Consider the following 110,857-nt stretch of genomic DNA (forward strand, 5'->3'; position numbering starts at 1 on the left):
TTGCTGGAGCACCGAAGGGGCAAGCTTGCAGCCGCAGCCGCCGCCATGGGCGAGGCTGGTCAGGCGCGGAGCGGCCGCCCGCGCCGGGGCCTCGCGCTCGATTGTCTCGCTCATCGTCTCATCTCCGGAAAGCGGCGGCCGGGCTCCCTGCCCGGCCCTCTGAATCAGGCCGTGATCTCGGCGGACCTGATCATGTATCGGAACGTGTCCGGGTCGAGGCAGTCGAGCAGCGCGCCGGCGACCTCGGCCTGCGGATACATCAGGAAGCCGACCTTGTGCCGCGAGCCCGGCAATTCGAGGTCATGCGCCATGTTGTAGCCGAGCCAGTTGCCCTCCCAGGCGCCGAACAGCGTCTCGCGCGCCGCGACCACCTTGGGGTTGTCGATGGCGTTGTTGCCGGGCGGCTCCTCCAGCACGACCTTGCGGACATCCGCGGGGTCGGTCGCGACCCAGCCATGGCCTTCGAGCCAGACCTCCGCGCGGCAATGCTGCGACTTGGTGATCGTCGCCGAGCCGGCGCCGAGGCTGGCATAGCCGAATTGCGAGGGCGCCACGCGGATGCCGTAGATGTCGCGCGCGGGAATGCCGACGGAGCGCACCAGCGCGACATAGAGGGCATTGAGATCGGCGCATTTACCGCCGAGATTGCCGGTGCGCAGCATCGAGGCGACATCGCCCGTGCCGCAGCCCCGCGTCTTCGCATCGCGGAAGGTGTTGGCCACCACCCATTCATAGATGGCGCGAGCCTTCTCGACGTCGCCGGTCTTGCCGGCCGCCGCCTTCTCGGCGGTCTCCCGGACGATACCGTCGGTCGGCATCAATTCGGTCGCCTCGAGATAGAGCTTGCGCTCGGCCTCACTGAGGGCGGGCTTGCCGCCAGCGGCGAAATCCTCCGCCCGGTCGCGCAACGAAAAGCGGCTGCGGAGCTCGACCGAAGGCGCGGCCTCACCCTCCTTGAAGACGACATGCAGCATCTGCGCGCCGTATTTCGGATCCCGCACCACCTCCACTGAGGCGGCATTGGTCGTCCAGTCGCTCTTGCCGGGCCTGATCCACTCCGGCTGATCGACGGAGGGCAGCGGAATCCAGGCCTGCGCCTTGCCCTGCCCGGCCAGGTCGAGCCGCGTCACCACTTCGAAATCCCGCCATTTGCCGGGCTTCGGCGCGAAGGCCGGAGCCTGCGCGAAAGCCTGATGCGGCATCAGCAGGGCCGCGCCGGCAGCGGCGGCCCCTGTCTTGAGCATGTCGCGGCGATTGATCATCGGATGGCTCCTCCCTCGTTTTTGTCAGCGGTTGTCCTGGACAGGTCTTGCTTGGGTCTTTCTTCCTCGGGGCGTTCTTCCGAAGGGTTCTATCCACCCGGTTTCGCGACGGCGGTGAGCGCTCGCAGAACGGCCGGGCTCGTCCAGTCGAGCGGTTCCTCCGTCTTGAACGCCGGGCGCAGTTGCCCGTCGAGCACGAAGCTCGTCGGCAGGCCGAGCACCTGCCAGCGCTTCATCGCCGCACGGTCCTCGTCGAGCAGCACCGGGAAATCGACAGGACGCGCCTTGAAGAAGCTGCGCAGCCGCGCCGGAACCTCGCCGACATTGACGGCGAGGATCGCGACGGCCGGGTCGCGACGCTGCGCCAGCGCGTTCAGCGAGGCCATCTCCTCGATGCAGGGGCCGCACCAGGTCGCGAAGAAGTGGACGATGACGGGCTCGCCGCGCATATCGGCGAGATCGAGCGCTGCCGCATCGAGGCGCGTGAGCGCCAGCTCCGGCGGAGCGGGGCTGGACCAGGGCTGGAGGTCACCGGCCTTGCCAGCGCCGGGCAGGAGAGCGAGGACCAGCCCGACCGCCAGCGCCCGAAGACGACGCTTCGGCCCCCGAACCGATCCTGATGCGCCCCGAAACTCGGGAGCAACCATGGCGAGCACGTCCGCATCCTTTCCCGCCGCTCTCCTGCCGTCAATGCGCGTTTTTGTGAGCAGCAGGCTGCCGGCCAGGAAAGCCGGCGATGAAAGATCAGCCGCATCAGCAGCCGACCCTTGCCGAAAGCGCCCGTCGGCGTCAGCATCGCGGCATGAAGCTGCTGCTCGTCCTGGGGATCGCCATCAGCTGCGGCCTGGCGATCTGGATGGCGCTGGATGGCAATGCCGTCATGGCCTTGCCTCTGGTCGTGGTCGTCGCGGCTCTGGTCAGGACCTTGGTGCGTTCTCTCAGCGGCCAGCAATTCCGGCCTGCCGATACACCGATCGAGCAGGATACGGAGGAATGAGAACCGCCGCCTTCCGCTGAGACACGTAGCACTCCCTCACGTAGACGCCGGCGTAACCACGATGCGATGACCATGCTGCCTTCGATCCTGTTCGGAGATAGTCTTCCTCAGATTGGCGGCCCCACCTCGCTCCCGAGAAAGAACATGGTTGAAACGGTGGAATTCCGGCCTTTCGACGACATCGAAACGCTGCGGAGCGACGTCCTGAAGGCCGGCGTGCTGAACGCCAAGGCGCTGCAGGCAAGCGCCGAGAACCATGTCGCGAATCTCGGCTGCGTCCTGCCGCCCTCGCCGGAGCTCGACGAGGCCTCGTTTCAGACGCTCACCAGCATCATCGCCTTCGCGCGCTTGCTCTATGGCCAGGCCCCGATCGCCGAACTGGAAGCGGCCCGGCGGCAGGCCCTGGCAAGCATCGACCGGCTGGCGCAGCTCCTCGCCCGGACGAGGCCGGAGCACGCCTGACCCGATCAGGTCGAATCAGCCGGATCGCACCTGCCTCTCCAGCATCGGCCCGACAGCGGAATCCCCTCTTCGAAACCCTCCGATGCGATGCGACATCCATCGATCACCATCGTCGCGTCCGGCAGGACGGGTGGCGATCGAGCGATGGCAGCGGCGCCATAGGCCCATAAAGTCGCCTCTTGGCGGCCTATCGCGGGACATGACGAAGCGAGTTGTAGAAAGCCGGCTGAAGTGACTGGACAGGCTTGGCGCCAGCCTCTATATCGCCCCGACCAACACGGAAGGCGCCGCGCGCCACCGGGGCGCCCAGGTAGCTCAGTTGGTAGAGCATGCGACTGAAAATCGCAGTGTCGGTGGTTCGATTCCGCCCCTGGGCACCATTCTTCCGCTAAGCGGTCGATCAGCTAGAGAAAACAGCAAGATCAAAGGCCTTAAGGTTCCCGTGCGATACCACGGGTGATCCGAATGGTCCCTTCGATGGCGCGTCCATTCAAGCATCCCAAGACGGGCGCCTATCGGTTTCCTTCCCAGAGGATGGACACCAAAATGCGCCGCCGCCGGGCTACCGGAGCGATCTACTCTCTGTCAATGATTGAGCTTGTTTTGCGGCGCCACCGAGAAGTGGCTGGGGGACTAGGATTCGAACCTAGACAACCAGAGTCAGAGTCTGGGGTCCTACCGTTAGACGATCCCCCAACGGCGCGGCCTGTGCGTTCGCGTTGGTGAGCGGCGGTCTAATCAATGCTTCTCGCCTTGGCAAGAGCAGAAATGCGCAAGAGCGGTGGAAGCTCTCATGATGTGATGACGCCGCCATGTCGCGGCGCCGTCGTCCAGCTCCCCCCTGCGCGCTCGGACGCAACGCCCTCGCCGCGCCCGCCGCCGGAACGCGCAAGCAGCAGGAACTGGCCGCGAGAGATCAGGGCCTGGTCGGATCGAAGTGCTTCGTCAGCTTGTGGCCATAGCCGCCATAGTCGCTCTGGAGCGCCTCCGTCCGCGCGGCGAAGGCCGTGACGGCTTGAGGAAAGCGCGTCTCGAACATGAAGGCGAGCGTGCCCTCGAGCTTGTGCGGCTTCAGCTCGACAGTGGAGGCCCTCTCGAAAGCGTCGACATCGGGGCCGTGCGGCAGCATCGAATTATGCAGCGAGATGCCGCCAGGCACGAAGCCACCGCCCGTCTTGGCATCATAGACGCCGTAGACCAGCCCCATGAACTCGCTCATCACGTTCATGTGGTACCAGGGCGGCCGGAAGGTGTTCTCCGCCACCAGCCAGCGATCGGAGAAGACGACGAAATCGACATTGGCGGTGCCGGGCGTCTCTGAAGGCGAGGTCAGCACCGTGAAGATCGAGGGGTCGGCGTGGTCGTAGAGCACCGGGCCGACCGGCGAGAAGCGCCTGAGATCGTATTTGTAGGGCGCGTAATTGCCGTGCCAGGCGACGACGTCGAGCGGCGAATGCGCGATATCGGCAACCCAGAGGTTGCCGCCCCATTTCACATACATCTTCGAGGGCGCGTCGCGGTCCTCATAGGCTGCGACGGGGGTGAGGAAATCGCGGGGATTGGCGAGGCAGTTCGCGCCGATCGGCCCGCGTTCCGGCAAGGTGAAGGCGCCGCCATAGTTCTCGCAGATATAGCCGCGCGCCGGGCCGTCGCGGAGCTCGACGCGGATCTTCACGCCGCGCGGGATCACCGCGATCTCGCCCGACTCGATGTCGATGATGCCGAATTCAGTCCACAGGCGTAAGGCGCCCTGCTGCGGCACGAAGAGCATCTCGCCATCGGCGTTGTAGAAGTATTCGTCCACCATCGAGCGGGTGATCAGATAGACATGCGCGCCCATGCCGCCCTGGCTGCCGGCATCGCCGGCGGTGGTCATGCTGCGGATGCCCTCGACGAAGGAGAGCGGCTCTGCGGGAATCGGGAGCGGGCTCCAGCGCAGCGGCGCGATCGGCAGGTCGACCTCGCGGGCCGGCGCGGTGCGCCAAAGCCCGGCATCGACCTTCCGGAACTTATTCCAATGGGCGACCGTCGGCCGGATGCGGTAGAGCCAGGAGCGCTCATTGGTGGTGCGCGGCGCGGTGAAGGGCGAGCCGGAGAGCTGCTCGGCATAGAGGCCATAGGCGCATTTCTGCGGCGAATTGCGCCCGAGCGGCAGGGCGCCCGGCAGCGCCTCGGTCTCGAAACCGTTGCCGAAGCCGGACATGTAACCGGCCGCGATCGCGCTCCGGAGCTTGCGGTCATTCGTCTTGCCGTCGTCTGTCTTGGCGCCGCCCGGTTTCTGAACGTTCATGATCTGGAACCTTTCCGCGGCCGCGCCCGGCCCGCGCCGGCCGCACACCAAACTGCCCTGCCCCCGCAAGCCGGCCGAAACGCGCGGCGCGCCAGGGGGCGCGGGCGCGCCGCAGGATAGTTACTTTGGTAACTGTCCATTTTGTAACTAACAAGGCATGGCCACTCTCGCGCTCGAAAGCTTCCTGCCCTATCGCCTCAACCGCCTCGCCTCGGTGGTTTCGCTGAAATTCCGCGCGGTCTACGGCCCGCATCACGATCTGACCGTGCCGGAATGGCGCGTGCTGGCGACGCTCGCGCAATTCGGGACGATGACCGCGAAGGCCATCGGTGCCCATTCGGCCATGCACAAGACCAAGGTCAGCCGGGCCGTGCGGGCGCTGGAGGAGCGGCGCTGGCTGGTGCGTAGCCGGAGCGAACTCGACCGGAGGGAAGAGGGCCTCACGCTCACGGCAGCGGGCCTGCGCAGCTATGCCGAGATCGTGCCGCGCGCACTCGCCTTCGAGGCTGCTCTTCTGGCCGAGCTCGGCCCACACGCCGCGCCCCTGCTCACGGCTCTCGAGCGGATGGAGGCCGGTCTCCTCGATGACGCGCCACGTCCCGAGCGACGGTGACGGCGGCGCTTGCCTTCCGAAGCCCCATGGAAGGCTCTTCGAGCGTTTGCTGCATTTCCGCGGAAACGCGGGTCATCCCGGATGCAGCGAAGCGGAGATCCGGGGTTCATGCCTGAGCCTTCTTTGGAAGCGCTCCGGCATGGATCCCGGGTCAGGCCCGGGATGACCGAGGTGGAGCCGTGCGAAATCGGCAGGCTCTATGCGTCGCTCAGCGTCCGCCGCACGGCGTCGCGCCAGCCGGCGACCTTGCGCGTGCGCTGGCTCGCCGCCATCGCCGGCAGGAAGCGTCGTTCCAGCCGCCAGAGATCGGCGAAGCGGTCGGGCTCGGGCAGCAGCCCGGCATCGAGCCCGGCGAGATAGGCCGCGCCCAGCGCCGTCGTCTCCAGCACGGTCGGGCGGTCAACGGGCAGGTCGAGGATGTCGGCGAGGCGCTGCATCGTCCAGTCGGAGGCGACCATGCCGCCATCGACGCGCAGGACCGAGCGGCCGCCCTGCCCGGCTTCGGGCCAGTCGGCATGCATGGCCTCGATCAGGTCGAGCGTCTGGTAGCAGACGCTTTCCAGCGTGGCGCGGGCGAATTCGCGCGGGCCCGTGCCGCGCGTCAGCCCGAACAGGGCGCCGCGCGCATTGGCATCCCAATGCGGGGCGCCGAGCCCGACGAAGGCCGGCACGAGATAGACGTCCTGCGCCGGGTCGGCCGCTTCCGCGAGCGGGCCGGTATCGCTCGCCTTCTCGATGATGCCGAGACCGTCGCGCAGCCATTGCACCGCGGCGCCCGCGATGAAGATCGAGCCTTCCAGCGCGTAGGAGCGCTTGCCGCCAAGCTGATAAGCGATGGTGCCGAGCAGCCGGTTCCTGGAGCGGACCGGCGTGTCGCCGGTGTTGAGCAGCGCGAAGCAGCCCGTGCCGTAGGTCGACTTGACCATGCCCGGATCGAAGCAGGCCTGCCCGATCGTCGCGGCCTGCTGGTCGCCGGCGATGCCGCGCACCGCAATCGGGCCGCCGAACAGCTCCGGCGCGGTGTCGCCGAAATGGGCCGCGCAATCGCGGACCTCCGGCAGGATCGCCTCGGGAATGTCGAGCAGCGCGAGCAGGTCCTTGTCCCAGACACCACGGCCGATATCGAACAGCATGGTGCGCGCCGCATTGGTCGCGTCGGTCGCATGCACCGCACCGCCCGTCAGCCGCCAGAGCAGGAAGGAATCGACGGTGCCGAAGGCGAGCTCGCCCGCTTCCGCACGGCGGCGGGCACCGGGAACATTATCGAGCAGCCAGGCGATCTTGGTGCCGGAGAAATAGGGGTCGATGCGCAGGCCGGTGCGGCTGGCGACGAGCTCCTCATGGCCGGCAGCGACGAGCTGCGCGCAGGCCTCGGCGGTGCGCCTGTCCTGCCAGACGATGGCGCGGTGGATCGCCCTGCCCGTCTGGCGGTCCCAGATCAGCGTGGTCTCGCGCTGGTTGGTGATGCCGATTCCGGCGATGTCCCGCGCGCCGAGCCCCGCCTTGGCGAGAGCCTCGCGCGCCGTCTCAAGCACGGTGTCCCAGATATCCTCCGGCTCGTGCTCGACCCAGCCGGAGGCTGGAAAATGCTGCGGGAACTCCCTTTGCGCGCTGGCCACCGGAGCGAGCGAAGCATCGAACAGGATCGCCCGCGAGGAGGTCGTGCCCTGGTCGATCGCAAGGAGATGTCTGGCGGCCATGCTCTGCTTCCTGCCCTGTCCCATGAGCATCGGACCGAAAAGCGGAATCCCCTTTCCGGAAGAAGCCGATGCGATAACCCATCCCGCGCTCTGCGGCGCAGCGGGCGGAGACTTGCCGAAGCCGCGGCTTCCGCGCAAGGGCATCGCCCGGATTTCGGTTCCCGGCCTGCCGCGCGAGGGCCTGTTTGCCAGTCCCCATGGCAAGGTTCTGCTTGGCACGTGGCTTGCGCTGTAGTTAGCTTGCTGACGAAGCAAATGGCTGCGCCTTGCGCGGCCCCTGCCGGATCGCTTCATGCGGGTGCGGCAGGTCGGGGGATTGGAATGGCGGCGGTCGAGGACCGGCAGCAGGGAGGCGTCGCATCCGCGGCGCCGCCACATCGACATGACGCCGATCCGCTCAGGGCCGGCGGCGCCGCCGTTGGTGCCACCGCCCGTCCCCATAACGGACATCGGCTCTTCCCCGCGCCCGCGACCTATGCGGCCCTCGATCTCGGCACGAATAATTGCCGGCTGCTGATCGCCCGCCCGGCCCAGCACGGTTTCCGGGTCGTCGATGCCTTCTCGCGGATCGTGCGCCTGGGCGAAGGGCTGGCGGCGAGCAGCCGCCTCGGCGATGCCGCCATGGACCGGGCCGTCGAGGCGCTGAAGATCTGCCGGGGCAAGATGGCGAATCGCGGCGTCACCCGCGCCCGGCTCGTCACCACGGAAGCCTGCCGCGCCGCCACGAACGGGCTCGACTTCGTCCGCCGCGTCGCGGCCGAGGCCGAATTGGCGCTGGAGATCATCGACCAGCGTACCGAGGCCGCCCTGGCCGTCTCGGGCTGCGCCGCGCTGGCGGACCCGGCGGCCGAAGGGGTCATCGTCTTCGACATCGGCGGCGGCTCCACCGAGATCGTCTGGCTCGGCAACCGCAGCGAGGCGCGCGACCCCGCCGCCCGCATCCGCGAATGGGCCTCGCTGCCGATCGGCGTCGTCACGGTGGCGGAACGCTATGGCGGCGTCGAGGTCAGCCGCGAGCTGTTCGAGCGCATGGTCGATGATTGCGCGCAGGCGCTCGAGCCCTTCGTGAAGCGGGCCGCGCCCGCCCGTCAGGCGCGCGCCTTCCATCTGTTGGGCACCTCCGGCACGGTCACCACCGTCGCCGGCATCCATCTCGGCCTGCTCCGCTACGACCGGCGCGAGGTCGACGGGCTGTGGATGCGCCAGGACGATATCCTCGCGGTCATCGACCGGCTGATCGCGATGGACTATGCCGCACGAGCAGCGAATGCCTGCATCGGCCGCGAGCGCGCCGATCTCGTGCTGGCCGGCTGCGCGATCTTCGAGGCGATCCGCCGCGCCTTTCCGAGCGAGCGGGTCCGGATCGCCGATCGCGGCCTGCGCGAAGGCATCCTGCTGCGGATGATGCATGAGGATCGCGCCTGGTGGCGGCGCAGATAGGCTTGGACGGCGATGAGCAGCGGAAAATCGGGAGGCGGCGCCGGTGGCAAGGCGTCGGCAGGCGCGCGCGACATGCGCGTCAAGGTCAAGAAGGCCGGCAAGCTCAAGCATTCCTCGCAGCTCTGGCTCGAGCGCCAGCTCAACGACCCTTATGTGAAGCGGGCGAGAGAGCTGGGCTATCGCTCACGCGCGGCCTTCAAGCTCGAGGAGATGGACGACCGCTACAAATTCCTCAAAACCGGCCAGCGCCTGGTCGATCTCGGCTGCGCGCCGGGCGGCTGGTGCCAGATCGCGGCCAAGCGCATCGGGTTGGAACAGGGCAAGGGCTATATCGTCGGCATCGACCTGCTGCCGGTCGACCCGATCCCGGCCGTCGACCTGATCCAGATGGATTTCATGGCCGAGGAGGCCCCGGCCCTGCTGACCGAACGGCTCGGCGGCCGGGCCGACGGCGTGATGTCGGACATGGCCGCCAACACCACCGGCCACAAGAAGACCGACCACCTCAAGATCATCGCGCTGGCCGAGGCTGCGCTCGAATTCGCGCATGACGTGCTGGCACCGGGCGGCTTCTTCCTCGCCAAGCTGTTCCAGGGTGGCGACAGCGCCGAACTGCTCGCGGGCCTGAAGCGCGACTTCACGCTCGTGCGCAACGTCAAGCCGGCGGCCAGCCGCGCCGATTCCTCGGAGCTCTACGTGCTGGCGACGGGGTACAGGCGCAAGCCGGATGCGGCCGAGACGGCCGTTTGAGAATCGACAGAGATGTCCCAGGCCGCAACCCAGCATCGCCGCATCCGAGCGCCGAGATCTCCGAGATGACCAAGACGCGTCTGGTTTCGATTCTTTCAACCCTTGCCGTTCTCGTCCTCGGATCCTTGCCTGCACAGGCCTCCGACCGGACACCCGAGCAAGTGGCGGAGCTCTATTACCGCGCCTGGCTCAACTACGACCGCGCCGCTGCCGTTCAGCTCAACACGGCGCTGCGCCCGGAAACCGGCGGACGGGATCTCGTCGATCTCGGGATGATCGCCGATCCCGTCGCATGGCAACTCAGGCGAATCGCAAGCTTGAGCGCTCGGGGAGACCCGTCGGCCCCCGAGATCAGACGGCTGATGGCGACATTCATCATCGCCGGAAGCAAACGCGTTCGCTGCCGGGCCCTCGGCCACGAAATCAGCGCCCAGCCGACGGGCGCGCGCTTTCGCGCGACCGTCAAGCTTGAATGCGCCGTGCCGGATGCCGTGGCGGGTTTGCGCCAGACGAAGGAGCACGAGCAAGGGCGGTCGAACATGGTCAATCCCTCCCCGCGCCTGCTGAAGGGCGTCATCGAGGCCTTCGAGAGAGCTCCGCTGACACGCCGGGTTTCGACGGAGATGGATGTGACCGCGGGGTCCGCGAAACAACGCTGGATGCCGGATACGAGCCACAGCGGCATGGATCAGGTGACCGGCGCCATCGCGCGCCAGATCGGGGAAGCCGGCCTCGGCCCGTAGACCGCACGTCCCGAGCCGGCCTCGCGCCCGGAAAACCACCCCAAGACGGGATATGATCGCGGCTTTGCCGAGATCGCAGCCGCTCAATCCAACGGCTTCTGCTCGGCGATCGCCTCGGCCGTCAGCTTGCGCTTGCTGACCGGCGCGTGGCCGGAGACCTCGGCGCCGGCATCGGGCGCGAGCTGCGCCATCCAGAGCGCCGAGGAGGCCGAAATCAGCCCGACGATGACGAAGGCCGGCCAGAAATCGCCGGCCGCGAGCGCCTTGCCGCCGTTGAAGGTGTTGGCCGCCTCCAGCGCGAAAGCGCCGATCGTCACGCCCATGCTGAGCGACAATTGCTGCGCGACGCTGGACAGGCTGGTCGCGCTCGACATCTCGCGGTTGGAGACGTCGGAATAGCTCAGCGCGTTGATGCCGGTGAACTGCAGCGAGCGGAAGCAGCCGCCGATCAGCAGGACCGACAGCATGATCGCGTGCGGCGTCGTCGGGGTGAAGAGGCCGGAGGCCGCGAGGAAGGCGGAGCCGACGAGCGCGTTGAAGATCAGCACGCGCCGGAAGCCGTATTGCGCCAGGATGGTCCGCGCCAGCGTCTTCATGATCATCGCGCCGGCGGCCGAGGCGAAGGTGATCAGGCCCGATTGCAGCGGATCGAGCCCGAATCCGAGCTGCAGCATCAGCGGCAGCAGGAAGGGGATCGCGCCGATGCCGGTGCGGAAGATCGAGCCGCCGACGACGCCGATGCGGAAGGTCGGGATGCGGAAGAGCGCGAGGTCGAGGACCGGATAAGGCACGCGGCGCGCATGGAACCAGTAGGCGACGAGCGCCGCCGCCCCGCCCAGCACGCAGCCATAGGAGATATATTCCGGCACCATGTGCCGGCCGCCGGTCGCCAGCCCGAGCATCAGCGCGGCGAAGCCGAAAGCCGAGAGGACGAAGCCGCGCACATCGAGCGGCGCCACGTCCTCCTCCCGGATGTCCTCGAAGAAGATGCTCGACAGCACGATGCCGATGAGGCCGATCGGGATGTTGATGAAGAAGATCCAGCGCCAATCGAAATAGGTGGTGATGAAGCCGCCGAGCGGCGGGCCGACCACGGGCCCGACCAGCGCCGGGACGGTGAGATAGGCGAGCGCGCTGACCATCTCGGCCTTGCTGACGCTGCGCAGGATGACGAGGCGCCCGACCGGCACCATCATCGCCCCGCCCATGCCCTGGATGAAGCGCGCGCCGACGAAGGCGGCGAGCGAATTCGACACCGCGCAGAGCACCGAGCCGAGCATGAAGATGCAGAGCGCCGCGCGGAACACGCTGCGGGCGCCGAACTTGTCCGCCATCCAGCCGGAGATCGGGATGAAGACCGCGAGACTGACGAGATAGGAGGTCAGCGCCAGCTTCAGCGCGATCGGATCCTCCCCCAGCGACTTCGCGATCATCGGCAGCGAGGTGGCGATGACGGTGGAGTCGGTGTTCTCCATGAACAGGGCGCAGGCGACGATCAGGGGAAGCAGTTTGGCGCGTTGCAAGGTCCGAACCTCCGCGCCGGCACGAAACCGGCGCGCTTGAAATCATAAGCTCGGCTATTAACGCGACAATTCGCCCGTGACGAGGTCGAAATCACGGTTTTGGTCGCCCCTTGCGCGCCTCCGCTATGCCCTGAGATTATAACCCGGCACCGAACACAATGCCGCCATGCGTTTTTCGCCCTGCAACAAGACCCGGCACCGCCCCACCTCAAGATTCGTTCGGCTAAGCCGAACCGTCGCGAGGGGCGCGCGTCGCTGACCTTGGAGGCTGACATGTTCGATATTTCAAGAATTTCCCCCGTTCTCCGTCGTAACCGCTCGAGCCTGCGCCTTGCGGCTCTCGGCGCGCTGGCAGGCCTGGCCTATGGCATGGCGGTGCCCGCGCCCGCTTCCGCAGCCCCCTCCGACTGGCGCGGCGGCTGCCAGGACAAGGCTGCGCCGCAGGGCTATGGCGAGATGATCCGGTATAACAACTGCGTGAGGCAGAGGGACTGCCAGCAACTCGCCAATGCGACGGGCACCACGGTCTTCGCGGCCGGTTGTTTCTGGGTCTCGCCCGAGGCGCCGGTGGCGTCCGATTTCCGCCGGCCGGCACGCTGAATCCGGCCCCGGCAAACGGCAAAGCGGCACGGCCATGCGCCGGGGCCGCTTCTGCACTGCAAAATAAATTGGCACGCGCTCTAGCGGACCAGCCGGACGCGTGCTAACGGGCCTCGTCAACTCGGCCATGGGCGCATCTGCCCGGCCCCTTAGAAAAGCCGGCTCGGCCGGCGTCGGAGTTGACGATGACGCTTTCCCTCGACGGTCTGATTCGTGACGGCCTCACCTTCGACGACGTGCTCCTGGAGCCGGGTCCGTCGGAGGTCATGCCGGCCGATGTCGACATCCGCACGCAGCTCACCCGCTCGATCTCGCTGAACCTGCCGATCATCGCCTCGGCGATGGATACGGTCACCGAGGCCCGCATGGCGATCGCCATGGCGCAGGCCGGCGGGCTTGGCGTCATCCATCGCAATCTCGAGGCCGATCAGCAGGCCGCGCAGGTCCGCCTCGTCAAGAAGTTCGAATCGGGCATGATCGCGAACCCGATCACGATCCATCCCGACGAGACGCTGGCCGATGCGCTGTCACTGATGAAGCAGAACGGCATCTCCGGCATCCCGGTCGTCGAGCGCGGGCCGCAAGGCCACAAGGGCAAGCTCGTCGGCATCCTGACCAACCGCGACGTCCGCTTCGCCGCCAACCCGGACCAGCCGGTTTCCGAGCTGATGACCAAGGAGCGGCTCATCACCGTCCGCGAAGGCGTGAACCAGGAAGAGGCGCGCCGCCTGCTCCACCAGTTCCGCATCGAGAAGCTGCTCGTCGTCGACGATCACTTTCGCTGCATCGGCCTGATCACCGTCAAGGACATGGAGAAGCAGGTCGCCCATCCCCACGCCGCGAAGGATTCGCAGGGCCGCCTGCTCGTCGCCGCCGCGACCACGACCGGCGAGCAGGGCTTCGAGCGCTCGGAGATGCTGATCGACGCCGGCGTCGACCTCATCGTCGTCGACACCGCCCACGGCCATTCGGCCAAGGTGCTCGACGCGGTCAGCCGCGTGAAGAAGCTCTCCAACGCCGTGCAGGTCATCGCCGGCAACGTCGCCACCGCCGGCGGCGCCCAGGCGCTGATCGACGCCGGCGCCGACGCGATCAAGGTCGGCATCGGGCCGGGCTCGATCTGCACCACCCGCATCGTCGCGGGCGTCGGCGTGCCCCAGCTCACCGCGATCATGGACGCGGCCTCGGCAGGCGTGAAGGCCGGCGTTCCGATCATCGCCGATGGCGGCATCAAATATTCGGGCGACCTCGCCAAGGCGCTCGCGGCCGGCGCCTCCTGCGCCATGGTCGGCTCGCTGCTCGCCGGCACCGACGAGACGCCGGGCGACACCTTCCTCTACCAGGGCCGCTCCTACAAATCCTATCGCGGCATGGGCTCGGTCGGCGCCATGGCGCGCGGATCGGCGGATCGCTACTTCCAGCAGGACATCAAGGATTCGCTGAAGCTGGTGCCCGAGGGCATCGAGGGCCAGGTCGCCTATAAGGGCCCGGTCTCGGGCGTTCTGCATCAGCTCGCCGGGGGCCTGCGCGCCGCGATGGGCTATGTCGGCGGCAAGGATCTGGCGGATTACCAGGCCAAGGCGCGATTCATCCGCATCACCAGCGCCGGCCTGCGCGAGAGCCACGTCCACGACGTGACGATCGTGCGCGAGAGCCCGAACTACCCGACCCGCTCTTGAGCCTGTCGCGCCTTCGTGCAGTCTGGCTCGCCCGGACGAGCCGGACTGCACGAAGGCGGAGAGCAACACATGGCCCTGAAGCTGGTCTACCCGGCGCTCGCGATGATCTTCTGGATCTTCGTGGTCGGCGTCATCCTGTGCGTTCGCCGCAAGAACGCCTTCACCTCGGGCGAGGTCCGGCCCGACGAGGTCTCGGTTTCGACCGAGCGCTACCCCGTCCCGGCCCGCCTCGCCTCGGCAAACTTCTCGAACCAGTTCGAGCTGCCGGTCGTCTTCTTCGCGCTGATCATGCTGGCCATCCAGGTCGCGGCGACGAGCTATGTCATGGCGGCGCTGGCCTGGATCTTCGTCGCCTCCCGCGTCGTCCACACCCTCATCCATATCGGCCCGAACCAGCTGCCGCTGCGCGGCGCGGTCTATGGCGTGGGCGCCATCGCGCTGCTGTGCATGTGGGCCGGCGTGCTGGTGGCGGTGCTCTGAGAGATGGCGTCCGGCCGTGCTGCGGCGGCCGATCCGTTAAGCATTCCCGCCATTTACCATGAATTCTTCAGGCGGCGACGTTGAGTCTTAACAAAAGGTAAACTACACAAATCGCGCGGCGGACGGTGAAACAAGCGTGGTTTGGAGTGGCGCATGTTGCGTGTCCGTGATGGGTTCGAGCAGGCTTCCGCCTGCGGCGGGCAAGCTGTTGTCGCGGCATTCCGCCAGTCGCATCCCGCCGCCCCCCTGCCCGCGCGCAAGCCGTCGCGGAGCCGGCGTCTCATCGCGATGACCGCCGCCGGCCTCGCGCTCGGCGCCGGCGGCGCGATCCTGACGGCGTCCCTGGTCCAGGCCGAGGACGATGCCGGCATCCGCTCCTTCTTCATCGAGGAAGCCGCCCGCAAGGCCCAGCGCCAGGCCGATGCCTCGCCGCAGGCGAACGCCTATGCGCCGACCGGCAATGGCTGGCGCCTGCCCCTGTTCCGGAGTGGCGCGGATGGACGGCTCGCGCAGCCCGTGCTCGACCTCAATCCGTTTCGCCGCAATGCCCGCAAGGTCGCGCAGCGGCCGAACAAACCCGCCCCCAAAATCGCCCGGACCGACACGCTGTCGGCCACGGCGAAGACCGCCCAGACGATCTGCGTCCGGCTTTGCGACGGCTTCCACGCGCCGATCGGCCAGCTGCGCGCCTCCTCCGACCTGAAGGCGCATCAGGCTCTCTGCGAGGCGATGAACCCCGGCCTGCCGGTCAAGGTCTTCACCGTCGCTGCCGGGGCTGCCTCCATCGACAATGCCGTCGCGGCCGATGGCCAGCGCTACGGCGCCCTGCCGACTGCCTACAGGCACGAGACATCCGCCAACCCCGCCTGCCGCCCCGCGATCGTGCAGGCTGGCGAGCAGCGCGTCTCGCTGCTGCGCGATATCACCTTGCGGCCCGGCGACAGTGTCGTGCTGGACGGCAAGGTCTCGACCTTCACGGGCGGATCGAGCTGGCCCTATAGCCGCCGCGACTTCCGCGATTTCCGCTCGGCCTCCGAACTCACCAAGGCCCAGCGCCGCCAGATCGACGAGCAGGTCGGCATCTCGCGGATGGAGGCGGAGGCGCGCAGCCTGCGCCGGCAGATGCGGGTTCGCGAGGCCAGCCTCGAGGGCGATACGGTGATGAGCGACGCCGTCCTGCGCGGATCGCTCGATTCCGACACGCGCGGCGCGGTGCGGATGATTCCAATTTCACGATAACGGCAGCGCGGCTCGTTCGACGAAAGCCGTACGACTAGCAGCGCCGGAAATTCGCGAAGCTTTTCCGTGTGATGCTCGCTTTCTTAGAACCAGTCAAAATAAGAACCACTCTAGAAACCGTATAAGACATTGATTTTAAAAGACTATCCTGTTGACGGAGACGTCACGGGGCCTTTATCCCTCGCCCAACGCACCGACTTGCCCAACCGAGGGAACACAAGAATGATCGGAAAGAAGCATCTTGGCCTGCTGGCCCTGTCGTCCTGCCTGCTCGGGGCGCCGGCCTTCGCCCAGAGCGTCAATCTCTACACGACGCGCGAGCCCGCCCTCCTCAACCCGGTGCTGGAAGCCTTCACCGCCGATACCGGCATCAAGGTCAACGCGGTCTTCCTGAAGGACGGCTTGCAGGAGCGCATCCGCGCCGAGGGCGCCAACAGCCCGGCCGATCTGATGCTCCTCGTCGATGTCGGCGAGATCAACGCCGCCGTCGATGCCGGCATCACCCAGCCGCTCAAATCGACGACCATCGAGAAGGTCGTGCCGGCGCAGCTTCGCCCCGACGACAACTGGGTCACGCTGACCAAGCGCGCGCGCATCGTCGTGGCCTCGAAGGAGCGCGTGGCGCAGGACGCCATCACCTATGAGGAGCTGGCGGATCCGAAGTGGAAGGGCAAGTTCTGCATCCGCGCCGGCCAGCACCCCTACAACAACGCGTTCTTCGCCGCCTATGTCGCCCATAACGGCCCGGACAAGGCCGAGGGCTATCTGAAGGCCCTGCGCGCCAACGCGGCCCGCAAGCCCGGCGGCGGCGACCGCGACGTCGCCCGCGACATCCAGTCCGGCCTCTGCGACGTGGCCATCATCAACACCTACTATATCGGCCTGATGAGCCAGGCGAAGAACGAGCAGAAGGGCTGGTTCGACGCGATCAAGCCGCTCAAGACCACCTTCGCCAATGGCGGCACGCATGTGAACGTCTCGGCCGTCGCGCTGGCGAAGAACGCGCCGAACAAGGACAACGCCGTGAAGCTCGTCGACTACATGCTCGGCGAGAAGGCCCAGGCCCTCTATGCCAACGGCAATTTCGAGTTCCCGGTCAACGCCGCCGTCACCGACAGCGCCGCCGTGAAGCTGCTCGGCCCGGTCACGCCGGACAAGCTGCCGCTCTCTGAGGTCGCCAAGCAGCGCAAATCCGCGGCCGATCTCGTCGACAAGGTCGGTTTCGACAGTTGAGCCCGGGCACGACGCTCGCGCTTTCGCGGCGGCCGCCATTCGCTTGGCGGCCGTCGACGCGTTTTGCCTTCGTCTCGCTTCTCGGCGCGGCGCTCGTGCTGATGCCGCTGGCGGCGCTGGTCGCGACCGCCCTGTCCTCGCGCGAGGCGGCCGAGATCTGGCCGCATCTTGCCGCCAATGTGCTGCCGGCCGCGCTCGGCCAGACCGCGCTGCTGCTCGCCGGCGTCGGGATCCTGTGCGCCGTGATCGGCACGGGCACCGCCTGGCTGGTGACCCAATACGAGTTCCCCGGCCGGCGCTCGCTCGAATGGCTGCTCGCCCTGCCGCTGGCGCTGCCGACCTACATCACCGCCTATATCTACGTCGAATTCCTCGGCTTCAACGGCCCGCTGCAGGCCGCGCTGCGCGCCCTGACGGGCTGGCGCTCGCTGCGCGACTACTGGTTTCCGGACCCGCGCAACCTGGCCGGCGCGGTCGTCATCATGGCGCTCGTGCTCTACCCTTATGTCTATCTGAGCACACGCGCGCTCTTCGGCATCCAGGGCGCCTCCATCGTCGAGGCGGCCCGCACGCTCGGCGCCGGCCGGGCGAGGCTGTTCTGGCGCATCGGCCTGCCGCTTGCGCGGCCGGCGCTGGCGGCCGGGCTCACCCTCGTCCTGCTCGAGACGCTGAACGACATCGGCGCGACCGAATATCTCGGCGTCCGCTCGCTGACGCTCTCGATCTACACGACCTGGCTCAATCGCGGCTCGCTGGCGGGCGCCGCCCAGATCGCCTGCGTCATGCTGCTCGTCGTCTTCGCCCTGATCGCCGTCGAGGCGAAACTGCGCGGCCAGCGCCGCTTCGCCCTCTCCGCGCGCCAGCCGCGCGCGCTTGCCCGCAAGCGGCTGCATGGCCGCGACGCCCTGTTGGCCGTGCTGGCCTGCGCGCTGCCGGTGCTGTTCGGCGCGGCGCTGCCGATCGGATATCTGCTGGTCGAGGTGCTGCAGCGTGACCTGTCGAGCCAGCTCGACACCGGCCTCCTGCGCCTGCTCGGCAACGCGCTGCTGCTTGCGGGCACGGCAGCGCTGCTGGTCGTCGGGCTCGGCATCGGGATCGTCTCCGCGGGGCGGCGTGGCCGCGAAGCCTGGCTGAAGCCGCTCGCGCGCCTTGCCGCCCTCGGTTACGCGGTTCCGGGCACGGTGCTGGCGCTCGGCCTGCTGGTGCCGCTCGCCGGCTTCGACAATGCCGTCGCCAACGCGTCGCGGCAGTTTCTCGGGCTGAATCCCGGGCTGATCCTGATCGGCTCGGGCGCGGCGCTCGTCATCGCCTATGTCGTGCGCTTCCTCGCCATCGGCATCTCCGGCGTGGAAAGCGGGCTCGCCCGCGTCTCGCCGCGCATCGACGATGCGGCGCGCGGACTCGGCGCCGGCGGCGCGGAAATCCTGCAGCGCCTGCACTGGCCCCTCGCCCGCCCCGCCATCGCCGCGGCCGCCCTGCTCGTCTTCGTCGACGGGCTCAAGGAACTCCCCGCGACGCTGCTGCTGCGGCCGCTCAACCTCGACACGCTGGCGACGGTCGTCTATGGGCACGCCTCCCGCGGCGTCTTCGAGGAAGGCGCGCTCGCGGCTTTGCTCATCATCCTCGCCGGCCTCTATCCCGCCATGATTCTGGCGAGAACCGGTGCAAACCAAAGGGGATAGCCGGCTCTGCCGGCTCGACAAGCGGCATCGATCGGCCTAAACCCTGTGCCGCCAGGGGGCTGGCTGACTTTCGGCCCGTACCGATTCGGAAGTCCATGACCAAACGCGCCGCGTTTCTCGCCTTCAGCCTCGTTGTCGCGATCGGCCTGCTCGGAGTGCAGTCCTGGAACCTCGCGCTCGGCCGGGTCGAGCGGCGCGCCATCGTGGCGATCGAGGAGCGAACCGGCTTCGTCGTCAGGTCGCTCGAGCGTGCCGAGATCGCCTTCCTGCCGCTGCCGCGCATCAGCCTGTCCAAAGTGGTCTTCTCACAGCGTGACGGCACCGTCGCCGGCGAGGCCCTCCGGGTCAGGGGCTATCTGCGCCTGCTGCCGCTGCTCACGGGCCGGCTCAGCTTCGACCGCGTCGATCTCCTCGCGCCGCAGATCGACGTCGCCGTGGCGGCCGAGAGCGACGGGCTGACCGACTGGCTGGCCCCGCCTTTGGCCGAGCTGGAGAAGCTGCGGAGCCAGGGCCGCATCGTCATCCGCTCCGGCTCCGTGTTCCTGCGCAGCGGCACCGCGATCCAGAGCATCGTGCGCGACGTCAACCTGGTCATCGACGAGCGCGAGCAGAACGAGCCCTTCAGCCTCGCCGGCTCGTTCAAATGGCGGGGGGTGCCGACCGATGTCAGCCTTCTCTGGCCGGTCGTCGGCGGCAGCGCCAAGGCCGCGCTCTCCGCCGCCTCGCCCCTGCTGAAGCTGCGCTTCGAGGGCACGCGCTCCGGCCCCGGCGAGCCGGTCGTGACGGGCATGCTCGCCCTCTCCACGCCTTCCGTCCCCGGCCTGCTCGACTGGTTCGGCGAGAAGTCGCGGCTGTCGGCCGCGCTTGGTGCCCTGACGCTCAATGCCGACCTTCAATTGAAACCGCGGGAAGCCTCGTTCAACAATGCCGTGGCAAGCCTCGACGGCGACCGCCTCGACGGCGTCGTGAAGCTGACGGATGTCGACGGCCGCTTCGCGCTGTCGGGTACGCTGGCCGGCGCCAGCCTCGACCTGGGGCGCCTGATCGACCGGCTGCCGCTGCCGGCGATCGATGCCCGCGACACCAGCCCGTTCAATCTCGACGGCTGGACGGGGCGCGACATCGATCTGCGGATCTCGGTCGATGCCGCCCGGCTGAACGGCGCCCGCCTTGCCGATGTCGCGACCTATGTCCTGGTCAAGAAGGGCCGCTTCGAGACCGGCCTCCTGCGCGCCTCGGCCTATGGCGGCACGGTCAAGGGCCGCCTCCTCGCGGTGAGCGCACCGACCGGCGTGGATGTGAAGGTCCAGGCGGGGGTCGACAAGGTCGATTTCGGCCGCGCCGCGGCGGATGTGCCCCGGCTGACGCGGCTCACCGGCACCGGCGGCTTCCAGCTCGCTCTGGACGGCGCAGGCCGGACCTTCGACGAGTTGCTCGGCTCGATGACCGGGCGCGCCGGCATCAACCTGAAGCAGGGCGAGATCGGCGGCGTCGCCCTCTCCGAGTTGCTGCGCCGGGCGGAGCGAAACCCGTCGCTTCTCCTGCGCGACTGGCGCCAGGGCAAGACGCCTTTCGACACGCTGGCCGCCAATGCCGGCATCGCCAACGGGCTGCTCGTGCTGACCGATGCGCAAGTGAGCGGATCGAATTATCGGCTCAATCTCTCCGGCAATGCCTCGCTGCGCTCGCGCCTGCTCGACATGCGCGCCACGCTCGCCTCGCTCAACGGCTCGCTCAGACTGCCGCTCCTCCTCACCGGCCCCATCGACGCCCCCGATCTCGATCTGGAGAGCGAGGCCTTCCTCAGCCCGACCGGCAGCACCGGCACCGCGGCGGTTCCGGCCTTGCTCGGGCGCTGATCGTTTCGGGGCCTCGCGCCATTCCGCCTCGCGCCGCATCGTCTTCACGCGAACCGGTATCCGCTTCGCCCGAAAAGGCTCTCGCTTTCCCCTCCCGCGAAAATCCGGTCTGATGCCGCGTGGCCTCGCGAAGGCCGCGGGAGGTGGAGGGAACGACATGCGGATAGGGATCACGGGCGCGCTTGCGCTCGCAGCGATGATGGTGACGGGAATGGCCGGGGCGCAGGAGACGATCGTCGAGAAGAAGGTCTTCGAGCTGCCGAGCTTCACGACCCAATCGGGACGCACGCTGAAGCAGGTCCGCGTCGGCTGGGAGAGCTACGGCACGCTCAATGCCGACAAATCCAACGCCGTGCTGATCTGCCACTTCTTCTCCGGCAACTCGCACGCCGCCGGCAAATACGACGCCGCGGACGCCGCGCCGGGCTATTGGGACGCGATCATCGGCCCCGGCAAGGCGATCGACACCAACACGTATTTCGTCATCGCCTCCGACACGCTGGTCAACCTCAACACCGGCGACCCGAAGACGACGACCACCGGCCCGGCCTCGATCGATCCGGATACCGGCAAGCCTTACGGCCTCAATTTCCCGATCGTCGGCATCCGCGACTTCGTCGAGGTCCAGAAAGCGCTGGTCGAAAGCCTCGGCATCAAGAAGCTCGCGCTGGTCGCCGGCCCCTCGATGGGCTCGCTCCAGACCTTCGAATGGGCGGCGAGCCATCCCGAGATGGTCGCCAAGGCGATGCCGGTGATCGGCGCGGCCGAGGCCGACGCGATGCTGATCGGCTGGCTCGACGTCTGGGCGGCGCCGATCCTGGCCGATGCCAACTGGAACAATGGCGATTATTACGGCAAGGCCCCGCCGCTCGCCGGGCTCGCCAAGGCGCTGACGGCGGTGACGCTCCATGCCAACCATCAGGACTGGGCCAACGCCACCTTCGGCCGCCGCCCGGCCAAGGAAGGCGAGAATCCGGGCAAGACGCTCGCCGACAAGTTCCAGGTCCAGAGCGTGCTCGACAATGCCGGCATGGCCCGCGCCAAGCTCTCCGACGCCAACCACTTCCTCTATCTGGTCAAGGCGAACCAGCTCTTCACCACCGGCGGCACCTCGCTGGCCGACGGCATGGCCAAGATCAGGGCGCCGATGCTCTACATCACCCAGCCGAAAGACCTCGTCTTCACGGCGGATGCGGTGGAGCGCACGCTGAAGGCCGCGAAGGATGCCGGGCGCGACATCACCCATGTCACCATCGACGGCGTTCGCGGCCATCTCGACGGCGTCATCTCGATGAAGCAGGCGGAGGGCGCGATCCGGGCCTTCCTGGAGAAGTAGGTTCGCTTGACGCGAAACACGTCATTCCGGGCTTGATCCGGAATCCATCGGAGAGCGCTCAAGCCCTGTGATGGATTCCGGATCGGCGCCGCCAAGGCGGTTTGTCCGGAATGACCACTCGCCTCCGGGCTCAGGCGGCCGGCAAACGCTTGCGCGCGATCTCGGCGTGGAAGCGCGCGCCATGGAGCAATCCCGCATCGTCGAAATCGTAATGCGGGTTGTGAAGCGGCGCGCTGTCGCCATTGCCGAGGAAGACGAAGCAGCCCGGCACATGGTCGAGAAAGCGGGCGAAATCCTCCGATCCGGTGAAGGGCTCGGACACGACCGAGGCATTCTCCGTGCCGAGCAGGCTCCTCGCCACGCCGAGGGCTTCCTCCGTCAGCGCCGGATCGTTCAGGAGCGGCACGAATTCGCGCGTATAGGTCACGGATTGCTCGACATTGTAGGCGCGCGCGATGCCGTCCGCGATCACGCGCATCTGCGCCTCGATATCGGCGCTGACGGCGGGGCTGAAGCTGCGGGCATCGCCGAGGATGCGCGCTTCCCCCGGCAAGGCGTTGCGCGTTCCGTCGGTGATCAGCTCCGTCACCGAGACCACGGCGATATCCGCCGGGCTCAGGCGTCGCGAAACGATGGTCTGCAGGCTCGTGACGAGGGCGCAGGCGGCGACGAGCGTCTCATTGCCGACATGGGGACGCGCGGCGTGGCCGCCGACGCCGCGCAGGACGATCTCGAAATTATCCTCCGCCGACATGATCGCGCCGGGGCGGGTCTGGAAGCGGCCGACGCCCAGGCCCGGCGCATTGTGCAGCCCGTAGATCTCGGTGAAGGGAAAGCGCTCCATCACGCCGTCATCGAGCATGGCCAGCGCTCCGCGCCCCCATTCCTCGGCCGGCTGGAAGATGAAGCGCACCGTGCCGTCGAAGCCGCCTTCCGCCGCCAGCAGCTTCGCGGCGCCGAGCAGCATCGCGGTATGGCCGTCATGGCCGCAGGCATGCATGACGCCGGGATTGCGCGAGCGATACGGCGCCTCGCTCTGCTCGGGGATGCGCAAGGCGTCCATATCGGCCCGGAGCGCGATCGCCCGGTTGCCGCTGCCGCGCTTCAGGGTTCCGACGACCCCTGTGCCGCCGACGCCGGCAACGACCTCGTCGAGGCCGAACTCGCGCAGTTTGGCGGCGACGAAGGCGCCGGTACGCTGCTCCTCGAAACCGAATTCCGGGTGAGCGTGCAGGTCGCGCCGCCAGGCGGTCATCTCCTGCACCAGATGGTCGAGATCGATCGTCACGGCTTGTCCCTCGCTCCAGGCGGTGCGCTTCGGTCGCGCGCCGGGACGATAGCCCAGCGCCCGCGAGAGAGGCGCTGCAATTGCCCCTTCGATCTGCAAGGTTTTTTCTCGGCCGGTTATGGTTGCATGGTCGCCTCCGGCCGCTCATCCATCCGGTGGACGATCCGGTCGATCAGCCCCCATTCCAGCCCCTCCTCCGCGGTCATGAAGCGGTCGCGGTCGAGCGTGCGCTCCACCTCCTCGTAGCTGCGCCCGCAATGCTCGGCATAGAGGCGCGTGAGGCGGCGCTTGGTCTGCTGGATCTCCTCGGCATGGATCAGGAAATCCGAGGCCTGCCCCTGGAAGCCGCCGAGCGGCTGGTGGACATGCAGGCTGGCATTGGGCAAGGCGGCGCGCTCGCCGGGCTCGCCGGCCATCAGCAGGAAGGAGCCCATCGAGCGGGCCGTGCCCATGCACAGCGTATGAACGGGCGCGCGGATGTAGCGCATCGTGTCGTACATCGCGAAGCCGCTGGTCACGACGCCGCCCGGCGAGTTGATGTAGAGATGGATCGGCCGCTTCGGATTTTCCGCCTCCAGGAACAGGAGCTGCGCGCAGACTAGCGCGCTCATGGCGTCGTTGACCTCGCCGTTGACGAAGACGATCCGCTCGCGCAGCAGCCGGGAATAGATGTCGAAAGAGCGCTCCCCGCGGCTCGATTGCTCGACGACCATAGGGACGAGTTGCATCGCTTCGCGCATCGGCGAACTCCAAAGGCTCGAAGTTGGATCGGAGGGTGGCGGGCGTCAGGCCGCGCGCAGCATCGGCGGCGCGTTGCCGTTGGCCGCCCGCGGGATCTGGCGGGTGCCGCGATCCGCAAGCTCGTGGATCACATGCAGGCGGGTTCCGCCGGCCGCGTCGAAGGCGACCCGGAACGTGACGACGCTTTCCAGGAAGGGCGGCTCGTCCTCGCGCATGCGATAGGAGATCGCCTCCCCCGGCGCGAGCACGGTCGGCTGCGGATCGGCCAGCGCCGCGCCCGGAAGCCAGGCTTCCCGGAGGGCCGGAATGCTGATCGCGCGCCAGACCTTCTCCGGCGGCTCGTCGAGCCGATATTCCAGGACGAGAGCGCCGGAGGGCCCTTCCAGATCATCTGCGCTCATTGGTCCATCTCCTTGAGCAAGCCCTTGAGAGCCTCGATGCGCTGCGGCCAGTAGGCGCGATACTTCGCCAGCCATTGCGCGATCAGCGCAAGCCCCTCGGGATCGACCTCGTAATTGACGAAGCGGCCCTGCCGCTCCTCGCGAACGAGCCCGGCACCGCGCAGGACCGAAAGATGCTGCGACATCGCCGGCTGGCTGATGGCGATGCCCTCGCGCAAGGCGCTGGCGTTCATGCCGCCCGCCGCCAGCTTCTCGAAGATCGCGCGCCGCGTCGGGTCGGCCAGCGCCTTGAAGATCTCGTTCTCGATCATGCCATAACATAAGCACACACTTATATGATTCGCAACGGGTCATGGAGAACGCCCGCGCCGAAAGCCCCGTCCAGGCTCGGCCTGCGGGGTTTCTCTGGTGGCGATCCCGAGGGGATGCGCGGGGTCCGGGCGGCGCGCGATCCTGAGCCGCGTGCCGAATGTCGATGTCGAATGTCGAAGTCGATGCGGCGCCGACCGACGCCGCCCGAACCCCGCGCGCGGCTGTCTATGAGGCCTCCCGCCAAGGCTTGAACCGGGCCTGCCTGTTCGGCCCGGCGGCGAGAAACCCCTCCGGACCAAGGCTCACCATCCGTGGCGCAAGATCCGAACACCGCATCCCGCCCGGCCGCACGATGCCTCGCGACAGCCCCCTTGGTCGGGCGGGATGGCTGGGAGGATAGGCGTGCAGCGGGTGGCGGGGATAAGTTCGGGCGGCCTGTAGATGGCGGCTGTTCGGCTATCGGTGGTTTCGGACGGACCTGAATTCTTTCAGTTCGTGCCCCTTCCAACTCCGCCTGTGACATGCACGATCATGCAGGAACACACTAGCCAGGCGATGACTTAATGATCAGGCTGTTCAGCGCACTTGCCGTTTGGTTCCTGCTGGCAAAGCCCGTCGCAGTCCAGACGCTGGATGCCGCCGATCCGTTTCGCGTTCTGCATGCAAAATTCATCACAGTTACAACGCATCTCGGCGATGGTCGGATCAAAGACCAGAAAGGCGTGCGCTTCGTCATTCAATCAGATTGGGAACATTCCGAGGCTGACAGGACGGCCTTTGTTGATTTGATCATCGCCGATCCGAGCAAATTCACGAGCGACACCGTCATCATCAAGCTAATGTCGGACGCCGATATGCTATTGCTGGTGGCTGACTTTTACAAAAGCAGTCGAGACGGTATCGTCCAGAAGCTCATGTATTTCAAGGACACCAGAAGGCATGGGTGGGAGCGTCTAATCCTGGATCAGAAAGCTGACTAGCCGACACCAACCGCCCCTACCCCGCCATCGCCGCCTTCACACCGTCGATCACGAACTGCACGGCCAGCGCCGCCAGGATCACGCCGAGCAGGCGCGTCAGCACGACATTGCCGGTGATGCCGAGCAGCTTCGAGATCGAACTGGCCGCGAGGAACACCGCCAGGCAGCACAGGATCACCAGCCCGCAGATCACCGCCAGGGTAATCAGCAGCACCGCGTCGCCATGAGCCCGGCCCGCCAGCAGGATCGTCGCGGTGAGCGCGCCCGGCCCGGCCATCAGCGGGATCGCCAGCGGGAAGGCCGCGACGTTGCGGATATGGTCCTTGGTGATCGCCGTATCGGCCGTCTGCTGCTTGCGCTCGGTGCGGCGCTCGAACACCATCTCGAAGGCGATCCAGAACAGCAGCAAACCGCCGGCGATGCGGAAGGCCGGCAACGACACGCCGAGCGCCTTGAGCACGACGTCCCCCGCCACGCCGAAGAAGCCGATGATGCAGAAGGCGATAATCGAGGCGCGCACCGCCACCTGGCGCCGCTCCGCCGCCGACATGCCGCGCGTCAGCGACAGGAAGATCGGGGCGAGACCCGGCGGATCGAGCGTCACCAGCATGGTGACGAGCGCGGCGGTGGCGAATTCGGTGAACATGGCGGCGACTTGACCACGAGTTTCGGCCCGCGTCATCCGTGAACAAAGGCGGGATTGTGGCAGGTCGCGCCGGACGCCCGAAAAACAAGCCATAACAACATGAAATCATTCATGAAATTTTTGCTTGGACAGCGTCGGCTTTTGCTGGCGCCAAGGCGCGGAATCGGGTAGCCAGAAGCCTGAAAACGACTGGAAATCGGGATATTCCCTCTTGAGCGACGACAACGACGACAAGCGCGACGACGCCCCGGGTTTCGGCGGCGACATCAAGCCGATCGCGATCACCGACGAGATGAAGAAGAGCTATCTCGATTACGCCATGAGCGTGATCGTGAGTCGCGCTCTGCCCGATGTCCGCGACGGCCTGAAGCCCGTTCATCGCCGCATCCTGTTCTCGATGCACGAGAACAAGAACCTGCCGGACCGCCCCTATACCAAATGCGCCCGCATCGTCGGCGACACGATGGGTAAATACCATCCGCACGGCAACCTCGCGGTCTATGACGCGCTGGTGCGCATGGCGCAGGATTTCTCGCTGCGCCTGCCGCTGATCGACGGCCAGGGCAATTTCGGCTCGATGGACGGCGACAGCCCCGCCGCCGACCGTTACACCGAGGCGCGCCTCGACAAGGCGGCGATGCCGCTGCTGGAAGACCTCGACCTCGACACCGTCAGCTTCCAGCCGAACTACGACGGCAAGGAACACGAGCCGACCGTCCTGCCGGCGCGCTATCCCAACCTGCTCGTCAACGGCGCCGGCGGCATCGCCGTGGGCATGGCGACCAACATCCCGCCGCATAACCTCGGCGAGGTCATCGACGCCTGCGTCGCCTATATCAACGACCCCGAGATCTCGATCGACGACCTGATCGAGATCGTTCCCGGCCCGGACTTCCCGACCGGCGCCTCGATCATGGGCCGCAGCGGCATCCATTCCGCCTACCACACCGGTCGTGGCTCGATCGTGATGCGCTCGAAGACGCATATCGAGGAGCTGCGCAAGGAGCGCGAGGCGATCATCGTCACCGAGATTCCCTATCAGGTGAACAAGGCGACGATGGTCGAGAAGATCGCCGATCTCGTGCGCGAGAAGCGCATCGAGGGCATCTCGGACCTGCGCGACGAGTCGAGCCGCGAGGGCGTGCGCGTCGTCATCGAGGTCAAGCGCGACGCGGTCGCCGACGTCGTGCTGAACCAGCTCTACCGCTTCACCCCGCTGCAGACCTCCTTCGGCGCCAATATGGTGGCGCTGAATGGCGGCCGCCCCGAGGTGCTCAACCTCAAGGACTTCATCTCGGCCTTCGTCGAGTTCCGCGAGGAGGTCGTCTCCCGGCGCACGCGCTTCCTGCTCAACAAGGCCCGCGAGCGTGCCCATGTGCTCTGCGGCCTCGCCACGGCGGTCGCGAACATCGACGAGGTCATCCGCCTGATCCGCACCGCGCCGACCCCGGCCGCGGCGCATGAATCGCTGATGGCGCGCGACTGGCCGGCCGAAGACATCGCGCCGCTGATCGCGCTGGTCGACGATCCCCGCCACCCGATGAACCCGGATGGCACCTATCGCCTCTCCGACGCGCAGGCCAAGGCGATCCTCGAATTGCGCCTCGCCCGCCTGACCGCCCTGGGCCGCGACGAGATCGGCGACGAGCTGGAAAAGCTCGCCAAGGAGATCGCGGATTATCTCGACATCCTGCGCTCGCGCGCCCGCATCCAGGAGATCGTCAAGACCGAGCTCGCCGAGGTGAGGGCCGCCTTCGCCACGCCGCGGCGCACCACCATCGAGGATTGGGGCTCCGACCTCGACGACGAGGACCTGATCGCCCGCGAGGACATGGTCGTCACCGTCTCGCATGGCGGCTACATCAAGCGCGTGCCGCTCTCGACCTACCGGGCGCAGCGGCGCGGCGGCAAGGGCCGCTCCGGCATGGCGACCAAGGACGAGGATTTCGTCGCGCGGCTGTTCGTCGCCAACACCCATACGCCGGTGCTGTTCTTCTCTTCGGAAGGCCAGGTCTACAAGGAGAAGGTCTGGCGGCTGCCGCTCTCGGCGCCGAACGCCCGCGGCAAGGCGCTGGTCAACATGCTGCCGATCGAGGCCGGCGAGCGCATCACCACGATCATGCCGCTGCCGGAGGACGAGGCGAGCTGGGAGACGCTCGACGTGATGTTCGCCACCGCCTCGGGCGGGGTGCGCCGCAACAAGCTCTCCGACTTCGTCAACGTCAATCGCGCCGGCAAGATCGCGATGAAGCTCGACGAGGGCGACCACATCGTCGACGTGCAGATCTGCACCGAGAATGACGACGTGCTGCTGACCACGGCCAACGGCCAGTGCATCCGCTTCGCGGTGCCGGAGGTGCGCGTCTTCAAGGGTCGCGACTCGACCGGCGTGCGCGGCATCAACCTGGCCAAGGACGACGAGGTCATCTCGCTGGCGATCCTGCGCCATCTCGACGCCACGCCGGACGAGCGCGCCGCCTATCTCAAGCGCGCCGCGGCCAACCGCCGTGCTCTCAACGGCGAGGCCGACGAGGCGACGGAGGCCGTTCCTGTAGCCGAGGCCGATGCCGAGGAGAGCGCCTCGGGCGATATCGAGCTCGGGCAGGAGAAATACGCCGCCATGGGCGCGGCCGAGCAGTTCATCCTGACGATCTCGGAGAGGGGCTACGGCAAGCGCACCTCCTCCTTCGAGTACCGGGTGACCGGGCGCGGCGGCAAGGGCATCGTCGCCATGGTCGTCAACGACCGCAACGGCAAGCTCGTCGCCTCCTTCCCGGCGGTGGACTCAGACCAGCTCATGCTCGTCACCGATGGCGGCCAGCTGATCCGCGTGCCGGTCGATGCCGGCCCGGACAACCGCATCCGCATCGCCGGCCGTTCGACGCAGGGCGTGACGGTGTTCAACACCGCCAAGGACGAGAAGGTCGTCTCGGTCGAGTGCATCAACGACGATGGCGAGAGCGAAGGCGACGAGGAAACCGGTGACGAAGCGCCGGGCGCGGAGCCGACGGAAGGCTGAGAAATCAGCCTTCTATGGAAACATCTGCAAGTGCTGTCTGATGTTTCCATCTCTCGCGCATGTCATCCCGGGCGACCGAAGGGAGACCCGGGAGCCATGCCCGAACGTTCTTCGGCACCGCTCCGGCATGGATCCCGGGTCGGCGCGGCTGCGCTGCTTGTCCGGGATGACGCGCGCCCGCCGGCAGCTCCATACCGAGCAGAGCCGCGAACGCGTTTGACTCCCCGAGCGCCCCGCGCTCCCATCGCTGGATGAAAGCCCGTTCCGTCCCCGTGCGCACGCCCGCCATCACGCCGGACATCATGCTGCGCGCCTATGCGGCCGGCATCTTCCCGATGGCCGAGACCGCCGACGATCCGGGCCTGTTCTGGGTCGAGCCGGAATGGCGTGGCGTCATCCCGCTCGACGGCTTCCACCTCTCCGCGCGGCTGGCACGCACCGTGCGCTCCGACCGCTTCGAGATCCGCGTCGACAGCGATTTCGCGGCGGTGATCGCCGCCTGCGCCGAGGCATTGCCGGACCGGCCGGAGACCTGGATCAACGGGCGCATCCGCGAGATCTTCGGCGCGCTCTTCGCGCTGGGCCATGCCCACACGGTCGAGTGCTGGCGCGAGGGCCGGCTCGTCGGCGGGCTTTACGGGCTGTCGATCGGCGCCGCCTTTTTCGGCGAGAGCATGTTCCACCGCGAGACCGACGCCTCCAAGGTGGCCCTCGTCCATCTCGTCGCGCGGCTGCGCCATGGCGGCTACCGCTTGCTCGACACCCAGTTCCAGACCGGCCACCTCGCCCAGTTCGGCACCATCGAGATTCCGCGGGATGCCTATCGGCTCAGGCTCGAAGAGGCCCTGCAGCAGCGCGGCAACTGGTTCGCCTGGCCGGCTGCGGCGCAGATCAGGGGAGCGGACGCGCTGGCCGTGCTGCGCGGCTGATCAGTCCGGCCGTCGCGGATCGAGCCGCTCCGCCAGCCAGACGATGACGATGGCGACGCTGACGCCCCAGCCGACCTCGAAGACGCGCGACAGCATCATCACCTGCGCGGTCGTGCCGGGATGCGGAACCAGCAGGATGATGGTGGCGGTGATGCCGGCGAGGCGTGCCGCCGTCGCGACATTGAGCAGCCAGGCCGCCAGCACCGAAAGCCCGGCCGCAATGGCATAGCTGACGATGTGCTGCCCGGTCGTCAGGACCACCGCGACGCCGATCACGCCACCGATGGCCGCGCCGACGAACTGGTCGCGGGCCGTCGTGCGGGTCGCGCCGAATTCGGTCTGGACGACAGCCATGGCGGTGATCGCGGCCCAGAAGCCTTCGCGCAGCCCCAGCGCCTGCGTCGGCAGATAGGCGGCGAGCGCCGCGACCGTCGACATCAGCGCGTGCTCGAGACCGTCCGCGAGGCGCCGCCTGACCGGGAGGCGCTTGCGCAGCTCGGCCAGATATCCGCGCAGGCGCCGGATGCGCCTGCTCTCGCGCCCCGCTCCCTTGTCGGCAGGCGCGGGCTCCACGGCTCAGCCGCCGCCGGTGGGATCGCGGCCGGGGACGGGATTGGTCGGGAAGAAGCGCTGGCTCGGCCGCTGCGGCTGCACGGGCACGCCGCGCGGCGGCTCGACATCGATGCGGCCGCCGCCCGGCGGCGGCTGGTTGACGTCGCGCGGCGGGGTCGTGCGCGGCTTACGCTGGTCGTCCGTCGGCGGAGGCGGCTCGGGCTCCTTCGGATCGACGATCACCTCGGTCCCGCCTTTGCAGTCCGTCAGCCACACGTCGTAGATCGCGTGCTCGACGCCGTGCAGGCCGGGGCTGTCGGCGAACATCCAGCCGGAGAAGATGCGGCGGTATTCGTTGTTGAAGGTGACTTCGTCGACCTCGACGAAGGCATCGGTGCGCGGTGCCTCGGTCGGCGGGCGCGTCCAGCAGACGCGCGGCGTGATCTGGAGGGCGCCGAACTGCACCGTCTCGTTGATCGAGACCTCGAAGGAGATGATGCGGCCGGTGATCTTGTCGAGGCCGGCGAAAATCGCCGTCGGGTTCTTGATGCGGTCGGCCAGCGCCGGGCCGGCGGCAACCGTCATCGTCAGAGCGCTCGCGGCGAGACCAGCCAGAATCGGGAAACGGGACAAGGACGGCATGCTGGCGCGAATCTCTCCGGCATCGCGGACATGGCGCGACGAGGCGCAGTAACACGGCGAAGGCAGCGGAAAAAGGGCGTTGCATCGGAAACCGCGCCGCCGCCCCACGCCGCCGCGCAGAAGAACCATCATGCGCGCCAAGAAGGAAGCGTGCGCCCATCAAAAAGGCCGCCCCGGCAGGAGCGGCCCGATAGCGGGAGCCTCAGCGCCTCAGCGACCCGGCGTCCAGGCCTCGTAATCCCCGGTCGCGGCCGGGCGCTCGCCCTCGGCCAGCGTCGAGCCCTGGGGCCGATAGGCCAGCGCCGTGCCGGTCCAGTTCTGCTGATGCTGCTCTTGCCACTCGCGCGGCTGGTAGCTCTCCTCGGAGGGAGCGACATCGACCGTGTGATGCAGCCAGCCATTCCAGCCGGCGGGGATGTTCGACGCCTCGATCGGGCCGTTATAGACCACCCAGCGGCGCTGGAAGCCGAGCGCCTTGTCCTTCACCCCACCCTTGGTGCGGTAATAGACATTGCCGAATTCGTCCTCGCCCACCCTCTCGCCGAAGCGCCAGGTGTGGAAGCGCGTGCCGATCGTCTGGCCGTTCCACCAGGTGAAGATCTGCAGCAGCCAGTTCTTCATCGTCCTCAGTCCATGCACTCGCGCGCTCGCAAATGCGTGCGCGTCTGTCGCGGACTTATGGCGGCAGCGCCCGCCCCTGTCCAGTCCGCAGCGACGTGGCCACCCCGCGTGACAGCATCGAAGATCACGATCAGCGTCTCGCGCTGGCCCGGCTTCAGCGTCTGGCGCCTGAGCTCGAAAACGGGGGCGACGGCAGAATCGGCGCCGGCGTTCGGGATCGGTCGGTTCATTGAAGCCCAGCCTGGGAAGACAGTGGTGGGCGCAATCTGTGCAAGCCGGCGCCTGATTCTGTCAGCCCCCGCCGGAATCATCTTGCCGGATTTTCGCCGCGATTCGGCTCGGCGACCGCCACAATCGGGCAGCCGAAATGCCCCGACTTCAAGCACTTGCGACGGTCCACGCAACCGGCATCTGCAAGACCGTTCGGACGAACGCGCATTTACGCCTCGTCAACCATGAATAGCGGGGATTTTAGGGACTGCGCTTCATGCGGCTCTGTGGCAATCTTGCCGCGCGGCGGTGATTCTTCCCGCCATTTCCAAGGCTTAGCCAGCGCCTTGAAACTTATCCCCACAACTCACACATTCATACCAGATGTCGTGTCCACAAGGATCGACCCGCACTATTCCTTGACGAGAGGGGTGCGACGGGACTAGATTTTGACTATCGCATGACGGCTGGCGGCGACGCCTCTGGAAACGGCGAGACCATAGTTTCCCAGAGTTGTCCGGGCCTGCCGCCGCATCCGCGAGAGATCGTGGAAGCGAACGGATTTGCGCGGACGGCTCTGGCCGCGACCGGGCCCACAGGCGGGACGACACCGCCAGGACCCACGGGGCATCAAACCGAGTTGGCCGACATCAGGAGCCGGTGATCAACCGGCCGCGCGGGCATCCACCCGCGGCAGATCAAGGGACGAAGATCATGCGCATCGAGCGCCGCTATACCACCGCCGGACAGTCGCCCTATGCCGCGATCCCGTTCCGATCGGCCGTCAGCGAGATCAAGAACCCGGACGGCTCCGTCGTCTTCCGGCTGGAAGGCATCGAGGTCCCCGAGACCTGGTCGCAAGTGGCGAGCGACGTGCTCGCGCAGAAATATTTCCGCAAGGCCGGCGTGCCGGCGCGCCTGAAGAAGTTCGAGGAGAACGACGTTCCCTCCTTCCTCTGGCGCTCAGTCGCCGACGAGGCCGCTCTCGCCGAATTGCCCGAGGGCGAGCGTTACGGCTCCGAAATCTCCTCCAAGCAGGTCTTCGACCGTCTCGCCGGCTGCTGGACCTATTGGGGCTGGAAGGGCGGCTATTTCTCCTCCGAGGAGGATGCCGCGGCCTTCCATGACGAGCTGCGCTTCATGCTCGCGACCCAGCGCGTCGCGCCGAACTCGCCGCAATGGTTCAACACCGGCCTGCATTGGGCCTATGGCATCGACGGCCCCAGCCAGGGCCATTTCTACGTCGACTTCAAGACCGGCAAGCTGGTGAAGTCGAAGTCGAGCTACGAGCATCCGCAGCCGCATGCCTGCTTCATCCAGGGCGTGCAGGACGACCTCGTCAACGAGGGCGGCATCATGGATCTCTGGGTCCGTGAAGCCCGCCTGTTCAAATACGGCTCCGGCACCGGCTCGAACTTCTCGATGCTGCGCGGCGAAGGCGAGAAGCTCGCCGGCGGCGGCAAGTCCTCCGGCCTGATGTCCTTCCTCAAGATCGGTGACCGCGCCGCCGGCGCGATCAAGTCGGGCGGCACCACCCGCCGCGCCGCCAAGATGGTCGTGGTCGATGCCGACCATCCGGATATCGAGGCCTATATCGACTGGAAGGTGAAGGAGGAGCAGAAGGTCGCCGCCCTCGTCACCGGCTCCAAGACCGTCAAGAAGCATATGAAGGCCGTGCTCAAGGCCTGCGTGAACTGCGAAGGCGACGGCGACAGCTGCTTCGATCCCGAGCAGAACCCGGCCCTGAAGCGCGAGATCAAGCTCGCCCGCAAGGCGCTGGTGCCGGACAACTACATCAAGCGCGTCATCCAGTTCGCCAAGCAGGGCTACAAGGACATCTCCTTCGACACCTATGACACCGATTGGGATTCCGACGCCTATCTCACCGTCTCCGGCCAGAACTCGAACAACTCGGTCTCGCTGACCGACGACTTCCTGCGCGCCGTCGAGAACGACAATGACTGGAACCTGACCGCCCGTACCACCGGCAAGGTCCACAAGACGCTGAAGGCCCGCGACCTCTGGGAGAAGATCGGCTACGCCGCCTGGGCCTCGGCCGATCCCGGCCTGCACTTCAACTCGACGATGAACGACTGGCACACCTGCCCGGCTTCCGGCCGGATCCGGGCGTCCAATCCGTGCTCGGAGTACATGTTCCTCGACGACACCGCCTGCAACCTGGCCTCGGCCAACCTGCTGCAGTTCTACGACACCGAAACCAAGAGCTTCGACGTCGCGGCCTATGAGCATCTCTGCCGGCTCTGGACCGTCGTGCTCGAGATCTCGGTGACGATGGCGCAGTTCCCGAGCCGCGAGATCGCCGAGCTCTCCTACGAGTACCGCACGCTCGGCCTCGGCTACGCCAATATCGGCGGCCTGCTGATGACCATGGGCCTCGGCTACGACTCGGACGAGGGTCGTGCGCTCGCCGGTGCGCTCACCGCGATCATGACCGGCGTCGCCTATGCGACCTCGGCCGAGATGGCCGGCGAGCTCGGCCCCTTCCCCGGCTACAAGAAGAACGCCAGCCACATGCTGCGCGTCATCCGCAACCACCGCACCGCGGCCCATGGCCTCGCCGACGGCTATGAGGGCCTGAGCGTCACCCCGGTCCCGCTCGACCACGCAACCCTCGCCCGCCTCGGCGGCTCGGCCGTCACCATGGCGGAGCGCTCCCGCATCGTCTGGGACGAGGCGCTGGAGCAAGGCAAGCGCTACGGCTATCGCAATGCCCAGGCGACCGTGATCGCACCGACTGGCACGATCGGCCTCGTCATGGATTGCGACACCACCGGCATCGAGCCCGATTTCGCGCTGGTGAAGTTCAAGAAGCTCGCCGGCGGCGGCTACTTCAAGATCATCAACCGCGCCGTTCCGGATGCGCTGCGCGCGCTCGGCTACCGCGAGGCGGATATCGCCGAGATCGAGGCCTATGCCGTCGGCCATGGCTCGATGAAGCAGGCGCCGGGCGTCAACCCCTCGACGCTGCGCGCCAAGGGCTTCACCGACGAGAAGATCGAGGCGATCGAGAAGGGCTTGAAGAGCGCCTTCGACATCAAGTTCGTCTTCAACAAGTGGACGCTGGGCGAGGATTTCCTCACCGGCACCCTCAAGGTCCCGGCCGAGAAGCTCAACGACATGTCGTTCGAGCTTCTGCCCTTCCTCGGCTTCACCAAGGCCGAGATCGAGGCCGCCAACGTCCATGTCTGCGGCGCGATGACCCTGGAAGGCGCCCCGCACCTGAAGACCGAGCACTACAACGTCTTCGATTGCGCCAATCCCTGCGGCCGCATCGGCAAGCGCTATCTCTCGGTCGAGAGCCATATCCGCATGATGGCGGCCGCCCAGCCCTTCATCTCGGGGGCGATCTCCAAGACCATCAACATGCCGAACGAGGCGACGGTCGAGGACTGCAAGAGCGCCTATATGCTCTCGTGGAAGCTGGCGCTGAAGGCGAACGCCCTCTATCGCGACGGTTCCAAGCTCTCGCAGCCGCTGAACTCGGCGCTGATCTCGGACGATGACGACGAGGCAGACGACGCGGTCGAGACGCTGGTCGCCCAGCCGATGGCGGCGCGCGCCACCCAGATCTCGGAGAAGATCGTCGAGCGCATCGTCGAGCGCATCGAGCGCAAGCGCGAGCGCGAGAAGCTACCGGATCGCCGCACCGGCTACATCCAGAAGGCCACGGTCGGCGGCCACAAGGTCTATGTCCACACCGGCGAGTATTCGGACGGGCGCCTCGGCGAGATCTTCATCGACATGCACAAGGAGGGCGCGGCCTTCCGGGCGATGATGAACAACTTCGCCATCGCGGTCTCGCTCGGCCTGCAATACGGCGTGCCGCTGGAAGAGTATGTCGAGGCCTTCACCTTCACCCGCTTCGAGCCCTCGGGCTTCGTTGCCGGCAACCAGTCGATCAAGAACGCGACCTCGATCCTCGACTACGTCTTCCGCGAGCTCGCGATCTCCTATCTCGGCCGCAACGACCTCGCCCATGTCGATCCCAGCGAGATCGGCCATGACGTGATGGGCGGCGGCGTCGGCCAGGACAAGGCGCCGGATGCGGCACCGATCACCTCGACCCCCCTCGCCTCGACCGGCTTCCGCCGCGGCAAGCCGATGAACCTGCTCGCCATCCAGGGCGGCGGCCAGGGAAGCCATGCTGCGAACGACGCGGTCGCCCGCTCGGTCGCCTCCACGACCGGCCTCGCCACCGCCGGCGCCACGGCTCTGAAGGAGGAGCCGGAAACCTATGGCGAGGCGGAAATGGCCAAGCTCGGCTTCGCCGCTCCGGCAGCCCAGCCGACGGCCTCCGAGCGGCGCGCCGAAGCGATCATGAAGGGTTATGTCGGCGACTCGTGCGGCGAATGCGGCAACTTCACCCTGGTCCGCAACGGCACCTGCCTGAAGTGCAACACGTGCGGGAGCACGACCGGCTGTAGCTAGTTACTCCGTGTATTGATTGTTGTAGGCGCTCCGGAAGTTTGGTCTGAATCCACCCAAAGTGCGCCTCGATGCACCCGGAAGTCTGCCTCACCCAAGAAAGAGCCCGCCGCTGACCAGCGGCGGGCACCAGGCCTAAAACGAACGGATTTATTAGCGCGACGATGAAGCCGATCGCCCCTCGCGGGCCGCATCAGGAGGCCGAGATGGCGAAGAACACTGGTGATGGATTTCGACGGGGAGCGGTGAACTCACGCACGCAGTTCCAGCGTGCTGATGGCCAATGGCAGAAGCGCGACGAGAGCACGGGGCACCTGATGGGCGTGAAGCAGTCGCCCGGCCCATGGAAGGGCGTGGCCAAGGAGCCGGACGGTCGAGACACCCCGAAGTCACCTGAGAACTGGGACAAGTAAGCGTCCAGTTATCGTTGCAGGCGGCCTTCTTCGCGAAGGGATGGATCATGACTGCCCATGCCTTCAGCGATAGGAAGGTGCCTTATCGCTCCGCACGCCAGATCAAAGGCACCGTTCGAGGTCTGCTCGATCGATGTGGGATGCAGGGGCTGCTTTCAATCGACATCGTTCGGCTGATCGAGGGATATCTCAAGCCCAAGCTGGAAGGCGGCCTCAAGATCGAATTGTATGATCAGGTCAAAGGCCAGCCGCCGGCTTACGTGTCGTACGGACCGCTGACGCTTCATGTGGATCGGGAGATTTGGGGAGACGCCAGGCAAGGCGAACCCGGTGCTCGATACATCCTTGCCCATGAAGTCGGTCATATCGTCATGCATAAGCATCATTACCTCGGCTATTCGTTCGGCGAGGGCTCGCAGTTGAAGGCCCCGCCGGAAGAGGAAAGGGCCGAGTGGCAGGCCGACGTCTTCGGACACTTCCTGATGGTGACGGATAACGCCTTGATCGAAGATGCTCCGCTGCTTCACAAGGCAGCGGACATAGGGGCGCCGATCTGGGTCTTGGCAAACGTTCAGCGATATGATGCCGCCCGCGACATCTTCGTCTTCATCGCCGGCCCGGCGTACGCCGGCGACCCCTGTGGTGGTTGCGGGAACTTCAGCCTTTCGCATCAGGGCGTCGAGTTGAAATGCGAGACCTGCGGGTGGAAGGTCGGCGTTTAGAGAGCCGAACCCGGTGATTCGAGCCCCAACCGAAACATGGACGCGCCAACACACCCCCGAGAACTGTCGAGCATGCTGGTTCAATTGGGGGGCAATCGCTGGCTCGACGCGTCATTCGTTGACAATGCGATCTGCCGGAGTTGCCCCGTTCCATTGCAACCCGGTATCCGGCTCATCATCAGGATATCCCAGAACAGCAGCCTGTTGATCGACGCGGTCGTCCGGCTTCTCGCGTACGGGAACCAGCTCGCCGAGCGTGGCGTGCTGGTGACGATCGACTTCGAGGGCGGCCTGGAAAAGACCATGGGCTATCTTGATCGGGTCGGCTTCTTCGATCACCTCGATGACCGCGTGACGGTCCTGCCCGCCCGCCCCGAGGTGTCTGGGGCCCTGATGTTCGGCGGCGGCAATGACGGCCTAGTGGAGATCGGAGCGGTCCGGAGCGGCATCGATCGCTTGCCGTTGCTCGATCGATTGGTGGAAGCGGTCCGCATCTCGTGTTCGGGGAGGTCGGACTTCGCCGCGTTCGAAGACGCGATGTCGACGATCCTTTCCGAGCTGATCGACAACGTCTACGAGCACGGAGGCGCGTCGGCCACGGGTCATGCAGCTCTCCAACGCTACAGTGGAAGCAAGTCCGTGCGCGTCGTGGTTTCGGATGACGGTGACGGACTGATGCAGACGATCCGCCCTGCCCTGGGTCGGCGCGATCCGCGCTTCATCTCTCTCGGGGACGCCGACCTGCTCATCGAGATGTTCAGGGACGGGCTGTCGCGCATCGACGACCGCAAGCGCGGCAACGGGCTGAAGGGATGTGCGGCGAAAGCGATACGCTTCAACGCGAAGCTCGAAGTCCGCCTGGCGAGCCAGCGTGTGTCGCTCGTTCCCGTCGACGGGAGCTATGGCAACGCTTATACGACGACCGGTCTTATGCCGCTGAAAGGCACGCACATCGCTTTTGTCCTCCCACTTGTTTAATATTGGTCACGCTGCTTAAATGATTCGGATGATCCAGGTGCCCCAATGATCCGAATAGTCGATCTCATGCCCCGCCCCGAGGGGTGGGGACGAGCGATGGGTCGAGAGGTTTTTACGAAACTCCTCGACCAAGTCGATCGCAATCCGGACCAGACCGTTTTCGCCATCTCTTTCGCTGGCGTGAAGCGCGTCGATTTCTCGTTCTCGTCGGAAACGGTCGTCGAGCTCGCGCGCCGGTTCCGGGGACGCAAGGGTTTTTATCTGCTCGACATCGGTGTTCCCGAGATAGAGGAGAACGTCGACGCCGCGGCTTTGCGGGTCGATCAGCCCCTGCTCGTTGTAGATGCAAAAGGTCAACATTTCATAGGCTTGGAGCCGACCGTTGGCACGAAGGAAGCACTAGCGATCGTTGTCGCCCGCCCCCAGGCGAGAGCATCGGACATAGCCGAGGCGATCCAGGTCTCGGTCGCCAACGCTTCCATGAAGCTGAAGCAGCTCTGGAATACGGGCTTCCTTCTCCGGAGGGAATCCGTCGCGGACACCGGCGGCGTCGAATTCGTCTACCACCGGATCGCATAACCCCTTCCCCGCAAAAGGTTAACCAGATCTTGACATCGTTGTTATGATCACCCATAAATGCAATAATTTATGCAGATTGGCGATCGAGCCAAAATCGGTGGGGAACATCATGATCGTCGATCAGCGTTCGGTTTTCCGGAAGGCCTATCTCGTCAACCTTCTCACGCGGCTTTGCGCAGAGCTCGACATTCCCGAAGGGCGCCTCCGTCAGGCGCAGGAGCGCTATGAAGGCGCCGCGGAGTGGCTCGCGGCCGGGGAACACTTCCTGCTCCGGGAGCTTTCGATCTACTTGCAAGGGTCGACCGCGCTGGGCACGTCGGTTAAGCCGATCGGGCGCAACGAGCACGATGTTGATCTCGTCGCGTTCATGCCGGCCGGCAGGACCGACCTCACTCCGGCTTTCGTCAAGGCGGTCGTCGGAGACCGCCTCAAGGCGAACGCCATCTATGCAAGGCTGCTGGAGGAGAAGTGCCGCTGCTGGCGTCTCGTCTATGCCAATGAGTTCCATCTCGACATCACCCCGGCGATCCTCAACTCGCGCTGCCGCGATGGTGGCGAATTTGTTCCGGACCGGTCGTTACGCGAGTGGAAGGGGAGCAATCCCCGCGGCTATCGCCGCGCCTTCGAGCGGCGCGCGGCCCTGGTACCTCGCTTGCGCGTCACCAGGGCCTTCGACGACTCCGCCCACGCCCGGGCGGACATCGAGCCGTTCCCGACGACGGCCAGCGGTCGCAACCTCCTGTGCAATATCGTTCAGGTCGCGAAGCGGCACCGCGACGTCCATTTCGATGGTCGCGACCCCGCCCTGACGCCGATCTCGGTGATCCTGACCACGTTGTTGGCATGGAGCTACGAGGCCTGCGTCGCGGCGGCGGTCTACGACACCGAGTTCGACCTGATGATCGCGGTCCTGCGCCGCATGCCGGACTTCATCCGGACCACGTTGCCGGACGGATCGCCCGGCTACTGGATCCCGAACGAGACGACCCTCGACGAGAACTTCGCCGAACGCTGGAACGACGACCCTCGGCGGGCGCGGGCCTTCTACACCTGGCACACCAAGGCGCTTGCCGACATGGAAGGGCTCGCGCTCACCGAGGGCACCGACCGCGTGCGGAACCATATGGAGGATGCCTTCGGCCCCCGCCCGGTGGAGCGGGCCTTCGCCACATTGGACCGGGAGGTCGCCACCGCGCGCGGCTCGGGCGTGCTGCGAGTGGCTCCGTTGGTCGGAGTGACGACCGCCCCTGCGGTTGCTGCGGCAGTCCCCGTGCGAGCCAACACGTTCTTCGGGCGGGACTGCCGTTGAGCATCCCCGTCCATCCCCGCGAGCTCACCCTGTCGCAGCAACTCGTGAACCTGCGCTCGAACCCGCTGAGCGTAGGCGACGGCGGGATTGCCGGAGGGGAATTGGTCTGGCGCTTCAGGGCCTCCCCTTCGCCCGTCTCGCGCGTCTACGATCTCCGACTGACTTATGTGGAAGCGGAAGCGCCCAAGATTTTCGTCGATGAGCCTGACCTGACATTGCTCGCGAACGGGGTTCGCATCCCGCATCTCTACTCGGAGCGCCCGGCCCGCCTCTGCCTGTACCTGCCCGAAGCCTATGAATGGCGTTCCAGCATGTTGCTCGACCGCACGATGGTGCCGTGGGCGATCCTGTGGCTCTGGTATTTCGAGGACTGGCTCGCGACTGGTGAATGGCGCGGCGGAGGGGTCCATGTGTCGGAGGGCGAGCCGGGCGTGGTTGGCCGCCATATTCGGCGGGCCCTTGTTGCGAAGCGCCGGACGGAGGCTGCATAGCTATGGCCGGAACGAAAATCGATCCGAAGGTCCAGTACGCGCTGTGGGCAAGATCGGCCGGGCGTTGCCAGTATCGTGGCTGCAACGAGAGCCAGGTCGGGGATCTGCTCGCCGGGAAGACGATGGGCAAGTTCGGCTTCGTCGCCCATGTCATCGGCGACGAACCGAAGGGCAAGACCGGCAAGGGCGGGCCGCGCTACGATCCGGTTCGTTCGGCAGCTCTCGCGGGCGACATCCGGAACCTGATGCTGCTCTGCGGCCGGCACCACAAGCTCGTGGACGTCGACGCCAAGGACGATCATCCCGAAGCGGTCCTGCTCGCCATGAAGGATGAGCATGAGCGGCGGATCGAGATCCAGACCTCGATTCTGCCTGATCGTGCCTCGCACGTGTTGAGGTTCGGTGCCAACATCGGTTCGAACCAGGCGCTGGTATCCCGGCAGGACATCTTCGATGCAATGATTCCCGAGAGGTACCCGGACAACGACGGGCGTCCCATCGACCTCGACATGCCGGGCTTTTCGTTTGAGGACACCGAGCCCGCCTATTGGCATGGACTGCAATCCAACATGCGTCGCCAGTTCGCCGATCAGGTCAGGGGACGCATCGAGCGGCAGGAGATCCGCCATCTCAGCGTGTTCGCCCTCGCCCCGATGCCGCTGCTGATCGAGCTCGGCCGGATGCTCGGCGAGATCGTCAAGGTTTCCGTCTACCAGCGACACCGCGAGCCGGAGACATGGAAGTGGCAGTCGGATAAGTCGCCCATCGAGTTCGTTATCGGTGAGCCGACCGCTGCCACAGGGACAACGGTGGCCTTGAAGCTCGGTGTCAGCGCCACCGTGAACGACGAACGCATTGAGGCGGTCCTCGGCGCAAGCATACCGATCTGGTCCGTCACGGCGGCCGCGCCCGGGAACGACGTCATGCGGCGCCCGGAGGATCTTGCCGCCTATCGGAAAAACCTCCGGGGCTTGTACGACCGCATCAAGGCCGTTCATGGCGAGAATGCCATGATTCATGTCTTTCCAGCGGTCCCTGTATCCGTTGCGGTCGAAACCGGGCGCGTGTGGACGCCCAAAGCGGACCTGCCGCTGCTGATTTATGACCAAAACCGCAAGAGCGGTGGCTTCTTTCCCGCAGTCGAGATCAGACACGTCTGAATGACGACAAGGATCGCAGTGGCTGCCTGGGAATAAGGCTCGTCCGCCAGTCTCCTGTATCGACGCTGTGACCAAAGGGTCGTCAGCCGTTTTCGGCTGAATTCGATAGGGATTCGGCAATCAACCCGCTAACCGCAGCATCATCCAAGAAGCGCTGGAGTCTCGGCAATTGGTCAGATTGCCGAATGGGCAGCGCCATCGCCTGCCGAATTTCCATGAACGGTTCTTCGATCAGCCGTAGGCCCGGATTTCGCGCGACGAACGCTGCTGCGGGTTGTCGAATTCCGGCTCCTGCCTCAAGGCCCCGCGAGAGAAAGTGAGGCAGGACCTCGGCCGAGGTCGGAACGCGCACGATCTCGGCATGCTTCAGCGTCCGCGTAAGATGCAGATCGTAGGCGGCGCCGCGCCCGACGGAAACCCGCACGCCCGCCTGGTCGACATCCCGAATGCTTTGGAACGGCGATGCCGCCGCGACCACGAACACGCCCTCGATCGTGAGGTAAGGCTCGGTGAAGGCAATCTCCGTGGCCCGCTTGGGATCGATGGCGAGGAAGGCCACGTCCCAGATATCGTCTGCCGCCGCATCGACCACCTTGCCAGCACCGTCGAACGGGATGAGGTCGAGCGCCAGCCCTTCGCGGTCGGCTAATGCCCGCGCAAGCGCTACCGTGACCCCGATCAGCTCACCGTTCGGGCGGCGCTGCGCAAGAACCGGGTTGCCCAGGTTGATAGCGGCCCGCAGCCTGCCGCTTTCAGTCAACATGTCCGCATCCGCCACTGCTCCTCACGAGGATTGCAAGCCGCTCATCATGGGAGCCTTCTCCAGAGCGGCATCGGTAAGATGGAGCTGCATCCGATCCGCGGCTCCCGTCCTGTCGCCAGCCATGAGCAACTCGATGATACCAAGGTGTTCGAGGCAGACACGGCGAGCGCGCTCGCGATCGAGCGGGCGGCCATATTCCATGAGCCGCCGCAACTGGTTCAGCCTTGCCAAGGTCTGCACGAAGAAGCGGTTTCCGGACATCGCCGCGATACCCTCGTGGAAGGACGAGTTGATCTCGAAAAGCTCGATCTGCCCGAGCCGCCGATACCCTTCCTCAAGGACGAAGGTTTGCTGGTCACGCAGCGAGCGCAGCCGGTCCATGTCGGGCGCGAACTCGGGAGATCGCATCGCCGTCGGCTCCATCATCTGGCGAAAGCGATAGTTCTCGCGATAGGCGTCGAGGGTGTCGATCAGGGGCTGGAATTCCCATCCGCGCCCCTGCCGGCGCTCAACCCAACCTTCCGAGGCCATCCTCGCCAGGATGTGGCGCAGCCGTGCCCGGGAGAGGTCATAGCGGCGGATGAGCTCGTTCTCGCTCACCACCTCTGGAAGCCTATGGTTCAAGCGGTCCATCGCGATCGCGAGATAGGTGGCCGACGCATCTTCGCCGGCTTCCGCTTCTCCCGCTGATGCCTTTTCTCGGACAGAGAGGTCCTTGAGGAAGAAGCCCTTGTTCGGCCGGCGCTCCAGGACGCCTGCCTCGGCCAGATGCGCCATCGCGGCGCGGATGGGCGTCCGGGAAGCCCCCAGCACGGGCTGCAACGAGTCCTCGGTAAGATGATGGCCGTTTTGCCAGCCCGACGACCGCGCATGCGACAAGATCTGATTGGCCAGCTTGAGCTGCAACGTGGTCGGCTGTTGTGACATTTCAGGCCCCGTTCGACGCCGGAATGGCTACCTCACCCTGCATCAAGCGCCTAGCGGTCCGGAACAGGACGGCGCTGTCAGCGGTCCACCCGCGCTCTGTCTCATGCACGACGGAGCCGACGGAAACCAGGCCGGACGGATTCGCGACGCGCACTTCACCAGCGGCATTGGCCGGCTTCGAGAGGCGGTTGGGAATCGTGCCGGCAATCTGGGTCGCCACCCCGAGATTGAGGCCGCCCGTGCCAGGGATGGCCTTGTGTGCGCGTTGCATCGAAATCATGCGTGTCGCGACATCGAACTGATCGGGCGTGAAGGCTTCTCCGTCCAGGGCCTCGAACGCCACCGGAGCGGAAACCAGCGCTATGCGCGGCGTCTGGAGACCGATAGCCTCGGGCATCGCGCCAAGGCCGGCGAGAACGCCGGCGCGGCGACGAAGAGCTTCCAGCTTGTCCATGACGCCGGGGGTGGCCTCGACCTGATCCGGGGTTTCCGCGCCGGTCAGCCCGAAAGCGGCCGCCTCGACATAGGCGATCAGGGACGTCGCATCGACGATCGAGACCTCAAAGCGGCCATCCACTCCGAGGTCGATGGTGTCGACGACATGCCCGGTGGGCAGCAATTTTCCGGTCACCGCTCCGTCGGGGTCAAGGAAATCCAGGCGAATTCGCGATCCCGGGGTCGCAACGCCCGCGATGGTGTAGTCACCCTGGGTTTCGGCCTTGCCGTCCTTCACCTGGAAACGGGAATGAATCAGCTTCCTTGTGTTGGTCTGGTGGATGCGGACCAGCGCTTCTCCATCCGTAGCCGGCACGAACCCTTCATCGACCGCGAAATGGCCGACGGCGGAAGACAGGTTGCCGCAGTTGTTGGTCCAGTCGGCCACCGGCTGATCGACGGCGATCTGGATGAAGGTGTAGTCGACATCCGCGTCGGGATGCGTCGGCGGCCCGATGATCACGGCCTTCGACAGCGAGGAGATGCCGCCGCCCATGCCGTCGAGCTGGCGGCCGTAGGGGTCGGGGCTGCCCAGAGCGGCCACGAGCATCTTGCTGACGGTGTCGCGATCCTGCGGCAGAACCTTTGCGTTGAAGAACACGCCCTTGCTCGTGCCGCCGCGGTAGAAGACCGCGGGAATGAATTGCTGGCTCATGCAGTCCTCGCGATCGGTGCGTTGGTGCCCATATACTCTCGCCAGACGAAGGGCAGGATGCCTCCGTTGCGCCAATAGGCGATGTCCTCAGGGGTATCGAGGCGAATGGTGAGAGGAATAGCGAATGCTTCCCCATTGGTCCGGGTGATACGGCAGGTCACCTGGTCACGAACGGAAAACTCGCGATCCAGACCCACGACATCATAGATCTCAGAGCCGTCGAGTTCGAGCGCTTCACGGTCGATGCCATCGGCGAACTGAAGCGGCAAGACGCCCATGCCGACGAGATTGGTGCGGTGGATCCGCTCGAACCCTTCGGCGATCACCGCCTTCACGCCGAGCAGGGCCACGCCCTTGGCAGCCCAATCGCGCGACGAGCCGCAGCCATAGTTCTTGCCTGCGATGACGACGAGCGGGGTGCCGCGATCCATATAGGCCTGGGCGGCTTCGAAGATCCGCATCTGCTCGCCATCCGGCATGACCCTGGTGAAGCCGCCTTCCACGCCGGGAACGATGCGGTTGCGCAGGCGGATGTTCGCGAAGGTGGCGCGGACGGCGACCTCGTGATTGGCCCTGCGGGTGGTGTAGTTGTTGAAGTCCGCCTTCTTCACACCATAGGACAGAAGCAGATCCGCCGACGGCGTGCCGAGGCTGATCGCACCGGACGGCGAGATGTCGTCGGTGGTGATCGAGTCGCCCAGAATGACCAGCGGGCGCGCGCCACGGATATCGAAGCCGCGCACCGGTTGCGGCGAAAGACCTTCGAAATAAGGAGGCTGGCGGACATAGGTGCTGCCCTGCTGCCACGGGAACAGCGCGGAAGGCTTGGTCACGAGCCTTGCCCAGGGCTCGCCTCCATCGAAGAGGTCGGCATATTTCTCGGCGAAGACCTCGGGCGTATAGGCCGTCGCGACCAGCGCGTCGATCTCGGCGAAGGAGGGCCAGATATCGGCGAGATAAACGTCCTTGCCGTCTGCGGCGGTTCCGATCGGCTCCCGGGTGACATCGACCGTCATCGACCCGGCAATGGCGTAGGCGACGACCAGGGCGGGGGACGCCAGATAGGCGGCACGGACATTCGGGTGGATACGCCCCTGGAAGTTCCGGTTGCCCGAGAGGACGGCCGTCGCCAGGATTTCGTTGCCTTCGATCGCGTCGGCGATCGGTTGAGGCAGCGGCCCGGACCCCCCATTGCAGGTGGTGCAGCCGAAGCCAACGACCTGGAAACCGAGCGCGTCGAGATCCCGTTGCAATCCGCAGCGCTCCAGGATTTCGGCCACCACATGGCTTCCAGGAGCGAGCGAGGTCTTCACCCAGGGCTTCGAGTTCAGCCCCAGGCGCGCGGCGTTGCGGGCGATCAGCCCCGCGGCGATCATGCCGACCGGGTTCGAGGTGTTGGTGCAACTGGTTATGGCCGCGATCGCCAGATCGCCGTCCTTGATCGAGAAGCCGCTTCCCGCGACCGGGTGGCCCTGCTGTGAGGGTTCCCGGCCGGCGATCTCCCGGCAATGCACGGCGAACGCGGTCGCGGCATCGGCAAGATCGAAGCGATCCTCGGGATTCTTGGGGCCCGCCATCGACGGGCGGATATCGGCCAGATCTATCTCGACCACGAGGTCGAAGACGGGTGCCGGGGTCGCCTCGTCCCGCCACAGCTTCTGGGCGCGGGCATAGGCCTCGACCAGGGCAATCTGGTCGGCCGGGCGGGCTGTCATTTCCAGAAAGTCGATCGAACGCCGATCGATCGGGAAATAGACGGCGGTGGCCCCGTATTCCGGCGCCATGTTCGCGATGGTTCCGCGGTCGGCGACCGAGAGCTGCTGCAAGCCGGGTCCGAAGAACTCGACGAACTCGCCGACGACACCGACCTTGCGCAGGCGCTCGGTGATGGTTAGCACGAGGTCGGTCGGCATCACGCCTTCGCGCAATCGGCCCTTGACCTCGACCCCGATGACGCGCGGCAGCGCCATCGCGACGCCCTTGCCGAGCATCACGGCCTCGGCCTCGATGCCACCGACGCCCCAGCCGAGGATGCCGAGGCCGTTGATCATCGGCGTGTGGCTATCCGTTCCGACGCAGGTATCGGGCGACGCCACCTGCATCCCCTTCAGCTCTTCCAGCCAGACGACTTGTCCGATCTTCTCGATATGGATCTGGTGCATGATGCCCTTCCCGGGCGGGACCACGCGGACGCCGTCGAAGCTTTCCGAGCACCAGCGCAGGAAGGCGAAACGCTCGGCATTCCGGCGGTACTCCATCTCCAGGTTGAGGCGGGGCGCATCGCGCGTGCCGAAGAAATCGACCTGGAGCGAATGGTCAATGACGATGTCGACGGGCACAGCCGGATTGACGACGCCGGGGTCCTTGCCCTCGCTCGCAAGCGCGTCGCGCAGTCCGGCCATGTCGACCAGCATCACTTTCGCCAAGATGTCCTGGCCGTAGATCCGCGTCGGCTTGAAGGTCAGCGCAGCGCCCACCTCGCGCGCGAGGACGGCCCGAACCTGGGCTTCGTTCGCCACACCTTCGAAGAACTGCTGCCGCAGCAGGTTTTCCAGCACGATCCGCAGCGAAAACGGCAACTGCTCGATGCCGGGATAACGAGCGATCGGCACATAGCGCGCCCTGCCGACCTCGGGCCCCAACGCGGCCAGCGTGGCTCTTTCCAACATGACGCTCCTCCGTGAACTCGCGCAGCTATTATATCTTGCATATCCAAAAAACAATAGCTACGGATATCCAAAATACAATCACTCGCCATCCAACAGGGAGGATGCGAACAATGCGCAGGACGATGCTTTCCATCGCTATGGCGGTCGGATTCGCGGGAATGGCGGTGGCGGAGCCCGCCAAGGTCATGGTTCCGGCGGGAGCAGGCGGCGGGTACGACACCACGACCCGCCTCGCGATGACCATGCTCGACAAGAGCGGTCAGTTCAAAGACGGGGCCGTGTTCACCAATAAGCCAGGCGCGGGCGGGACGCTCGGCCTCGGCGAGTTCATCCGCACCAGCAAGGGGCAGGACAACGCCCTGATGGGTATGGGCGTGATCCTGCTGGGGTCGATCATGGCGACAAAAGGTTCGCCGCAGATCGCCGAGACGACGCCGATCGCGCGGCTTACTTTCGAGTATAATGGCCTGGCGGTGCCGGCGAATTCGCCCTTCAAGACCGTGAAGGATCTCAGCGAGGCCCTGAAGGCCAATCCGGGCGCGGTGGCGTTCGGCGGCGGCTCGGCCGGCGGCGTCGATCACATCATCGCCGGGATGATCGCGAAGAATGCCGGTCTTCCGCTGCAACGGCTGAACTACATCGCCTATGGCGGCGGCGCCGAAGCAGTCACGCAGCTCGCCGGCGGCAAGATCTCCGTCCTCGTCTCGGGTGCGTCGGAGCTCAAGGGCCTGGCCGATGCCGGGCGCGTCCGGATCATCGCCGTCACCTCGGACAAGCGCCTGGCCGGTGTCGACGCCCCGACCTTGAAGGAGAGCGGCGTCGATATCGTCCTCGGCAACTGGCGCGGCATCGTCGGTGCCCCGGGCATGTCGGCCGCAGCGCGCAAGACTTGGGTCGAGCGCTTCGGAAAAGCAACGGAGAACCCGGAATGGAACGCGGAACTGGATAAGTCCGGGCTTCAGAGCGCCTATCTCGGCGGCGACGACTTCTCTGCCTTCATCGCCAGCGAGAACGCCCGGATCAAGCCGATCCTCGAGGAGCTCGGGGTTGCCAAATGACCTCGGTGGTCAAGTCCTCCCCAACGCGACGCCCGTCGCGCTGGGGTTTGCCGGCCGGTGTCCTGATCCTCGGGGCCGTCCTGCTGCATGAGGCCACGGACCTGCCGCTGGCGCAGGCTTATGCCGGGATCGGCCCCGGTTTCTTCGTCCTCGCGATCGGCCTCATCCTCACCGCCCTGGGCCTCGCCCTCGGCTATCAGGTCATGAAGGGCACCACCTTCGAGCCCGAGGAGACCGAGGGTGCCGACGTCAGCCGGCCGATGTCATGGACAGGCTTCCTGACGGCCGCGGCGGGCGTCTTTCTGCCGGTCGCCCTTGTTGGCTATGCCGGCTTCCCGATCGGCGGAGCGGTGGCCTACGCCCTGGTCACGCGCGCATACGGATCGAAGCGGCCGCTGGTCGATGTTGTCATCGGCTTCGTCGTAACGTCGATCACCTGGTTCGCCTTCACGAAGCTCGGCGTCCAGCTCGGCGCCTTCTTCCCGCCCGGAGGCTTCTGATGTCCATTTTCGATGCGCTGATGCATGGCTTCGGGGTCGCCATGCAGCCGATGAACCTCTTGTGGGCACTGGTCGGCTGTGCGCTGGGGACTGCGATCGGCGTCCTGCCCGGCATCGGACCGGCCCTCACGATCACCCTTCTCCTGCCGGTCACCGTGAGCATGTCGCCGACCGCGGCCTTCATCATCTTCGCCGGCGTGTTCTACGGCGCCATGTATGGCGGCTCCACCACCTCGATCCTGATCAACACGCCCGGCGAATCCGGCTCGATGATCACGGCGCTCGAAGGAAACAAGATGGCAAAGAACGGCCGCGGCGCTGCGGCGCTCGCGACCGCCGCCATCGGCTCTTTCGTTGCCGGAACGATCGGCACCGTGCTGCTCACGGTCGCTGCCCCGACGATCTCGGAAATCGCCTTCGTCTTCGGCCCCGCCGAGTATTTCGCGCTTGCGGTTCTGGCTTTCACCTCCGTCTCTGTCGTGCTCGGTACCTCGATCCTGCGCGGGCTGGTTTCGCTCTTCTTCGGCCTTGCGCTCGCAGTCATGGGCACCGACTATCAGGCCGGGCTGCCGCGATTGACCTTCGGCGTTCCCGAGCTGTCCGACGGTATAGGCATCACCATCGTATTGGTCGCGATGTTCGCCGTCGGCGAAATCCTCTTCGTCGCGAGCCGGCTCAGCCAGGACCCGCAGAAGCTGATCGAGGTCAACGGGCCGATCGCGATGTCGCGCGAGGATTGGCAGAGATCCTGGAAGCCCTGGCTGAGAGGGGCGGCGCTCGGTTTTCCGATCGGCGTCATGCCGGCCGGAGGATCGGAAATCCCCACGCTGCTGTCTTATACGCTCGAAAGGCGTCTGTCGAAGAAGCCAGAAGAGTTCGGGCATGGCGCGATCGAGGGCGTCGCCGGCCCGGAGGCCGCCAACAATGCGGCCGTCGCCGGCGTCATGGTCCCCCTGCTCACGCTCGGCCTGCCGACATCGGCCACCGCCGCGGTGATGCTGGCCGCCTTCCAGAACTACGGGCTCCAACCCGGGCCGACGCTGTTCACCAGCAATCCGGAATTGGTCTGGGGCGTGATCGCCTCCCTCTATATCGGCAACCTGATGCTGCTCGTCCTCAACCTGCCGATGGCGCGGGTCTGGGTGAAGCTGCTCGCCATTCCGAAACCGCATCTCTACGCCGGCATTCTGATATTTTCGCTGGTCGGCGTCTGGGGCATTTCCCAGTCCTGGGTCGAACTGCTCGCCCTCGGTCTGCTCGGCCTGGTCGGCTACGGCTTTCGCTGCTGCTCGGTTCCGATTGCGCCCGCATTGATCGGCCTCATTCTCGGCCCGATGGCCGAATTGCAGCTTCGACGCGCGCTGGCAATCGGCCAGGGCGATCCGCTGACGCTGGTCGCTTCTCCGATCGCAGCAGGTCTTCTGGTCGTCGCGGCGCTGCTGCTGCTGATCCCGCTGATTCGGTTCGTCCAAACCCGCCGCCTCGAAACCTCGACATTGCCCGCCGGCTGATTAAACCGGCATCAGAACCGTGAACGAGTAGGAAAGACGCAAATGGTCAGCGCGCACTCGAACTTCCGCGAGCAGCTCATGAAGCGCGAAGGTCTGCTCGTGCCTGGGGCGGCGAATGCTCTTGCCGCTCTCGTTATTGCGGATCTCGGCTATGAGGCGATCTATCTCTCCGGTGCAGGGCTGACGAACACGTTTCTCGGCCTGCCGGATTTGGCGTTCATTTCTCTGCCCGAGCTCGTGCAGCACACGATGGCCATCAAGGCGGCCACCGACCTCCCCCTGATCGTTGACGCGGACACCGGGTTCGGCAACGCCTTGAACGTCAGGCACACGGTTCAATCGCTGGAGCGGGCCGGAGCCGACGTCGTTCAACTGGAAGACCAAGTTTCTCCGAAGAAGTGCGGCCATTTCTCCGGAAAGGAAGTCATTCCGGCGGAGGAGATGGCGGGAAAAATCCGCGCTGCCGTCGACGCGCGCCGTTCGCGTGAGACACTCATCATGGCGCGTACCGACGCGCGGGCGGTTGAAGGATTCGAACGTGCGGTGGAGCGTGCCCAACTCTATGAACAATCCGGCGCGGATATCATTTTCGTCGAGGCTCCGGAAAGCATCCAAGAGATGGAAAGCTTGCCGCAACTGATTGCCGCGCCGCTTCTGATCAACATCGTGGTTGGTGGAAAAACCCCGGTTGTCAGCCAGGAGCGCCTCGCCCAGATGGGGTTCGCGCTGGTGCTCTATGCCAACGTAGCGTTGCAGTCCGCGATCAAAGGCATGCAATCGGCTCTCGGGCAGCTCAAGGAGCGCGGTGAACTCGATGAGACCGGTCCGGTCGCCAGCTTTCGCGAGAGGCAGCGGTTGGTCCGAAAGCCCGAGTTCGACGCGCTGGAAAAGCGGTATAGCGCCATTTAACGCAGATGGACGCTGAATGCCCCGCTGCATGTTGATCACGGCGCCCTTGGGAAGCTGGCATCCTGGGCAACACCGACGCGGAACCCCGGGATGAAAGATCGCGTTGGCGGTACATTGGGCCAACGACGGTGATCTCAGTGCCACGAGCTATTATCGAGCTGCTGAAGTTCTTCCGGGCAGCCTTGCTAGGTGGATGCGTCGTGCTGGCACCGGTAGCTGCGCAAGCCCTCACTTCCGACGAGGTGAACCGAGCGGGTCCCCCGGCCACCACGAAAAGCAAGGAGACGCGCGCCAACGCATCGATCGTCAAGGCTCAGGTCTTGCTGGCGCGTCAGGGGGTCTCGCCCGGGGAGATCGACGGACTGGACGGCGACAACTATCGGAAGGCCATCGACCAGTTCCGTCGCCGCGAAAATCTCGGAACCGGCGAGATAATCGACGCCGCGACATGGCAGGCCCTTAAAGGGGACGTCAGCTCGGACATCGTCTCGGACTACGTCGTGACGAAGGACGATATCAAAACCCGGTTCGTCCGGCGCATCCCTCACGATTACGCTCGCCAGGCCCGGATGAAGCGGCTCGGCTACAGGAACGCGCAGGAGATGTTCGCCGAACGCTTTCACATGAGCGAAGGCCTCCTCAGGGTCCTCAACCCGCGAACGCATGATTGGAAGCGTGAAGAAACGCTGCACGTCGTCTCGGTCGGTCGAACCGCTCCTTCGGACGAGGCGCGAACCGTCGAGGCCGACAAGACCAATGGCATGGTTCGAGCGCTCGATGTGACGGGAAAGGTGATCGCGATGTATCCGGCCACGATCGGCAGCGAGGATACCCCATCGCCCGAGGGCGAATATCAGGTGGTGAGGGTCGTGAAGAACCCGACCTATCACTACGATCCGGTCAAGAATTTCCAGCAGGGGAAGAACAAGCGCAAACTGGTGCTCCCCAGCGGTCCCAACAACCCGGTCGGCACGGTCTGGATCGAGCTGTCCAAGCCGACCTTCGGCATTCATGGTACGCCGGAGCCTTCGAAGATCAGCAAGGCGTCATCGCATGGCTGCGTGCGGCTCACGAATTGGGATGCCGAGGAACTGGCCCAGCTTGTCAGGCCCGGCACGACGGTCCGCTTCGTCGACTAGCCTACATAACCCGGGCTGCTGGGCTGAAGACGTGCCCGAGCCGGGGGCATCGCTCTGGACCGCAGGATCATAGGCGATGGCTGCGCGCGAGCACAACGACGTCGAAATCCGCGAAGATGGAGAGGGCCCAGGAGCGATCGTTTCCTTCCCGTTCGACGCCGCTGCCGTCGAACGCTTTCGGGACGCTTTTCCGAGAGCGCGCTGGAACGACGACCTGGCTGCTTGGCGGATCCCGGGCACGACGGCGATGCTTCGCGCGGCGCGATGGCTCGATCGTGAGCTGCCGAGCGCCTTCAGCCTCGCCGACCAGCGCGGCCGCGATTCCTTTTCGTTCGAGCCGATCGTCAGCCCTTATCTGGAGGTCGCCGATGAGATCGTCGTGCAGACCCCTTATTCACGAACCGTCGTCGAGGAGTTGCGCGCGGTTCCGTGGGCGTGGTGGAACGGAGAAGACAAGGCTTGGCACGTACCATTCCGCTCGATCGATGAACTTCGCAGGAGATGGCCGGCGATCGAGGCCGCCGCCGAACGCAGCGAGCCAGAGGCTCGAAAGCAACGGAGCGAAGCGGCGAAATCCGCGCCCGAATACGAAGACGCCAAAGCAGCGATGACTGAGCGCCGCCGCCGGCGCTATCCCGTCCCGGCGAGCGAGCAGCCGCCGCTCGACAGAGTGCTGATGTCCCATGAAGGACCGCTCGTCGTCCTTGAGGTTACCGGCGAGGTCGTTCCCGCGGAGACCGCCGCCCGGCATTACCCTTGGAGTTCCGGACAGCCCGACGATCTGGTCTGGGCATTGTGGCGTCGCCCGACGCACGACGAACTTGTAAAAACCTGGCCTGCTCGACATCCCGCCGCGGTGAGCGCCCTCCTCCGAGGATGGTGGCAACCTACGCTGGAGGAACTGCGCATCGTGCGCCGCGCGGCGAGGTCATTGGAGCGCGCTCGAGAAACGCGTCGCACGAGCCAATCTTCCCGGGACTGATTGGACACAACGAAGGAGGCACTGTGGGTGAGGCGCGCTTGACTCGTCATCCTACATGTTCTCTCTATGTTCTTCTAATCGAGGATATGATCGATGGCACCAGTCGAGGCTTCCCGCCCGCCTGAACCGGACCCGTTTGCCGTTTCCGATGCGAAGATCGATGCGGTCCTGGAGGAAGCCAGCGGAGATTCCCGGGAGGCGATCCGGACGGTCCTGCGGGATCTTGCCGTCATGGCAGCCGACGCCGATGCAGCTTCGTCGCGCGGTTTCTTGCGCGGTCGCTTTTCGGAGGGGCGGCGCCGTCCTCGCGTCGTCGACAAAACATGAAACGCAAGGGTGAGCTGTCGCCCTCGGAGGTTGACCGTCGCTGGCCTCACCAGATCGCAGTCGAGATCCCGCCGGGCCATGGGCTCGGCATTGTCCCATCGACAGGACCCCTATCCTCGCTCGCGCCACGGGGCCATGGGCAAGAGCTTTCCGTGCGCGTGGAAGGCTCGCTGATCTTCAATGATGCCGACATGACGGTGATGGCTGCACTCGATGGACGCGGGCTCGCGACCAGCTTTGAAGCCCAGGTTGCGGAGCATGTCTCGTCGGGGCGCCTGATCAGCGTGCTGGAAGATTGGTGTCCGCCCTACCCTGGCTTCTTCCTCTACTACCCGAGCCGAAGGCAGACGCCACCCGCCCTGGTCGCGTTGATCGAAGCGCTGCGCTATCGCGTCTGAGTCCATGCGGCGCCGTGGAGGCCGCGCGGGCTTTCCTGTTGCTACGTCTCGGGCTGCACCTCGGATTGGGGCAAAAGAACCTACGGCAGCTCATGGTCTGGTCGGAACGTCAGCTCCAAGACATGAAGCGCGGGGGAACTGCGCTGGAGCGACAGGGACGGAGGCTGGAAGATCCTGATACCGCGGATCAGCCTGTGGTGAAGACGACGGTCGGCATCTGCAAGGAACCGGCATTGGTGTTCACCGACCGATCGAAAGAGAGCGTGTCAGCGTTGAAGCGGCACTCGGCCGTGTCGGAGAAAGCAGTCTCGATGAAGCGCCAGTGCATTCGCATGATCCGGCGTGGGCCAGGTGGCACTGCCGAGACAGAGCATGCTGTCGGGCTGGTACTCGTGATGCAGCCGATTCCCGGTCATCGTCGTTCGCGCCTCGTGCACTCCGGCGCTCGCGACCGTGATGGTGTGGATGCCGCGGTCATCGACCATGACGAATGACAGACCGTCGGGCGTCGGACTGATATTCAGGCTCTTGATTCTGGCATCATTGGGCGCGGCGAGATAGGTTCTGCCGCCGATCTCCGCGAGCAGCGGCGATGTCGCGGCCCCTCGGGCGTTCCCATCCGCAGCGCTTCCAGACGCGCCTTCAGCAGGTCGTCCGCCGCTTCGTCACCCGGTGTCTCGAGGGCCGGAATGATGGCGGTGTAGACCTGGTCCATCAGCCGCGGGTCCCCGCGATCGTCTCCACACCCGTCATGATCATCCTCTGATCCTTCCGAAAAGATGGAAGGATCAGCCGCAGCCGATAACAGAGGCTAACCTTCAAAGCGCTAACCGCCCTCACGGGGCCAACATTGCAGGCGATCTCCCACGCCCGGCGCGTCTGTCCCAAAGCGCGTCTGCATCGATTGAACGCGCCAGAGTTACCGCGTCAGATAGCGCGAAAGCTTCGTAAAGACGACGCCCCTCTTCCGGCGGGGATTGTGTTCCCCGCCAGAACTGAGATTTGACGAGAGTGGTCTTGCTTCTCTAGCCTGGGCCATATTTGTGCCGAAGCGGGTCGCGCAATTCATCCTCCTCAGCGCATGACGAAGCCTCCGTCCACCGAGATGGATTGGCCGGTCACATAACTCGCGGCGTCGCTGCACAGCCACAGAACCGCATTCGCGATTTCCTCAGGACGACCGACGCGACCCATCGGGATCATCTTTTCCATGGCCTTGAGCGCATCACCTTGCCCCTCGGTCACCATCTGATCGGCCATCGGCGTCCAGATCAGTCCGGGGCAAATCGCGTTGACGCGGATGCCGCGCGTCCCGTATTCCAGCGCGGCGCTCTTGGTGAAGCCGAGCACGCCGTGCTTAGCGGCGTGGTAGATGCCGCGCTCGGCGCCGCCGACAAGACCTCCCAGAGATGAGCAGTTAACGATCGCGCCGCTGCCTTGCTTGCGCATCTGCTGCAACTCAAACTTCATGCAGCTCCATTCGCCGCGCAGATTGACGCCCATGACGCGGTCATAATCCTCGCGCGTGGTGTCGGCCGTCTCGGCAAGAACATTCTGGACGCCGGCATTGTTGTAGGCGGCGTCGAGCCGGCCGAACGTTTCGACCGTCTTTGCGACCATGGCTTCGACCTGAGCGTCATCGGCGACGTCGCAACGGATGGCGATGGCCTTGTAACCCTGCGCGGTCAAGTCCGCGGCCGCAGCCTCGACCGCGTCCCCGTTCCAATCCGCGAGGGCGACGGATGCCCCCGACGCTGCAAATGCCTGCGCGGTGGCCAGGCCAAGCCCAGAAGCGGCTCCCGTCACCAAAGCGACTTTGTTTTCGAATGAAATTATCATCGTTCTCTCCGATCCAGGGATTAGGCGGACTGCTGGTCGCGGCTTTTCAACACTTCGCCGACGATGGGGACGGCGGAGAAGGCGTTGGGCCAGCCGGCGTAGAAGGCCACCTGCGCGATGATTTCGCCGGCCTGTTCCTGTGTCAGGCCGTTGTCCATCGCCTTGTTGAGGTGGAAGGTGATCTGAGCGACGTGCCCCGCCGCCATCAGGCTGCTGACCGTCACGAGACTCCTGTCGCGCGGTGCGAGATCAGGACGTAGCCAAAGTTTGAGGAAGAGGACGTCCGCCGTAAGCTGAACAAGCCCGGGCGAGATCGGGCCGGTATTCTTTTCGACGTTGGCCGCGCGGGTGGCCTCGGCGGCCGCATCGAGCGGCAGGAGCTTCGGATTCGCCGGCGGAAGCTCGCCCGCGCCAATGCCGCGTTCGCCAAAGACGTCCTTGACGATGCCTATCGTGGCGCTCGCATTGCCGAGCCCGGCATAGAAAGCGAGATGCGTGACGATCTCCGAGATCTCCGCCGGCTTCAGTCCGCTGTCGAGCGCGAGCCGGAGATAGAAGGGAAGGTCGAGCGTCTGGTTGCGGGTGATCAGCACCGACAAGGTCACGATGCTGCGGTCGCGCGGCGACAATTGCGGACGCTTCCACAGATCGTCGAGAACATCGCCCTGCATGTAATCTCGCAGCGCCGGCGCGACGGACAGGACATCGTCGGAGACCAGCGTGGGTTCATTGGTGGGCATGATCTGATCCTTCATGGGCTTCGGGTGCACCGCCGCCATTCCGGCAGCGGAATGCGCGGAGCCCGGCATGCAACGGGAGGCAGCGGAGTCGGTTACCGGGTCGGCCGCGTTCGTCAGTAGGCCTGCGCGGTCGGCCGGTAGAGGATCTCGTTGATGTCGACGTCCTCGGGCTGGCTGATGGTGAAGGCCACGCAGCGTGCGAAGGAGTCCGGGGAAATCGCGACCTGGTCGTAGAGCTCGCGCACACGACCCGCGACCTCGGCATCGGTGATCGTGTTGGGAAGCTCGGTCGCCACCGCACCGGGGGAAATGATGGTGGTCCGGATATTGTAGGGCTTCACCTCCTGCCGGAGGCCTTCGGAAATCGCCCGCACGGCATGCTTGGTGGCGGAATAGACCGCGCCGCCCGGTCCGACCTTATGACCCGCGACCGAGGACACGTTGATGATGTGCCCGCTCTTCTGCGCTTTCATGTGCGGCAGTGCGGCAGCGATGCCGTACAGCACGCCCTTGATGTTGACGTCGATCATACGATCCCACTCGTCGACCTTGAGGTTCTCGAGCAGGGATTGCGGCATCAGGCCAGCATTGTTGATCAGCACGTCGACGCGGCCGTGCATCTCGACGGCGCGGGCAACGAGTTGCTCGACGTGTTCGCGATGAACCACGTCGGTTTTCAGCACGGCGCGGTCGCCGAGTGACAGTTCTGTGGCCAGCGCTTCGAGCCGGTCGATGCGCCGCGCGCCGAGGACCAGCTTGGCGCCGTCCTTGGCAAGGCGGCGAGCGGCGGCTTCGCCCAGCCCGCTGCTGGCGCCGGTGATGACGACCACCTTGTCCTTGATGTTCTCGGTCATGAGGAGATCCTTTCCTGCTCCGGTTGATGGTGAGAACGCAGCCGCAGCGCGATCGGCACGGCGCAGAGCGCAAGCAGCGCGTTGATGAGGAAGATCGACCCGAGCCCGGCCACATTGGCGACGAGACCGAGAAGCGGCGCGAGGATGCCCAGCGATAGATCGATGAAGGCACTGTAGACGCCCATCGCCAGCCCGCGCGCTTCCATCGGCGCCCGCGCGACCGCCTCCATGCCGAAGCCAGGATAGACGAGCGCGTAGCCAAAGCCGGCCAGCGCTGTGCCCACGAAGGCGAGCCAGGCGAAGGGCGAGAACCAGACCAGCGCCATGCCGACGCTATGGATGACGACGAAGATTATCGCGGTCCTGGCGCCGCCAAGGCGATCGGGTAAAGGTCCGAAGAAGACGCGGGCAACCATCAGCGCCACGGCAAATGCTGTGAAGGACAGCCAGGCGGGTTGCCAGCCGCGCTGGACAAACAGCAGCACCGCGAAAGCGGTCATCGTGCCATAGCCGATGCCCGCAAAAGCCATGCCCATACCGGGAAGCCAGACGGCCTTCAGGACCCTTGCGATGGCCTTCTCGCCCTGGGGCGCAGGTTTCACCGTCGGAATGGGCGCGACCAGCGCAAGCGTCGCCACGGCACCCGCGAACGTTGCCAACCCGATCGCGGCAAAACCCCAGTTGGCGTAGAGAAAGCTGCCCAGTGGCGCGCCTGCGGCCAGCGCGACGAACATCGCCGTGCCGATCCAAGCGATCATCTTCCCGGCATGGCCCGGGCCGGCGAGCGCCAGGCACCAGCTCTGGGCGCCGGTCATGATGAAGCTTTCCGCTCCACCAAGAAGCGCGCGTCCGGCCAGCAGGATCGCGACTGACAGGACGGGACTGGCTAAGGCGAGTAGTGAGAGAAGGTAGAACACCCCCGCAAGCGCCGCCATGATCAGCCCCGCTGTCACCGCATGTTTCGGGCCGCGCCGGTCCGAAACGCTGCCCGACCAGAAGCGCGAGATTAGGGACGCGGCGAACTGCGCACCGGAGACGAGGCCGATCATGAAAGGCCCGAAGCCGAGCTGGTCGTGGATATGCAGCGGCAGGGACGGAAGCGCGGCGCCCGTGACCAGGAACACCGTGAAGACCGAAGCCATCAGGGACAGCACAGACCTGCCGGCCGGGGAGACCGACCGTTGGGGCATCGTCATGGACATTTGTTCTTCCTCGGGCTGCGGGCCCGTCACAATCTCGGCGATATTTCTGAGGCGCTCGCGCCCTCGCCCGCCTCGAATGCGACCTCTTCCGTCATGCCGACGGCGGTGGTTCCTTTGCCGCCGCGGTCACCCTTCATGAAACGGATCGCCAAGGCACTCGGTCGCCCGCCGCTTCAAATTTGAAGCCGCTCAATAAACCGCTGCTGATATTGGGCTAATTGCGCCGCCGTGACCGCCTGAAACGCTAGTGGCGGCAGATAGGTCATACCACAATGTAGAGCACTGGCTTTCATCGGGGTGAAGACGTCTGCCAGATCGATGCCGATCCTGCCCGATTGGCCGTATGTGGAAGCGCCGCCGCCCGCGGTCGTCACCACGAGCATTTCCTTGCCCTGCCACAGTCCCGGTCCGACACTTCCCCATACGTCGTTCAGGTAAGCTTTCATCATCGGCGTGATGTTGAACCAATGGGTTGGGAATAAAAACGCGATCCGGTCATGCGCTCTGGTGATTTCGCGCTCTCTCTGCCCATCAATGGCGCGGGTGTCGAAGCCGTAGATGGTTTCCAGATTCCGCACTGTAACGCCGTCAACGCTCTCGCCGGCCTGCTGCAATCCTTTGATCATCACTGATCGCTCGGGGTATGGGTGAGATGCAATGAGAAGAGTCTTGATGCGAGTCTTGTGCGGCTTTTCGGCCTTCTGCGCCTCCGCAGCGCCGGCCGTAAGCAACCCGCTGCTGACTGTAGCAGCCAGAAGTAGGTCAGCTTTGAGGAAGTCGCGTCGATTCATTCGATGAATCCTTTACGGAAGAAGAGTCTGATCGCGGAGGCGTAGATTCCGATGCAAACGCTGCCGTTAACCGTGATATTGCTTGTCTGTGACCGGTTCGAGCCAGTCGACGACCTTGCCGTCCTGCACCTCGTTGACCGCGATATGCGTCATGGCCGTTTCAGGCGATGCGCCGTGCCAGTGCTTCTCGCCGGCGGGAAACCAGACCACGTCGCCGGGCCGGATTTCCTCGATGGGGCCGCCCCAGCGCTGCACGCGGCCGAAGCCGGAGGTCACGATGAGCGTCTGGCCAAGCGGATGCGTGTGCCACGCGGTGCGGGCGCCCGGCTCGAAAGTGACCTGCGCGCCCTGAACGCGCTCGGGCGCGTACGGATTGAGCAGCGGGTCGACGCGGACCGCGCCGGTGAACCAGTCGGTCGGACCTTTTGCCGAGGGGCGCGTGCCGGCGCGGATGATCTCCATGGGATGTGTCCAATTCCTGTTTCGCGGCGTTCTGCCAGGCGATTTCGAAATTGAATGTAGCCAACACGGGATCGTCGAATTAGATGGCGTAATCTTGATGCGGTTTTGAGCAGGATTCACAAATGCCAAAAGAACGCATCAACGATATGATCGCTTTCCTGGCGGTCGCGCGGGAGCGCAGCTTCACCAGAGCCGGTGCGAAACTCGGCGTGACGGCCTCCGCTCTCAGCCACACCATAAAGGCCCTCGAAGAACAGCTCGGCGTCAGGCTTCTAGCGCGCACGACGCGCAATGTAGCGCCGACGGAAGCGGGGGAACGCCTGATGAAGGCGATCGGCCCACATTTCGATCAAATCGAGGTGGAGATCGAGGCGCTCGGCGAATTGCGCGACAAGCCGGCCGGTACGGTGCGCATCACCTGCAACGATTACGTGATCGACACCATCTTCCGGCCGAAGCTCGGCCCCTTCCTGCGCGATTATCCCGATATCCATGTCGAGCTCGCGATCGACTACGGCTTCACCGACATCATCGAACAGCGCTTCGATGCCGGCGTCAGACTCGGCGAAGCCGTCAGCAAGGATATGATCGCCGTGCGCATCGGCCCGGACTGGCGTTTCGCCGTTGTCGGCTCGCCGTCCTATTTCGAGCGGCGCTCACCGCCTCTCACCCCGCAGGACCTCACCAACCACAATTGCATCAATCTGCGCCTGAACAGCGCCGGCGGGCTCTATGCCTGGGAATTCGAAAAGGATGGGCGCGAATTGCGCGTGCGTGTCGAAGGCCAGCTTGCCCTCAACAGCGCGGTGTCCATGCTCAATGCGGCACTGGACGGCTTCGGCCTGGGCTACGTCCCCGAGGATCTCGCCAGACCTTATATTGCCGATGGACGCCTCATCGATGTGCTGGCGGACTGGTGCCCGGTCGTTCAGGGCTATCACCTTTACTATCCGAGCCGGCGGCAGCTTTCGCCGGCTTTCGCCCTGCTGGTCGATACGTTGCGCTATCGCCGGACGGAATAGGCGTTGGAGGTGCGAGTGGAACCGGGCGCTCAACTCGCAGTAAGCCGCTGCGGACGATCTCACGATCGAGTTAGACTGAACCTCAGCGTCCGCGCGATCATTGAGATTGAGTGCCGACGCTTTCTCTCGGAGCTCGACTTATCAAGCCCGGACCTCAGCGCTGCCGCTCAGGATCTGTTTCCGTACTGAGCGGAGCCACGAGGACTTCGGCTTCGATGCGCTGATCCTTGACTGAAGGGGGTATTACATTGGAAGCGTCGGCGCGGTGACGCGCCATCGCGACAGGCGGCGCCAGTGTCCGGCATCCCGTCAAACCATAATGTCACTTGGTGCACAATTTCTGTCGCTTTTGGAACAGTGCCCCCCTGATGCCAATCCAATATTAGTCGACCAATTCAAAACGCCGGGCGCAACGCCAGCCGGAGAATTGACGAGCTAAATTGCTACCTGATGACGCATTGGAAGTCGCCGATTCAGCAACCTTCAATACGTAACGCTTTTGACTGAATATAAAATCCAAGAATAACAATATTTGCAGAGGGGAATTCTGCAATGTCTCGCATAGATGAGCGGTCGACGGCTGGCAAGCCGTTGCCCGTAGGGGAACATTTGCGCCTTCTCATCGTCGGCGCGGGTCCGGCTGGCCTGGCCGCGGCGCTTGAAGCTGCTCGGCGCGGCGTTGAAGTCGTATTGGTCGATGAACATCCCGTCGACAGCGCCCTGATGGGCCTCGACGTCCCTTTCCATTTCGGCCAACGCATGAGCGGAGCGACCCGCAACAAGACGCGCATGATGGAAGCGATCGCGGCTTCCGATGACCGGATCGCGGAAGCCTTCGAAGCCGGAGTTGACGTTCGTCTTGGCGTCTCCGCCTGGGGCCTGTTCTCCCCCAAGCCCGGCCTCCGTTGGCTGAATCGGCCGATCGTCGGTCTCAGCGATGGCGAGAGCAGTTGGTACGCTTCATTCGATGCCGCGATCCTCGCCACGGGGCGTCGCGATATCGGGCTGGCTTTCCCGGGTTGGGAACTGCCGGGCGTCATGGGCGTCACCGCAGCGCAGACGTTGCTGCAACGCTATGACGCGCTGGAGAGCCAGCGGATCGTCATCCTAGGTTCCGGCGCGGAGGCGACGAGCTTTGCGGAGGCCGCCGTAGCGGCGGGCCGTACGGTCGTTGCGATGGTCGAGGTGGCAGACGCTCCCCGTGATCCCGAAGGCTGCGAGATACTGGCTGCACAGGGCGTGTCGATCCTGACGGGAGCGATGGTGGCGCGCGCGACCGGCGGAGCGGACGGCGTCGAAGGCGTGGAGCTGAACGGAACCGAGGGCCGCCATCTTTCCTGCGACACGGTCGTGCTCGCCATCGGTACCGCACCCGTGATCGAGTTGTTCGACGTCGCCGGTGCCGAGATCGCCTTCATGGCTACGCGCGGCGGTCACGTGCCGCTGACGGACACCGAAGGCCGAACGTCCATTGCCGGGCTGTTCGCAGCCGGAGACTGCGCCGGGATCAACGGGGATAAGACCGCGGATTCCAAGATCTCCGCGGAGGAAGGCCGTCGTGCAGCCGTCGCGGCGTGCGGCGAGCTCGAAAGCGGCTCGCGCGCGCCCTGGAAGGTGATTTCGGTCGATGGCACGGCAACCGACGATGTCGAGGCCAGCCGGTCGGCGTGGATCGAAGCGGCGATGACCGTCGCGGATACCGAAACGCACATCTGCCAGTGCGAGGAAGTCAGCATCCCCGATCTTCTCGGCGTTCGACCGCCGCGTTACCTGCCGCGCGACCAGGCGCCGATGCTGGCGCGCGACCTCTCCTCTCTCGCCAATGACGGCCTCGTCCATCAGGACCAGATCAAGCGGCTGACGCGTGCGGGCATGGGACCCTGCCAAGGCCGACGTTGCCGTGAACAAGTCAGCGCGGTTCTGGCGCAGGCAACCGGGACGCCGCTCGCGAAGCTTCCACTGCCGAGCTATCGCGCGCCGGTGCGACCGCTCCCGCTCTCCGCCTTCGCGGAAGATCTCGAACCCGGTGTCGTCAGCGACAACTGGGAGGGCTGGTTCGGCATATCCGGGCAATGGGATCCGTTCTGGACGCTTTCCGAGGGCGCCAGCGCGGAGGAGCGCTCATGAACGCGACCAACGGGACCAAGGGTGCCAGCGTCATCATCGTAGGTGGGGGCGTCAGCGGCCTGAGCAGCGCCTGGTGGCTTGCCCGGGCGGGCGTCGATGTCATGGTCATCGAGAAGGGTATCGTCGGCTGGGGCGCCTCCGGGCGAAACGGCGGCGGCGCGACGCACCATCAAAGCCCCCTCTTCCTCGAGGAGCAGCGGCTGTGGCCGCAGATGGATGAGCTGCTCCGCTATCCGACCGAATTCCAGCCGAAGCGCATTCGCATCGCTTTGAGCGACCAGCAGGTCGAGGAGTTCAAGATCGGCGTCGACAATACGCGCGGTCAGGGCTTCCCCGCCGAATGGCTCGACCCGAAGCAGGTCCGCGATCTCGTTCCCCTCGCCGGAAACAATGTCGTCGGCGGCGTCTATTACGAGCGCGGCGGCCACGCGAACCCGCAACGGACCGTGCAGGCCTATGCCTGGGCCTTGCAGGATCTCGGCGGACGCATCCTGCAACATACCGCGGTCACCGGCTTTCAACGCCGGGGCGGCAAGGTCGCCGCCGTCGAAACCAACGCGGGCGTCTTCTCCTGCGACACGCTGATCCTGGCGGCCGGGCCGCAGACCGGTCGGCTCTCGGCCCTGCTCGACAGCGAAGTCCCGGTCACCGCGGCACGGGCCGAGATGATCGTCACGGAACCGCTGCCGTTGATGCCGATCGGCGGTGTCGACGGCAATCATCTCTACGGCCGCCAGACCTTACGCGGGAATCTCGCCTATGGCGGCGGGCCGCATGAATGGCTTAGGCCGGAGGATGACGCGGTCGCTGTGCGCCCCTCAAGCCCGCTCGCCCGCAACGTCGCCAAGCGCCTCGCCGAACTCTTTCCGAAGGCCGCCCATATCCGCGTAATCCGTAGTTGGGCCGGGGTCATCGAAAACACGCCAGACGGCCGCCCCGTGATCGATCGGCTCCCGACCGCCGCGAACGCGATCGTCGCGACCATGTCGAGCGTGGGCTTCGGCCTGTCACCGGCAACGGGACGCGCGATCTCGCAGCTCGTGATCGACGGCCGGTGCGACTTCGCCGACCTGTCGAGCTTTCGCTTGTCGCGCTTCGGCAACCTGAGCCCGGACTGGCGCGAAGAGCGCGGCTGGCTTCCCCCTCAAACGGAAGATGACGATGCCCGCGCGGCCTGAACCGATCGCCGATCGCTATTCGGCCTGGCGCCTGCTGAAGGAGAGCTTCTCCGGCAATCAAGGCTGGAGACCCGCCTGGCGCAAGCCCGAGCCCAAGGCTTCCTATGACGTGATCATCGTCGGCGGCGGCGGCCACGGGCTGGCGACGGCGCATTACCTCGCCAGCGTTCACGGCATTACCAATGTCGCGGTGGTCGAGAAGGGGCCGATCGGCCTCGGCAATGGCGGGCGCAACACCACGATCGTGCGCTCGAATTACGGACTGCCGAGCAATACGCGCTTCTACGAGCACTCGCTGAAGCTCTGGGAGGGCCTCGAGCAGGACCTCAACTACAACGTCATGATGAGCCAGCGCGGCGTGCTCAACCTGTTCCATTCGGACTCGCAGCGCGATGCCGCCGCCAGGCGCGGCAACTCGATGCGGCTTCAGGGCGTCGACGCGGAACTGCTGGATCGAGACGGTGTGCGCGTATACGCACCGTTCATCGAGATGGATAATCCGATGTTCCCGATCTTTGGCGGCCTGATGCAGCGGCGCGGAGGCACCGCGCGGCACGACGCGGTGATCTGGGGGTTCGCCCGGGCCGCCGACCGACGCGGCGTCGATATCATTGAGCAGTGCGAGGTTACCGGCATCCGCCGCGAAGGCGGGCGCGTCACCGGCGTCGAGACCACTCGAGGCTTCATCGGCGCCAAGAAGGTCGGCGTCGCCGTTGCCGGAAATACATCGCGCCTGGCGACTATGGCTGGCCTTAGCCTGCCGGTGGAATCGCACCTGCTGCAGGCCTTCGTCTCCGAGGCGATCAAGCCGATGATCGATGGCGTCGTGACGTTCGGCGCCGGGCACTTCTACATCAGCCAGTCGGACAAGGGCGGCCTCGTCTTCGGCGGCGACCTCGACGGCTACAATTCCTATTCCCAGCGCGGAAATCTTCCGGTGGTCGAGCACCTGCTGGGTGCGGCCGTCTCGATGATCCCTACCCTGTCCCGTCTGCGGGTGCTGCGGCAATGGGCCGGCATCATGGACATGACGATGGATTCCTCTCCCTTCATCTGCAAGACGCCGATCGACGGCCTCTATTTCAACGGCGGCTGGTGCTACGGCGGCTTCAAGGCCACCCCGGGCTCAGGCTGGTGCTTCGCCCATACAATCGCGCGGGACGAACCCCACGCCTTCAACGCCGACCTGACGATCGACCGCTTCCGCGACGGCCGCATGATCGACGAACGGGGCGCTGGCCCCAATCCCTGGGCGCAGTGAGGGGGCGGCGGCAATGCATCTTATCCCCTGCCCCTATTGCGGCGAACGCCCCCAGGAAGAGTTTCACTATCGCGGCGACGCGACGGTGCGGCGACCGGCACCGGATTCCGGTGAACAGGCCTTCTACGACTACGTCTACACGCGAGCCAACCCGCGCGGTTGGCACGATGAATGGTGGCACCACTACGCGGGCTGCCGACAGTGGATCAAGGTTCGGCGGAACACGTTGACCCATGTCGTCGCGGCTTCGGCCGGACCTGCGGATGCGCTGCCGGAGGCGACGCCATGACTTCGAAGCGCCTGCCCTCCGGCGGATCCGTCGATCGCGCCAAGACGATCCGCTTCAGCTTCGATGGTCGTAGCCTCACCGGCCACCCGGGCGACACCCTCGCCTCGGCCTTGCTCGCGAACGGCGTCAGGCTCGTCGGGCGGTCCTTCAAGTATCATCGGCCGCGCGGCATCATGACCGCGGGGCCGGAGGAGCCGAACGCACTCGTCGAACTGCGGGACGGCGCGCGGCGTGAACCGAACAGCAAGGCCACAGAGATCGAGCTGCACGACGGCCTGGTCAGCGCCAGCCAGAACCGCTGGCCCTCGCTTTCCTTCGACCTCATGGCGGTCAACGGGCTTGCCGGTTCCGTCTTCTCGGCCGGGTTCTACTACAAGACCTTCATGTGGCCGAAGAGCTTCTGGGAGAAGCTGTATGAGCCGCTGATTCGCCGCGCCGCAGGCCTCGGCCGTGCCGCATCCGAACCCGATCCCGATCACTACGAGGCGATGCACGCGCATTGCGACGTGCTCGTGGTCGGTTCGGGGGCGGCCGGTCTCGCCGCGGCACGCTCGGCCGGAGAAGCCGGAGCACGCGTGATAGTGTGCGAACGCGATTTCCTTCTCGGCGGCGGCCTCCTCCTCCTGTCCCCGGCAGATGAAGCTTGGCGGAAGGAGATGCTGGCTTCTCTTGAAGGGCTGCCGAACGTCGAGATCCTGACCCGCACCAACGTGTTCGGCTATTACGACCACAACCTGCTGGGAGCCGTGGAGCGCGTCGCGGACCACAAGGTCCAGCCCGACCCGCATGAGGTTCGCCAGCGCTATCGGACATTCCGAGCGAAGCAGGTCGTGCTGGCCACCGGCGCGAGCGAGAGACTGATCGCGCTTCCCGGGAACGATCGCCCCGGCACGATGATGGCCGGAGCGGCGCTCACCTATCTCCGCCGCTTCGGCGTAGCGCCCGGCAGAAATGCCGTCGTCTTCACGAACAACGATAGCGCCTACGAAACCGCCCTCGCCCTTGCCGAGGCGAGGACCGGAAAGGTCACGCTTGTCGACGTCCGGGCGCAGAGCTCGCTCGCCGACGCACTGACTGCGCGCGGCATCAACGTCAGGCTCGGCTGCGAGGTCACGTCCTTCGATGGCAAGACGGCGATGATCCGCCGTCGCGGCGGCGCCGGGGGCGAGAAGATCGTCGCCGACCTCCTCAGTCTCTCCGGAGGTTGGAACCCGAACGTTCAGCTTGCCAGCCAGTCCGGCGCGAAGCCCCGCTGGGACGCGACGCTGGCGAGCCATGTCCCCGGAGACCCGGTGCAGGCCGAACGGTCGGCGGGGGCGGCGAATGGCAGTTTCGGCATCGGAGCGGCCGCGCAGGAAGGCGCGAAGGCCGGGCGAGATGCGGCGGCAGCGGCCGGGTTCGAAAAGGCATCGGAGTTCGCGCTGCCCCAACCCGGTCGGGCCGAGCAGCCGATTGCTCCCTTCTGGGAGGTCGAGGGCCCCGGCAAGAGCTTCGTCGACCTGCAACACGACGTCACCGCCGCCGACATCAGGCTCGCTCATCGAGAGGGCTTCAGCCATGTCGAACATGCCAAGCGCTACACGACGCACGGCATGGCAACCGACCAGGGCAAGCTCGGCAGTCTGGTCGGATCCGCGATCCTGGCCGAGGCGCGCGGGGAAACGGTCGACGCCGTCGGCGTGCCGACGCACCGGCCCTACACCATGCCGGTCGCCTTCGGAGCGCTGGCGGGCCATGCCTCGGGCGCGCACTTCCAGCCCGTCCGCCGCACGGCATTGCATGATTGGCACCTGCGAAACGGTGCCGCGATGCAGCCGACAGGGGCCTGGATGCGCCCCTTCTTCTATCCCAAGCCCGGCGAGACCGGCTGGGATCCGATCTTCCGCGAGGCGCGCGCCGTCCGGTCGTCCGTCGGAATCTGCGACGTCTCCACCCTCGGCAAGATCGACGTCCAGGGCCCCGATGCCGCGACCTTCCTGGACCGCCTCTACATCAACACCTTCTCGACCCTGGCGGTCGGCAAATGCCGCTACGGCGTGATGCTCCGCGAGGACGGCATCGTCTTCGACGACGGCACCACATCCCGGCTCGCCGAGGACCACTTCCTGGTCACCACCACCACCGGCAATGCCGCCCCGGTGCTGGAGCATATGGAGTTCCACGCACAGACGGTCTGGCCCGAACTCGACGTCCAGTTCTGCTCGGTGACGGACCAGTGGGCGCAGATTGCTGTCGCCGGACCGAAATCCCGCGAGACGCTCGCCGCCGCCGTCGAAGGTCTCGACCTCGCCAATGAGGCCTTCCCCTTCATGAGCGCGGGTGAAGGCAAGATTTCCGGGGTCCCGGTCCGCCTGTTCCGGATCAGCTTCTCCGGCGAACTCGCCTACGAAATCGCCGTGCCGTCGGGTCGAGCCGAGACCGTCTGGGAAGCAATCCTGGCTGCGGGCAAGCGGTTCGGCATCGTGCCGTACGGGCTCGAGGCCATGAGCCTGATGCGGATCGAGAAGGGCCATGCGGCCGGGCCCGAGCTGAACGGGCAGACGACCGCCGCCGATCTCGGCATGGGCCGGATGATGAAGAAGAGTGGCGACGTGATCGGGCGCGTCCTCGCTGGTCGCCCGGGCCTTGCCGATCCCGGCCGCCCACGCCTCGTCGGCATCCGCCCGGTCGATACGAGCAAGCGCCTGCGCGGCGGCGCCCACATCGTGCGGGAGCCGAGCTCGGGAACAAGCATGGGCTGGGTCAGCAGCGTGACCCAGTCGATCGAACACAATTGCTGGATCGGCCTGGCCCTCGTCGAGAACGGCGAGTCCGTTAAAGGCCAGCGGCTCGTCGCCATCTCGCCGCTCCATGACGAGAGCGTCGAGGTGACAATCACCAGTCCCCATCATGTCGATCCGGAGAACGCTCGTGTCCGCGCTTGATCGCCGTTCGCGCTTCCCGGTCTCCCGCTCGCTCTCCGGTGGGCGAAACGGAGGAGACGCCCTCACCATCACGGAGCAGCATGCTGCGCTGGTGCAGGTCACCGCGCGCAAGGGGCGTCAGAATGACGTCTCCGCCACCCTCAGCCGGACCTTTTCGATTGAGCTACCCGCTTCCGATCGCGTCGCCAGCGGTTCGACTGGCACGGCGATCTGGGTCCAACCCGGAAGCTGGCTTATCCGGGCATCGGATGATCAGCGGGAGGAGCTGGCGGCGCGTCTCCGCCAAGCCCTCGATGGCAGCGCCGCCGTGGTCGATCAAAGCCATGGCCGAAGCGTGTTCGAGCTCAGCGGCAAGCACGCACAATCGGTGCTCGCCCGCCTGTGCCGCCTGGATCTGCACGATCGGGTGTTCCCGCCTGGGAGCAGTGCCTCGACCATCGTCGGCCATGTTTCCTGCCAGCTCTATCGCAACGAAGCGCCGGTCCCCTTTTTCAGCTTGATCGTCGGCTCGACCTTCGCCGAGTGGCTTCTCGACGAACTCCAAGGCGCGGCCGCCAGCCATGGCTGGAGCTTCCAGCCCGCGCAAAACGCTGCCGCATGATCTCTCCCACCGACAAGAACCGGAACAGCGCGCCATGACAGCTCATCGTTCCAACCGTCAGCTCGGCTTCCAGACGCGATCGATCCACGAGGGCTACGACCCGTTGTTGGAACGAGGCGCGGTCTCGCCGCCGATCTACATGACATCCACCTTCGCCTTTCCCAATGTGGCGGCGGCTGACGCGGTGGTCGCCGATGAGGCCGAGGGGTTCCTTTACGGACGCGAGCACAACCCGACGCAGCAATTGCTGGAACAGCGCGTTGCCTCGCTGGAAGGCGCGGAAGCCGGAGTCACGGCCGCATCCGGCATGGCGGCGATCAGCTCGCTCTTCCTGTCTCTACTCTCGCCGGGCGACGAGATCATCGTCCACCGAACGCTCTACAACAACACAACGGCGCTGACGGGCGAGGGTCTGCCGCGCCTTGGGATCAATGTCGTCAAGGTCGACCTTTCGTATCCCGCCAACCTGACAGCGGCCGTCACGGAGAGAACCCGGCTCGTCTACTTCGAGACTCCGATCAACCCGACTGGAGAAGTGCTTGATATCGCCGCGATCTCGGCTCTGGCGCACCAGGCCGGATTGCGGGTCGTGGTGGACTCGACCTTCGCTTCACCAGCGTTGCAGCGGCCGCTGGAGCATGGCGCGGACATCGTCGTCCATTCGCTGACCAAGTACATCAACGGGCACGGCGACCTTCTCGGCGGCATCGTGCTCGGCGATGCCGAAACCATGCACAAGGTGCGCGGGCTGGGTCTTCGTTATCTTACCGGCGCGACGCTGTCGCCGATGGCCTGCTTCCTCGTCCTGCGCGGTCTCAAGACGCTCAAGGTGCGGATGCGCCAGCACAGCGAGAATGCGCTCGCCGTGGCCCAGATGCTGGACGCCCATCCGGCCGTCCGCGTCGTCCGCTATCCATTCCTGGAGAGCACCCCCGGCTATGCGATAGCCCGCAAGCAGATGAGCGGCGGCAGCGGCATGATGTCGTTCGAGCTGCACGCCGGCTACGACGGTGCGGTGCGGATGATGGACAGGCTGAAGCTGATCGCCCGCGCCGTCAGCCTGGGCGACGTCGAGTCGCTCATCATGCACCCGGGTGGTTTGTTGCAGGCGCGACGCAAGGTCTACCCCGAAGCCCAACTCGGCACCGGCGTGACCATGGACCTGATGCGCCTGTCTATCGGCCTTGAAGATGCCGACGACCTGATCGCCGACCTCGAACAAGCACTGAGCGGAGACTGAGCCATGAACGGAGACGTCATCGGTTACGTCCTGCGCCGGATCCTGCATTCGATCCCGCTCGTCATCGGCGTCTCCATCATCGGCTTCGGCATCATGCACCTGGCGCCCGGGGGGCCGCTGGCGGTCTACACCTTGAATCCAACCATCACCGTCACGGACATCGAGCGCCTCCGCGTCGCGCTCGGCCTAGATCAGCCCATCCACCTGCAATATCTAAGCTGGGCGAAAGCGATGCTGACAGGTTCCTGGGGCGTCACCTTCTTCGGCGGCCGCCCTGTCCTCGAAGTCATCCTAGAGCGAGTGCCGGCGACGATGATCCTGATGGGCACGTCGTTGGCGCTGGCCATCGTCATTGGCACGTTGATCGGTATCCTCGGCGCGGTCAAACGCAACTCGATCTTCGATTATCTGGCGACGACGGGCGCCATGCTCGCCTTGTCCTTTCCGACCTTCTGGTTCGGCCTGATGGCCATCTATGTCTTCGCGATCCAGCTCGGCTGGCTGCCGTCCGGCGGCATGTACGAGCTTGGCGAGGAAGGTAATCCCTGGGACTTGGCGCGCCACCTCGTGTTGCCGGTCATGGTGCTGACGCTGGTCTTGCTGGCCACCTGGAGCCGCTATTCGCGCTCCAGCTTCCTTGACGTGATCCAGCAGGACTACATCCGCACCGCGCGGTCGAAGGGGCTCGGCGAGCGCCAGATTCTCTTCCGCCACGCCCTGCGCAACGCGGTGATCCCGCTCGTTGCCCTGCTCGGCGTGCAATTGCCGACCTTGTTCTCCGGCGCCCTCGTCGCGGAAACGATCTTCAGTTGGCCCGGGATGGGGCGCCTCTTCGTCGATGCGCTCAACATGAAGGAATACCCCATCCTGATGGGGATGATCATGTTCACGGCGCTCTTCGTCATCGTCGGCAATCTGATCGCGGACGTCGCCATCGCGGCGATCGATCCGCGCGTGAAATTGGCCTGAGGACGCGGACATGGCTGACATCTCCGTTTCCAACACAGTCCCCGCCCGTTCCTACGCCCAGACGATCGCGCGGCGCTTCCTATCCCATCGCCTCGCCGTCGCGGGCGCCATCATGGTCGTGTTGCTCTGCGCCTCGGCGCTGTTCGCGCAGCTCGTCTCGCCGCAGGATCCCATGCGGATCGACACCTCCCAGCGCTTTCTGCCGCCTTTCGTCTCGTGGAGCCATGTGCTGGGCACGGACGATCTTGGCCGCGACACACTGAGCCGACTGCTCTATGGCGGCCAGGTTTCGCTTGCGGTCGGCATCGTCGCGATGTTGACGACCATGGTCACGGGGACGCTGGTCGGGCTCGCTGCCGGCTACTACGGCGGGATCATCGACAACCTGCTGATGCGCCTGGTCGACACCCTGCTCTGCTTCCCGCAGGTGTTCTTGCTGCTCGTCATCGCGGCGTTCGTGCCTCCGACCATCCTGTCGATCTCGCTGATCATCGGGCTGACCTCCTGGATGGAGGTGTCGCGCATCGTTAGGGCGCAGGTCTCCTCTCTGAAGGAGATGGACTTCATCCAGGCATCTCGCGGCTTCGGCGCCTCTAACTGGCGGATCATGCTGGTCGAGCTGCTGCCGAACATCATGGCGCCGGTGCTTGTCGCCGCGACGCTCAAGGTCGCGACCGCGGTGCTGATGGAGTCCTACATCAGCTTCCTCGGCTATGGCGTCCAGCCGCCGATGGCGAGCTGGGGCAACATGCTCACCAACGCCCAGGGCTACTTCGACACCGTGCCCTTCCTGGCAATCCTCCCGGGCGTCCTGATCACCTTCACCGTCATGAGCTTCAACTTCCTGGGCGATGGCCTCCGCGACGCCATCGACGCCCGGCTGAAGATCGATCCCTGAACCAAATTCCAACCAGAAAGAGGGGAATGCGCGATGCCTACGAAGTTCTCGCCCACCCGCCGTACCGTGCTCAAGGGCGCCGCGGCATCCGGTCTGATCGTCCCGGTGACGGGCATCTATAGCCCCGCCATCGCGCAGAAGCGTGACCGCATCATTCTCGGCACCACACAGGAGCCGGTGCAGTTCAATCCGCTGCTCTATGTGAATGCCGGTGCGGAGAATATCCCGGAAGCCTGCCTGTTCGATGCGCTCTGGGACGTCAACGAAAAGGGCGAGTTCATTCCCAATCTCGCCGCACGCATCCCTACGGTCGAGAACGGGGATATCTCGGCCGACGGAAAGGTTTGGCGCATCAACCTCAAGCGCGACGTCAAATGGAGCGACGGCCAACCCTTGACGGCCAAGGACGTCGAATTCACCTACCAGACCATCATCAATCCCAAGGTCGCGGTGCGCTCGCGCAGCGGCTTCGATCTGATCAAGAACTTCAAGGTCGCTGATCCATACACCGTCGAGATCGAGCTCGAACGGCCGTTCGTGCCCTTCATGTGGGCTTGGCAGAACATGCACATCGTGCCCCACCACCTGCTGTCGAAGGAGGAGAACATCAACACCTCCGGCTTCAACGCGCAGCCTATCGGAACCGGCCCCTACCTGCTCAAGACCCGCACAGCAGGCAGCCACATGGTCTACGAGGCCAACCCGAACTATCACCGCGGCGCGCCCAAGATCCGGCAGTTCATCCACAAATTCGTGCCCGATCAGCTTGTGGCCTATGGCCAGGCCAGGACGGGCGAGATCGACTACATCGGCGTGTCCGGGGTGCCGTTCGATCGGTGGACCGAGGCCGCCAAGCTCCCCGACCGGCACTTCTTCCCGCTCGCGCAGCCCTGGGTCCAGTTCGTCTACTTCAACTGCGGCAAGCCCCAGTTCAAGGATCCCAAGGTCCGCAAGGCCCTGTACCTCGCCCTCGAGATGCAGAAGGCGATCGATGACGTGTTCTTCGGCGCCTACAAGCGCACCCTCTCCTACCTGCACACGACCCACTGGGCCTACAACCACGATCTCAAGGACTCCGGCCCCAATCCGCAGCTCGCGGCTAAGATGCTCGACGAGGCCGGCTGGAAGGTCGGTGCCGACGGCGTCCGCGAGAAGGACGGCGTCAAGATGAAGTTCTCGATGTCGACGACGGCCGGGTTCCCGGCGCGCCAGGCGACCCAAGCCATCTTCCAGCAGAACTGGAAGGCGATCGGCGTCGAGATGGAGATCAAGAACATGCCCGCCTCGGTCGTCTGGGGCGAGTACACGACCAAGTCGCAGTTCGACACGCTCCTGGTGTCGTGGGAGCCGACGGTTGGCATGGATCCCGACTACACTGCCCGGGCGCATTCGAAGATGATCCCGGCGAAGACCGGCAGCGGTTCGAATTACACCCAGTACGAGAACGCCGATGTCGACCGGCTGCTCGAGGAAGGTGTCCGCCAGACCAGCGTGGAAGAGCGCAAGAAGACCTACGCCCGCATCCAAGAGATTCTGCTGGAGGAGGTCCCGTTCGGACCCCAGGGCGGCGTTTATCAGGGTCAAATGACGCACAAGGCCCTGCAAGGCATCAAACCGAACCAGTACGTGGTCGACGCCGCCTGGAACGTCCACGAGTGGTCTTGGGGCTGATACCGGCCCCTAAGAGGCGCTGGGCTTCCCCCGAAGCCCGGCGCGCATCCGGACAGCAAGCGCCGTTACTCCCCGGCCAGCTTATCGAGGCGCGCTGAGAGCCGCTGACATCCAACAGGAGGCGATCACCCAACCGGCCACTTCGGCTGGATCGCCTTCCCATGTCCAAAAACCGTCCCGGGCGGGCTCGTCACCCGAGCTTTGTCCGCAACTCACGAGAAATCGCGATGCCGACCGATCAACATATCCTGACCCTGTCGTGCCGCAATCGACCGGGAATCGTGGCGGCGGTATCGCGTTGCCTGTTCGACCACGGCGGCAACATTCTCGGCGCCAATCAGTTCGATGACGTCGAAACCGACAAATTCTTCATGCGGGTCGTCTTCAATTTTCCCGGCGAAGGATCGCTGGGCGGGTTCTCCCGGGAGTTCTCGGAGCTCGCCGACAGCTTCGGAATGACATGGAGCGCGCGGCGGCGCGATGATCGTCAGCGGGTGCTCCTGCTCGTGTCGCGCTCCGATCACTGCCTCGTCGACCTGCTCTATCGTTGGCGTATCGGCGAACTCCCGATGGACATCGCCGGGGTCGTCTCGAACTATCCGCGAGAAACCTATCCCGATCTGGATTTCGGCGAGATCCCGTTCCACCACTTCCCCATCGCCAAGGAGACGAAGCCGGAGCAGGAGGCGCGCATCTGGGCGCTGGTCGAGCAGGAACGCGTGGATCTCGTCATCCTCGCTCGCTACATGCAGGTCCTATCGGACGAGCTCAGCGCGCGCTTGAGCCAACGGTGCATCAACATCCATCATTCGTTCCTGCCGGGGTTTAAGGGAGCGAAACCGTACCACCAGGCCCATACACGCGGCGTGAAGCTGATCGGAGCCACCGCGCACTATGTCACCGCCGACCTCGATGAAGGGCCGATCATCGAACAGGACGTCGAACGCATTTCGCATAACGACACCCCCGAGGATCTGGTCCGCAAGGGGCGCGATATCGAGCGTCGCGTGCTCTCCCGCGCCGTGGCCTGGCACTTGGACGGGCGGGTTCTTGCCAACGGCAGCAAGACCATCGTCTTCCGCGATTGATTGGCGGCCGGACTTATGCGGACGTCCATAGCAGCCGCCTGCCCAGGGGATTGATTGGGTGGCCCGGCGATCGTCAACGAATACCGGCTCGGTTGACGAGAAGGATGGTCCGGCCCGGCCACCCTCTCCCGATCCGGGCCGAACCGGCGATGAACAGGACAATTGGACTTCGCCGTTGACCTTCGATGCCATGCCCGGCCCAATTGGGACGGGCGGGCCCCTGCCCGCCCGACATTCGCCCAATGCGGTTCCCGGGTGCCCTGTGGCCACGACGTTCGGATTTCTCGTAAACGACGGCTTCCCGCTGCTGTCCTTGGCATCGTCCGTCGAGTCGCTTCGAGCCGCGAACGCCGTAACCGGAAAGGAGCTGTACCGATGGTGCTTCCTGACGACGAGCGGCCGCGACACGCTGTCGTCCTGCCGGATGCTCGTTCGACCGGATCACAACAGCTTCGAGGCCGTATCGGTCGACATCATGGTCGTATGCGCGGGTGACAGCGCGATCCATTTTCATGACGAGCGCGTGTTCGCGTTCCTCCGGCGGCTCTCCCGAAAGGGCGTGCGGATTGGCGGTCTGTCGGGCGGCACCTTCGTTCTAGCCCGGGCCGGTCTCCTGGAGGGAAAGCGCTGCACCGCTCACTGGGATCATGTTCCGGCCCTGCGCGAACAGTTCCCCAAGCTCAAGCTCAAGCAGACGCTCTTCGAATTCGACGGACAGTGCTTCACTTGCGCCGGCGGCAACGCGGCATTGGACATGATGAACGCGCTGATCGCGACGGACCACGGCCCGGCTGTCGCTCGCAATGCCAGCGAATGGCTGATCCAGACCCAGATCCGCCAGGCCGAAGACCATCAGAGGATGGGCGTTCGGGAGCGGTTCGGCCTATTCCATCCCTTGCTCATCAAGGCGCTGGACCGGATCGAGGCCACGTTGGACGAGCCCATCGAACGCGAAGCACTCGCGGATTCCGTGGGGTTGTCACTGAGGCAGTTGGAGAGGCTCTTCGCCTCCCATCTTCACATGACGATCCATCAGTACGTCGTGAAGCTTAGGATCGACCGAGCCAAGATCCTCATTCGGCAGACGTCCCTTCCGCTCGGCGAAATCGCGATTGCGTCGGGCTTCTCGAATTTCAGCCATTTCTCGCGGATCTATAAGCGGCAGATTGGAGTCTCTCCGCGAGAAACGCGCCAGAACGAAAGAGCTCCCCCGAGATAGTCCGCCGCCGAGGCTCGGCCACATCTTCCTGGCTACGAGCAATCGGAAGGCTACCCGATCACGCTTGTCGCGAGCTGAAATTCAGGATCGCTGTAGACGCCCACCACATCGCCGATCGCGCCCTCGTCGTCATAAGTGAAGGCCACCGCGCCGATTTCAATGACCTCGTCCTGGGTATGGAGCAGCCCCGTAGTTTCGGTATCCACCAGCACCACGAGGTTCGGGAACGCGCTTCGCTCCCGGGGGACGATCCGGCGGGGCGCGAGCTGCCGGAGCCACCTGAAGTGCACGCTCTCTTCCAGCCTTCGGGCAAGCTCTTCGTCATCGCCTGCTGGACGGACGATCTCGGGGCGCCACCTTCTCGGAGCTAGTCGCGGCGTCTGCCGATAGCCCGGTGCGTCGTCAAAAATATCGATCTGGGTGGATGCCATCTTCTTGCCGCGGCCCTAGCCGTTTTCTTCGCCGCCGACTGCCAGGGAGCGCGTCCTGCCGGCGCCCTCGGTCCGGCTGGCCGATCAGAATGGCGATCCCATCGTCGCGAGGGAGGTCGACGCTGAAGTGGAAGCATCGGGAAAGGCCCAAGCCACCTCTACTTCCTGCTTCAGTGCATTCGTCGGTGGTTGACGGTGAGGCAGCAACTATTCACCACGCTCCAGCAGCTCGATCCGGACGCCATCCGGCGCACGGACGAAGGCGATCAGCAGGCCCGGCCGCACTGTGGTGGGACCCGAGATGACCTCGACACCCTTGCCCGTGAGTTCGGCCAGCGCCTCGTCGAGCTTGTTGACCGTCAGCGCCAGGTGGTCAATGCCTCGCACGGGCCCTTCGGGACGGGCAAGGGCCCCGTCGCCGGCACGATCGATGAAGATCGGAAGGCCGACGAGATCAATGGTCACGCGCAACTGATCGCCGTTCTCGACGCGCGATACCTGGGACGCGCCAAAATGTGTCTCGTAGAAATCCGCCGCCGCGTCCGGATCCTCAGACCGCAGGTGAATGTGATCCCACTTCGGCTTGATCGCCATTCCGCTCTCCAGTTCATTCGACGGGACGTGCCGGTCGAAAAGGTGGCGCCCGGATCGGCAAGCCATCACGCGTGGGGCGTCTTCGTCCGAGCATAGCAATTGCCCCCAATTCACCCATAGGCGAAAGGCCCGCGGCTCCACTAGACCACATGGACTTACGCCGACCGAGGCTGATGCGTAGGCCGGGGTCGAAAGTCATGCCGCAGGGCAGCCTGCCGTGAAGACGATGGTCGGCATCCGTAACGGACCGGCATTGTGTTCACGACCGATCGAAAACGAGCGTGTCACCGTCGAAGCGGACTCAGCCATGTCCGAGAACGCAGTGTCGATGAAGCGCCAGTGCATTTGCAGGTGATCCGGCGTGGGCCAGGCGATGCTGCCAAGGTAGAGCATGGTGTTGGGCTGGTACTCGTGATGTAGCCGGTTACCGGTCAATCGTCGCGACGATCTTGGCATGGCGTGTGCGTCGCATCCTATCGCTTTCGCTGGTCGAAAAGGCCGGAACCGGCCAGGGCCGTCGCGGTACTCGGGCTGAACGCAGCGGGAATATTGTACACGAGCACGAGCCTCAGCAGCGCCTTGACGTCTACATCGTGCGGCTGCGCGGCGAGCGGTTCCGGAAAGAACAGCAGTATGTCCAATTCGCCCTGTGCGATCATCGCGCCGATCTGCTGGTCACCGCCGAGCGGCCCGCTTTTTACCAGACGGATAGCCGCCTCGGGCATCGCGACGCGCAGAAGGCCGCCGGTCGTGGCGGTGGCGACTATGCGATGTCGGCCGATGGATCTGGCGTGGCGCTCGGCCCAGGACACGAGATCCGGCTTCTTGCTGTCATGGGCCACCATACCAATCGTTAGAGTCATGTCTCAGTTCCGGAACACGCGCTTGAGTTCGTCGACCTCGGCCTGGCCAAGCAGATTGTGATTGCGCCCGGAGAGGAGCAACAGGAGCTTGGCGGTCTCCTCCAGTTCCTCCGCTGCGTAGACGGTGCTCAAGAGATCCTTCCCCGCCACGACCGGACCGTGATTGGCGAGCAGAACCGCGGCCTTCCGTCCACCGAGTTCCCTGATCATCTCGCCCATCCTCGGATCGCCGGGACGCACATAGGGCAAACGCCTGACCGCCCCGACGCGCATCACGACGTAGGGCGTCAACGAGGGAACCGCGTCTTCCTCGTCGATCCCGTTCAGGCAGGAAAGGGCAGTCGCATAGGTCGAATGAAGATGAACCACGGCCCCGGTTCCCAAGCGCGTCTCGTAGAAGGCCTTATGAAGGAATATCTCCTTGGATGGCTTGTCCCCCGAGATATGGCGCCCGTCACAGTCGATCTTGGCAATGCGATCCACTTCAAGAAAGCCAAGGCAAGAATTCGTCGGGGTGATCAGGATTCCATCGTCGACTGCGACACTGATATTGCCCGAAGACCCGACTGAGTAGCCGCGCTCGAAGAGCGAGCGGGCCAGCCTGACGAGTTCGGCACGCGTGGCGGCTTCGTTCATCACGCTGTCCCGTCAAGCGTCGCCAGCGCGCGCGCGAAGAAATCGATTTGCCCGAAGTTCCCGGATTTGAGGGCGAGCGCCAGGCGACCGTTCTGCGTCGATACAGCGGGCACTCCGGGAGCGATCTCCGGCCCGATGTTGAGGGATTCGACACCCAGAGCCGAAGCGACCGCACCGGAGGTTTCGCCGCCGGCAACGACCAGACGCCGGAGCCCTCGGGAAACGAGGGCAGTGGCAGTTTCCGCGAACAGTCGGTCGATCGCATGCGCAACGACGTCGGTTCCGAAGCGAGCCTGCAAGGCGCGCACGCCCTCGGGGGGTTGCGACGTACTGACCAGCGGCGCCCTGCCCTCGTTCCGCTCGATGAAGTCGATCACATCCGACGCGGAGACACCGCCCTCGACGATTTCGACCACGGGCAAGCGGAGCACCGGATGCGCCTTCTCGTGCTCGGCGATCTGGGCAAGCGTCGCCTGGGAGCAGCTTCCGGCGAGTATGGCTTCGCGCCCTGACACGGGCAGGAATGTCTTCTGCGCGGCCTCAACCAAACCAGCGCGGTGGAAGTTGCGCGGCAGGCCGATCGCGATGCCCGATCCGCCGGTAACGAAGGGTGCTTCAGCGCATGCCTCTCCAATCGTAAGCAGATCCGCATCGGTGAGAGCATCGACGATGACCAGCGTGTCGCCGTCGGCGGCGCACTTTGCCAACGCAACGCTCAGACCGGCGCTACCTTTCGCCACCGTGGTCCAGGGCACGAACCCAACCGACTCGCGGGACTGGGCGCGCAGCCAGCGCCGGATGTCGCTGTCCGTCATGGGGGTCAGCGGATGATGACGGAGGCTCGACTCGTTCAGCGGCACGTCGCCGACGAATAGATTTCCCATGTAGACGCTGCGCCCGGCCCCCGGGAAGGCAGGACAAGCAACCACTCCGCGAACGCCGAGCTCCGCGGCGATCGCCTCGCCGACCGGCCCGATGTTGCCTTCGGCAGTCGAGTCGAAGGTCGAACAGTACTTGAAGACGATCTGGCGACAGCCCTGCTGCCTGAGCCAGGCGAGAGCCGCGAGGGACTGCTCGACCGCTTCCGCCGCGGGGATGGAGCGGCTCTTGAGCGCTACCACGCCCGCCTGACATTCAGGCGCAGCGGGTCGCGACGGTACGCCGAGAAACTGCGTCGTAGCCAGACCGGGGGACCCGCCGCCACCTTTGGCGAGGGTATTTGCGATGTCGCTCGCGCCGGTGAAGTCGTCCGCGATGACCCCGATAAGCATGTCGCACTCGTCCGTAGGGTTAGGAAACGGGATCGGTCCTGGGGCTCAGGCCGCTCGATCCGGCTCCCGAGAAGCGACCGTCAATCCGATTACGCCATGCTTCGCGATCAACTCAGCAACGAGACCGATCTCGACCGCTGTCTCCACGAAGGCGCGGAGATAGTCGATGGCCATGCCTGATACCTTCGGAGTTCCAATCGCCTGCTGCACCGACATAAAGCGGCCCTCCAGCAGCTTCGAGCCGGGGAGCCGAGCCTCGTCCTCGATCAGCTTCTGGCGAAGCCCGGCGAGGGCATCGAGCTTGCCGTCGATGAAGAGGCTGTAGGTCTCATCGAAGCCGTTGCCCCAGATCATCTCAGCCTCGTGGACGTTCCGCTCCAACCAGAGGCCATAGGCCGTCCGGGCGGCGGCCGCGATCCGATGGCCCTTTCGATCCACCTCCGACACCTGGCTGAGTGGGGATCCCGGGGGCAGCAGATAAGTCGCCTCGATCTCGGCATAGGCGGAAGTGAAATCGATCAACGCAGCGCGTTGCGGCTCGGCTGCGACCAGACCGATGTCCCACTCGTCGCGCTCGGCCGCATCGGCGAGCTTGCCCGGGTTCTCGTAGGAGACGTACTCCAGCGGCAGATCGAGGCAGGCGGCAAGTGCGGCCGCCATGTCAGGGGAGACTCCGGCCGGGCCGCCATCCGACGACCGGCTTGAGACCAGCAGGAAGTTCGAGAGGTTGATCCCCGCCCGCAGCTTGCCATGCCGCGAGAGAGCCACGCGGACCTCCGCCGGCGCGGGGCCAAGCCTAGCCTTCAAGCCCTCCACCGTCGCGGGCATCTCAAGCCGCCTTCAAGGTCTCGGCGACGAGCTGGCCGAACCGCTTCGTGCCGGTCTTGCCGCCGAGGTCCGGGGTACGCGAGACCGGGTCGGTCAGAACCTCGTCGATCGCCTTGTCTATGGCGTGGAAGGCCTGCTCGAAAGCGGGCATACCGCGCTTCTCTCCGAGCCACTGCAACAGCATACCGCAGGACAGGATCATCGAGACCGGATTTGCCTTGTCCTGGTTCTGGATGTCGGGCGCCGAGCCGTGTTGCGCCTGGGCACAGCAATGCGTGTCGCTCGCCATCATCGACCCGGCCAAGCCGAGGCTGCCCGAGAGCTCGCTCGCCAGGTCGGAGATGATGTCACCGTAGAAATTCGTCGCGCAGATGACGTCGAACCGCTCAGGGTTACGCACCAGATGCGCGGTCGAGGCGTCGATCAGCAAGTCGTCGAGCTGAACATCCGGGAATTCCTGCGCCACCTTGCGGACCTCGCGCAAGAAGAGGCCATCCGTCTGATGGAAGCTGTTGGCCTTGTGCACGGCCGTGACTTTCTTGCGGCGCTTGGCCGCCAGCTCGAACGCCCGGCGGGCGATCCTGTTCGAGCAATGGGCAGTGATCTTGCGAAGCGAGATCGCCATGTCCGGCGACGGCATGAGCTCGGCCCAGCCCAGATGCATATTGCGGTCGGGATAGAAGCCTTCGGTGGCCTCACGCATGATGACGAGGTCCATCGTCTTGCCCGGCTTCATGTTGGATTCGATGAAGGGGCGCGTGCGTGCCGGGCGAACGTTGGCGTAAAGGTCGAGCCCGATCCGGAAGCCCGCCGAGACGTTGCGACCACCCTTCTCCGGCGCCGGATAATCAGCATGGGACTGGGTGCCAAGGATTACCCCGTCGTAATCGGCCCGGGCCCTGTCCAGCACGCTTTCGCGCAGCGTGGTACCGTGCTTCTCGAGGCTCTTGAACCCGACATCGTCGTAATCGAAGGCAAGGCCGAGGCCGAACTTGTCGCTGGCGACCTCGAGAACGTCGATCGATGCCGCAACGATTTCGGGACCGATACCGTCGCAGGGCAGAACGAGAATCTTCATGATGCTTCCTCAATTTCCGGCTCAGGCCTTTGAATTGGCTATTGCATCGTATAAAACCAAACATCGGTCAAGGTGGCTTTAGCCAATTGGGATCGCTATTAGACTCACACATCCAGCATCACGGTCACACGCCCCGCGCATGGCAAGCAGCCCCCTCGCTCTTCGTATCGCCAACGACATCGTCGCCCAGATCGGCATGGGCGAGCTCGAACCCGGCTCACATCTGGCGACCGAGGCGCTGGCTGCACGCTTCGAAGTCTCGCGCTCCCCTGTTCGGGAAGCGCTATCGATTCTGTCCAGCAAAGGGCTGATCGAAAGCCGCCGGAATCGTGGTTTCTTCGTTCTTCCGCCCCCCTCTGGAAACGGCGCGAACGCGATCGAGCCACTGGTTCCGGCTGTCGATGAGCCCTATTACCTTTTCGCAGAGGATTGGCTGCACGACAGGATCAGCGCAGACCAGACAGAGCAGGCAATCCGGGATCGGTACGGCCTTTCGCGTGCCCAGGCCCAGGAACTTCTGCTGAGAGCTGCGAGAGAAGGATGGGCCGAGCCCAAGCCAGGCTACGGCTGGAAGCTGCGTCAGGTCGCCAAGACAGCCGAAGCCTTTGAAGCGATCTACCGGTTTCGTGCCGTCATCGAACCCGCTGCGCTACTGGAGCCGACCTTCTGCTTCGACAAGCGCTCAGCCGCGGCGCTCCGGAAGACCCAGGAGCGACTTGCATCCGGCAAGCTCGAAGGCATGGCCCCGGCAGCGATGACCGCGGCAGGGGCCGAGTTTCACGAGGCGATCATCCGGATGTCGAACAATCCGATGTTCTTCCAGGCCTTGGAACGGGCAAACCAGTTGCGCCGCCTGGCGGAGTATCGCCTGAAAGTCGATCCTAAGCGCATCTCGCTGCAAAGCCTCGAGCACCTTCAGATCCTCGACCTCCTTGCCAGGGGCGACAATCTTGAAGCCGCGCATCTGATGCGGCGACACCTGAGCGGGGCCCTGGCATCCAAGTCGCCGGTCATTCACCCGCGGCACGAGTCGATTTAGAGCCTACCCCGCCTTCCTCCCGCCCCCATACGCCCCGGTTTCCGGGGTCAGACGAACTATACACAAAGTCAGTTGGTTTTATATATTGCTAAAACCAATCTTGCTGCTAAGTTGCCCGGATAACAACAACCATTCGGGAGGCTTCAGTATGATCAATCGTCGCCAATTCGTTCTCGGCTCCGCGGCTGGCGTTAGCGCATTGAGCTTCGGGTTTCCCGCCGGGGCGCAAACGATCCCCGCCGGCTATCCGGCCGATTACAAGGACATCGTCGAGAAGGCGCGCGCCGAGGGCGCGGTGTCGATCTACACGTCGACGGATGATGTGCAGGGGCGCCCGCTGGTCGAGGCCTTCAAGTCCGCCTTCCCCGGCATCCGCGTCGACTACAACGACATCGGCACCAACGGCGCCTACAACCGCGTCATCTCCGAAGCCGCCGCCAAGCAGGTCGGCTCTGACGTCGTCTGGACGTCGGCGATGGATCTCCAGATGGTGCTCGTGCAGCGTGGTCTGGCCGAAGCCTACAAGTCTCCGGAGACCAAGAATCTCCCGAACTGGGCGAACTTCAACGACACGCTCTACGGCACGACGGCCGAGCCGGTCGGGATCCTCTATAACAAGGCGCAGACGGCATCGCTGAAATTGCCGAAGACGCGCGTCGAGTTGCTCGCCTTCATGAAGGACAACAAGGACGCGCTGAAGGGCAAGCTCGCGACCTTCGATCCCGAGAAGAGCGGGACCGGGTTCCTGTTCTTCAACAACGACGCGAAGACGCGGTCCGACACGTTCGATCTCGTCCGGGCCTTCGGCGCCGCCGACGGCAAGATCTACGGTAGCTCGGGCGCGATGCGCGAGAAGATCGTCTCCGGCGAGCACGTCTTCGCCTTCAACATCATCGCCTCCTACGCGATCGAATGGGCGGCCAAGAATCCGGCGCTCGGCTACATCCTGACCTCGGACTACACGGCAGCCTTCTCGCGCGTGGCGAATATCTCGAAGGGCGCTCCCCATCCCAACGCGGCCCGCGTCTTCCTTGACTTCCTTCTCTCGCCCGCCGGGCAGTCCGCGCTGGCGGCCAACGGGGCTCCGTCGATTCGTACCGACGTCACAAACGGCATCAACCTCGCCAAACTCAACGAGATGGCGAACGGCAATCTGAAGCCAATCCCGATCACGACCGCCTTGCTGGAAGCCACGGAGCCGAAGAACCGCGCTGAGTTCTTCCGCCGCTGGAAAGAGGCGCTGCGCGGCTGAGCCGCGCAGTTCCCGGAGCCGCCATCATGTCTCTCGCAGTTCAAGCACCTCGCTACAGGGCCACCGTCATCCTGGCCCTGTTCGCGATGGTCGCGGCTCCGGCCGTCCTGATCATCTACCAGAGCTTCCTGAATGCGCCGTTCTTCGACGAAGCCGCCCGGCCGAGTCTCGAAGCCTACGAGTTCATCCTCACCGATCCCGAGTTCTACCGGGCGCTCTGGACGACCACGCTCTACGCCTTTGGCATGGTGCTCGTCGCCGTGCCGCTGGGCGGAATCCTGGCCTTCCTGATCACGCGGACGGATCTGAAGGGGCGCGGCTGGCTCGAGCCTCTCGTGCTCGTGCCGATGTTTCTGTCCTCAATCGTGCTCGCCTTCGGCTACACGGTCGCGATCGGACCGTCCGGCTTCGTCACGATCGCGTTCAAGAGCATCTTTGGATCGGCGCCGTGGAGCATCTACACGCTGCCGGGCATCATCCTGATCGGCGGCCTCAGCCACGTCCCGACCGTCTATCTCTATGTCGCCTCAGCTATGCGGCGGCTCCCCAGCGATCTCGAGGAAGCCGCACGCACGGCGGGCGCTAGCGTCTGGCGCGTCTCGCTCGATGTCACCCTGCCGATGGTTCTGCCGGCGCTGGTCTTCAGCGCGGCGCTGAACCTGCTGCTGGGCTTCGAGACCTTCGGTATCCCACTCGTCCTCGGCGATCCCAACGGCATTCTCGTGCTCACGACCTATATCTACAAGGTCAACACGATCTTCGGTGCGCCGACCTACCAGGTGATGGCAGCGGTCACCGTCTTCCTGATCCTTATCACGCTGCCGCTCGTCTTCATCCAGCGCCGGCTGCTGCGTCATGCGCGTCGTTTCGCGGCCGTCGGTGGCAAGGGTGCGCGCACCAACCTGCTGAAACTCGGTCGCGCCGGACAGATCATCGCACTCTCGATCATCGGTATCTGGCTGATCGTCTCGGTCTTCCTCCCCGTCGGCGGTGTGATCCTGCGTGCCTTCGTCGAGAATTGGGGTGAAGGCATCCGCATCACCGAGCAACTGACGCTCGATAACTTCAGGCGCATCTTCGAGCTGCCGAGCCTCTCGCGCGGCATCATCAACACGATCCTGCTCGCAGCGTTCGGCGGGGCCGTTGCCGTCGGCTTCTATCTGATGGTGGGCCTTGCAGGTCACCGCAATCACGGTAAGACCGGCACGCTGCTGGATTATTCCGTCCTGATCCCGCGCGCCTTGCCGGGACTGATCGTCGGCCTCGCCTTCTTCTGGCTGTTCCTTTTCGTGCCGTTCCTCGTGCCGCTGCGCACGACGCTGTTCAGCCTGCTGATCGCCTACATCATCGTCGGCTTGTCCTACGGGCTGCGCATCATCCAGGCGACACTCTTGCAGGTCGCTCCCGAACTCGAGGAGTCGGCGCGTACCGCCGGCGCCACCACCTTCAGGACCTGGCGCGACGTGGTGATCCCGCTGGTCAGGCCCGGTCTCGCCGGGGCCTGGGCGATGATCATGATCGTCTTCCTCCGGGAGTACGCCACCGGCGTCTACCTGATGAGCTCCGGGACCGAGGTCATCGGCTCTCTGATGGTCTCCCTTCTGACCTCCGGCGCGATGGACCAGATCGCCGCGCTCTCCTTCATCTCGATTCTGCTGACCGCGGTCGGGCTCACGCTCGCCCTGCGCCTCGGAGCCAAGATCCATGACTGATCTCGTTGTCGACAACGTCCAAAAATGGCTGGGCGGCCTTCAAATCCTCTCCGGCGCCAGCTTCACCGCACAGAAGGGCCGCATCGTCGCGCTGCTCGGCGCCTCCGGTAGCGGCAAGACTACGCTGCTGCGTTGCATCGCCGGCCTTGAACAGCCGGAAATCGGGCGGATCGCGATCGGCGGCACACCCGTTCTGGACGACAAGGCGGGCGTCGCCCTGCCCCCGGAGCAACGGAAGATCGGGCTGGTGTTCCAATCCTATGCCCTATGGCCGCACCGATCCGTATTCGACAACGTCGCCTATGGACTGAAGCTCCGCAATCTGCCTCAGAGCGAGATCAAGACGAAGGTTGAGGCCATCCTCGACAAACTCGGGCTTGCCCATCTTGCCGCGCGCTATCCAGACCAGCTCTCCGGCGGACAGCAGCAGCGTGTCGCGATCTGCCGGGCTCTCGTCTACGAACCCAAGGTCCTGCTGCTCGACGAGCCGCTCTCCAATCTCGATGCCAAACTGCGCGAGGAAGCGCGGTTCTGGATCCGCAAGCTGATCCTAGAGCTGGAAATCTGCGCGATCATGGTGACGCATGATCAGGCTGAGGCTCTTGCCATTGCCGACCAAGTGCTACTCCTGAAGGGTGGGAGCATCGTGCAGTCTGGCAGCCCGCGCGAAATCTATGGCAAGCCGGAGACGTTCTACGCCGCCGATTTCATGGGTGCGAATAACGTCCTCGCAGGCAAGCTTGTCCGCGACGCCGGCGAGCCCGATGCGATCGACTGTGCCGGGCTGTCCCTTGCAGGCATCTGGAAAGACAGGGAGCCCCCGGTCGATCCTGCCTCGGTTAAAGCCGTCATCAGGATGGAGGCGATCTCGGTCACGGCGGATGCCGTTCCGGACAGTGCTCCGTTCGATGTCGAGGGCTGCATCTATCTCGGCGAGAAATGGGAGTACCGCCTGAAGCGCGGCGACCTGCGCCTGCGTGCCCAGGGCCATGACGAACTCCCCGGTCCGGTCGCCCACTGCCGGATTCCGGCCTCGGCAACCTGGCTGTTCAACCCGTGAAGTTGGTTCGATGACCAAGCGCACCCGTATCGCCCTGATCCACGCCACCCCGGTGGCGGTCGATCCTATCGCGCAGTCGTTCCGAGACCTCTGGCCGGAAGCAGAGCCGCTCGGCGTCCTCGACGACGGGCTGGCCATCGATCGCGCCGCGGCAGGAGCACTGACCGACGAACTATCCGACCGCATCGGCGCGCTCGCCGCCTATGGCGCTTCGACCGGTGCAAGGGCGATCCTCTTCACCTGCTCGGCCTTCGGCGCGGCGATTGAGGCTGCGGCACGGGTACTACCGATCCCGGTACTCAAACCGAATGAGGCGATGTTCGAGGAGGCACTCGGCATCGGCGACGACATCGGCATGGTCGCGACCTTCGGACCCGCGGTCGCCGGGATGGAGGAGGAGTTCGTCGAGGAGGCTAAGCGGATCAGGCCGACCGCCCGGATCAGGACGCACCTAGCCCCCGGAGCGATCGAGGCTCTGCGCGGCGGTGACGCGGAAACGCACAACCGCCGGGTCGCCGAAGGAGTGACCGAGCTCGGCGAATGTCACGCCATCCTGCTCGCGCACTTCTCGACCTCAAGGGCACTGTCGGCGTGCAAGGCCGCGACCTCCCGTCCCGTCCTGTCATCGCCAGATGCCGCTGTCCGGAAGCTCCGGCGCCTGCTGGAGAACTGAACAACGAAGCTCGCGAAGTCGAGCCATAACCAGGGAGGCCCAGATGACAAAGACGGTGGTCGGAGCCAAGGCAATCCTTGCGGGTATCCTGTTATGCGCAGGACTCGCACCTACCCGTGCACAGACCTTCCCGGAGCGGCCGATCACGATGATCGTCCCGTTCGCGGCTGGTGGCGCTGCCGATGCAACTGGTCGGATCCTCGCGGAGGGCATGGGCAAGGCGCTCGGCAAGGCCGTCATCATCGAGAATGCCGGCGGCGCGGGCGGAGCAACCGGCACGGCTCGCGTCAAGAATGCCCAGCCTGACGGATATACCATTGGATTGGGGCACACGGGCACACTCGCCGCGGCGGTAACCGTGATGCCAAAACTGCCACATAACCCGCGGTCGGATTTCGCATACCTCGGCATCGTTGCGGCGACCCCGAACATCATCTTCGTTCGCAAGGACTTCCCTGCGAACGAACTGAAAGAATTCATCGCTGTCGCCAAGCAGAAGAAGGATCTGTTGACCTTTGGCCATTCCGGAAACGGAGCAGCCTCTCACATGACGTGCCTTCAGTTTTTTGGCTTGATCCAGGCACCTCCAACCTATGTGCCTTATCGTGGTTTCGGCCAGACGATCAACGACATCATTGCAGGCAAGATCGACGGGTCTTGCGATCTGGTCGCTTCGGTTGCCGGGCAGGTACAGTCGGGGCTGGCGAAAGCCTTCGTGGTGGCCGCGAAGGATCGCTCACCGACACTACCTGAAGTTCCGACGGCTGCGGAAGCAGGCCTCCCTGAATTCGTGTCGGAGACCTGGACCGGGCTCTTCGCACCGAAGAATACGCCCAAGCCGATCCTGGATATCCTCGAGAAGGCCATCGCAACCGCGCTTAACGAGCCCGAGGTAGCGAAGCGGCTAGCCACCATCGGTGCGCGCGTACCGAGTATGGACGAGCGCGGGGGTGGAACCATGCAGAAGCTCGTGAACGCCGAGATCGAGCGCTGGGCCGATATCCTCAACAAGGCGGGCTTCAAGCCCGAATAGGCGACGTGGACGACAAAGAACACCAACGCTGGACGCCGTTCGAGGTCGGAGGTGAAACCATCCTCCGCCTCGATATCGCGTCGTTGATCGGACCGGATTACCGCAGGCTGCCGCATGTGCTGCGCATTCTGTTCGAAAACGCGATACGAACCGCGGCCGTGGCAGAAACTCGGCACCTGCCGCAGGTCTTCCGGGATTGGCTCGCCGATGGCACGAGCCTCGCCGAGATTCCGTTCCTTCCGAACCGCATCATGATGCATGATACGACCTGCGGCCCCGCACTCGTCGACATCGCCGCGATGCGTGACGTCCTGAGCGAACACGGCCGCGACCCCGACCTGCTGATGCCCCGGATTCCGGTCGACGTCTCGACCGATCATTCCTCGGGCGTGGACTTCTTCGGCCGCGCCGACGCCTTCCGGAGAAATCTGGAGAAGGAGTTCGGGCGCAACGCGGAACGCTATCGGCTCATGAAATGGGCATCGGCAGCCATGCCGGGAATCCGCGTCCATCCGCCAGGCTCCGGCATCATGCACACGATCAATCTGGAGCGCCTTTCGCGCGTGGTCGTCCGTGAGATACGCGACGGCCGGCACTACGCGTTTCCCGACGCGCTGATCGGAACCGACAGCCACACCCCAACCGTCAATGGCCTCGGTGTCCTTGGCTGGGGCGTCGGCGGCCTCGAAGCCGAGGGCGCGCTTTTCGGCGTCCCAGTAGTGCTGCGCATCCCGGACGTGATCGGCGTGCGGCTGATCGGACGGCTGCGTAACGGCGCGATGGCCACGGACCTGGCGTTGGAGGCGACACGTGCCCTGCGCGAGATCGGCGTGACCGGCGACTTCGTCGAGTTTCACGGTCCCGGCGTCGCCACGCTCTCGGTCGGCGAACGCGCCGCCATCGCCAACATGGCGCCGGAATACGGTGCCTCGACGGGATACTTCCCGATCGACGCGGCCTCGCTGGCCTATCTCGCCAAGATCGGCCGCTCGGCGGCCGAGTGTCGGCTGGTAGAAACCTACGCCAAGGCAGCGGGGCTCTGGTTCGATCCGGACGACGTGATCCGCTTCACCCGAAGCATCACGATCGACCTCGACGCCATCGGGCCGAGCGTTGCCGGGCCTCGCCGTCCTCAGGACCGCCTACCAGCGGGCGGGACACGTGGCTGCTTCATCCCACCCTTGGCCACCGGCGCCGATCCGGTGCCGGACGGCGCGGTCGTCATCGCCGCCATTACGAGCTGCACCAACACCTCCGATGCCAGCATGCTGGCGGCCGCGGGCATCCTCGCCCGCAAGGCCCGGGCACTGGGGCTTCGACCCAAGGCCTACGTTAAGACATCGCTGGCGCCGGGGTCGCCGACGGCCGAGCGCTTCCTGCGCCGAGCCGGGTTGATGTCGGACCTCGAGGCACTCGGCTTCGGCATCGTGGGCTATGGCTGCACAACCTGCATCGGCAATTCCGGCGCCCTGCCGGATATGGTGCGGGCCGAACTCGGGCGCCCCGGCTTCCGCCCGGTCGCCGTTCTGTCCGGCAACCGCAACTTCCCGGGACGCGTCCATCCGGACCTCGAATATGGCTTCCTTGCTTCGCCCCCGCTCGTGATCGCCTTCGCGCTCGCCGGGACAGTGAACATCGAGATCACGCACGATCCGATCGGTGTTGCGGCCGATGGCGTACCCGTAATGCTTCACGACATCTGGCCAACAGGTGCGGAGATCGACGCTGCTGTAGCAGGCGGCTGGGACATCGGCGATTTCGACTCCGCCTATCGCGAGGCAGCGACACGCCCTCTTTGGGTCGATCTCGATGCGCCCAAGGGTCCGCGCTTCCCCTGGGATCAGGCGTCCACCTATTTGCGTAGGCCCCCGTTCGTGCGTCCGACGGGACTGCCACCGTCCGAGGGGCCAGCCCGCGCCCTGCTCGTACTCGGCGATGACGTCACGACCGACCACATCTCGCCCGCCAACCAGATCCGGCCGGGCAGTGCCGCGGGCCGCTACATCATCGAACGCGGCGGCGATCCGGCCGATCTCAACGTCTACGCCTCGCGGCGCGGCAATTTCGAGGTGATGGTACGCGGCGCCTTCACCAACCGCCTCGCGATCAATTGGCTCGTCCCGGACGCACCCGCCGGTATGACGCGACACGAGCCATCGGGCGATGTCGTACCGTTGACCGAAGCTGCCGAGCGCTACCGCCGAGAGGGCGCGCCGCTGCTTCTCTTCGCCGGGGACCGCTACGGAATGGGTTCGTCGCGTGACTGGGCAGCGAAGGCTGTGGCCCTGCTGGGCGTGCGAGCGGTCATCGCGTCGAGCATCGAGCGCATACACCGCACGAATCTGATTGGAATGGGCGTGCTGCCCCTCCTGCTGCCACAGGGTGTTTCTCCGAGCTCGCTCGAAATTGCGTCGACGGACGTTTTCGAGATCGACCTGTCTCCGGACGGGTTGACCCCACGCTGCGACGTGCCGTTCGCCATCGTGAGGGTAGACAGCCGCAAGGAGCGCTTCGTTTTGCGAGCCGGGATCGAGACCTCCCTCGAGGTCGCCCTCCTCAAGTCCGGCGGATTGATCCCGCACGTTCTGTCGGGACTGCTGGACGAGCCAGAGCTGGCGAAGGGAGCGGCATGAACATGGTGATGACCCTGCCCGAGGGTGCCTGCGATTGCCATGTCCACGTCTTCGGTCCGCCGGAGCGCTATCCCTTCGCTCCGGATCGGGTCTACACCCCCGGCGCGGCGAACGAGGAGATGCTGCTGAGTCTGCATCGCCGCCTCGGCATGGATCGGGTGGTGCTGGTCCAGCCCAGCCCCTACGGCTTCGACAACGCCCGCATGCTGGCTGCCCTCAACCGCCTGGGCGAGCGCGCCCGCGCCGTGGCGGTCTTGTCCCCCGACGCCCCGGAACGGGAACTGACTGCGATGAAGGCGACAGGCGTCTCCGGCCTGCGCCTCAACGTCGACACCGGGGGGATCGTCGATCCGGACGCCATCTGGGCAGCGCTCGCCACCGAATCCGAACGCTGCGCGCGCGTGGGCTGGCATACGCAGATCCTGACCCGCCTGTCCGTGATCGACACGCTTGAGGCCCGCATGGTCACCCTGCCCGCGCCCCTCGTCGTCGATCATTTCGGGCGCCCGGATATCGACGGCCCCATCGATCAGCCCGGCTTCCCGGCCCTGTTGCGCCTGCTCGGCACCGGCAAGGTCTGGGTCAAGCTGTCCTCGATCGGACGCCTGTGCGGGCCGCGACCGCAGGGTCAGATCGCCCCCTTTATCCGGGCGCTGGTCGGCACCCGGCCCGACCGCCTGGTCTGGGGTTCGGACTGGCCGCATACCGGCGGAGGCCGCGGCAACCGGTCGATCGATAAAATTGAGCCGTTCTCAGAGGTCGACGACCAGGCCTCGCTGGCAGCCCTGTCGAACGCGATCGGCGATCGCGCTACGCTCCACCGCATCCTCGTCGACAATCCCGCGCGACTTTACGGATTCCAGCTATGACCAGGCCATTCGACACGCCGCCCGAGCTCGCCAGCGCCAATCTCGACCTCGTCATCTGCGGTTTCCCCGGCAAGTCCGCCTGCCATGGCGGCCTCGGCTGGAGCACCGTGGCTCTCCTCAGGCATGGCGAACGGATTGCGCTGGTCGACGCCGGCAATTTCGGGATGCGCAAGCTGATCCTCGAACAGCTCGGCCAGCGCGGGCTGAAACCCGCCCAGGTCACCGACCTGCTGCTGACGCATTCGCACTACGACCACTCGGTGAACTGGACGCTGTTCCGGGATGCTCGGATCGTGGTCGGCGCCGTCGAGCTGGCCTGGGCTCTCGACGAACCCTGGGGCGAGACCCCTGTTCCGGAGCTCTACGTGCGCGCGCTCAACGATTGGCCGACCTGCGAGAAGGTCGCCGACGGCGCCGAGGTGTTCCCAGGCATGACCGCGCATCTAGCGCCAGGTCATACGCCCGGTTGCCTGGTTTTCCATTGGCGGACGCCGACGCGCGACATCATCTTCACCGGGGATGCCGCCAAGAACCGGGCTGAGCTCGTCTCGGGCGACACCGACATGACGTACAACGCCGCGATCAGTCGCGCCTCGATCGAGATGATCAAGGAGCGCTGGCGAGCCCGTCCCGGCACCGTCGTCATTCCCGGGCATGACCTGCCGATGGTTCTCGTCGACGGAAAGCCGCAATACCTCGGCAAGCGCAAGGCCGCGATCCGGGCCTGGTTCGGCGACAACATGACGACGCTGACCGAGCTGGATCTGGCGGCCACCGGAACTGGTTGAAGTCGAACCACTTCGGCAGCAGCATTACTATACGCGCAGAGCTGCCAAAGCCGGTTGCATCGGTTTCTCCAATCACCTCCATCGACCGCTCCCTTCGATGGATAAGCCTTGTCCTCTTGCGTCACCGGCGCAACTCGAACGGCATGACCAACGTTCTGAGCCAGGCCACTAGCTGGGACTGAGAGTCGCAGCGCGACATAATTTGGGGGAAGATTCAGTAATCGCCGCGACGATTTCCGCCCGCCTCTGGCAACGATCCTCAGGATCGGAAGTCAGCCCGCCGCGGCAGCTTCCCGGAAGCGGTTGACGAAATCTTCAAGAGTGGCGCGATCCGTGTCCGAGATCGCCCAGTAAGTGAATGCCCCGTCGGCCCAGCGGATCAGGGAAAAGCCGCCGGCGGCCCGCTCGGCCCCAGCCGGTATGGAGGCGGTTCTGCCGTCCTGTGGTGCGGCCACGAGGGTGATCAGATGCTCACGATGCTTGTAGACGAGAGCCGGAACCGGCTTGTCCGCGATCACCTCGACACGGCCGCCCAGGAGCGAAAAGCCATCCTTTGCGAGGTCGGGCGCTGCGGGCGACAGGCCGATGCGGGCGTCGAGCCAAGGCTTGACCGTATGTCGGTCCGACGAGGCGACATCCACCGGGCTTGCGGCCAGCAGGCTGCGGCGATGGCTGCTGGCGACGGCGGCAGCGAAGCTGTCCGGCGCGTTGCGTGTCATCGCCCATTGGGTCAGCCCGCTCGTCAGAACAGCGGTGACGAGGATCGAGGCCGCCATGGCGCGCCAGCCAAGCCAAGCGGAGTGGGCAGATGCTGGCCGTGCCGCCGCCTGGGGGGCAACGCCCAGCGCAGCGATGCGGGCCTGGAACGCATCGCTAACGTCGGGGCGAGGCAGGTTGCGAACGGCAGTTTGCAGGGCGGCAATGCGAGCGTGCTCGGCCGCGAGCGCCGGATCTTCCACCAGTCGTCGCTCCAGAGCCAAGGTCGTGGCGGCATCGAGCTCGCCATCGACCAGGGCATGAAGCAGCAACTGAAGGTCCGCAGGATCCGACGGCAATTCCATATTTTTTCTCATCGGCTCCCCCCGAGCTGCGCCGCAAGCAGTGCGCGCGCCCGCGACAGCCGCGACATCACGGTGCCCAGCGGCACATGGAGCATCGTCGCGATCTCCCGGTAGCCGAGGCCGTTGACGTCCCGCAGCACGAGAACCTCGCGAAACGGGTGCGGCAGCAGCGTGATCGCAGTTTCAAGCGCGGCCGCGTCCGCCTTGGCGATCAAGGCCGCCTCCGGCGTGCCGGCATCCGTGTCGGCGTCGGCGGCCAATGCGTCGAGATCGGCGAGGTCGCCGACGGCGACGATGCGGCGCGGGTGATTTCGCGCGAGCCAGGCATAGGAGGCATTGCGCACGATCGTCAGCAGCCAGGCGCGCGCATTGCCGCCCGCATAGGTCGCCAGTCCCTTATAGGCCTTCAGGCAAGCCTCCTGAACCACGTCCTCAGCGTCATCGGCATTGCCGGTCAACCAGCGGGCAAGCGCCAGCGCATCGGAGAGATGGGGAAGAACCACCTCGCTGAAGCGTTCCGCCGAGGTCTTGCCGGTCAACACCGCGACATCATCCGCTTCTCCGGGCACAACGCATCTCACGGAGTGACGGTGATGGTACCTTGCATATGCGGATGAAGCGCGCAGAAATACGGAAAATCACCCGGTTTCGTGAAGGTAAAGACGTAGGAATCCCCGGTGTCGAGCGCCTTGGACCGGAAGGAGCCGTCATTCGCCACGACGACATGGGGAATGTCGTCGTCGTTCTGGAAGGTCACAGTCGCTCCGGCCTTCACCGTGAGCACCTTGGGGGCAAAGGTGAAGTTGTCGATCTTGACGCGCGCGGCATCCGCGGCCCGCAAAGGGGCCTGCGCCATAGCGACGATGCCGAGACAGACAAGGGCGCAGGCAAGCGGTCGTGGGCTGACGTTTATGCGGATCATGGGAGGCATCCTTCTATGCACCGCGCGGTTCAGGGGCCTGCGAGGGTGCTGTCGATGATCGCAAGCTCCTCCTTGCCTCGCTTCACCGCGACCTGGGTGATGCCGAGAAGAGAGCGCAACTGGCCGGCCGGCACGGTCATCGGTCCCGGTGATGGCGCGGTGCCGGGTGCGGGCTGCGGGAAAGCCGTCGAAAGGGCCGTGTGGAAAGTGACGTTGCCCTCCACCTTCTGCATGATCTGGTGAATGTGGCCGTTGAGCACGGTGACCGAGCCGAAGCGCTTGAGCAGAGCCAATGCCTGCGCCGCATCGTCGGTGCCCCAGCCCCATTCCGGGTAGATCGCCCAGAGCGGGATATGGGCGAAGACGACGATCGGCGTCGAGGCGCCGACGGCTTTGAGGTCGTCGGCCAGCCAAGCGAGCTGGTCTGCCCCGAGATTGCCGAGGCCCCCGGCCTTGAGATTGACGACATTGACCAGGCCGATGAAATGCACGCCGTTCTGGTCGAAGGAATACCAGCCGGCGCCCTTGGTACCCGCGCCGTAGCGGTCGAGATAGGCGCGCCCGTTGTTCTCGTCGATGATATCGTGCTCTCCGGGCACATAGTGCACGTCGTACCCGGCGCCGCCGATGATCTGCCCGGCTGTGTCGAACTGCGCAGCCGTGGACAGATGGGTGATGTCGCCGGTGTGGATCATGAAGGAGGGCTTTTCGGGCAAGGCTCGCACCTTGCCGACGGCTTCCTTCAACGTGTCGATGGCGTGCGGGTTAGCTGCCTTGTCGAAACCGATATGGCTGTCCGAGATCTGCAGGAACGTGAACCCCGTCGCCGCCTCGGCTGCGCTGGCCTCGCCAAGCAGGCCGAGCGACACGGGCACGCCGCCCGAAACCGTCCAGAGGACGCCGGTACCCGCCCAGATCATGCACTCGAGGGCGTGCCGGCGGCCGATATGCTCGTCATCGTTACCGTGCTGGGTCATGTCGATCTCCTGCGTCGCCGCCAGTGGCAGATGCTGAGGAGATCGGCAGAGCGGCGGGTTTATTCCCGTCCGTGCCGCATCACATGTTCACAGGGGCGTGATGAGGTCAGCTTGCTCTCGGTCGTGTCGTTGTGGCGTTGCGGAAGTCCGTTCCTGGGCGCTGCGCCGGTTTCCGCTTTTGAAAACAATGAACTTGGCGCTGGGCTGAATGATTGAACCTCAGAGCCGGAGCTGCCTCTCGAAGAAATTCTTCTGGCGTTTGCGCGCTGCCGCGGGTTGGCCCCGGCCGCCTGCGTCTGCCCGGTTTTAGCCCTTGGCTGACATCTAGAATGTCCGTTATCAGGTGGTCCATCCGATCCATGGTTGCGACTGCGTGAGCGTTGCCTTGCGATTGGGCTACGGTCCGCGCGAGCATCGACATTAGACTTCTGGTCTCTCAAGAATCCGGCATGCGAATTCGTCAAGCTGCACGGACCATCGCGCGCGGGCTGGCCACATGCTCTTTGAGCACCGTTTCCAAGGAATCGACCTCCTGAAGCCGCACATCGTAGCTCCACAGATCCGCGATAGACTGTAGCACCTGCGCAGCGGCCTTATCCTGGAGCAGGCAGCCGTTCACGACGCTGTGGCGCAGGAGCAGGCGCCGATCGCCGGCGAGGTCGACATCGACGATCTCAATATTGGGATCGGTCCAGCTGACATCGTATTCGCGGGCGAGCTGGCGCCGAATGCGGCGATAGCCGCGCTCGTCATGGATCGCCGAGATCACCACGCCCTCGGTTTGAGCCGGGTCGTCGCAGAGGCTGAACACCCGCATCTGCCGCATTAAATGCGGGCTGAGGAACTGGCTGATGAAGCTCTCGTCGCGGTAGTTTGCCCAGACGTCGCGCAGGACGGCCATCGCGTCGCCGCTCCCGGCAATCTCCGGAAACCACTCGCGATCCTCCTGCTCGGGCGCGGTGACGATCCTCTCGATGTCCTGCATCATCGCGAAGCCGAGCGCGTAGGGGTTGAAGCCCGGGAATCTCGGATCGTCATAGGCCGGCTGGAACACGACGTTGGAATGCGACCTGAGGAACTCGAGGAAGTTCCCGTCGCTGATTGCCCCGAGCTCATGGAGCCGCGTCATGATGCGGTAGTGGACATAGGTCGCGGTGCCCTCGTTCATCACCTTGGTTTGGCGCTGAGGGTGAAAATACTGCGCGATTTGGCGAACGATCCGCAGGATTTCGCGCTGCCAAGCATGCAGCCGCGGAGCCGATTTTTCTAGGAAGTACAGAAGGTTATCCTGCGGCAGGCCGAGCGCGGTGCGCCGTCGCTCGAGACTGATATTGGAGATGCTCTTGCTCGGGCCCGCCGGCACGGTACGCCAGAGGTCGTTGAAGATCTGCTCCTCATGGGCGCGGCGGTCCCGCTCGCGCTGTTCCTCTTGGCGCAGGTCGAGCTTGCTCTTGCCGGGATGGCGGTGGACGCCGTGGGACATCAGGGCATGGGCCGCGTCCAGCGTCCGCTCGACGGCGACCTGACCGTAGCGCTCCTCGCAACGCGCGATATAGCCTTTGGCGAAGTCGAGATAGTCGAGAATGCCCTCGGCGTCGGTCCAGGTCTTGAACAGGTAGTTGTTCTTGAAGAAGTGGTTATGGCCGAAGGCGGCATGCGCGATGACGAGCGTCTGCATCGTCGCCGTGTTCTCCTCCATCAGGTAGGAGACGCAGGGCGAACTGTTGATAACGATCTCGTAGGCGAGATCCCTCAGTCCCTTGCGGTACAACGCCTCGTGATGGGCGAAATGTTTGCCGAACGACCAGTGCTTGTAGAACAGCGGCATGCCGGTCGACGAATAGGCGTCGAGCATCTGCTCGGCCGTAATCACCTCGATCTGGTTGGGGTAGACGTCGAGGCCGAGCTCGCCGAGCGCGATCTGCTCGCAGGCGTCGTGGATGCGCTGCAGCGTGGCGAAGTTCCAGTCCGCCCCGTCGAAGAGCCGCTCCATCGGGGCAACGCTCATGACGCGACCCTTTCGCGTCCCTGGCCGCGTTGAAAGAGCTCGCGAAAGACCGGGAAGATCTCGCCGCGATGGCCGACCCTGCGGATCGAGAGCGGCGCGCCCTCCGTGCGCAGCTTGTCGTAGAGCTTCCACAAGGCAGATTGGGACGAAGACCCGCGATCGGCGTCGCCGACCTCCAGATAGGCGAAATACTGGCTGACCGGCAGGATCGCCTCCGTCAGCAAGCGCTCGGTGGCCGCCTCGTCTGAATAGGAATTGTCGCCGTCCGAGGCCTGGGCGGCGTAGATGTTCCAGTCCTCCGGCGAATAGCGCTTCGCGATGACCGAGCGCATCGCCTCGAGCGCGCTCGATACCAGCGTCCCGCCCGTCGCGGGGCTGTGGAAGAAGGTCTCCTCATCCACCTCCTCGGCCCGGTCCGTGTGACGGATGAAGACGAGCTCGACATGGCGGTAACGCCGCGACAAGAAGATATAGAGCAGCATGTAGAACCGCTTGGCGAGGTCCTTCATGTGCTCCGTCATGGAGCTGGACACATCCATCAGGCAAAACATCACGGCCTGCGCGACCGGCTTCGGCTCGTTCTCGTAGCGGCGGTAGCGGACATCGACGGGGTCGATATAGGGAATGCGCCGCACCTTGGCTTCGAGCGCCTTGACCTTGTCTTCGAGCACCAGGCGCAACCCGTCCTCTTCACAGGCGGCGATCTCCGCCTCCAGCCGCGCGATCGCCTCGGGGTTCGGGCGGCGAAGCGCCATCCGGCGCATCATCGCAAGCCGCGTCGTGCGGTTGACCGCGATATTGGCCGGCGAGCCCGAGACCGAGTAGCCGGCGCGAACGGGGCTTTCATGCTCGGTCTCGGTGAGCCGCCGCTTGGCCAGGTCGGGCAGCTCCAGGTCGTCGAGGAAGACGTTGAGGAACTCCTCTCGGGTCAGGACGAAGCGGAACGCATCCTCGCCGTCGCCCTCGCCGGCTTTCTCCGGTGTGCCCCCGCCGCCGCCGCCCGAGCGCGGCAGCACATCGCCTTCGATGAAGGTCTTGTTGCCGGGCAGCACACGGTCATGCGTGCCCCCGCTCCCCCGACGAAGGCTTGGCTCCTCCATCCCGTCCAGCGGGATGCTGACTTCTCCGCCGTCCAGCACGTCCCGGATATTGCGGCTCTGCAGCGACTGCTTCACCGCCTGTTGTACGACGCCCTTGGCCCGGCGCAGAAAACGCTGACGATTCTCGAGAGCCTTGCCGCGTGGGTTCAGGCGTCGGTCGACAATGTTCATGATGGCTCCCGCGCCTGGCTCAGCCAGCCTGCTTCACGCGCATGTACCATTCGATCAAACGCCGGACCTGGCGTTCGGTATAACCACGCTCCACCATGCGCGAGACGAACTCGCCATGTTTCTTCTCGCTCTCGCCGTCCTTCTTCGAGCCGAAGGAGATGACCGGCAGCAGGTCCTCGACCTGTGAGAACATCCGCTTCTCGATGACTTCGCGGATCTTCTCATAGCCGGTCCAGGATGGATTCTTGCCGCCATTGCTCGCCCGCGAGCGCAGGCAGAACTTGACGATCTCGTTGCGGAAATCCTTCGGATTGGCGATTCCCGCCGGCTTCTCGATCTTGGTCAGCTCCTGGTTGAGGAGTTCGCGGTCGAGCAACTGGCCGGTGTCGGAATCCTTGAAGTCGACATCCTCGATCCAGGCGTCGGCATAGTCGACATAGCGGTCGAACAGGTTCTGCCCGTAATCCGCATAGGATTCGAGATAGGCTTTCTGAACCTCGTGCCCGATGAACTCCGCATAGCGCGGAGCAAGCTCGGCCTTGATGAATTCGAGATAGCGCTTCTCGGTCTCGTCGGGCAGCTGCTCGCGGCGGATGGCCTGTTCCAGCACATACATCAGATGCACCGGGTCGGCGCCGAGCTCGATCGTGTCGTGGTTGAAGGTTGCCGCCAGGACCTTGAAGGCAAAGCGCGTCGAGATGCCGTCCATGCCTTCGTCCATGCCGGCGGCGTCACGATATTCCTGGACGCTGCGGGCTTTCGGGTCGGTCTCCCGCAGGCTCTCGCCATCATAGGCGCGCATCTTGGCGAACAAGGTCGAGTTCTCGTGGTTGCGCAGCCGCGAGAGAACCGAGAACCGCGCGAGCATCGAGAGAGTTCCTGGCGCGCAAGGCGCTTTGCTGAGCGCCGAGCCCTCGATCAGCTTCTCATAGATCTTCTGCTCTTCGGTCGGCCGCAGGCAGTAGGGCACCTTGATGACGCAGATCCGGTCGATGAAGGCCTCGTTGTTCTTGTTGCTCTTGAAGCTCTGCCACTCCGCCTCGTTGGAGTGGGCAAGGATGACGCCGGAGAAGGGAATGGCGCCGATGTTCTCGGTGCCGATGTAGTTGCCCTCCTGCGTCGCCGTCAGCAGGGGATGCAGCATCTTGATCGGCGCCTTGAACATCTCGACGAATTCGAGAACGCCCTGGTTGGCGCGGTTGAGGCCGCCCGAATAGCTGTAGGCGTCGGGGTCGTTCTGGGAGAAGTTCTCGAGCTTGCGGATGTCGACCTTGCCGACGAGCGACGAGATGTCCTGGTTGTTCTCGTCGCCGGGCTCGGTCTTGGCGATGGCGATCTGGCGCAGGCGCGAGGGCTGCAGCTTGACGACCTGGAAGCGGGAAATATCGCCGCCGAACGTCTCGAGCCGCTTCAGGCACCAGGGGCTCATCAGGCCCGTCAATCGCCGCTGCGGAATGCCGTAGCGCTGTTCGAGGATGGGTCCCATCGTCCCGGGATCGAAGAGGTTCAGGGGACTTTCGAAGACCGGGCTGATCTCGTCGCCGGCCTTCAGGACGTAGATGGGGTGGACCTCCATCAAGGACTTGAGCCGTTCGGCGAGGGACGACTTGCCGCCGCCGACCGGGCCGAGCAGATAGAGGATCTGCTTGCGCTCCTCCAGGCCCTGCGCGGCGTGACGGAAGAAGGAGACGATACGCTCGATCGTCTCTTCCATGCCGTAGAAGCCGGCAAAGGCCGGATAGGTCCGGATGGTTCGGTTCAAAAAAATACGGCCAAGGCGAGGATCCTTGGCCGTGTCGATCATCTGAGGCTCGCCAATGGCCGCCAGCAGGCGTTCCGCTGCGTTAGCGTATAGCATCGGATCGCCTCTGCAGGCTTCCAAGTAGTCGGCGATCGGCATGTCCGTTTCGCGGCGCGCCTCGTAGGAGCGAGCGAAGGCGTTGAACAAAGAGTCGTTGTACATGAGCCCTCTGCATATGGTTATGCCGTGGCTCGACGCAGGCATCAGAGAATCGGCTACGCCCATCGTCGAAACACGGCGCACGTCAACTGCGAATCAGCATCTGCTATTGATCGACAGGATGCGCTCAAGCGCGGCTCTCGCAATGTGCAAAAGTGGGCACTCACCGTTTTGTGCGGCGCATCTGCGAACAAATTGTGCTGAACGTCCAAGTGGCGTGGGTGCCTTCGCAGCGCAGCCAAGGCGCCAGCCGTGTGTATTCGTGCGGTGTCCGTCAATGGGATGGAACGCACCGAACGCCTTCAATTTGTGCTGGCCGTAATGTCGGCCGGGCTGTAGCCCTCCATTCAGATGGTCGAATGGTTACGACATTTTTCGTGACCTCACGCTGCCGGAGGTGGGCGCCTAAGCTTACGACATGGCCGTTCGGCGTTTGTCGTGACAGGAGCGGTGACCATCCGCTCGCACGCGGAAGGCGCGGTGAGCGCCTATACTTATCGGTCCACACACGCTTGAGCGACGTGTTCAGCAGTCGGGACGTAGCGCATCCCGTCCTTGCCATCGGTGTGGTTGCGGGGAGATCTCTCGATCGGGTGCAATAAATGCTATTCTCAGCAAGCTTTCCGCAAAGCCAGCAGTGAGATGCCGAATGACGGACATCGGACGTCGTCAATTCGTTCGCGATGGTCTCGTTTTCGCGGCAACCGCCGGGGTGTCGGCAGCGCCTTCCGTGGCGCGGGATACTGGGAGTACGACGCGGATCGCCTGGCTCGCCGGAAACGCGGGCCCGCTGCCGACGCCGGCTTATCTCGAGGCCTTGCGGACAGGGCTGGGCAGCTGGAACTGGGTGGAGGGGCGGAACCTCACGATCGATGCCCGATGGGGAGAGCCTGCCAGCGCCGAGCGTTTGGCGTCCGAGCTGCTCGCGCTGCGGCCGAACGTCCTTGTGGCTCAAGGTGCGATGGTCCTCGGTGCCCGCAATCTCAAAACCCAGATTCCGATCGTGTTCGGCTTCAGCGGCGACCCTGTCGAGGCAAAGCTCGTGACGAGCTTTTCGCGCCCTGGCGGAAATCTGACGGGCATCGCGATGCAAAGCCTCGACCTGATCGGCAAGAGGCTCGAATTGTTGAAGGAGATCATGCCGTCCCTCGCGCGCGTCGCGATACTGGCCAACCCGGCCCATCCCGGCGAACAGCTGGAACTACAGGCATCGCGCCGGGCGGCGGAGAAGCTGGGCATCACGGTCAGCTACTTCGCGGTATCATCCGCCAGGGACTTCGCGACGGCCTGGCCCGCCCTGCTCCAGGCCCACGCCGAGGCCATCGTGGCGTTTCCCGACGCGCTCATCATGAGCCAGGCTCGTGCCATCGCCATCTTCGCCAAGCAGAACGGGATTCCCGCCGTCTCCGGATGGTCCGAATTCGCCGACGAAGGCAACCTGCTCACCTATGGTCCGAACCTGCGTGCCACCTGGGAGCAAGCCGCCGGCTTCGTTGATCGCATCCTGCGCGGGGCCCGTCCGGCGGAGCTGCCGGTAGAACAGCCTTCCAGTTTTGAGCTCGTGGTCAATCAGCGTACCGCGACCGAGCTTGGTCTGACGTTGCCGGCCGCCATATCGATGCGCACCGACCGGATGATCAGGTGACGCCTGTGGAGATGCACCCGATCGACCGTCGGCTAAACAGCATTGAGAATATTGATCGAAAGCAGTCCAGCTGCTGAGATCAAGACGAAGCCAGCGACTTTATCCATGTTCTTGCGGCAAGTCGGGTGGTTGAAGTGGCGAGATAGACCCATCCCAGCCAAACTCCAGCCATAAAATTTGATCGCTGAAGCAGAGAGGAATCCAACCGCGAACCCTGTTTGCGCCCCGCTGGCATAACTGGACGAGAAAACGCCGACGAGAAACATCGCCTCAAGCCAGGCCAATGGGTTCAGCCAAGTGACGGCAAGCATCAATCCAATGGCGCGCAACCGAGAGCCGCAGACTTCCGTGGCCGCCTCGGCCTTGGATGCCCGATTGGCGTTGAGCAGTACGCGCACGCCCCACCATGCCAGAAATCCGGCGCAGCCCGCCTGCAGCGTTCCGGAAATTGTCGGATGCTGCACCAGCAACGTGCCAAGGCCGCCAATTCCCATAGCTACCAATGCGATCTCGGAAACGTAGCCGGTTGAGGCGACGGCCAGCGGATGGCTGCGCATCATGCCCGCCCTGATGAGCATGAGGTTCTGAGGGCCAAGCGAAAAGATCAGCCCAAGTCCGAACACGAAGCCGGACGCGGTCGCCGGAGAGAACAGGAGATCAGCGCTCATCGTTCAAACTCCATAGGGGCCAGCGAATACGCGCTATCGGGAACAGGAGCAGGTACGCGCGTGGAAGATATGAGGGCATGCGCCAGACGTTGGCCGTTTGCGCCTCTGGCTTCCTCGTTCACGCTCTACTTGCCGGAGCGGAGGCTACAGGGTTGCGCAGAACACGCTTACGCCCGCTCGGGCAGGCTCGGCATGCCCCGTACGACCTCGTGGCGAAGGCAGCGACAAGCCTCGACCGCCCGTCGCCGCCATCGTCAGCGAGCCCTTAAAGGGGTTCCAGGCCGTGCTTGCTCAAGGCGTCTTTCGCCTCGGTTGCGGCAAGCGCCAGGATCAAGGCGCGGGCAAGATCGGGGCGCCGGCTGCTCTTGTGCAGGCCAGCCGACCAGACGGTGTAGTTCTGGATATCTGCCGGCAGCGGGCCAAGATAGACGATGCCCTTGGCGTGGAGCAGTTCGCTGACCTGCTGAAATCCCAGCTGGGCGCCGCCGCTCGTCAGCAGGTCGCCGATCTGCGCTCCCGACGGGGGCTGCCTGATCTTGTGCTTGATCTTCTCGGCGACGCCGAGCCGCTCGAAGAGCTGCTCGAAATAGCGTCCGCTGGCGCCAGACGAAATTGCGATGGTTTCTGCTTTGAGCAAGGCCTGCCGAACGCCGTCGACGGTCGACATGTCCGGCCGGGGGGCATCGGCGCGGATGGCGGCTGCGACGGCGGAGCGGGAGAAGTCGGTCTTGCTCTCGGCTGCCACCTTCTCGGCGGAGACCATGCGATCGATCGCCTGCGACGTGGTCACGACGATGTCGAATTCCTCGCCGTCGGCGATGCGCTTCGTGATCGCCTCCGAGCCACCCCAGGTGAATATCACCTTGTGACCGGTGTCCTTGGCAAATCGGGACCCGATCTCCAGAACCGCTTCCTTGACCGCGTTTGGCGCGACGACTTTGATGTCCGCAGCATGTGCCGATAGGCCGAGGCCCGATGCCAGGGCGGCGACCAAGCACCGACGAAGCATCGCATTTCCGTCGAGGAGCAAGCTGAACATATCGACCTCCGGTATTGTCAGGGTCCTCGACCATGCTCGCCTCGGCGAGGTCCCAACAATCATCCATCCGTCCCGGAGCAGCCGGTCCTTTCGTACTGGTCCTTATGGTCCGGGCTGCTTGCAGCGGCGTATCCGGGCTATCATCGGGGCGATGGAAAGACGCGCTCCGTTGAACCTCGGCAATCTTGTCCGCAGGGTGCTGCCGCGCTCCCTGCTGGGCAAATACATTGCCTCGTTTGTCGCGGCCGTCGGCGTCCCGCTCATCGGCTACACGGTCGCGGACATCTGGCTCGCTTCGACCGAGCATCGCAACGCTCTGATCCAGATCCAGCGAGCCAACGCCGAAAACGCGGCGTTCCGGATCAGTCAGTTCATCCGGGACATAGAGGGTCAGTTGCGCTGGATGACGCATCTTTCGTGGGAGGAAAGCGACGGAAAGCAGCAACGCATCGATGCGCTGCGCCTCCTGCGGCAGGTTCCCGCCATCGTGGATCTCGCCTTGATGGATGAAAAAGGGCGGGAGCGCCTCTTCGTATCGCGCGTCAGCCTGGACCGCATCTCGACTTTGGCGGACAGATCCGGCGAGGTCGCCTTTCGCGATGCCACGAGCATGGGGGTCCACTACGGAATCGTCTATTTCCAGCGCGACAGCGAACCGTTCATGACGATTGCCCTCTCCGGAGCGCGTCGCGATAGCGGAATCGTCATGGCCGAGGTGAATCTCAAGCTCGCGCGGGACATCGTCTCCAGGATCCGTGTGGGACGCGAAGGCCAGGCCTACGCGATCGACCGCAACGGACGGCTCATCGTCCATCCCGATGCGAGCCTCGTTCTCAGGAATACCGATCTTTCGGCCACGATCCGTTCGATCGACGCCGATCCTGGCGCCGCCCTCCACCGCATCGACGGTCTTACGGGGCAGCCTGCACTGCTGGCGCAGGTCATGGTTCCACCGCTGGACTGGCGCGTCCTCGTCGAGTTGCCGATCGCCGAAGCCAACCAACCGCTGTGGCGAGCCCTGGAGCGATCGCTCGCCATCGCGCTGATCAGCCTGCTTGTCGCGGTGGCCATCGCGGTCGCTTTTTCGTGGCGGATGGCCCGTCCGATCCGTTTGCTGATGACGGGAGCGGCGCGGATCGGAGCCGGTCACCTCGATCATCGGATCATGATCGATACCTCAGACGAGATCGCGCAACTCGGCCGCCAGTTCAACACGATGACGGCCGAGCTGCAGGGCTCCTATGCGACGCTGGAGCGCAAGGTTGCCGAGCGGACCCAGGAGTTGACCGAGGCCAGCAGTGCCAAGTCGCGCTTCCTCGCCGCGGCCAGCCACGACCTGAGGCAACCCCTGCATGCGCTGAACCTGATGGTGGCGCAGTTGCGAGCCGAGACATCACCTGTCGAACGTGAACGTCTGGCACACAGGATCGAGCAGGCAGTGGCGTCGATCAACGGCCTTTTCGACGATCTCCTTGATATCTCCCGGATCGATTCCGGTGTGGTCCGCGCGGAGATATCGGCCTTTCCGATCCAGGCCGTCCTCGACCGCGTCGAGACCGCCTTTGCAGCCGAAGCGCAGGCGAAGGGACTACGCTTCAGCTGTCGGCCAAGTGAGCTCTGGGTGCGGAGCGATCCGGTTCTCCTGCAACGCATCCTCGGCAATCTCGTCGGCAACGCCTTGCGCTACACGAGACAGGGCGGCGTCCTCGTCTTGTGTCGCCGGCGCGGGGGGACGATCAGGATCGAGGTCTGGGATACCGGAATCGGCATCCCGCAGGACAAGTACCGGGAGATTTTCTCGGAGTTCTATCAGCTGGCGCCCGTTGGCGCGCTGCGCGGCGAGGGACTGGGGCTGGGCTTGGCGATCGTGACCCGGCTATGCCAACTCCTGGACCATACGATCGACGTCGTCTCGCGCGTTGGAAGAGGCTCGCGCTTTTCCGTCTGCGTTCCGGCTGCCATGGCCGAAGCTGGCGCATCGTCATTGGCCGAGGCGCCTGAGGCATGGGACGATCCATTGCAGGGCGCACGCATCCTGATCGTCGACAATGACGCCGACGTGCTCCAGGGAACCGCCGGGTTGCTGGGCCTATGGGGCAGTCAAACGGTGACTGCGCAAAACCGCAACCAAGCCCTCGAGCGTCTTGGAAACGTCGCCCCCGACCTGATGATCGCCGACGTGCATCTCGATGAGGGCGAGGACGGCGTGCAGTTGGTGGAAGCGCTCAGGGAGCGGTTCATGGTCGCGTTCCCGGCGCTGATCATCTCGGGCGATGTCTCCAAGAGCACGCGTGAGCGCATCTTGGCCCAGGGCCTGCCGATGCTTGAAAAGCCAGTGGCACCCGCCAGGCTTCGTGCCGCCGCGACCCGCCTGCTGAGGTCCGCTACCCGGCCGCAGGCTTCGACCAGCCGAGGCGAGTGACAGCGAGCACGGCCTCGGTGCGGCTGCCTACACCGAGCGTCTTCAGGATCGACGAGATGTGATTTTTGACCGTCGGCTCGGCGAGCCCGAGTGCCCTGCAGATGAGCTTGTTGTTCTTGCCTTCCATAAGCAGCGCGAGCACGTCGAGTTGCCGGTCGGTGAGACCAAGAGACTGCAGGGTGGGCGTCACGGTCGAGCCGCTGCCAGCGGCGAGCGCTGCGGTCTGCTCGGGATGCAGCACCGCGGGCGGGACATAGACGCCGCCCGCCAGGACGAGCGAGAGCGCTCCGATCAGGACTTCGCGCGTCTCGGTCTTCGGGATGAAACCCTGGGCCCCGAGCGCCAGTGCATCACGGATCGTGGACTGCTCCCGATCTCCCGAGATCAGGACGACAGCGACGGTCGGGTGCCGTTCCACCAAGGTCGCCAACAGCGACAGCCCGTTCTGATCGGGCAGATGAAGATCCAGCAGCACAAGATCGATGTCATCATCCTGTTCGAGCGTCGCCAGCGCTGCCGCGGCGTCAGACGCTTCCAGCACGATGCAATCGGACCGGACCACCTGCAACACGCTGCGCATGGCTTCGCGGATCAGCGCATGGTCATCGACGACGAGAAACTTCATGCGGGGCCGAGACTGACATCCAAGAACCGGCGACGATGTTGCCGCACGGCAACCTAACATGGATCATTCGTCGAAGAAGATGTCCGGTGTGAGCGGCATCACCGCCAAGCGCCCCGGGCGGCCGCAGGGCCGGGGAAAGACAATCTCGGACCGACGCGGGCGGGCATGCGCACGGCCTCTATCCGTCAGGCCGGTCGGAGCTTCCGATTTAGTAAGGGGCGGAAGCGGCCGGGTCGGTCCCGAACGTCCGTTTGCTGACGAGATCCCAAGTTCCGCTTCTGGCGCAACTCGCCCGGACGAGCGACCGACGATTTTGGCCCGTTGCGGACATTGCGAACGTCCGCTTCGCGGCGGCAAGCTCGACGATCCGCGGTGCGACCCAAAGTATCCGTTGCAAAATCCGCTGCCGTCAGATCATCCCTTGCGCAGGCGATTCAGTCATGGTCCAGCCGCGGAGGCTGGGCGGAAGCGACCTGGGCGCGAGCGACGGCATAGGCTGCGCGCAGGCAGATATCCTCGCGCCAGGGCGCCGCGATGAGCTGAACGCCGATCGGCAATAAGCCCCCGAAGACGGGCACGGCCGCCACCGGCAGCCCGACGCAGGAGATCGGCTGCGTGAACAATCCGATATTGCGGTCCCAATCTCGGTTTCGCTGGCCTTTTGCACTCTCTGTACGGCATCGAACAATCGATGGGAGCGCAGGAACGCGCGCTGCGCAGCCCGGTTGGGCGGAGACACGCAACGCCAGATCAGGAGATGATGATGGGTTGGTTTTCCAAGGACATCGCCACGATGGATGATCTCTTCGTCCATACGCTTCGGGACGTCTACTATGCCGAACATCAGATCAGGAAGTCGCTTCCCGACATGATCGAGAAGGCGACAAGCCCAGAGCTGAAAAGCGGGTTCGAGATGCATCTTCGCCAGACCGACGGCCATATCGATCGTCTGAAGCAGGTCTTCCGGCTGCACGGCGTCGAGGAGAAGGGCATCACCTGCCCCGCAATCGACGGCATCCTCGAGGAGGCGAGCGATATCGCCGGCGACGTGGCCGACAAGCAGGTCCTGGATGCCGCGCTGATCGCCGCTGCCCAAGCCGTCGAGCACTACGAGATCACGCGCTACGGCACCCTCGTCGCCTGGGCCAAGCAACTCGGCCGCGACGATTGCGCTTCCCTGCTGCAGCAGACCCTCGAGGAGGAGGATGCAACCGACCAGAAGCTGTCGAAACTTGCGCTCAGTGGGATCAATCGAAAAGCGGCCTGAGGGATCCTGCTGCAATGACGCCACTGTACGGTCCGTACAGTGGCGGAACGACTTGAGCGCTCGATCGTTTTGAGGCTGATGTCGGAAAGGCCCGAATTTTTCTTGCGGAAGCTCAGCCTTGGTATCGAGCTGTCGCCGGAGGACAGGGCAATGCTCGCCGGGCTTTGCGAGACGCTCGGTAAGACTGGCAGCTATTCGCCGGCGCCCGCCGCCGGCTTGTCGTCCGGCTTCACACGCGGTTTGTCGGCATCGCCAGTATCCTTTTCGGGATCGGGATTGATCGAGACCCTCGGGGTCGCCTCCGTCCCCGGATCGCCCTGGATCGATTTCACGCGCTGCTGTTCTTCAGGGCTGAGCTTGTTGCCTTGGCCGTCTCGCATGGGTGCCTCCTGTCTGGAATGCCCCCCAAAGGAGAACGGGCCTCCATCACGGGAGTTCCAGCCCGCTCACGACTCGACACGGGATGGCCGGGTACGCCCGTCAGGAACCAATCCGCTGCGACGGCTGTTTGCCTGTCACTTTCGCTCATCAGCAGGAGGGGCTCATGGACAGTATCATTTATCTCGTCGGTCTCGTGGTGGTCATCATGGCCATCCTGTCGTTCCTCGGTCTTCGATAGGAGTTCGCCATGTCCATGTCTGGAACGGACGTCGTCGTCGCTCCCGTGACCGTCAACAAGGAGAACCGCTCCTATGTGCAATGGGGACCGATCATCGGCGGCGCGGTGATCGCGACCGCCATCTCAACCATCATGACGGTCTTCGGCTCGGCGATCGGCCTGTCGATGGTCTCAGCCGATTTCGAAAGGAGCTCCAGCGCCACGGCGCTGGCAATCGCCGGCGCCCTCTGGGCGCTCTGGGTCATGGCCTCCGCCACGATGGCCGGCGGCTATCTTGCAGGCCGCATGCGCCAGCCGAGCTTCGATGCCAATGGCGAGGAGCGCAGGGTGCGCGATGCAATCCATGGCCTCCTCGTCTGGGCGACCGGAGCGCTCCTGATCACCATCGTCGCGACGTCATCGCTGTTCGGCGCGGCGAAGACGGCCGCCAACGGTGTCGCGAACGCCGGCTCGGGCGTGGCGTCGCTGGTGTCGCAGAATGCCGACCCGCTCGCGATGGCGCTCGACAACGTCATGCGCGCCAACGGCCAGCAGCCGCCAACCGCCCAGGAACGCGACGAGGCCTCCCGGATCTTCGT

Annotated in this window: 104 protein-coding genes, 2 tRNA genes and 2 pseudogenes (1 of these 108 cut by a window edge); 62 read left to right on the forward strand and 46 right to left on the reverse strand. The window is 65.0% G+C overall.

Annotated elements, in window-relative coordinates; genetic code table 11:
• The 3 genes from selD to GY40_RS25805 form a co-directional block, all read right to left on the reverse strand.
• A protein-coding gene (gene selD / locus GY40_RS25795; RefSeq protein ID WP_051988527.1) for a selenide, water dikinase SelD crosses the window boundary here: on the reverse strand, window positions 1–114 show its 5' end (the start). 963 nt of this gene lie to the left of the window's left edge; the window shows 114 of its 1,077 coding nt (coding positions 1–114); the start codon lies at window positions 112–114; its stop codon lies beyond the left edge, outside the window.
• Window positions 115–164: 50 nt separating this feature from the next.
• Window positions 165–1,262, reverse strand: a complete 1,098-nt coding sequence (locus GY40_RS25800) for a transglutaminase-like domain-containing protein (protein WP_156116084.1) — start codon at window positions 1,260–1,262, stop codon at window positions 165–167.
• Between the two features lie 89 nt (window positions 1,263–1,351).
• On the reverse strand, window positions 1,352–1,909 hold the full coding sequence (locus GY40_RS25805; RefSeq protein ID WP_051988528.1) for a TlpA disulfide reductase family protein: 558 nt from the start codon (window positions 1,907–1,909) through the stop codon (window positions 1,352–1,354).
• An 89-nt stretch (window positions 1,910–1,998) separates the two neighbouring features.
• On the opposite strand from GY40_RS25805, the gene GY40_RS25810 reads away from it, so the two are divergent.
• The 3 genes from GY40_RS25810 (at window position 1,999) to GY40_RS25820 (ending at window position 3,101) form a co-directional block, all read left to right on the forward strand.
• Window positions 1,999–2,259 carry a hypothetical protein gene (locus tag GY40_RS25810; protein ID WP_038368457.1) on the forward strand — a complete coding sequence of 87 codons (261 nt, stop codon included), beginning with the start codon at window positions 1,999–2,001 and terminating at the stop codon, window positions 2,257–2,259.
• Window positions 2,260–2,403: 144 nt separating this feature from the next.
• The gene (locus GY40_RS25815) at window positions 2,404–2,721 is read left to right on the forward strand and encodes a hypothetical protein (RefSeq protein WP_038368459.1); all 318 of its coding nucleotides are present in this window, start codon (window positions 2,404–2,406) and stop codon (window positions 2,719–2,721) included.
• 304 nt (window positions 2,722–3,025) lie between these two features.
• Window positions 3,026–3,101: transfer RNA gene (locus tag GY40_RS25820), tRNA-Phe, on the forward strand.
• Between the two features lie 242 nt (window positions 3,102–3,343).
• Here GY40_RS25820 and GY40_RS25825 read toward each other — a convergent pair.
• Both GY40_RS25825 and hmgA read right to left on the reverse strand, forming a co-directional pair.
• Window positions 3,344–3,417 (reverse strand) — tRNA-Gln (locus tag GY40_RS25825).
• A 220-nt stretch (window positions 3,418–3,637) separates the two neighbouring features.
• Window positions 3,638–5,011: a homogentisate 1,2-dioxygenase gene (gene hmgA / locus GY40_RS25830; protein WP_038368462.1), complete on the reverse strand. Its 1,374-nt coding sequence runs from the start codon at window positions 5,009–5,011 to the stop codon at window positions 3,638–3,640.
• Between the two features lie 157 nt (window positions 5,012–5,168).
• On the opposite strand from hmgA, the gene GY40_RS25835 reads away from it, so the two are divergent.
• Window positions 5,169–5,624: a MarR family winged helix-turn-helix transcriptional regulator gene (locus GY40_RS25835; RefSeq protein WP_038368465.1), complete on the forward strand. Its 456-nt coding sequence runs from the start codon at window positions 5,169–5,171 to the stop codon at window positions 5,622–5,624.
• A gap of 197 nt (window positions 5,625–5,821) precedes the next feature.
• Here the strand turns inward: GY40_RS25835 and glpK are convergent, their stop codons facing one another.
• Complete coding sequence (glpK, locus tag GY40_RS25840) at window positions 5,822–7,324, reverse strand: glycerol kinase GlpK (RefSeq protein WP_038368467.1); 1,503 nt, start codon at window positions 7,322–7,324, stop codon at window positions 5,822–5,824.
• On the opposite strand from glpK, the gene GY40_RS28110 reads away from it, so the two are divergent.
• The 4 genes from GY40_RS28110 to GY40_RS25860 all read left to right on the forward strand — a co-directional run bounded on the left by GY40_RS28110 (window position 7,323) and on the right by GY40_RS25860 (window position 10,257).
• Window positions 7,323–7,559, forward strand: coding sequence for a hypothetical protein (locus GY40_RS28110; RefSeq protein ID WP_038368470.1), 237 nt, complete (start codon window positions 7,323–7,325; stop codon window positions 7,557–7,559). The two genes, glpK and GY40_RS28110, sit on opposite strands and share 2 nt — an antisense overlap.
• A gap of 86 nt (window positions 7,560–7,645) precedes the next feature.
• Window positions 7,646–8,764, forward strand: coding sequence for a Ppx/GppA phosphatase family protein (locus tag GY40_RS25850; protein ID WP_051988529.1), 1,119 nt, complete (start codon window positions 7,646–7,648; stop codon window positions 8,762–8,764).
• Window positions 8,765–8,776: 12 nt separating this feature from the next.
• Complete coding sequence (locus tag GY40_RS25855; RefSeq protein ID WP_038368472.1) at window positions 8,777–9,514, forward strand: RlmE family RNA methyltransferase; 738 nt, start codon at window positions 8,777–8,779, stop codon at window positions 9,512–9,514.
• 65 nt (window positions 9,515–9,579) lie between these two features.
• A complete protein-coding gene (locus GY40_RS25860; protein WP_038368475.1) occupies window positions 9,580–10,257 on the forward strand; it encodes a hypothetical protein in 678 nt (225 codons plus the stop codon).
• An 83-nt stretch (window positions 10,258–10,340) separates the two neighbouring features.
• On the opposite strand, the gene GY40_RS25865 is transcribed toward GY40_RS25860, so the two are convergent.
• Entirely contained in the window at window positions 10,341–11,780 is a 1,440-nt protein-coding gene (locus GY40_RS25865; RefSeq protein ID WP_038368478.1) for a DHA2 family efflux MFS transporter permease subunit, read from the reverse strand.
• 273 nt (window positions 11,781–12,053) lie between these two features.
• On the opposite strand from GY40_RS25865, the gene GY40_RS25870 reads away from it, so the two are divergent.
• From GY40_RS25870 to GY40_RS25905, 8 genes are all read left to right on the forward strand, one after another.
• Window positions 12,054–12,380 (forward strand): hypothetical protein, encoded by a 327-nt coding sequence (locus GY40_RS25870; protein ID WP_038368481.1) that lies wholly within the window; start codon window positions 12,054–12,056, stop codon window positions 12,378–12,380.
• Between the two features lie 185 nt (window positions 12,381–12,565).
• On the forward strand, window positions 12,566–14,059 hold the full coding sequence (guaB, locus tag GY40_RS25875; RefSeq protein ID WP_038368484.1) for an IMP dehydrogenase: 1,494 nt from the start codon (window positions 12,566–12,568) through the stop codon (window positions 14,057–14,059).
• Between the two features lie 69 nt (window positions 14,060–14,128).
• Window positions 14,129–14,539 (forward strand): MAPEG family protein, encoded by a 411-nt coding sequence (locus GY40_RS25880; RefSeq protein ID WP_051988530.1) that lies wholly within the window; start codon window positions 14,129–14,131, stop codon window positions 14,537–14,539.
• Between the two features lie 153 nt (window positions 14,540–14,692).
• The gene (locus tag GY40_RS25885) at window positions 14,693–15,778 is read left to right on the forward strand and encodes a DUF2865 domain-containing protein (RefSeq protein WP_038368485.1); all 1,086 of its coding nucleotides are present in this window, start codon (window positions 14,693–14,695) and stop codon (window positions 15,776–15,778) included.
• A gap of 222 nt (window positions 15,779–16,000) precedes the next feature.
• Window positions 16,001–17,011: an extracellular solute-binding protein gene (locus GY40_RS25890; RefSeq protein WP_038368487.1), complete on the forward strand. Its 1,011-nt coding sequence runs from the start codon at window positions 16,001–16,003 to the stop codon at window positions 17,009–17,011.
• Complete coding sequence (locus GY40_RS25895) at window positions 17,008–18,693, forward strand: ABC transporter permease (protein WP_038368489.1); 1,686 nt, start codon at window positions 17,008–17,010, stop codon at window positions 18,691–18,693. Before GY40_RS25890 ends, GY40_RS25895 begins: the two co-directional genes overlap by 4 nt.
• Before the next feature lie 95 nt (window positions 18,694–18,788).
• Window positions 18,789–20,552 carry an AsmA family protein gene (locus tag GY40_RS25900; protein ID WP_038368490.1) on the forward strand — a complete coding sequence of 588 codons (1,764 nt, stop codon included), beginning with the start codon at window positions 18,789–18,791 and terminating at the stop codon, window positions 20,550–20,552.
• 157 nt (window positions 20,553–20,709) lie between these two features.
• A complete protein-coding gene (locus GY40_RS25905) occupies window positions 20,710–21,888 on the forward strand; it encodes an E22 family MetX-like putative esterase (protein ID WP_038368492.1) in 1,179 nt (392 codons plus the stop codon).
• Window positions 21,889–22,018: 130 nt separating this feature from the next.
• On the opposite strand, the gene GY40_RS25910 is transcribed toward GY40_RS25905, so the two are convergent.
• From GY40_RS25910 to GY40_RS25925, 4 genes are all read right to left on the reverse strand, one after another.
• Window positions 22,019–23,176, reverse strand: coding sequence for an amidohydrolase (locus tag GY40_RS25910; protein ID WP_038368888.1), 1,158 nt, complete (start codon window positions 23,174–23,176; stop codon window positions 22,019–22,021).
• A 116-nt stretch (window positions 23,177–23,292) separates the two neighbouring features.
• On the reverse strand, window positions 23,293–23,916 hold the full coding sequence (locus GY40_RS25915; protein WP_038368494.1) for an ATP-dependent Clp protease proteolytic subunit: 624 nt from the start codon (window positions 23,914–23,916) through the stop codon (window positions 23,293–23,295).
• 45 nt (window positions 23,917–23,961) lie between these two features.
• Window positions 23,962–24,318 carry an SRPBCC family protein gene (locus GY40_RS25920; RefSeq protein ID WP_038368496.1) on the reverse strand — a complete coding sequence of 119 codons (357 nt, stop codon included), beginning with the start codon at window positions 24,316–24,318 and terminating at the stop codon, window positions 23,962–23,964.
• Window positions 24,315–24,647, reverse strand: a complete 333-nt coding sequence (locus tag GY40_RS25925) for an ArsR/SmtB family transcription factor (RefSeq protein ID WP_081925658.1) — start codon at window positions 24,645–24,647, stop codon at window positions 24,315–24,317. Before GY40_RS25925 ends, GY40_RS25920 begins: the two co-directional genes overlap by 4 nt.
• Window positions 24,648–25,193: 546 nt before the next feature.
• On the opposite strand from GY40_RS25925, the gene GY40_RS25930 reads away from it, so the two are divergent.
• Window positions 25,194–25,610: a hypothetical protein gene (locus tag GY40_RS25930; RefSeq protein ID WP_038368501.1), complete on the forward strand. Its 417-nt coding sequence runs from the start codon at window positions 25,194–25,196 to the stop codon at window positions 25,608–25,610.
• 16 nt (window positions 25,611–25,626) lie between these two features.
• Here GY40_RS25930 and GY40_RS25935 read toward each other — a convergent pair whose 3' ends face one another.
• Window positions 25,627–26,256, reverse strand: coding sequence for a MarC family protein (locus GY40_RS25935; RefSeq protein WP_038368502.1), 630 nt, complete (start codon window positions 26,254–26,256; stop codon window positions 25,627–25,629).
• Window positions 26,257–26,467: 211 nt separating this feature from the next.
• Here GY40_RS25935 and gyrA point away from each other — a divergent pair, with 211 nt between their 5' ends.
• Together gyrA and aat are read left to right on the forward strand one after the other, a co-directional pair.
• A complete protein-coding gene (gyrA, locus tag GY40_RS25940; protein WP_038368504.1) occupies window positions 26,468–29,275 on the forward strand; it encodes a DNA gyrase subunit A in 2,808 nt (935 codons plus the stop codon).
• Between the two features lie 251 nt (window positions 29,276–29,526).
• The gene (gene aat, locus GY40_RS25945) at window positions 29,527–30,204 is read left to right on the forward strand and encodes a leucyl/phenylalanyl-tRNA--protein transferase (RefSeq protein ID WP_051988531.1); all 678 of its coding nucleotides are present in this window, start codon (window positions 29,527–29,529) and stop codon (window positions 30,202–30,204) included.
• Here aat and GY40_RS25950 read toward each other — a convergent pair whose 3' ends face one another.
• The 4 genes from GY40_RS25950 to GY40_RS28100 all read right to left on the reverse strand — a co-directional run bounded on the left by GY40_RS25950 (window position 30,205) and on the right by GY40_RS28100 (window position 32,249).
• A complete protein-coding gene (locus GY40_RS25950; RefSeq protein WP_038368508.1) occupies window positions 30,205–30,777 on the reverse strand; it encodes an FUSC family protein in 573 nt (190 codons plus the stop codon).
• A 3-nt stretch (window positions 30,778–30,780) separates the two neighbouring features.
• Window positions 30,781–31,341 carry a DUF2155 domain-containing protein gene (locus GY40_RS25955; RefSeq protein WP_112762327.1) on the reverse strand — a complete coding sequence of 187 codons (561 nt, stop codon included), beginning with the start codon at window positions 31,339–31,341 and terminating at the stop codon, window positions 30,781–30,783.
• Between the two features lie 267 nt (window positions 31,342–31,608).
• Window positions 31,609–32,019 (reverse strand): NADH:ubiquinone oxidoreductase subunit NDUFA12, encoded by a 411-nt coding sequence (locus tag GY40_RS25960; protein WP_038368511.1) that lies wholly within the window; start codon window positions 32,017–32,019, stop codon window positions 31,609–31,611.
• 5 nt (window positions 32,020–32,024) lie between these two features.
• The gene (locus tag GY40_RS28100; protein ID WP_197062825.1) at window positions 32,025–32,249 is read right to left on the reverse strand and encodes a hypothetical protein; all 225 of its coding nucleotides are present in this window, start codon (window positions 32,247–32,249) and stop codon (window positions 32,025–32,027) included.
• Between the two features lie 694 nt (window positions 32,250–32,943).
• On the opposite strand from GY40_RS28100, the gene GY40_RS25970 reads away from it, so the two are divergent.
• The 8 genes from GY40_RS25970 to GY40_RS26005 all read left to right on the forward strand — a co-directional run bounded on the left by GY40_RS25970 (window position 32,944) and on the right by GY40_RS26005 (window position 42,327).
• Window positions 32,944–36,678: a vitamin B12-dependent ribonucleotide reductase gene (locus GY40_RS25970; protein ID WP_038368516.1), complete on the forward strand. Its 3,735-nt coding sequence runs from the start codon at window positions 32,944–32,946 to the stop codon at window positions 36,676–36,678.
• Between the two features lie 203 nt (window positions 36,679–36,881).
• The gene (locus GY40_RS25975; protein WP_038368890.1) at window positions 36,882–37,088 is read left to right on the forward strand and encodes a hypothetical protein; all 207 of its coding nucleotides are present in this window, start codon (window positions 36,882–36,884) and stop codon (window positions 37,086–37,088) included.
• Window positions 37,089–37,135: 47 nt separating this feature from the next.
• A complete protein-coding gene (locus GY40_RS25980) occupies window positions 37,136–37,810 on the forward strand; it encodes an ImmA/IrrE family metallo-endopeptidase (RefSeq protein WP_156116085.1) in 675 nt (224 codons plus the stop codon).
• A 72-nt stretch (window positions 37,811–37,882) separates the two neighbouring features.
• The gene (locus tag GY40_RS25985; protein ID WP_038368521.1) at window positions 37,883–38,788 is read left to right on the forward strand and encodes an ATP-binding protein; all 906 of its coding nucleotides are present in this window, start codon (window positions 37,883–37,885) and stop codon (window positions 38,786–38,788) included.
• Between the two features lie 96 nt (window positions 38,789–38,884).
• Window positions 38,885–39,367: a DNA-binding protein gene (locus tag GY40_RS25990; RefSeq protein ID WP_156116086.1), complete on the forward strand. Its 483-nt coding sequence runs from the start codon at window positions 38,885–38,887 to the stop codon at window positions 39,365–39,367.
• 109 nt (window positions 39,368–39,476) lie between these two features.
• The gene (locus tag GY40_RS25995) at window positions 39,477–40,676 is read left to right on the forward strand and encodes a nucleotidyltransferase domain-containing protein (protein ID WP_038368893.1); all 1,200 of its coding nucleotides are present in this window, start codon (window positions 39,477–39,479) and stop codon (window positions 40,674–40,676) included.
• Window positions 40,673–41,167, forward strand: a complete 495-nt coding sequence (locus GY40_RS26000; RefSeq protein ID WP_038368523.1) for a type II CBASS E2 protein — start codon at window positions 40,673–40,675, stop codon at window positions 41,165–41,167. Before GY40_RS25995 ends, GY40_RS26000 begins: the two co-directional genes overlap by 4 nt.
• A gap of 2 nt (window positions 41,168–41,169) precedes the next feature.
• The gene (locus GY40_RS26005; protein ID WP_038368526.1) at window positions 41,170–42,327 is read left to right on the forward strand and encodes an SAVED domain-containing protein; all 1,158 of its coding nucleotides are present in this window, start codon (window positions 41,170–41,172) and stop codon (window positions 42,325–42,327) included.
• An 82-nt stretch (window positions 42,328–42,409) separates the two neighbouring features.
• On the opposite strand, the gene GY40_RS26010 is transcribed toward GY40_RS26005, so the two are convergent.
• From GY40_RS26010 to acnA (GY40_RS26025), 4 genes are read right to left on the reverse strand one after another with little or no spacing between them, the layout of a single operon-like run.
• Entirely contained in the window at window positions 42,410–43,090 is a 681-nt protein-coding gene (locus tag GY40_RS26010; protein ID WP_038368528.1) for a transporter substrate-binding domain-containing protein, read from the reverse strand.
• A gap of 21 nt (window positions 43,091–43,111) precedes the next feature.
• Window positions 43,112–43,996: a GntR family transcriptional regulator gene (locus tag GY40_RS26015; RefSeq protein ID WP_197062826.1), complete on the reverse strand. Its 885-nt coding sequence runs from the start codon at window positions 43,994–43,996 to the stop codon at window positions 43,112–43,114.
• Between the two features lie 22 nt (window positions 43,997–44,018).
• The gene (locus GY40_RS26020) at window positions 44,019–45,167 is read right to left on the reverse strand and encodes a 2-methylaconitate cis-trans isomerase PrpF family protein (protein ID WP_038368533.1); all 1,149 of its coding nucleotides are present in this window, start codon (window positions 45,165–45,167) and stop codon (window positions 44,019–44,021) included.
• Window positions 45,164–47,836 (reverse strand): aconitate hydratase AcnA, encoded by a 2,673-nt coding sequence (gene acnA, locus GY40_RS26025; protein WP_051988534.1) that lies wholly within the window; start codon window positions 47,834–47,836, stop codon window positions 45,164–45,166. The genes GY40_RS26020 and acnA (GY40_RS26025) overlap by 4 nt, the downstream gene beginning before the upstream one ends.
• Before the next feature lie 11 nt (window positions 47,837–47,847).
• Between acnA (GY40_RS26025) and GY40_RS26030 the strand changes: the two genes are divergently transcribed.
• The 9 genes from GY40_RS26030 to GY40_RS27850 all read left to right on the forward strand — a co-directional run bounded on the left by GY40_RS26030 (window position 47,848) and on the right by GY40_RS27850 (window position 55,154).
• The gene (locus tag GY40_RS26030) at window positions 47,848–48,894 is read left to right on the forward strand and encodes a Bug family tripartite tricarboxylate transporter substrate binding protein (protein WP_197062827.1); all 1,047 of its coding nucleotides are present in this window, start codon (window positions 47,848–47,850) and stop codon (window positions 48,892–48,894) included.
• On the forward strand, window positions 48,891–49,394 hold the full coding sequence (locus GY40_RS26035; protein ID WP_038368538.1) for a tripartite tricarboxylate transporter TctB family protein: 504 nt from the start codon (window positions 48,891–48,893) through the stop codon (window positions 49,392–49,394). Before GY40_RS26030 ends, GY40_RS26035 begins: the two co-directional genes overlap by 4 nt.
• The gene (locus GY40_RS26040) at window positions 49,394–50,905 is read left to right on the forward strand and encodes a tripartite tricarboxylate transporter permease (RefSeq protein ID WP_038368540.1); all 1,512 of its coding nucleotides are present in this window, start codon (window positions 49,394–49,396) and stop codon (window positions 50,903–50,905) included. The genes GY40_RS26035 and GY40_RS26040 overlap by 1 nt, the downstream gene beginning before the upstream one ends.
• Window positions 50,906–50,947: 42 nt before the next feature.
• Entirely contained in the window at window positions 50,948–51,814 is an 867-nt protein-coding gene (locus GY40_RS26045) for an isocitrate lyase/PEP mutase family protein (RefSeq protein WP_038368543.1), read from the forward strand.
• Window positions 51,815–52,014: 200 nt separating this feature from the next.
• Entirely contained in the window at window positions 52,015–52,953 is a 939-nt protein-coding gene (locus tag GY40_RS26050) for a L,D-transpeptidase (protein ID WP_248311279.1), read from the forward strand.
• Window positions 52,954–53,029: 76 nt separating this feature from the next.
• The gene (locus tag GY40_RS26055) at window positions 53,030–53,935 is read left to right on the forward strand and encodes a hypothetical protein (protein ID WP_038368545.1); all 906 of its coding nucleotides are present in this window, start codon (window positions 53,030–53,032) and stop codon (window positions 53,933–53,935) included.
• 93 nt (window positions 53,936–54,028) lie between these two features.
• Complete coding sequence (locus GY40_RS26060) at window positions 54,029–54,262, forward strand: hypothetical protein (protein WP_038368546.1); 234 nt, start codon at window positions 54,029–54,031, stop codon at window positions 54,260–54,262.
• 152 nt (window positions 54,263–54,414) lie between these two features.
• A complete protein-coding gene (locus GY40_RS28420) occupies window positions 54,415–54,660 on the forward strand; it encodes a LysR substrate-binding domain-containing protein (RefSeq protein ID WP_248311280.1) in 246 nt (81 codons plus the stop codon).
• 197 nt (window positions 54,661–54,857) lie between these two features.
• Window positions 54,858–55,154, forward strand: coding sequence for a hypothetical protein (locus tag GY40_RS27850; RefSeq protein WP_156116087.1), 297 nt, complete (start codon window positions 54,858–54,860; stop codon window positions 55,152–55,154).
• A 580-nt stretch (window positions 55,155–55,734) separates the two neighbouring features.
• Here the strand turns inward: GY40_RS27850 and GY40_RS26070 are convergent.
• From GY40_RS26070 to GY40_RS26095, 6 genes are all read right to left on the reverse strand, one after another.
• Window positions 55,735–56,499, reverse strand: a complete 765-nt coding sequence (locus tag GY40_RS26070) for an SDR family NAD(P)-dependent oxidoreductase (protein WP_038368552.1) — start codon at window positions 56,497–56,499, stop codon at window positions 55,735–55,737.
• 20 nt (window positions 56,500–56,519) lie between these two features.
• The gene (locus GY40_RS26075; RefSeq protein ID WP_248311291.1) at window positions 56,520–57,254 is read right to left on the reverse strand and encodes a carboxymuconolactone decarboxylase family protein; all 735 of its coding nucleotides are present in this window, start codon (window positions 57,252–57,254) and stop codon (window positions 56,520–56,522) included.
• 98 nt (window positions 57,255–57,352) lie between these two features.
• Window positions 57,353–58,093: an SDR family oxidoreductase gene (locus tag GY40_RS26080; RefSeq protein WP_038368558.1), complete on the reverse strand. Its 741-nt coding sequence runs from the start codon at window positions 58,091–58,093 to the stop codon at window positions 57,353–57,355.
• Window positions 58,090–59,289, reverse strand: coding sequence for an arabinose transporter (locus GY40_RS26085; protein WP_051988563.1), 1,200 nt, complete (start codon window positions 59,287–59,289; stop codon window positions 58,090–58,092). The genes GY40_RS26080 and GY40_RS26085 overlap by 4 nt, the downstream gene beginning before the upstream one ends.
• A 179-nt stretch (window positions 59,290–59,468) precedes the next feature.
• On the reverse strand, window positions 59,469–60,086 hold the full coding sequence (locus tag GY40_RS26090; protein WP_038368560.1) for an NAD(P)H-dependent oxidoreductase: 618 nt from the start codon (window positions 60,084–60,086) through the stop codon (window positions 59,469–59,471).
• Window positions 60,087–60,152: 66 nt separating this feature from the next.
• A complete protein-coding gene (locus GY40_RS26095; RefSeq protein WP_038368563.1) occupies window positions 60,153–60,548 on the reverse strand; it encodes a (R)-mandelonitrile lyase in 396 nt (131 codons plus the stop codon).
• Between the two features lie 122 nt (window positions 60,549–60,670).
• Here GY40_RS26095 and GY40_RS26100 point away from each other — a divergent pair, with 122 nt between their 5' ends.
• From GY40_RS26100 to GY40_RS26155, 13 genes are all read left to right on the forward strand, one after another.
• Entirely contained in the window at window positions 60,671–61,570 is a 900-nt protein-coding gene (locus GY40_RS26100) for a LysR family transcriptional regulator (protein WP_038368564.1), read from the forward strand.
• 609 nt (window positions 61,571–62,179) lie between these two features.
• A complete protein-coding gene (locus GY40_RS26105; protein ID WP_197062828.1) occupies window positions 62,180–63,697 on the forward strand; it encodes an FAD-dependent oxidoreductase in 1,518 nt (505 codons plus the stop codon).
• Window positions 63,694–64,875 carry an NAD(P)/FAD-dependent oxidoreductase gene (locus GY40_RS26110; protein WP_051988537.1) on the forward strand — a complete coding sequence of 394 codons (1,182 nt, stop codon included), beginning with the start codon at window positions 63,694–63,696 and terminating at the stop codon, window positions 64,873–64,875. Before GY40_RS26105 ends, GY40_RS26110 begins: the two co-directional genes overlap by 4 nt.
• The gene (locus tag GY40_RS26115; RefSeq protein ID WP_038368566.1) at window positions 64,859–66,136 is read left to right on the forward strand and encodes a sarcosine oxidase subunit beta family protein; all 1,278 of its coding nucleotides are present in this window, start codon (window positions 64,859–64,861) and stop codon (window positions 66,134–66,136) included. The genes GY40_RS26110 and GY40_RS26115 overlap by 17 nt, the downstream gene beginning before the upstream one ends.
• Window positions 66,137–66,149: 13 nt before the next feature.
• Window positions 66,150–66,425, forward strand: a complete 276-nt coding sequence (locus tag GY40_RS27360; protein ID WP_081925661.1) for a sarcosine oxidase subunit delta — start codon at window positions 66,150–66,152, stop codon at window positions 66,423–66,425.
• Window positions 66,422–69,349 carry a sarcosine oxidase subunit alpha family protein gene (locus GY40_RS26120; RefSeq protein ID WP_038368569.1) on the forward strand — a complete coding sequence of 976 codons (2,928 nt, stop codon included), beginning with the start codon at window positions 66,422–66,424 and terminating at the stop codon, window positions 69,347–69,349. The genes GY40_RS27360 and GY40_RS26120 overlap by 4 nt, the downstream gene beginning before the upstream one ends.
• On the forward strand, window positions 69,336–69,950 hold the full coding sequence (locus GY40_RS26835; protein ID WP_051988538.1) for a sarcosine oxidase subunit gamma: 615 nt from the start codon (window positions 69,336–69,338) through the stop codon (window positions 69,948–69,950). Before GY40_RS26120 ends, GY40_RS26835 begins: the two co-directional genes overlap by 14 nt.
• A gap of 34 nt (window positions 69,951–69,984) precedes the next feature.
• Window positions 69,985–71,190, forward strand: a complete 1,206-nt coding sequence (locus GY40_RS26130; protein WP_038368570.1) for a trans-sulfuration enzyme family protein — start codon at window positions 69,985–69,987, stop codon at window positions 71,188–71,190.
• 3 nt (window positions 71,191–71,193) lie between these two features.
• The gene (locus GY40_RS26135) at window positions 71,194–72,159 is read left to right on the forward strand and encodes an ABC transporter permease (RefSeq protein WP_038368572.1); all 966 of its coding nucleotides are present in this window, start codon (window positions 71,194–71,196) and stop codon (window positions 72,157–72,159) included.
• A gap of 10 nt (window positions 72,160–72,169) precedes the next feature.
• Window positions 72,170–73,057, forward strand: coding sequence for an ABC transporter permease (locus GY40_RS26140; RefSeq protein WP_038368575.1), 888 nt, complete (start codon window positions 72,170–72,172; stop codon window positions 73,055–73,057).
• Window positions 73,058–73,090: 33 nt separating this feature from the next.
• Window positions 73,091–74,728: a peptide ABC transporter substrate-binding protein gene (locus GY40_RS26145; RefSeq protein WP_038368577.1), complete on the forward strand. Its 1,638-nt coding sequence runs from the start codon at window positions 73,091–73,093 to the stop codon at window positions 74,726–74,728.
• 227 nt (window positions 74,729–74,955) lie between these two features.
• The gene (purU, locus tag GY40_RS26150) at window positions 74,956–75,816 is read left to right on the forward strand and encodes a formyltetrahydrofolate deformylase (RefSeq protein ID WP_038368579.1); all 861 of its coding nucleotides are present in this window, start codon (window positions 74,956–74,958) and stop codon (window positions 75,814–75,816) included.
• A 262-nt stretch (window positions 75,817–76,078) separates the two neighbouring features.
• On the forward strand, window positions 76,079–77,035 hold the full coding sequence (locus tag GY40_RS26155) for a GlxA family transcriptional regulator (RefSeq protein WP_038368581.1): 957 nt from the start codon (window positions 76,079–76,081) through the stop codon (window positions 77,033–77,035).
• 50 nt (window positions 77,036–77,085) lie between these two features.
• Here GY40_RS26155 and GY40_RS26160 read toward each other — a convergent pair whose 3' ends face one another.
• The 8 genes from GY40_RS26160 to GY40_RS26195 form a co-directional block, all read right to left on the reverse strand.
• Complete coding sequence (locus GY40_RS26160) at window positions 77,086–77,466, reverse strand: exonuclease domain-containing protein (RefSeq protein ID WP_038368583.1); 381 nt, start codon at window positions 77,464–77,466, stop codon at window positions 77,086–77,088.
• Window positions 77,467–77,673: 207 nt separating this feature from the next.
• A complete protein-coding gene (locus tag GY40_RS26165) occupies window positions 77,674–78,060 on the reverse strand; it encodes a VOC family protein (protein ID WP_038368585.1) in 387 nt (128 codons plus the stop codon).
• Window positions 78,061–78,255: 195 nt separating this feature from the next.
• Window positions 78,256–78,453 (reverse strand): hypothetical protein, encoded by a 198-nt coding sequence (locus tag GY40_RS26170; protein WP_156116088.1) that lies wholly within the window; start codon window positions 78,451–78,453, stop codon window positions 78,256–78,258.
• Between the two features lie 80 nt (window positions 78,454–78,533).
• Window positions 78,534–78,923, reverse strand: a complete 390-nt coding sequence (locus tag GY40_RS26175) for a methylglyoxal synthase (RefSeq protein WP_038368589.1) — start codon at window positions 78,921–78,923, stop codon at window positions 78,534–78,536.
• A gap of 3 nt (window positions 78,924–78,926) precedes the next feature.
• Entirely contained in the window at window positions 78,927–79,559 is a 633-nt protein-coding gene (gene otnC / locus GY40_RS26180; RefSeq protein ID WP_038368591.1) for a 3-oxo-tetronate 4-phosphate decarboxylase, read from the reverse strand.
• Entirely contained in the window at window positions 79,559–80,830 is a 1,272-nt protein-coding gene (otnK, locus tag GY40_RS26185; protein WP_038368593.1) for a 3-oxo-tetronate kinase, read from the reverse strand. The genes otnC and otnK overlap by 1 nt, the downstream gene beginning before the upstream one ends.
• Window positions 80,831–80,875: 45 nt before the next feature.
• Entirely contained in the window at window positions 80,876–81,598 is a 723-nt protein-coding gene (locus GY40_RS26190) for a transporter substrate-binding domain-containing protein (RefSeq protein ID WP_197062829.1), read from the reverse strand.
• Window positions 81,599–81,659: 61 nt separating this feature from the next.
• Window positions 81,660–82,736, reverse strand: coding sequence for an isocitrate/isopropylmalate dehydrogenase family protein (locus GY40_RS26195; protein WP_038368595.1), 1,077 nt, complete (start codon window positions 82,734–82,736; stop codon window positions 81,660–81,662).
• 139 nt (window positions 82,737–82,875) lie between these two features.
• On the opposite strand from GY40_RS26195, the gene GY40_RS26200 reads away from it, so the two are divergent.
• From GY40_RS26200 to GY40_RS26240, 9 genes are all read left to right on the forward strand, one after another.
• Window positions 82,876–83,775 (forward strand): GntR family transcriptional regulator, encoded by a 900-nt coding sequence (locus GY40_RS26200; RefSeq protein WP_038368597.1) that lies wholly within the window; start codon window positions 82,876–82,878, stop codon window positions 83,773–83,775.
• A gap of 148 nt (window positions 83,776–83,923) precedes the next feature.
• Window positions 83,924–85,027: an ABC transporter substrate-binding protein gene (locus GY40_RS26205; RefSeq protein ID WP_248311281.1), complete on the forward strand. Its 1,104-nt coding sequence runs from the start codon at window positions 83,924–83,926 to the stop codon at window positions 85,025–85,027.
• 26 nt (window positions 85,028–85,053) lie between these two features.
• The gene (locus GY40_RS26210) at window positions 85,054–86,739 is read left to right on the forward strand and encodes an ABC transporter permease subunit (RefSeq protein ID WP_038368598.1); all 1,686 of its coding nucleotides are present in this window, start codon (window positions 85,054–85,056) and stop codon (window positions 86,737–86,739) included.
• The gene (locus tag GY40_RS26215; protein WP_038368600.1) at window positions 86,732–87,799 is read left to right on the forward strand and encodes an ABC transporter ATP-binding protein; all 1,068 of its coding nucleotides are present in this window, start codon (window positions 86,732–86,734) and stop codon (window positions 87,797–87,799) included. Before GY40_RS26210 ends, GY40_RS26215 begins: the two co-directional genes overlap by 8 nt.
• A gap of 10 nt (window positions 87,800–87,809) precedes the next feature.
• Entirely contained in the window at window positions 87,810–88,472 is a 663-nt protein-coding gene (locus GY40_RS26220; protein ID WP_038368602.1) for an aspartate/glutamate racemase family protein, read from the forward strand.
• Between the two features lie 43 nt (window positions 88,473–88,515).
• Window positions 88,516–89,505, forward strand: a complete 990-nt coding sequence (locus GY40_RS26225) for a Bug family tripartite tricarboxylate transporter substrate binding protein (RefSeq protein WP_038368603.1) — start codon at window positions 88,516–88,518, stop codon at window positions 89,503–89,505.
• 5 nt (window positions 89,506–89,510) lie between these two features.
• Complete coding sequence (gene acnA, locus GY40_RS26230; RefSeq protein WP_081925666.1) at window positions 89,511–92,138, forward strand: aconitate hydratase AcnA; 2,628 nt, start codon at window positions 89,511–89,513, stop codon at window positions 92,136–92,138.
• Complete coding sequence (locus tag GY40_RS26235) at window positions 92,135–93,007, forward strand: amidohydrolase family protein (RefSeq protein WP_051988541.1); 873 nt, start codon at window positions 92,135–92,137, stop codon at window positions 93,005–93,007. Before acnA (GY40_RS26230) ends, GY40_RS26235 begins: the two co-directional genes overlap by 4 nt.
• Entirely contained in the window at window positions 93,004–93,795 is a 792-nt protein-coding gene (locus GY40_RS26240; protein ID WP_051988542.1) for an MBL fold metallo-hydrolase, read from the forward strand. Before GY40_RS26235 ends, GY40_RS26240 begins: the two co-directional genes overlap by 4 nt.
• A 272-nt stretch (window positions 93,796–94,067) precedes the next feature.
• Here the strand turns inward: GY40_RS26240 and GY40_RS26245 are convergent, their stop codons facing one another.
• The 7 genes from GY40_RS26245 to GY40_RS26275 all read right to left on the reverse strand — a co-directional run bounded on the left by GY40_RS26245 (window position 94,068) and on the right by GY40_RS26275 (window position 101,997).
• Window positions 94,068–94,856, reverse strand: coding sequence for an anti-sigma factor family protein (locus tag GY40_RS26245; RefSeq protein WP_248311282.1), 789 nt, complete (start codon window positions 94,854–94,856; stop codon window positions 94,068–94,070).
• 8 nt (window positions 94,857–94,864) lie between these two features.
• Window positions 94,865–95,425 (reverse strand): sigma-70 family RNA polymerase sigma factor, encoded by a 561-nt coding sequence (locus GY40_RS26250; RefSeq protein WP_248311283.1) that lies wholly within the window; start codon window positions 95,423–95,425, stop codon window positions 94,865–94,867.
• 8 nt (window positions 95,426–95,433) lie between these two features.
• On the reverse strand, window positions 95,434–95,778 hold the full coding sequence (locus GY40_RS26255; protein ID WP_038368609.1) for a cupredoxin domain-containing protein: 345 nt from the start codon (window positions 95,776–95,778) through the stop codon (window positions 95,434–95,436).
• Window positions 95,779–95,807: 29 nt separating this feature from the next.
• The gene (locus tag GY40_RS26260) at window positions 95,808–96,755 is read right to left on the reverse strand and encodes a metallophosphoesterase family protein (protein WP_038368611.1); all 948 of its coding nucleotides are present in this window, start codon (window positions 96,753–96,755) and stop codon (window positions 95,808–95,810) included.
• 460 nt (window positions 96,756–97,215) lie between these two features.
• Complete coding sequence (locus tag GY40_RS26265; protein WP_038368613.1) at window positions 97,216–98,763, reverse strand: SpoVR family protein; 1,548 nt, start codon at window positions 98,761–98,763, stop codon at window positions 97,216–97,218.
• Window positions 98,760–100,034: a YeaH/YhbH family protein gene (locus GY40_RS26270; protein WP_038368615.1), complete on the reverse strand. Its 1,275-nt coding sequence runs from the start codon at window positions 100,032–100,034 to the stop codon at window positions 98,760–98,762. The genes GY40_RS26265 and GY40_RS26270 overlap by 4 nt, the downstream gene beginning before the upstream one ends.
• Before the next feature lie 19 nt (window positions 100,035–100,053).
• A complete protein-coding gene (locus tag GY40_RS26275) occupies window positions 100,054–101,997 on the reverse strand; it encodes a PrkA family serine protein kinase (RefSeq protein WP_038368617.1) in 1,944 nt (647 codons plus the stop codon).
• Between the two features lie 646 nt (window positions 101,998–102,643).
• Here GY40_RS26275 and GY40_RS26280 point away from each other — a divergent pair.
• Window positions 102,644–103,639, forward strand: coding sequence for an ABC transporter substrate-binding protein (locus tag GY40_RS26280; RefSeq protein ID WP_038368620.1), 996 nt, complete (start codon window positions 102,644–102,646; stop codon window positions 103,637–103,639).
• Window positions 103,640–103,671: 32 nt separating this feature from the next.
• Here the strand turns inward: GY40_RS26280 and GY40_RS26285 are convergent, their stop codons facing one another.
• Both GY40_RS26285 and GY40_RS26290 read right to left on the reverse strand, forming a co-directional pair.
• Window positions 103,672–104,307, reverse strand: a complete 636-nt coding sequence (locus tag GY40_RS26285) for a LysE/ArgO family amino acid transporter (protein WP_038368622.1) — start codon at window positions 104,305–104,307, stop codon at window positions 103,672–103,674.
• A 265-nt stretch (window positions 104,308–104,572) separates the two neighbouring features.
• Window positions 104,573–105,346 (reverse strand): molybdate ABC transporter substrate-binding protein, encoded by a 774-nt coding sequence (locus tag GY40_RS26290; protein ID WP_051988543.1) that lies wholly within the window; start codon window positions 105,344–105,346, stop codon window positions 104,573–104,575.
• 169 nt (window positions 105,347–105,515) lie between these two features.
• Between GY40_RS26290 and GY40_RS26840 the strand changes: the two genes are divergently transcribed.
• Window positions 105,516–107,768, forward strand: a complete 2,253-nt coding sequence (locus tag GY40_RS26840) for a hybrid sensor histidine kinase/response regulator (RefSeq protein WP_051988544.1) — start codon at window positions 105,516–105,518, stop codon at window positions 107,766–107,768.
• On the opposite strand, the gene GY40_RS26300 is transcribed toward GY40_RS26840, so the two are convergent.
• Window positions 107,731–108,393, reverse strand: coding sequence for a response regulator transcription factor (locus GY40_RS26300; protein ID WP_038368625.1), 663 nt, complete (start codon window positions 108,391–108,393; stop codon window positions 107,731–107,733). The two genes, GY40_RS26840 and GY40_RS26300, sit on opposite strands and share 38 nt — an antisense overlap.
• A gap of 434 nt (window positions 108,394–108,827) precedes the next feature.
• Window positions 108,828–109,025: pseudogene (locus GY40_RS26305) on the reverse strand (AtzE family amidohydrolase); the annotation flags it as partial.
• A 131-nt stretch (window positions 109,026–109,156) separates the two neighbouring features.
• Between GY40_RS26305 and GY40_RS26310 the strand changes: the two are divergent.
• Complete coding sequence (locus GY40_RS26310) at window positions 109,157–109,660, forward strand: YciE/YciF ferroxidase family protein (protein WP_038368914.1); 504 nt, start codon at window positions 109,157–109,159, stop codon at window positions 109,658–109,660.
• 191 nt (window positions 109,661–109,851) lie between these two features.
• Here GY40_RS26310 and GY40_RS26315 read toward each other — a convergent pair whose 3' ends face one another.
• A complete protein-coding gene (locus tag GY40_RS26315) occupies window positions 109,852–110,040 on the reverse strand; it encodes a hypothetical protein (protein ID WP_038368630.1) in 189 nt (62 codons plus the stop codon).
• 248 nt (window positions 110,041–110,288) lie between these two features.
• Between GY40_RS26315 and GY40_RS26320 the strand changes: the two are divergent.
• Window positions 110,289–110,857, forward strand: a pseudogene (locus GY40_RS26320) (hypothetical protein); the annotation flags it as partial.

It is taken from the genome of Allobosea sp. UNC402CLCol, from assembly GCF_000745475.1.
GTDB lineage: Bacteria > Pseudomonadota > Alphaproteobacteria > Rhizobiales > Beijerinckiaceae > Allobosea > Allobosea spartocytisi.

Coding starts and splice junctions, on each gene's coding strand:
- GY40_RS25800 (WP_156116084.1), bottom strand. CDS start 1,262: ATGATCAATCGCCGCGACATGCTCAAGACAGGGGCCGCCGCTGCCGGC.
- GY40_RS25805 (WP_051988528.1), bottom strand. CDS start 1,909: ATGGTTGCTCCCGAGTTTCGGGGCGCATCAGGATCGGTTCGGGGGCCG.
- GY40_RS25810 (WP_038368457.1), top strand. CDS start 1,999: ATGAAAGATCAGCCGCATCAGCAGCCGACCCTTGCCGAAAGCGCCCGT.
- GY40_RS25815 (WP_038368459.1), top strand. CDS start 2,404: ATGGTTGAAACGGTGGAATTCCGGCCTTTCGACGACATCGAAACGCTG.
- hmgA (WP_038368462.1), bottom strand. CDS start 5,011: ATGAACGTTCAGAAACCGGGCGGCGCCAAGACAGACGACGGCAAGACG.
- GY40_RS25835 (WP_038368465.1), top strand. CDS start 5,169: ATGGCCACTCTCGCGCTCGAAAGCTTCCTGCCCTATCGCCTCAACCGC.
- GY40_RS28110 (WP_038368470.1), top strand. CDS start 7,323: ATGCTCTGCTTCCTGCCCTGTCCCATGAGCATCGGACCGAAAAGCGGA.
- glpK (WP_038368467.1), bottom strand. CDS start 7,324: ATGGCCGCCAGACATCTCCTTGCGATCGACCAGGGCACGACCTCCTCG.
- GY40_RS25850 (WP_051988529.1), top strand. CDS start 7,646: ATGGCGGCGGTCGAGGACCGGCAGCAGGGAGGCGTCGCATCCGCGGCG.
- GY40_RS25855 (WP_038368472.1), top strand. CDS start 8,777: ATGAGCAGCGGAAAATCGGGAGGCGGCGCCGGTGGCAAGGCGTCGGCA.
- GY40_RS25860 (WP_038368475.1), top strand. CDS start 9,580: ATGACCAAGACGCGTCTGGTTTCGATTCTTTCAACCCTTGCCGTTCTC.
- GY40_RS25870 (WP_038368481.1), top strand. CDS start 12,054: ATGTTCGATATTTCAAGAATTTCCCCCGTTCTCCGTCGTAACCGCTCG.
- guaB (WP_038368484.1), top strand. CDS start 12,566: ATGACGCTTTCCCTCGACGGTCTGATTCGTGACGGCCTCACCTTCGAC.
- GY40_RS25880 (WP_051988530.1), top strand. CDS start 14,129: ATGGCCCTGAAGCTGGTCTACCCGGCGCTCGCGATGATCTTCTGGATC.
- GY40_RS25885 (WP_038368485.1), top strand. CDS start 14,693: ATGTTGCGTGTCCGTGATGGGTTCGAGCAGGCTTCCGCCTGCGGCGGG.
- GY40_RS25890 (WP_038368487.1), top strand. CDS start 16,001: ATGATCGGAAAGAAGCATCTTGGCCTGCTGGCCCTGTCGTCCTGCCTG.
- GY40_RS25900 (WP_038368490.1), top strand. CDS start 18,789: ATGACCAAACGCGCCGCGTTTCTCGCCTTCAGCCTCGTTGTCGCGATC.
- GY40_RS25905 (WP_038368492.1), top strand. CDS start 20,710: ATGCGGATAGGGATCACGGGCGCGCTTGCGCTCGCAGCGATGATGGTG.
- GY40_RS25915 (WP_038368494.1), bottom strand. CDS start 23,916: ATGCGCGAAGCGATGCAACTCGTCCCTATGGTCGTCGAGCAATCGAGC.
- GY40_RS25920 (WP_038368496.1), bottom strand. CDS start 24,318: ATGAGCGCAGATGATCTGGAAGGGCCCTCCGGCGCTCTCGTCCTGGAA.
- GY40_RS25930 (WP_038368501.1), top strand. CDS start 25,194: ATGATCAGGCTGTTCAGCGCACTTGCCGTTTGGTTCCTGCTGGCAAAG.
- GY40_RS25935 (WP_038368502.1), bottom strand. CDS start 26,256: ATGTTCACCGAATTCGCCACCGCCGCGCTCGTCACCATGCTGGTGACG.
- aat (WP_051988531.1), top strand. CDS start 29,527: ATGAAAGCCCGTTCCGTCCCCGTGCGCACGCCCGCCATCACGCCGGAC.
- GY40_RS25955 (WP_112762327.1), bottom strand. CDS start 31,341: ATGACGGTTGCCGCCGGCCCGGCGCTGGCCGACCGCATCAAGAACCCG.
- GY40_RS25960 (WP_038368511.1), bottom strand. CDS start 32,019: ATGAAGAACTGGCTGCTGCAGATCTTCACCTGGTGGAACGGCCAGACG.
- GY40_RS28100 (WP_197062825.1), bottom strand. CDS start 32,249: ATGAACCGACCGATCCCGAACGCCGGCGCCGATTCTGCCGTCGCCCCC.
- GY40_RS25970 (WP_038368516.1), top strand. CDS start 32,944: ATGCGCATCGAGCGCCGCTATACCACCGCCGGACAGTCGCCCTATGCC.
- GY40_RS25975 (WP_038368890.1), top strand. CDS start 36,882: ATGGCGAAGAACACTGGTGATGGATTTCGACGGGGAGCGGTGAACTCA.
- GY40_RS25980 (WP_156116085.1), top strand. CDS start 37,136: ATGACTGCCCATGCCTTCAGCGATAGGAAGGTGCCTTATCGCTCCGCA.
- GY40_RS25985 (WP_038368521.1), top strand. CDS start 37,883: ATGCTGGTTCAATTGGGGGGCAATCGCTGGCTCGACGCGTCATTCGTT.
- GY40_RS25990 (WP_156116086.1), top strand. CDS start 38,885: ATGGGTCGAGAGGTTTTTACGAAACTCCTCGACCAAGTCGATCGCAAT.
- GY40_RS25995 (WP_038368893.1), top strand. CDS start 39,477: ATGATCGTCGATCAGCGTTCGGTTTTCCGGAAGGCCTATCTCGTCAAC.
- GY40_RS26005 (WP_038368526.1), top strand. CDS start 41,170: ATGGCCGGAACGAAAATCGATCCGAAGGTCCAGTACGCGCTGTGGGCA.
- GY40_RS26010 (WP_038368528.1), bottom strand. CDS start 43,090: ATGTTGACTGAAAGCGGCAGGCTGCGGGCCGCTATCAACCTGGGCAAC.
- GY40_RS26020 (WP_038368533.1), bottom strand. CDS start 45,167: ATGAGCCAGCAATTCATTCCCGCGGTCTTCTACCGCGGCGGCACGAGC.
- acnA (WP_051988534.1), bottom strand. CDS start 47,836: ATGTTGGAAAGAGCCACGCTGGCCGCGTTGGGGCCCGAGGTCGGCAGG.
- GY40_RS26035 (WP_038368538.1), top strand. CDS start 48,891: ATGACCTCGGTGGTCAAGTCCTCCCCAACGCGACGCCCGTCGCGCTGG.
- GY40_RS26040 (WP_038368540.1), top strand. CDS start 49,394: ATGTCCATTTTCGATGCGCTGATGCATGGCTTCGGGGTCGCCATGCAG.
- GY40_RS26045 (WP_038368543.1), top strand. CDS start 50,948: ATGGTCAGCGCGCACTCGAACTTCCGCGAGCAGCTCATGAAGCGCGAA.
- GY40_RS26055 (WP_038368545.1), top strand. CDS start 53,030: ATGGCTGCGCGCGAGCACAACGACGTCGAAATCCGCGAAGATGGAGAG.
- GY40_RS26060 (WP_038368546.1), top strand. CDS start 54,029: ATGGCACCAGTCGAGGCTTCCCGCCCGCCTGAACCGGACCCGTTTGCC.
- GY40_RS26070 (WP_038368552.1), bottom strand. CDS start 56,499: ATGATAATTTCATTCGAAAACAAAGTCGCTTTGGTGACGGGAGCCGCT.
- GY40_RS26075 (WP_248311291.1), bottom strand. CDS start 57,254: ATGAAGGATCAGATCATGCCCACCAATGAACCCACGCTGGTCTCCGAC.
- GY40_RS26080 (WP_038368558.1), bottom strand. CDS start 58,093: ATGACCGAGAACATCAAGGACAAGGTGGTCGTCATCACCGGCGCCAGC.
- GY40_RS26085 (WP_051988563.1), bottom strand. CDS start 59,289: ATGACGATGCCCCAACGGTCGGTCTCCCCGGCCGGCAGGTCTGTGCTG.
- GY40_RS26090 (WP_038368560.1), bottom strand. CDS start 60,086: ATGAATCGACGCGACTTCCTCAAAGCTGACCTACTTCTGGCTGCTACA.
- GY40_RS26095 (WP_038368563.1), bottom strand. CDS start 60,548: ATGGAGATCATCCGCGCCGGCACGCGCCCCTCGGCAAAAGGTCCGACC.
- GY40_RS26100 (WP_038368564.1), top strand. CDS start 60,671: ATGCCAAAAGAACGCATCAACGATATGATCGCTTTCCTGGCGGTCGCG.
- GY40_RS26110 (WP_051988537.1), top strand. CDS start 63,694: ATGAACGCGACCAACGGGACCAAGGGTGCCAGCGTCATCATCGTAGGT.
- GY40_RS26115 (WP_038368566.1), top strand. CDS start 64,859: ATGCCCGCGCGGCCTGAACCGATCGCCGATCGCTATTCGGCCTGGCGC.
- GY40_RS27360 (WP_081925661.1), top strand. CDS start 66,150: ATGCATCTTATCCCCTGCCCCTATTGCGGCGAACGCCCCCAGGAAGAG.
- GY40_RS26120 (WP_038368569.1), top strand. CDS start 66,422: ATGACTTCGAAGCGCCTGCCCTCCGGCGGATCCGTCGATCGCGCCAAG.
- GY40_RS26130 (WP_038368570.1), top strand. CDS start 69,985: ATGACAGCTCATCGTTCCAACCGTCAGCTCGGCTTCCAGACGCGATCG.
- GY40_RS26135 (WP_038368572.1), top strand. CDS start 71,194: ATGAACGGAGACGTCATCGGTTACGTCCTGCGCCGGATCCTGCATTCG.
- GY40_RS26140 (WP_038368575.1), top strand. CDS start 72,170: ATGGCTGACATCTCCGTTTCCAACACAGTCCCCGCCCGTTCCTACGCC.
- GY40_RS26145 (WP_038368577.1), top strand. CDS start 73,091: ATGCCTACGAAGTTCTCGCCCACCCGCCGTACCGTGCTCAAGGGCGCC.
- purU (WP_038368579.1), top strand. CDS start 74,956: ATGCCGACCGATCAACATATCCTGACCCTGTCGTGCCGCAATCGACCG.
- GY40_RS26160 (WP_038368583.1), bottom strand. CDS start 77,466: ATGGCATCCACCCAGATCGATATTTTTGACGACGCACCGGGCTATCGG.
- GY40_RS26165 (WP_038368585.1), bottom strand. CDS start 78,060: ATGGCGATCAAGCCGAAGTGGGATCACATTCACCTGCGGTCTGAGGAT.
- GY40_RS26170 (WP_156116088.1), bottom strand. CDS start 78,453: ATGCTCTACCTTGGCAGCATCGCCTGGCCCACGCCGGATCACCTGCAA.
- GY40_RS26175 (WP_038368589.1), bottom strand. CDS start 78,923: ATGACTCTAACGATTGGTATGGTGGCCCATGACAGCAAGAAGCCGGAT.
- otnC (WP_038368591.1), bottom strand. CDS start 79,559: ATGAACGAAGCCGCCACGCGTGCCGAACTCGTCAGGCTGGCCCGCTCG.
- otnK (WP_038368593.1), bottom strand. CDS start 80,830: ATGCTTATCGGGGTCATCGCGGACGACTTCACCGGCGCGAGCGACATC.
- GY40_RS26195 (WP_038368595.1), bottom strand. CDS start 82,736: ATGAAGATTCTCGTTCTGCCCTGCGACGGTATCGGTCCCGAAATCGTT.
- GY40_RS26200 (WP_038368597.1), top strand. CDS start 82,876: ATGGCAAGCAGCCCCCTCGCTCTTCGTATCGCCAACGACATCGTCGCC.
- GY40_RS26205 (WP_248311281.1), top strand. CDS start 83,924: ATGATCAATCGTCGCCAATTCGTTCTCGGCTCCGCGGCTGGCGTTAGC.
- GY40_RS26210 (WP_038368598.1), top strand. CDS start 85,054: ATGTCTCTCGCAGTTCAAGCACCTCGCTACAGGGCCACCGTCATCCTG.
- GY40_RS26215 (WP_038368600.1), top strand. CDS start 86,732: ATGACTGATCTCGTTGTCGACAACGTCCAAAAATGGCTGGGCGGCCTT.
- GY40_RS26220 (WP_038368602.1), top strand. CDS start 87,810: ATGACCAAGCGCACCCGTATCGCCCTGATCCACGCCACCCCGGTGGCG.
- GY40_RS26225 (WP_038368603.1), top strand. CDS start 88,516: ATGACAAAGACGGTGGTCGGAGCCAAGGCAATCCTTGCGGGTATCCTG.
- GY40_RS26235 (WP_051988541.1), top strand. CDS start 92,135: ATGAACATGGTGATGACCCTGCCCGAGGGTGCCTGCGATTGCCATGTC.
- GY40_RS26240 (WP_051988542.1), top strand. CDS start 93,004: ATGACCAGGCCATTCGACACGCCGCCCGAGCTCGCCAGCGCCAATCTC.
- GY40_RS26245 (WP_248311282.1), bottom strand. CDS start 94,856: ATGGAATTGCCGTCGGATCCTGCGGACCTTCAGTTGCTGCTTCATGCC.
- GY40_RS26255 (WP_038368609.1), bottom strand. CDS start 95,778: ATGATCCGCATAAACGTCAGCCCACGACCGCTTGCCTGCGCCCTTGTC.
- GY40_RS26260 (WP_038368611.1), bottom strand. CDS start 96,755: ATGACCCAGCACGGTAACGATGACGAGCATATCGGCCGCCGGCACGCC.
- GY40_RS26265 (WP_038368613.1), bottom strand. CDS start 98,763: ATGAGCGTTGCCCCGATGGAGCGGCTCTTCGACGGGGCGGACTGGAAC.
- GY40_RS26270 (WP_038368615.1), bottom strand. CDS start 100,034: ATGAACATTGTCGACCGACGCCTGAACCCACGCGGCAAGGCTCTCGAG.
- GY40_RS26275 (WP_038368617.1), bottom strand. CDS start 101,997: ATGTACAACGACTCTTTGTTCAACGCCTTCGCTCGCTCCTACGAGGCG.
- GY40_RS26280 (WP_038368620.1), top strand. CDS start 102,644: ATGACGGACATCGGACGTCGTCAATTCGTTCGCGATGGTCTCGTTTTC.
- GY40_RS26285 (WP_038368622.1), bottom strand. CDS start 104,307: ATGAGCGCTGATCTCCTGTTCTCTCCGGCGACCGCGTCCGGCTTCGTG.
- GY40_RS26290 (WP_051988543.1), bottom strand. CDS start 105,346: ATGTTCAGCTTGCTCCTCGACGGAAATGCGATGCTTCGTCGGTGCTTG.
- GY40_RS26300 (WP_038368625.1), bottom strand. CDS start 108,393: ATGAAGTTTCTCGTCGTCGATGACCATGCGCTGATCCGCGAAGCCATG.
- GY40_RS26310 (WP_038368914.1), top strand. CDS start 109,157: ATGGGTTGGTTTTCCAAGGACATCGCCACGATGGATGATCTCTTCGTC.
- GY40_RS26315 (WP_038368630.1), bottom strand. CDS start 110,040: ATGCGAGACGGCCAAGGCAACAAGCTCAGCCCTGAAGAACAGCAGCGC.